This is a genomic window from Agromyces tropicus (assembly GCF_039531345.1).
Taxonomy (GTDB): Bacteria; Actinomycetota; Actinomycetes; order Actinomycetales; family Microbacteriaceae; genus Agromyces; species Agromyces tropicus.
This window is the reverse complement of the sequence record NZ_BAAAPW010000002.1, coordinates 223717-339059: the sequence shown is the minus strand read 5'-3', so window position 1 is coordinate 339059 and position 115343 is coordinate 223717. Positions and strand designations below refer to the sequence as shown.

Here is a 115343-nt window from a genome sequence, read left to right as displayed (position 1 = left end):
GGCCGCCCCGACCGGCGTCGCCACCTCGTACCTCGCCATCAACGGCAAGACGGATGCCCCCGACGCCGCATTCACGTTCTGGACCGAGTTCCTCTCGGCCGAGGGCCAGGTCTTCCGCCTCTCCGGCGGCGGCAACGCCGTGCCGTCCATCGCCGGCGCCGACGAGGTCGTGCTCGAGGACGGCTACCCCGCCCACGCGCAGACGTTCCTCGACATGCGCGACGTCGGCTTCGAGGACTACGCGCCCGAGGCGCGCGTTCCCGGCCTCTCGACGGACATCAGCGACCTGTTCCTGAAGCTCTACGAGGGCAAGTCCGACGCGCAGTCCACCCTCGACGCGGTCGCCGACCTCGTCGCGGAGAAGACGGCGGAGTGAGCCACCGATGGTGATCACCTCGGGCGGTGCGGCCGGTACGCCGGTCGCGCCGCCCGCGCCCCCCGCGGCATCCGCCCTGCCCGCCGCCGTCGCCGGAGCCGCGCAGGGACGGCCCGCCCCGACCGGTCGCCCGGCGCCGCGCCGCGAGGCCGCATGGCGTCGCCGCGACCGCCGCTGGGGCTACGTGTTCGTCGGCCCGCAGCTCGTCGGCATGGCGCTCTTCGTGCTCCTGCCGTTCGTCGCGAGCCTCGTGCTCGCCTTCGCGTCGTGGGACGGCCTGACCGAGCTCGAGTGGGTGGGGTTCGAGAACTTCACGGCCCAGCTGCAGGACGAGCTGCTGCTGCGGTCGATCGTCAACACGCTGCTCATCGCCCTGATCACGGTGCCCGTCGGCCTGGGCCTCGCGGTCGTGATCGCGGTCGCGCTGGAGAAGCTGCGCACGCGGACGCTCTACCTCATCCTCTTCTTCGCGCCCGTCGTCACGAGCACCGTGGCCGTGGCCATGATCTGGCAGCAGCTCTTCCGCGCCGACGGGGTGCTGAGCGGCGCCATCGCGAGCGTCTTCGGCATCGACCCGCCGGACTGGCTCGGCGACCCGCGCCTCGCGCTCATCGCCGTGTGCATCGTGGCCATCTGGTCGTCGCTCGGGCTGAACGTGATCATCTTCCTCGCGGGCCTGCAGAACATCTCGCCCTCGGTCATCGAGGCGGCCCGCATCGACGGCGCCGGCGCGTGGCGGCTGTTCCGCAGCATCCGCCTGCCCCTGCTCTCGCCGATCGTGTTCTTCTCCTCGATCGTCGCGTTCATCTCGTCGCTGCAGACGTTCGACACCGTGTTCGTGCTCACGGCGAACGCCGGCCCGGACAATGCGACGCGCACGATCGTGTACCACATCTACGACCTGGGCTTCGGCCGGTTCGAGTTCGGACCGTCCAGCGCCGCCTCCGTGATCCTGCTCGTGCTGACGCTCGTCATCACCGCGATCCAGTTCGGCGCGCAGAAGAAGTTCGTGCACTACGAGGACGATTCCGCATGACCGCCGCAGACCTCGAGTCGACGCTCGTCGGCCGCCCGCACCTCGAACGACCCGCGCGCCGTGGCGCCGACGGGCGCACGCGCCGCACGTTCGGCCGCCTCGCGATCCACGCCGCGCTCATCGTGGCCGGCCTCGCGATGGTCTTCCCGTTCCTGTGGATGCTGCTGACCTCGTTCAAGACCCTGCCGCAGCTGCTGCAGGACCCGCTCAGCCTCTGGCCCGATCCGTGGACGATCGACAAGTACGTCGACGCCTGGAACGCGGTGCCGTTCGGCCAGGCGTACCTCAACAGCATCTACATCTGCGTGCTCGCCGTCGTCGGCACGCTGCTGACCGCGTCGATGGCCGGCTACGCGTTCGCGCGCATCCGCTTCCGGGGCAGCCGGGTGCTCTTCATCGTGTTCCTCGCGACGCAGATGATCCCGAAGCAGGTCACGCTCATCCCCTTCTACCTGCTCATGTCGCGGTTCGGCTGGGTGGACTCGCACCTCTCGCTCATCGTGCCGGCGATGCTCGTCAACCCGTTCGCCGTGTTCCTCATGCGGCAGTTCGTCCTGAGCCTGCCGAAGGAGCTCGAGGAGGCGGCGCTCGTGGACGGCGCCGGTCGCTGGCGGACGTTCTGGAGCATCATCCTGCCGAACCTGAAGCCGGGCCTCGGCGCGCTCAGCATCATCGTCGCGCTCGACGTGTGGAACAGCTTCCTGTTCCCGCTGGTGCTGCTGAACTCACCCGACCTGTTCACCGTGCCGCTGCTGCTCGCGAGCTTCCGCGGCCAGTTCGGGTCGGTCGACTACGGCCTCGTGATGGCGGCCTCGGCGCTCGCCACGATCCCGATGCTCGTCGCGTTCGTGATCGGGCAGCGCCGGATCCTCAACAGCATGGCCGCGTCGGGCCTGGGCGGCCGATGAGCGCCGCGTCGACGCTGCCGCGCCGGGTCGTGGGGCGAGCGGATGCCGCGGCCGCCGCCGCACGCGCCGGCGAGCACCTCGACCTGGTGCTGGCGCCGTTCACGCTGCCGCGATCGCGCCTCATGGTGTTCCGGAGCGGCGACGGGCTGCGCGTGCACACCTCCGAGTACGAGCGGTCGCTCGAGGAGTGCGTGGCGATCGATGCGCTCGAGGTGCGCGATGGCGACGGCGCGCGGCTCGCCGTCACGCGGGTGCTGCCGCACGCGATCGAACTCGGCGACGGCGCCGTCACCCTCACGTTCGCGGGCCCGCACGCACTGAGCCTCGGCGTCGCCGAGGATCGCGAGGCGATGGTCTCGTGGACGGTGCGGGCGGGCGACGAGGCCGAGTCCCTTCGCATCGGCGGCCGGCACGCGGCATCCGTCGCCTTCACGGTCGACGCCGATCGCGGCGTCGAGTTCGCGCGGAGCGATGCGCACGCCGCGCACCTCGCGGAGACGCGCGCGACGTGGCTCGACTGGTTCGCGCGTTGCCCGGTCGTCCGAGACGACCTGCAGGACATGGCCGCGTTCTGCTGGTGGGTGCTCGGGGCGAACGTCGTCGAGCTGCCGCAGCTCGCCGGCGCCCGGGCGGTCGTGCCCTCGAAGATCGGCTACGTCGGCCTCTGGCAGTGGGACGCGTACTTCATCGCGGTCGGGCTCCGCCACGGCGATCCCGAGCTCGCGCGCGAGCAGCTCGACCTGGCGCTGCGGTTCCCGACCCCCGAGGGCCAGCTCCCCGACGTCGTCCACGAGCACGGAGTGCTCGCGTCGAGCGACGACCTGCCCGCCTCCGACCGGGAGAACCTGCGCCGGGCGGGGTCCGCCGTCGCGGACCCGAGCGCCCCCGTTCCGCTCACCAAGCCGCCGCTCGCGGCGTGGGCGCTCCGCAAGGTGCTCGAGGCGGATCCCGTCGGGGCCGGGACCGCCGACTGGGCGCGACGGATGGTCGGCACCGTCCGCCGCTCGCAGGACTGGTGGTTCGCGCACTCCGACCTCGACGGCGACGGCCTCCCGGAGTACGGGCACCCGTACTCGTCGGGCCTCGACGACAGCCCGGTCTTCGACGGGCCGCTGCCCACGACGACGCCCGACCTGGCGGCGTACCTCGTGCGGCAGGACCTGGAGCTCGCGGACCTCGTCGAGCGGTTCGGCCTCGCCGCCGACCCGGGCTCGGGGGAACCCGTCTCCCCGGCGGCCGCGGCTTCCGCGCACCGCGATCGCGCGGCCCGCACGCTCGACCGGCTCCTCGGACTCTGGGACGGAGAGCGCGACCGATTCCGTTCGCTCGCGGCCGGCCGCCCCGTCGAGAGCGACACCGTCGTCGGACTCATGCCGCTCCTGACCGGCCTGCTGCCCGAGGCGATCACCGAGCGGCTCGTGGCCGCGCTCGACGACCCCGATCGGTTCGCCACGCCGTGGCCCGTCCCGACGGTCGCCGTCGGCGACCCCGACCACTCGCCCGAGCGCATGTGGCGCGGGCCGGTGTGGGTGAACACGAACGCGCTCGTGGCCGAGGGGCTCGAGCGCTCCGGGCGTGCCGAGCGCGCCGGGCGACTCGCCGAGCGCACCGTCGAGCTCGTGGTGCACGCGGGCGGCCCCCACGAGTACTTCGACCCGCGCACGGGCGAGCGCGCCCCGAGCGCGACGACCGCGTTCGGCTGGTCGGCGGCGCTCTTCATCGACCTCGCGGTCGCGCGGTCGCGCGGGGCCTGAGCAGCGGGCGAGCGGAGGCCCGGGTCGTGCGAGGCGGTCGGTCAGGCGCTGAAGTAGGAGCTCGACGCGTTGTCGAGGATGCGGCGCATGCCGTTCATCCAGTTCGCCTTGAGGGCGACGGATGCCGCGGCGACGTCGCCGTCGGCGAGGTGCCGGGCGATCTCGGCGTGCTCGGCCGCGACGCGCTCGATCATGACGTCGTTCGGCACGAGGAGGGACTCGTAGCGGTGGAACGCGCCGCGCGTGGCCTCGATCGTGTCGAGCAGTCGGCGGTTGGGACACGCGGAGAGCATGATGGCGTGCCACTCGTCGTCCTTGGTGACGACGAGGGAGTGCTCGACGACCTCCTGGTGGAAGTCGGCGGCGAGCTCGGCGAGCCGCCGACCGATCTCCCGGAGCTCGTCGGGCGGGCTGAGCTCGAGGGCGAGCGACTCGAGCGCGGCCATGACGGGCGCGAGCTCCTCGAACTCGGTCGCCGAGAGCGGCACGAAGCGGAAGCCCTTGCCGTTCTCACTCGTGATCTGCCCCTCGCTCTCGAGGGCGATGAGCGCCTCGCGCAGGGGCGTGCGGCTGACGCCGAGCTCGGCGGCGAGCTGCACCTCGTTGATGCCCTCGCCCGGGCGCACGAGCCCCGATCGCATGCGCGCGAGCAGTTCCTCGCGCACCTGGGAACGCAGGTTCTTGCGTTCGATCGCCATCGCTCCTCCAGCCGGGTCGACGCCGCAAGCCTAGGGCTTGACCCCCGTCGACTTGCGGCTTAGCGTATCTGTATACAGAATACAGTGCGCAGGAGAACCTGTACAGATCCACGACGGAGAGGACACGACGTGACGAACGCGACCCCGAGGCCGATGCGCCTCGACGCGCTCGCCTACGGCGGCGACTACAACCCCGACCAGTGGCCGGAGGAGGTGTGGCACGAGGACGTGCGGCTCATGCGCGAGGCGGGCGTCAACCTCGTGAGCCTCCCCGTCTTCTCGTGGCCGCAGCTCGAGACCTCGCCCGGCGTGTACGAGTGGGGCTGGCTCGACCGGGTCATCGAGGTGCTCTGGGCCGGCGGCATCCGCGTCGACCTCGCCACCGCCACGGCGACCCCGCCGGCCTGGCTCGTGCGCCGCCACCCCGAGATGCTCCCGTGGGACGCCGACGGCCGTCGCCTCGAGTTCGGGTCGCGCCAGGCCTACTGCCCGAGCTCGCCCGTCTGGCGCGAGCACGTCGCGCGGATGGCGCGGGCGATGGCCGAGCGCTACGGCGAGCATCCCGCGGTCGTGCTCTGGCACGTCTCGAACGAGTACGGCGACCACGTCGCGCGCTGCTGGTGCCCCGAGTCCGCCGCCCACTTCCGTCGTTGGCTCGAGGCGCGCCACGGCGACCTCGACGGGCTCAACGAGGCCTGGGGCGTGAACGTCTGGGGCCAGCGCTACACCGCGTGGGAGCAGGTCGAGCCGCCCCGCCGCGCGACCGGGCCGATCAACCCGACCCAGCTGCTCGACTTCGAGCGGTTCTCCTCCGACGCGCTCCTCGAACTGTTCCGGGTCGAGGTCGACGTGCTCCGCGAGGTCACGCCCGAGCTCCCCGTGACCACCAACTTCATGAGCATCTTCCGCGAGCTCGACTACTGGCGGTTCGCCGAGGTCGAGGACCTCGTCACCGACGACGCCTACCCCGACCCGGCCGACCCGCGCGCCCACGTGCCCGCCGCGCTGAACTACGGCCTCATGCGATCCCTCAAGGGCGGGCAGCCCTGGCTGCTCCTCGAGCAGGCCGCGAGCGCCGTGAGCTGGCGCGACGTCAACGTGCCCAAGGCGCCAGGGCGCATGCGCATCGACAGCCTCCAGGCGATCGCGCACGGCTCCGACGGCGCGATGTTCTTCCAGTGGCGCCAGGCCCGGTACGGGCAGGAGAAGTTCCACTCCGCGATGCTCGGCCACCGCGGCGAGCGGTCGCGGAGCTTCCGCGAGACCGCCGCGTTCGGGCGCGAACTCCAGCGCCTCGCCCCGGTGAAGGGCGCGCGCGTGCGCAGCCGAGTCGCGCTCGTCGTCGACTGGGACTCGTGGTGGGGGTCGAGTGCCGCGGAGTCCCTGCCCTCGCAGCGACTCGGCTGGCTCGCGCAGGCCCGCGCCTGGCACGGCGCGCTGCACGCACTCGGGCACGCCGTCGACGCCGTGCGCGCGACGGGCCCCTTCGACGGCTACGACCTCGTCGTCGTGCCCAACCTCTACGTGACGGATGCCGCGCAGGCCGACGCCCTCGCGGCGTTCGCCGCCGCCGGCGGCACCGTCGTCGTCGGGCCGTTCTCGGGCGTCGTCGATCCGACCGAGACGGTCCACCCCGGCGGCGCGCCCGGACCCCTGCGCGAGCTCCTCGGCATCGAGGTCGACGAGCCGTGGCCCGTGCCCGACGGTCGCGCCGAGCGCATCGAGCTCGACGGCGTCGGCTACGACGCGCCCGTGTGGACCGAGTGGATCGAGGCCTCGCCGGAGGCATCCGTCGTCGCGCGCTTCGCGGCCGGCGTGCTCGACGGCCGGCCGGCCGTCACCCGGCGCGGGCACGGCGACGGCGCGGCCTGGTACGTCGGGGCCGCGCTCGCCGAGGACGGGCTCGTCGAGGTGATGCGACGAGCACTCGCCGACGCCGGCCTCCCCGCCCGCGACCGGATCGACCGCGACCTCGAGGCCGTGACCCGCGCCGACGACGCGACCGACTTCACCTTCGTGCTGAACCACGGCGACCACGAGGTCGTGGTGGCCGTGCCCGACGGCGCCGAGGACCTGCTCGGCGGCGGGACGGTCGGCCCTCGGCTCGTCCTCCCTCCGCTCGGCGCGGCGGTGCTGGCCGCCCCGCGCGCTGCGGAGCCCCCCTTCGTCACCCTGTCCGAGACCACCGAGTGAGGCACCGCACATGACCGAACCGTTCGTGCATCCGTACATCCCCAACACCGCCCCCGACGTCCGCGCCGAGATGCTCGCCGCGGTCGGCGCGGCCTCCGTCGAGGAGTTCTACGCCGACGTCCCCGAGGACCTCCGGCTCGGGCGCCCGCTCGACCTGCCCGAGCCGCTCGTCGCCGAGGCCGACCTGGAGCGGCACGTCTCCGGCCTGCTCGCGAAGAACGTGCCGACGACGGAGCGGCTCAGCTTCCTCGGGCAGGGCACCTACGCGCACCACGTGCCGGCGGTCGTCGACGAGGTCATCGGGCGCAGCGAGTTCCTCACGGCGTACGCCGGCGAGCCCTACGAGGACCACGGCCGGTTCCAGGCGCTGTTCCAGTACCAGTCGCTGATGGGCGAGCTCCTGTCGATGGACGTCGTCAACGTGCCCACCTACGACGGGTTCCAGGCGACCGCGACCGCGCTCTCGATGGCCGGGCGGATGACGGGGCGCCGCCGCGTGCTCGTCGCGAGCGACGTGCTGCCCGCCAAGCTCTCGAAGGTCCGCGACTACGTGCGCGTGCACCTCGAGCTCGAGTTCGTCGCCCCGGTCGACGGCACGGCGGAGGTCGCGGCCGTCGCCGATCGCCTCGACGCGGACGTCGCGGCGGTCTGGGTCGAGACGCCGAGCCGCACCGGCGCGCTCGAGCACCGCCTGCAGGAGCTCGCCGACGCGGCCCACTCCGTCGGGGCGATCCTCGTCGTCGGGACCGACCCCGTCGGGTACGGCGTGCTCACGCCGCCCGCCGAGCAGGGCGCCGACATCGTCTGCGGCGACATCCAGTCGCTCGGCCTGCACCAGTGGTACGGCGGCGCGCACGCCGGCTTCATCGCCGTGCACGACGACCCGAAGTTCGTGATGGAGATGCCGTCGCGCCTGTTCGGCCTCGAGGCCACCGACGTGCCGGGCGAGGTCGGCTTCGGCGACGTCGCCTACGACCGCACCTCGTTCGCGCACCGCGAGGAGGGCAAGGAGTGGGTCGGCACGGCCGCAGCGCTCTGGGGCATCGCCGCCGGCGTGCACCTCGCGCTCATGGGTCCGCAGGGCATGCGGGAGCTCGGCGAGGTGCTGCTCGCCCGCACCGCCTACGCGCAGCGCGCGCTCGGCGCCATCCCCGGCATCCGCCTCACCGACGGCGCGGCGCACATGCGCGAGTTCGCGGTCGACGTGTCGGACGCCGGGCTCACCGCCGCGGACGTCGTCCGCGCGCTCCGCGCCGAGGGAATCGAGCCGGGCGTGCCGGCCGGCGAGCACGAGCTCGTCGTGTGCGTCACCGAGCTGACGACGCAGCGCGACATCGACCGCCTCGCCACCGCCGTCACCGGACTCGTCGCGGCCTCCGCCGCCGAGTCCGCCGCCACCCTCGACACCGTCGCGACCCCCGAGGAGCACCGCGCATGAGCCTGCCGATCGCCCCCAAGCCCGCCCTCCGCCGCTTCCACCAGGCCCGCTGGGACGAGCCGGTGATCTTCGAGCTCTCCACGCCGGGCGAGCGCGGCGTGCTCGTCACGGCCGTCGAGCCCGCCCTGCGCGAGGCCGTCGGCGACGTCGTCGCCGCGCTGCCGGAGGGGCTCGCGCGCCGCGAGGCGCCCGCGCTGCCCGAGATGGGGCAGATGCGCGTGCTCAAGCACTACCTGCGGCTCTCGCAGGAGAACCTCGGTGCCGACCTCAACGTCGACATCGGCCAGGGCACCTGCACGATGAAGTACGCGCCGAAGGTCAACGAGCGCATCATCTCGACGCCGAAGCTCGCCGCGATGCACCCGCTGCAGGACCCCGCCGACGCGCAGGGCGCGCTCGAGATCATCTGGCGCACCGAGCGGATGCTGGCCGAGGTCTCCGGCATGGACGAGGTGTCGCTGCACACCCAGGGCGGGTCGGCCGCCATCTGGGCGAACATCGCCATGATCCGCGCCTACCACGAGGCCAACGGCGAGGGCGAGCAGCGCCGCGAGGTCATCACCACGATCTTCAGCCACCCGTCCAACGCGGCCGCCGCCAAGGCCGCCGGCTACGACGTCATCACGCTGCACCCCGACGCCGACGGCTACCCGGACCTCGAGGCCCTGAAGCGCGCGCTCTCGCCGCGGACCGCCGCGATCATGGTCACGAACCCCGAGGACACGGGCATCTACAACCCGGCGATCCGCGAGTGGGTCGACGCCGCGCACGCGGTCGGCGCGCTCGCCTCGTACGACCAGGCGAACGCGAACGGCATCCTCGGCATCACCCGGGCCCGCGACGCGGGCTTCGACGTCTGCCACTTCAACGTGCACAAGACCTTCGGCACGCCGCACGGCTCGGGCGGTCCCGGCACGGGCGCGAACGGCGTCAGCGCCGCGCTCGCGCCGTTCCTCCCGGGCCCGCGGGTCGTGCGCGAGGGCGACCGCTACGAGGTGCGCGAGGCCGGCCAGCAGTCGATCGGCGCCATCGGGCCGTTCCACGGCGTCGTGCCGAACATCGTGCGCGCGTACGCGTGGATCATGGCGCTCGGCGCCGAGGGCCTGCGTGCCGTCGCCGAGACCGCGGTGCTGAACAACAACTACCTGATGAAGCGGATCCTCGACATCCCGGGCGCCTCGGCGCCCTATGCGACCGGCCGCCGCCGCATCGAGCAGGTGCGCTACTCGTGGCAGGAGCTGTTCGAGGAGACGGGCATCAGCTCGGAGGAGATCGGCATCCGCGCGAGCGACTTCGGGATGCACTACTGGACGAGCCACCACCCGTACGTCGTGCCGCAGCCGTTCACGCTCGAGCCGACCGAGTCGTACTCCAAGGCCGAGCTGGACGAGTACGCCGATGTCCTCGCCGAGGTCGCGCGCGAGGCGCGCGAGACGCCGGAGGTCGTGCGCACGGCCCCGCACCACCAGACCGTGCACCACACGCACCACGACGACCTCGACGACCCCGAGCGCTGGGCGATCACGTGGCGCGCCTACCGTCGCAAGTACCCGGACGCCGTCGGAGCCTGACGTGCTCGGACTCATCGTGAACCCCGTCGCGGGCGTCGGCGGGCCCGCCGGGCTCGCCGGCAGCGACGGTGCCGACGTGCAGCGCCGCGCGGGGGAGCGCGGGGCGCACCCCCGCGCGGCCGAGCGGGCCGCGGCGGCGCTCGCGGTGGTCGCGCGGGCCCGGCCCGACGAGCACGTCGTCACCGCGGCGGGTCCGATGGGCGAGGACGCGGTCCGGGCGGCCGGGCTCCGACCGATCGTGGTCTGGCACCCGAGGACGCCGACCACGTCCGGCGACACCGCCGATGCGGCGCGCGCACTCGGCGACGTCGGCGTCGACCTCGTCCTCTTCGCGGGCGGCGACGGCACCGCACGAGACGTCGCGCGCGGCCTCCCGCCCCGCGCTGCCGCGCTCGGGATCCCGGCCGGCGTCAAGATGTACTCACCGGTCTTCGCCGTCGGCCCGCGTGCGGCCGGCGCGCTCGCCGCGGCATGGCTCGACGAGCGCGGGCTGCCCACGCTCGAACGGGAGGTGCTCGACGTCGACGAGGAGCAGCTCCGGCACGCCCGGGTCGAGCCGCGGCTGTTCGGCACGCTCCGCGTGCCCTATCGCGCCGGGCGCACCCAGGCCCGCAAGGCGTCGACCCCGGCCGACGAGCAGGCCGCGGTGCGCCTCGCGGCCCGTGGTGCGGCGGCCCGCCTCCGGCCGGGCATCCGCTACCTGCTCGGGCCCGGCGGGACGATGGCCGAGGTCGCCCGCGAGCTCGGCGTCGACAAGACGCCGCTCGGCGTCGACGTGGTGCTCGACGGGCGCGTCGTCGTCGCCGCGGCCTCCGAGCGCGACCTGCTCGACCAGGCCGCGCAGGGTCCGGCGCAGGCGGTCGTGTCGATCATCGGCGGGCAGGGCTTCCTGCTCGGGCGTGGGAACCAGCAGCTCTCCGCCCGCGTCGTCGACGCGCTCGGCGACGACCCGCTCATGGTCGTCGCCCCCGAGCAGAAGCTCGTCGACCTCGGCGGCCGTCCCCTCCTCGTCGACACCGGCGAGCCCGCCGTCGACGCCCGGCTCGCCGGGTTCGCCCGGATCGTGACCGGTCCCTCCACCACCAGCGTCTATCCAGTCCATGCACCAGAGAACGAAGGAGCGCTCCATGCGCCTTGAGCAGAAGCAGGCCATCGTCACCGGCGGGGCGGGCGGCATCGGCCGCGCGACCGCGAAGGCCCTGGCCGCCGAGGGAGCGGCCGTGGCCGTCGTCGACCTGGACGGCGAGGCGGCCGAGGCGGTCGCCGCCGAGATCCGCGACGCGGGCTTCACCGCCGTCGCGATCCGGGCCGACGTCTCGAGCGAGGACGACATCGTGCGCGTCGTCGCGACGACGGTCGCCGAGTTCGGCGGCGTCGACGTCGTCTTCAACAACGCGGGGATCATCCGCCGGTCGACGGCCCTCGAGCTGACGGCGGACGAGTGGGACCTCGTCTTCGGCGTCAACGTGCGCTCGATCTTCCTCATGTGCAAGCACGTCGTGCCGGTGATGGCCGCAGCGGGCGGCGGCTCCATCATCAACACCGGATCGGGCTGGGGCCTGAAGGGGGGCGGGCGCGCGCTCTCGTACTGCGCGTCCAAGGGCGCGGTGGTCAACATGACCCGTGCACTGGCGATCGACCACGGGCCGGAGGGCATCCGCGTCAACTCGGTGAACCCGGGCGACGTGAACACGGGCATGCTGCGCGACGAGGCGCGCCAGCTCGGCGAGGACGCGGACGCCTTCCTCGCCGATGCCGCCGACCGGCCGCTGCGCCGCATGGGCGAGCCGCGTGAGATCGCGTCCGCGGTCGTCTGGCTTGCGAGCGACGAGTCGAGCTACGTGACGGGCTCGGCGCTCGTCGTCGACGGCGGAGGCATCGCGTAGGAGGGGCGCGAGGGGGCGCTCAGCGCCCCCCGAAGTCCTCCTCGTCGTCCTCCGGGTCGGCGACGTCCTCCATCACGTACTCGACGTCGTCCTCGCCGACGCCCTCCGCCTCGAGCTCCTCCTCGAACTCGATCTCGGCCTCCTGGCCGCGGCTGAACGGACCCTCGAGCGGGTCGACGAAGCTGGTCATGGCATCCCCCTTCGCGGGGCCGTCCCGGCGGTCGGGCGGCCGCGTGCCCTCAGGCTAGACCCGCGACCGGGTGCGGCGGAACGGGGTCGCAGGAACCTCACACCTCAGCGACGCGGCAGGGCGAGGATGCGCTCGAACGCGGCATCCGCGACCCGGTCGACGACCTGGAGCTCCGGGTGCGCGTCGTGGAAGTCGACGATGCGGCGGGCGCCCTCGTCGAACGTGACCGTCGTCCGGAACTCGGGCACGAGCGCCGTCACCTTGGCGTTGTCGAAGACCATCGAGTGCGCCTTGTCGCCCAGCAGGCCCGGGCCCCAGTCGGGGTGGACGGCGGCGATCGTCTCCGAGGCGACATGGACGAGCTCGGGCTCGGCGACGCCGGCCGCGTCGGCGAGCCAGCGGTAGATCTGGTTCCAGGTGGGCGCGTGGTCGCCCGTGATGTGGAAGGCGTCGCCGACCGCGAGCGGATGGCCGAGCAGCCCGACGAAGGCCACGGCGAAGTCGTCGTGGTGCGTGATCGTCCACAGGCTCGTGCCGTCGCCGTGGACCACGACGGGCCGGCCCGCCCGCATCCGCGCGAGGTCGGTCCAGTGGCCGAGGGTCGGGATGAGCGTGGCGTCGTACGTGTGCGACGGCCGCACGATCGTCGCCGGGAACGCTCGCTCGCGGAGCGCGGCGACGAGCAGGTCCTCGCACGCGATCTTGTCGCGGGAGTACTGCCACTCCGGGTTCACCAGCGGGGTCGACTCGGTGACGGGCAACCGGCTCGGCGGCGTCTGGTACGCCGACGCCGAGCTGATGAAGACGTACTGCCCGACGCGCCCCTCGAAGAGGTCGAGGTCGGCCTGCGCGTGCTCGGGGGTGAAGGCGAGGAACTCGCAGACCACGTCGAACTCGAGCGGGTCGGCGGTGCCCCGCCCGAGCGCGTGCCGCACCGAGTCGTGGTCGCGGATATCGCCGACGACCTGCCGCACGTCGGCGGGCAGCGGCCTCAGCGACGACGACCCGCCGCGGTTCAGCACGGTCACGTCGTGCCCGACGTCGACCGCGCGCCGGACGCACGCCGAGCTGATGACGCCGCTGCCGCCGATGAAGAGGATCCGCTTCCCGCTCATCGCCCCATGCTCCCATCCGCGACGCGCGGAGGACAGGGTGCGACCGGGCACGCGGATGCGGCGCCGGAGCCGAGGTGTCGCCCGGCTCCGGCGCCGCGGTCGGTTCCGCGGCGGCGGGACGGCGTCAGGCCGCCGACCAGCCGCCGTCGGAGGCGAGGACGACGCCGTTGACGTTCACGCCGTCGTCGGAGAGCAGGAACGTGATCGACGCGGCGAGGGCCTCGGCCTCGGCGGCGTCGGGCAGCAGCGCCATGGCCTGCCGGACGCGCTGCGCGCCGAGCGGCGAGGCGAAGCTGGCCTCGATGTTCGTGATGGTCGGGCCGGGCGCGACGGCGTTCACCCGCAGGCCGCTCGGCCCGTACATGAAGGCGGTCGACTTGGTGAGGCCGACGACGGCGTGCTTCGACGCGGTGTACGCGACGCCCGCGGCCGAGCCGCGCAGGGCCGCCTCGGAGGCGGTGTTGACGATCGAGCCTGCGCCGCGCTCGAGCATTCCGGGCACGACGGCGCGCATGAGCTTCATCGTGCCGTCGACGTTGACGCGCATGACGCGCTCCCAGACCGCGTCGGTGAGCTCGCCGATCGGGGTCATGTCGTCCATGATCCCGGCGATGTTGGCGAGTCCGTCGATCCGGTCGCCGGCCGCGGCGAGGATCTCGGCGATCCGGGCGTCGTCGGTGATGTCGGCGACGAGGGTCACGACGTCGGCCTCGGCGTGCTCGGCGGCGAAGTCGTCGAGCCGCTCCTGCGAGACGTCGACCGCGACGACCCTGCCGCCCTCGCGCGCGATGCGTGACGCGGTCGCACGGCCGATGCCGGAGCCCGCGCCGGTGACGACGACGGTCTTGCCGGTGAACCTGCCCCGGTCGATGCGCTCGACCCACTCGGGCCGCGGGGTCGCGTCGACGGGCTCGGCCTCGGACTCCGCGTCGGCGGGCGCGTCGGGCGCGGATGCCGCGGGGACGCCGGCCGGGACGTCGCCCGCCGCGGCCCGAGCGACGAGCTGGTCGACCATCTCCTGGGAGAACGCGCCCTTGCTGAGCTTGACGAGGCGCTTGAGCGCGAGTCGGTGCACCGGCCGCAGCACGTCGGGGTCCTGCCCGGCCTGTGCGAGCAGGTCGCGGATGATGGGGCCGCCGACCGGGTCCTGCAGCCACGTCTTGATCGAGGAGTCGCCGGTGAGGCGGGTGCTGGTGCTGGTGCTCATGAGGGGGATTCCTTCTGTCTCTGGGCGGTCCGCGAGTTCCGCGGACACCGGACAACTCTGTCCGGTAGTAATCTAACACCCGTGTCCGAAGGTCAGCAGGGAGAAGGTCCCAAGGCGCGCAAGCCCAACCTCGGCCCGAGCGCCGGGCCCGCGAATCGCCGTGCGCTCATCGCCGCCGCCCGCGAGATCTTCGCGGCCGACGGCCTCGCCGCCCCGTTCAGCGCGATCGCGAAGCGCGCGGGCGTCGGCCAGGGGAGCCTCTACCGGCACTTCCCGGATCGGCTCTCGCTCGCCGTCGCCGTGTTCGAGGAGAACCTCGACGAGCTCGACGCCGCGGTCGCGCCGCCGGACGCCGGGCTCGACGCGCTCCTGGAACGCGTCATCTCGCAGGCGCTCGTCTCGACGGCGCTCATCGACCTGATCACCGCCAACCCGCACGACCCGCGCGTCGAGCGCCTCGGCAGCCGGATGCGCGAGATCGCGGCCGGCGCGGTCGAGCACGAACGGGTGTCGGGACGGTTCGGCGAGCACGTCGACGTCGACGACGTGCTCCTCGCGGTGTCGATGCTGGCCGGCGTGCTCGCCCGTACGGAGCCCGACGCCCGCGTCGCCACGGCCGAGCGCGCCTGGGCGCTGCTGCAGGCGGCCTTCGTGCCGCGCCCCGGCTAGTCGCTCCGTCATCCGTCGCGCCGGGGCCCGCCGGGCCGGCAGCGGAGGCCGCGGCGGATCACGCGCGCCCCGCCCACGGGTCGTACTCCGCCAGCAGCGCCTCCTGCCCCGGCCGGTCCGCCTCGGGCACGTGCTGGAGGTTCACCCGCACGCGGTACCAGAGCGAGCTCGACCCGCGCATGCCGTCGACCAGCACGTCCGAGGGCGTCAGGTGGTCGACGACCTCCGCGTGGGCCGCCTTCCAGCGCTCCAGTGCGTCGAGGGCCTCGGGCTTCGTCTCGGTCCGCGCGATCTCGATGAGCGGCATCGAGGAGACCCGGCGCCCCGACCCGTCCCCCCGCGACGCCCCGCGCGGCGCCTTCTCGGCCGGACCGAGCTCGTCGGCCAGCCGCAGCAGCCCCTCGAGCGAGCCGACCGCATCGTCGATGCCCTCGTGCGCGTCGCCGCGCTCGGCGAAGCGCTCGAGCACCGTGGCGACCGTGAACTCCTCCGGCCGCCGCCACCGCACCTCGTCCCACCGGAGCGGCGTCGACACGCGTGCGTCCGGCAGCGGCCGGACCGAGTAGGCGGAGGCCACGGTGCGGTCCTTGGCGTTCTGGTTGAAGTCGACGAAGACGCTCTCTCCGCGCTCCTCCTTCCACCATCGCGCCGACGCCAGGCCCGGCGCCCGGCGCTCCACCTCGCGCGCGAGCGATTCCGCCGCCAGCCGCACCTGGGCGTACTCCCACTCGGGCGCGATGCGGACGAGCAGGTGGATGCCGCGCGAGCCCGACGTCTTCGGCCAGCCCACCAGTCCGTGGTCCTCGAGCACGTCGCGTGCGACCATCGCGACGTCGACGATCTGCGACCAGTCGACGCCCGGCATCGGGTCGAGGTCGACGCGCAGCTCGTCGGGGTGGTCGAGGTCCTCGGCGCGCACCGGGTGCGGGTTGAGGTCGAGGCATCCGAGGTTCACGACCCATGCCAGTCCGGCGGCGTCGCGGACCACCGCCTCCTCGGCGGACGTGCCGCGCGCGTACTGCAGGGTCGCGGTGTCGATGTACGCGGGATGGTGCTCGGGCACGCGCTTCTGGAAGAAGGGCTCGCGGTCGATGCCCTTCACGAACCGCTTGAGCACCATCGGCCGGCCGCCGGCGCCGCGCAGCGCGCCGTCGGCGACCGCGACGTAGTAGCGGACGAGGTCGAGCTTCGTGAGGCCGGGCTCGGGGAAGACGACCCGGTCCGGGTGGCTCACCCGGACCTCGTGCCCGCCGACCTCGAGCATCACGGCGTCGTCGCGCGCAGCCATGACACCACGTTAGGGGGTGACGGCGGCGGGTGCGTCGTCGGACCCGGACGCCGCACCCTCGGCGTCGTCCCCCGGGGGATCGTCGTCGGCCGCCCCGGTGGGCGTCCGCAGCTGCATCAGGATCGCGGCGGCGAGGCATCCCGCCCCGACGAGCGCGAGCAACGACCCGACGGGCGAGGCGTCGCCGCCCGAGACCGCGAACGCGTCGGCGATCGTGAGCCCGAGCCCGAACCCGGCCCACCAGAGGAAGAACGTCGTGGCGTGGATGAGCAGCAACCCGCCCGTGACCGTGTCGTGCGGGGTCACGACCCCGCGGCGGGCGCCGCCGATCGCGGCGATCCCGCCGGCCACCGTGGCCAGGGTCGCCCCGAGCGCCCACGCCACCGGGCCGCCGTCGAGCACGCCCTGGCGGTCGATGAGCGCCTCGTAGAGCTGGGGCAGGGCGAGGTGCGGCACCTTGGCCATGGGGTTCCAGACGAGCAGGTGGAGCGTGCCGAGCACGATCACGCCGAACTCGGCCGCGGCCAGCACCGCGACGGCGGTCACCACCCGGGAGCGGCTCCGCGGGTCCTCACGGTGCTCCGAGATGCCGAAGGCGATGAGCGCGTAGCCGCCGACGGCCGCCGCCAGGGCGAGCAGGATGAGGAAGGCGGAGTGCGCCGTGCCCGTGAACCAGACGGTCACCGGCAGTGCGACGGCCAGCCCGACGGCGAGCCAGCGCCGCCACGGCGGCGGCTCGCCCGCGGTCAGCAGCAGGAGCGCGCCGAGCGGGAGCGCCGCCCAGACGGCGACGACCTCGAGGACGACGGATGCCACGGCGACGACGCCGCGCCACTCCGTCGCGACGAGCCCCGGGAGCGCCAGGTCGACGGACACGCTCGTCGCCGCGAGGATCACGGACACCGCGAGGAACGACGCGCCGGCCCGTGCCCGACGACCGGTGAAGGCTCCGTTCCGCGGCATCAGGGTCATGGCGACCTCATCTCGTGTCCGGCAGCCTCAGGTGCCGTTGATCCCCACCATGGCACGGATGGCCGGTCGGCGGAACCCGCGGCGAACGCCCGGCCTCCGGGGTGCGGGTGGCGACGCTCAGGCCGTCCGCGCCACCTCCGCAGGGTCCGACGCGGAGACGCGGTGCGCCCGCGCGTGCGCCCATGGATGCAGCACGTCCAGCTGCACCAGCACGGCCGCGATCTCCGCGAGCCCGAGCAGGAAGTAGGCCGCCTGCAGCGGGCTGAACGGGACGAACGCCATCTGCACGAAGACCCAGACGAGCATGCCGAACCCGGCGACGGCGGCGGCGAGCATCGCCCACCGCATGCGACGCGACGTCATCACGAACGCAACGCCGTGCGTGCCGCCGACGACGAGCGCGAGCACGAGTCCCGGGACCGCGTACGACGGGAACGGCGAGCCCTCGAGGTACGACGTCGGGAGGGCCAGGGGCGTGGCGCCGAGGTCGAGCACGGAGCCGACGACGAGCGCGGCGCCGCCGAGCACGCTCGTGAGGGCGACGAAGGCCTGCACGAAGAGCAGCGTCGTGCGCGCGATGCGCTGCACGGTCATCCGCCGCACCCCCTCGACTCGGGCCGGGTCGCGTCCAGCATGCCCGTCCGCGCTCGGACGCGACGGGGCCTTAGGTCACGCCGCAGACGACGGGACCGCCGCACGGCGCTTCAGTAGCCGGAGGCCGCGGGCGGCACCGTCGCGCCTGCGGCGTCGTCCGCGTCGTCGGCGCGCTCCAGCGCCAGCTCGAGGTCGCGGGCCAGGTCGTCGACGTGCTCGAGGCCGACTGAGAGCCGCACGAGCCCCTCGGGGATGGTGTCGGCCTCGGCCGACCAGCGCCGCCGCCGCTCGAGCTGCGACTCCACGCCGCCGAGGCTCGTGGCGTGCACCCACACGCGCGTCGCCGCCGCGACCCGTTCCGCGGCATCCGCACCGCCCGCGACGACGATCGAGATGATCGTCCCGAACCCCGGGTACCGCACCTCCTCGAGGGCCGGATGGCCGGTGAACCGGCCCACGAGGTCGCGAGCGGTCGCCTGCGCGCGCTCCAGTCGGACGGGCAGCGTGCGCAGCCCGCGCATCGCGAGGAACACCTCGAACGGACCGGGGACGGCGCCGTGGAGGCTGCGGTGCGCGACGATGCGGTCGCGCAGGTCGTCGTCGCGCGTGACCACCGCGCCCATGAGCACGTCGCTGTGCCCCGAGATCGACTTGGTCGCCGAGTGCACCACGAGGTCGGCGCCGTCGTCGAGCGGTCGCTGCAGCAGCGGGGTCGCGAACGTGTTGTCGACGGCGAACCGGGCGCCCGCCGCGTGTGCGGCACGGGCGATCGAGGGCAGGTCGCCCACCTCGAGCGCGGGGTTGGTGGGCGACTCGACCCAGACCAGGTCGGCGCCGTCCGCGGCATCCGCGACGGCTCCGGTGTCGCGCACGTCGACGTAGCGAACGGTCGCGCCGCGGGTCGCGACGAGGTCCTCGAGCAGGCCGATCGTGCCCGTGTAGGAGTGCCGGGGCGCCACGACCGTGCCGCCGACGGGCACGAGCGAGAGCACCGCCGAGATCGCGGCCATGCCGGAGGCGAGGGCCACGCACGACCCGCCCTCGAGCGCGCCGAGCGCCTCCTCGAACGCCGACCACGAGGGGTTGCCGTACCGGCCGTACGCCGCGGCGCCGCCCGCGTGGTAGGTGGAGGCCAGGTGCACGGGCGTGCTCATGGGAGCGTCGGGCTCGCGCGCGGGCCGGCCCACGTGCACCGCGAGGGTCTCGGGGTGGAGGTCGTCGTGGCCGGAGTGCGCGGCGGATGCCTCGGGGTGGTCGTGCATGGGAGCTCCTCGGTCGAACGGACTGGTTCGATCCTCGCCCATCCCGGGGGTGCTGGTGCGACCGTGGACAGTCAGTCCGTCGTGACCACCGGGTGCACGGTGCCGTCGGTCACGTTGAGGTCGACCTCGACGAAGTCGGGCAGGTCCGGGGCCAGGGCGTCGCGCAGCGCGGAGACCGGCGGCACCTGCCCGCCCGGCGCCTCGACCGCGATGCGCGCTCGCAGGCTCTTCCACGTGATGCCCTGGACCTCGCCGTCGGCCTCCGTCAGCCAGTCGTCGGCGGCGGACTGGATCCGCGCCGTCCACACGGCCTGCGACAGGATGACGACGGTGTTGAGGGCGAGCGGGATCGCGGTGAGCACGGTGAGGATCGCGACGATCGCGTAGGCGCGGCGCCGACGGGAGCGCTCGGCCAGCGCGTCGCGGGCGTAGCCGGCGAGCGTGAACACGACGGCACCGGCGATGATCAGCGCCACGACGTTGGAGAAGAACAGGAGGAATGCGCCGAACGCGCCGTCGAAGTCGCCCTGGCCGAGCGTCACGCCGATCACCGCCAGGGGCGGGACGAGGGAGATCGCGATCGCGACGCCCGGCAGCACCGCGCTCAGGTCCTTCCGGCTCATCGCGAACGCGCCCGCGACGCCGGTCGCGAGTGCCGCGACGAGGTCCATGAGCTGCGGCGAGGTGCGGCCGGCGATCTGCGAGTTCGCGTCGAGGTTCACGCTGCTCGGCACGCCGAGCGAGAAGAACGCGCCGATCACGACCACGGCCGCGACCGCACCCGACACCCACAGCACCGACGCCACGACGAGCCGTGCGCGACCCGTGACGATCCCGACGGCGATGCCGAGGATCGGCGTGCCGAGCGGCGCGATGATCATGGCGCCGATCACGGTGGCGGTCGAGTCGAGCAGTACTCCGGCCGTCGCGATGACCCCGGACAGGAGCAGCATGATGACGAAGCCGCTCTGCTTGGGGACCCGGTCGCCGGAGTCCAGGTCGAGTTGGTCGAGCAGGTCGGTGATCGGGTTCCGCTTCTTCGGCGGCAGCAGGAACTGCGTCAATGTCGCCACGATCGGATGATCCCACCGCCTCGCTCGCGCGGCCGGACCGGCGCGCGAGGCGGGCGCACTCCGCCCGCGCTCGCGCGACTGACGTGGGCAGGGCGCAGACTGGAGGGGTGAGTCCCGACCTCGCCCTCGACTGGCGCGCCCCGCACGAGACCGACGTCGCCCAGACGCTCGGGGTGCTCCGCCGCGGGCCGGGCGACCCCACCTTCACCCGGGGAGCCGACGGCGCGGTCTGGCGCGCGACGCTGACGGACGACGGGCCCGCGACGCTGCGACTCGTGCAGCGCGGCGCCGACGTCGTCCGGGTCGAGGCCTGGGGCCCGGGCGCGGGCTCGGCCGTGGCGCTCGCGCCGTCGATGCTCGGCGAGCGCGACGACACCACCGGCTTCCGGACCGGGGTCGAGGCGCTCGACGCCGCCCACCGGCGCAACCCCGGCATGCGGGTGCCGCGCACCGCCCGCGTCATGGAGGCGCTCGTGCCCGCGATCCTCGAGCAGAAGGTCATCACGCTGCAGGCGCATGCGTCGTGGCGTCGGCTCGTGCAGCGGTTCGGCACCGCGGCACCCGGTCCGGTGCCCCGCCCGATGCGGGTCGCTCCGTCGGCGGACGGATGGCGCGCCGTGCCGGTGTGGGAGTGGCACCGCGCGGGCGTCGATCCGAAGCGCGCGGCGGCCGTCCAGCGCGCGGCCTCGCGTGCCGCACGGATCGAGGAGGCGGCCGACCTCGGCCACGCCGACGCCGCGGCGCGGCTCGCCCTGTTCCCCGGGATCGGGCCCTGGACGGCGGCGGAGGTCGCGCAGCGGGCGTTCGGCGACCCCGACGCGGTCTCGGTCGGCGACTACCACCTCGCGAACTACGTGGGCCATGCGCTGCACGGCCGCGACATGACCGACGACGAGATGCTCGCCGCGCTCGCGCCGTGGACCGGGCAGCGCTACCGCGTCATCCGGCTCATGATGGCGGCGGGCCTGCGCGGTCGCCCGCGCCGCGGCCCGCGCATGGAGTTCGTCGACCACCGGGCGCGCTGAACGGCCCAGCCCACCGGGGCATCCGTTCGAGTGACCTAAGGCCCGGCGCCCGGGCGCGCCGCCCGGCGAGGCTGGAGGCGTCCCGCAGGGGACGTGGACGAAGGGGTTGGTCGACGTGTTCACGCAGGTCGTGGTCGGATGGGACGGATCGCGGAACGCGGAGGCGGCGCTCCGCTGGGCTGCGGCGCAGGACGACCGCGCGCCGCTGCATGTCGTGCACGCCGTGCCCGGGGCCGACACGTCGAGCGAGTACCTCCGGGCGACCGGCGAGCTGTCCGCCGCCCGGGTGGACCTGATCGACCGGATCGACCAGCTCCGCGAGGAGCACCCCGGCCGCAGCATCACGACCGAGACGGTGCACGGTCGCGCCGAGAAGGAGCTCGCGGCGCGACTCGGGCACTCCGCGCTCGTGGTCGTCGGCGCCTCGCAGAGCGGCCACGAGACGGCCTGGACGCTCGGCGCGCGGCTCGCCGGCCGACGCGGCAACGGCTCGGTCGCGGTCATCCCGCCGGACTGGGACGTCGTGCCGCGCGAGGCGATCGTCGTCGGCGTCGACGGCTCCGCCGAGTCGCGGGCCGCGATCCGCATCGGGGTCGACGAGGCCGCCCGCACGGGCGAGCCGCTCGAGCTCGTGCACGCGTGGGTCGTGCCGACGAGCTGGAACTCCGCGTACGTCGAGTACCTCGGCGACGTGTCGCTCATGGAGGAGATGCGACGCGACCTCCTCGACGAGGCGGTCGGGTTCGCGCGCGAGCTCGGCGCCGATCCGATCGGCCGCCTCGAGCGCGGGTCGGCGGCCGCGATCCTCGGCGAGGCGACGGAGACCGCCCGCGCCGTCATCGTCGGCAGCCACGCCGCGGGCGGCATGGTGCGCTTCCTGCTCGGGTCGGTGAGCCACGACCTGCTCCTGAGCGCGACCGGGCCGGTCATCGTCGTCGGCGAGGCGGAGGCGGCCACGCCATGACCGGACCGCGGATCGCCTTCCTCGGGGCGGCCGACACCGTCACCGGATCGCGCCACCTCATCGAGGCGGACGGCGCGCGCGTGCTCGTCGACTGCGGCCTGTTCCAGGGCTACAAGGTGCTGCGCGAGCGCAACCGACGGCCCTTCCCCGTCGACCCGTCGTCGATCGACGCGGTCGTCGTCACCCACGCCCACCTCGACCACAGCGGCTACCTGCCCGCGCTCGTCCGCGACGGGTTCGCGGGCCGGATCATCGCCACGCCGGGCACGACGGAGCTGGCGCGCATCCTGCTCGCCGACAGCGCGTACCTGATGGAGGAGCAGGCCCGGCACGCCGCCCGCCACCACTGGTCCCGCCACGCCGACCCGACCCCGCTCTACACGTCCGAGGACGTCCGTCGGACGATGCCGCGCTTCGAGGCGCTCGACTTCCACGAGACGCGCCGCATCGCGCCGGGCGTCGACGTGCGGCTGGTGCACGCCGGCCACATCCTCGGCGCCGCGCAGGCCAGGGTCGAGGTCGGCGGCGCGACCGTGCACGTCACCGGCGACCTGGGGCGCCACGACGACCCCCTGATGCGCCCGCCCGACGAGCTCGAGCCGTGCGACGTGCTCGTCACCGAGTCGACGTACGGCGACCGCGCGCACCCCGACGACGATCCCGAGGGCGCCCTCGGCGACGTGATCCGGCGCGTCGCCCGGAAGGGCGGCGTCGTGCTCATCCCGTCCTTCGCGGTCGGTCGGACCGAGACCGTGCTGCTGCACCTCTCCCGGCTCGCCGACCGGGGCGAGCTGCCCGACATCCCCGTGTACCTGAACAGTCCCATGGCGGTCGACGCCGCCGAGATCTACGAGGGCCACCCCGAGGAGCACCGCCTCGACCGCGACGAGCTGCGGCGCATGTACGCGCTCGCGCGGCGGGTGACGAGCGTCGACGACTCCAAGCTGCTGAACCTGCGCGGCGGCCCGATGGTCATCGTCTCGGCCAGCGGCATGCTCACCGGCGGCCGCATCCTGCACCACCTGCAGGCCTACGGGCCGGACCCGCACAACGCGATCGTGCTGACGGGCTTCCAGGCGGGCGGCACGCGCGGCGCGGCGCTGCAGTCGGGGGAGCGGATGCTGCGGATGTTCGGCCAGGAGGTGCCGATCCGCGCCGAGGTCGTCGAGATCGAGTCGATGTCGGCGCATGCCGACGCCGACGAGCTGATCGCCTGGATGGGCCGCACGCCGGAACCGCCGCGAGCGACCTGGGTCGTCCACGGCGAGGCGCGGGCGGCGGACACGCTGCGGCGCCGCATCCGGAACGAACTCGGCTGGAACGTGCGCGTGCCCGAACAGGGCGAGCGTGCGACGATCGAGGCGAGGGCGCCGGCCCCGGCGTCCGCACCGCGAGACGAGGTCGCTGCGTTCGACGCCGCGATCTGACCCCGACCGACGCGAGGAGAGGAGCCCGCATGGACGAGCAGGACGTGGACCGTCCCCCGACCCGGAGCCTGAGCGAGCAGGAGTGCTGGGAGCGCATCGAGGCCGCACCGTTCGGCCGGATCGCCGCCCATGCCGCCGGCGAGGTGGACATCTTCCCGATCAACCACGCCGTCGACCGCACCGGCGTCGACGGACCGGCGCTCGTGTTCCGGACCGCCGCGGGCACGAAGCTGCTCGAGCTGACGATCCATTCGCACGTCGCCTTCCAGGTCGACGGGTTCAGCGACACCGACGCGTTCAGCGTCGTGGTGAAGGGCGAGGCCCGCCAGCTCGAGCGCGACAGCGAGATCGAGCATGCCGCGACGCTCGGCGTGCACCCGTGGGCGCCGGAGGAGAAGGACCGCTGGGTGCGGATCCAGCCGACCGAGGTCAGCGGGATCACCTTCCAGCGCTAGCGGCGAGGGCGGAACCCGGCGCGCCGCCGGGCCGTCAGCCGAGCAGGGCGTCGAGCGTGGGGTGCAGGTGCCGTGTGACCAGCACGGACGCCGCGTGCTGCGCGCCGACCTCGAGCGCCGCGTCGATGCCCGCCCCGCCGAGCACGGCGTCGAGCACTCCCGACATGAATGCATCGCCGGCGCCGTTCGCGTCGACGACGTCGACCGGCACCGCGTCGACGCGGTGCTCCACGACGCTCCCGTCGTGGGCCGACACGGCGACCGCGCCCTCCGCGCCGAGCGTGCAGACGGCCAGTCGCGCCCCGCCGTCGACGACGTGCCGCAGGAACGGCAGCGGCTCGCCGATCCGGTCGCCGTTCAGGAACACCGCGTCGGCGGCGTCGAGGAACGGGCGGTGGAACGCGCTCTCGCCGTCGTAGTCGTGCAGGTCGGTCCAGATCGGGCGCCCGGAGGCGCGGGCGTCGGGGATCACGCGGCGCGAGCGCTCGGACAGGTCGAGCACGATCGCCGCGGCGCCCTCCATCGCGGCCGTCAGGCGGTCGTCCTCGGGGGAGGGCCGGTCGTCGGGGGTCGACAGGTAGATCGACACGCGCGCCCCGAGCGGGGTCATCAGGTTGAGGTGGCGTTCGGTGCGGGCGCCGTCCACCACGTCGAGGTCGAGGCCGTCGACGCGCTCGAGGACGGCGCGCAGGCGCTCGCCGTCCCCATCCGACCCGAGCAGCGTGAACAGCTCGACCGGCCGGCCCAGGGCCGCGAGGCCGAGCGCCTTGCCCGCCGACGTGCCGCCGACGGTCTCGTGGTCTCCCAGCGCGAACTGCATGTGCGGCTCCGGCTCGGGCAGGTGCTCGACCCGCACGATCCGGTTCCACGAGGCCGGCCCCGACACGACGACCCGGTCGCCCACGCTGCACTCCATCCCGCCGCGGCGGTCGCGGCATCCGCTCCCCATCCTGCCGCGCGGCGCGGGCATCCCGCGGGCGGCGACCCGCCGCGCCCCCGGGATGGGGTGCGCGGCGGACGGGCCTGTGATGGGATGACGGCGTGGACACGCGGGGGGCGGCCGTCGAGGAGCGCACCGGCGGGCTGAACGCCGCCGAGGTCGCCGAGCGCGTCGCCCGAGGCGAGACGAACGCCTTCGAGAGCCCGACGAGCCGCAGCGCCTGGAGCATCATCCGCGCCAACGTCCTCACGCTCTTCAACGGCATCATCGCCGCGTGCTTCGTCGTCCTGCTCGTCATCGGCCGCTGGCAGGACGCCCTCTTCGGCTTCAGCGCGATCGCCAACACGATCATCGGGTCGGTGCAGGAGTTCAACGCCAAGCGGGCGCTCGACCGACTGGCCCTGCTGCACGCGCCGAGCGCCCGGGTGCGGCGCGACGGCGCCGACCGGGAGGTCCCGGTCGCGGAGGTCGTGCTCGACGACCGGCTCGTGCTGCGCGCCGGCGACCAGGTGGCGGCCGACGCGCGGGTCGTTGCATCCGAGCGCCTGCAGCTGGACGAGTCGATGCTCACGGGTGAGTCGGACCCCGTGGACAAGCAGCCCGGCGACGAGGTGCTGTCGGGGTCCATCGTGATCGGCGGCGCCGGCTCCGCGGTGGTGGACCGGGTCGGCGCCGACGCGTTCGCCAACCGGCTCTCGAGCGAGGCCAAGCAGTTCTCACTGGTCGCCTCCGAGCTGCGGTCGTCGCTGAACCGGCTGCTCGGCTGGATCGCCTGGATCATCGGGCCCGTCAGCCTCCTCGTGCTCAACGCGCAGATGGTCGCGCAGGGCGGCTGGGCGGAGGCGATCGAGGGCGGAACCTGGGACGAGGCCGTGGTCGCGACGGTCGCGGCGATCGTCGCGATGATCCCGCTCGGGCTGGTCCTCATGACGAGCATCGCCTTCGCCGTGGGCGCCGTGCGGCTCGCGAGCCGAAAGGTGCTCGTGCAGGAGCTGCCCGCCGTCGAGGGCCTCGCACGCGTCGACCTCATCTGCCTCGACAAGACCGGCACCCTGACCGAGGGCGACATCGTCTTCGACGCCGCGCACCCGGTCGCCCTCGAGCCGCCCGAGGGCTGGACCGACGTGCTCGGCTGGTACGGCGCGGACCCCGAGGCGAACGCCACCGCACGCTGCCTCGTCGAGCCGTACCCCGTGCGGCAGGTGCTCGAGCCCGCGGCCCGCATCGCCTTCTCGTCGGCGCGGAAGTGGAGCGCGGTCGGCTTCGCGGGCGGGGGTACGTGGGTGCTCGGCGGGCCCGAGATGGTCTTCCCCGCGACGGATGCCGCCGACGCGCCGGACACGGCCGGGCTCCGGGAACGGGCGGCAGCGCTGGCCGCCACCGGGCGTCGCACGCTCGTGCTCGCGCACAGCCCCGACGAGCTGACGGCCGAGCGCGCGGCGGCCGAGCGACTGCCGCGCGAGCTCACGCCGGTCGTGCTCCTGACGTTCCGCGAGAACGTGCGCGGCGACGCGCGCGAGACGCTCGAGTACTTCGCCGCGCAGGGTGTCGCGGTCCGCATCATCTCGGGCGACAACCCGCAGACGGTCGCGGCGATCGCCCGCGACGTGGGCGTGGACGCGCCCCACGGGATCGACGCGAGGACCCTGCCGGAGGACCTGGACGAGCTCGGCGAGCTGCTCGAGCGGGAGGTCGTGTTCGGCCGCGTGACGCCCACGCAGAAGCGCGACATCGTGACCGCGCTGCGCCGGCGCGGGCACACGGTCGCCATGACGGGCGACGGCGTCAACGACGCGCTCGCGATCAAGGAGGCCGACATCGGCATCGCGATGGAGTCGGGTTCGTCGGCCACGAAGGCGGTCGCCCGGCTCGTGCTCCTCGACGGGCGGTTCTCGCACCTGCCCGGCGTCGTCGCCGAAGGTCGTCGAGTGGCGGCGAACATCGAGCGGGTCTCGATGCTGTTCCTCACGAAGACGGCGTATGCGACCGGCCTCGCGGTGCTGTTCGGGGTCATGCTGCTGCCGTTCCCGTTCCTGCCGCGGCAGCTCTCCGTCACCGACGCGCTCACGATCGGGTTCCCCGCCTTCTTCCTCGCGCTCATGCCGAACGCACGGCGCTACGTGCCCGGGTTCCTCCGCCGGTCACTGAGCTTCGCCATCCCCGCGGGCATCGTCATCGCGCTCGTGCTCGCGCTCTACAGCCGCATGGCCACCGACGCCGGCATCCCCGAGGACGAGCTCCGCAGTGGCTCGACGCTCGTGCTCGGGATCGTGGGGCTCTGGGTGCTCATCGTGCTCTCGCGGCCGATCGACGGCTGGAAGATCGTCATCATCGGCGCGATGGGCGTCGGCCTGGTCGCGATCTACGCGATCCCGTTCGCCGCCGACTTCCTCGAGCTCGTCGAGCTCTCCGAGGCCACGGCGTTGCTCGCGCTCGCCGCCTCGTTCGCCTCGATCGCGGGCGTCGAGGTCGTGCGCTTCGTGCATCGTCGGGCGGTCGCACGCATGACCCCGACCGTGCCCGCCGCGCTCGTCGCGACCGTCAGGCAGACGGCTCCGGGCGTTCCCGGCGGGCCTGCCGGAAGTAGCGGGCGCCCCGACCGGTCCAGAGGACGAGGATGACCGCGATCGGCACGATCGCGCCGACGAGCGCCGACCAGACCGCCCCGGGTTCGCGGACCACGTCGAGCACGGAGGCCGTCAGCGAGAGCGCCATGAGCACGGTGACGAAGATCCGCGCCGAGTTCCGGGCCCGGGTGAGCCCCGACGCCATCGCGATCGTGAGCAGGCCGATCAGGATGAGCGCCGAGCCGAGCAGCGTCACCGTCAGCTGCTCGCCGTCGCGCTCGACCCCGGCGTCGTAGCGCGCGAGCACGAGCAGCACGCCGACCGCGATGTCGAGGATGCCGGCGAGGTACGTGAGCACGACCACGGCGATGATGCGCGCCGGTGGTCGCAGTCGTGCCGCGGTCTCGTCGGCCATGTCGTCCTCCCGCCGTGCTGCGGCCCAGCCTACGAGTACGCTGGCGACCACCCCGGCCGCCACTCGCGAGGAGTCCTGCATGCCGTTCTTCGACCTGCCCGCCGCCGAGCTGCGCGCGTTCCGCCCCGAGGTGGCCGAGCCCGTCGACTTCGACGGGTTCTGGGCCGACACGCTCGCCGCGTCGCGCGCGGTCGCCACGGCTCCGCGGCTGACGCGCGTGGACTCGCCGCTGTCGGCCGTCGACGTGCACGACGTCGAGTTCTCGGGCTTCGCCGGCGATCCGGTGAAGGGCTGGCTGCTCGCGCCCGCGGGCGCCGAGGGGCCGCTGCCCGCGGTCGTCGAGTACGTCGGCTACGGGGGCGGTCGCGGCCTGCCGCACGAGCGGCTGCAGTGGGCGGCGTCCGGCTACGCGCACCTGGTGATGGACACGCGCGGACAGGGCTCGGCCTGGGGGACCGGGGGCGGCACGCCGGATCCGCACGGCACCGGACCGTCGTTCCCGGGCTTCATGACCCGCGGCATCCACGATCCCGCGCAGTACTACTACCGGCGCGTCTTCACCGACGCGGTGCTCGCGGTCGACGCGATGCGCACGCTCGAGGTGGTCGATGCGGACCGCGTGGCCGTGACCGGCGGGTCGCAGGGCGGGGGCATCGCGCTCGCCGCGGCGGGCCTCGTCGACGGTCTGGTGGGGGCGATGCCGGACGTGCCGTTCCTCTGCTGCTTCGAGCGGTCGGTCGGGCTCACCGACCGCGACCCGTACCAGGAGGTCGTCCGCTACCTGTCGGTGCACCGGGATGCCGCAGCCGCCGTCTTCTCGACGCTGTCGTACTTCGACGGCGTGAACTTCGCCAAGCGGGCGACCGCGCCGGCGCTCGTCTCCGTCGCGCTCATGGACCCCGTCTGCGCGCCGTCGACGGTCTACGCCGCGGCGAACCACCACGCCGTGGGGGCGGAGGTCGTCGAGTACGCGTTCAACGAGCACGAGGGCGGGCAGGGGCTGCACTGGCCGCGCCAGGCGGCATGGCTCGCGGACCGGCTCGCCGCCGCCGACGCGACGCGGTGACGCCGCCCGGTCAGAGCTCGCGGGCCACGTAGCGCTCGATCTCCGCGTCCGACGCCGAGATGCCGGCGTCGGCGAGGCGCTGTCGCAGCTCGGCCTCCTCGTCCTGGGCGTGACCGAGCCGCACGTCGCTGCGGACCTGCTCGAGGATCCCGGCGATGCGGTCGGCCGGGTCGGCCTCGAGCGCGCCGTCCTCGACGGGCTCGTCCTGGAACTCGGGGTGCTCGGCCATGGGGTCCTCCTCCCGCGGGCGGCGCAGGCGCAGCCGCCCCGCCTCGATGGTCGCCCGACCCGGTCGACGGCGTCGAGGCATTGACAGGCGCGCGACGACCGGTGCGGTGCGTCGTCGACGGAGGTGTCGGGGGAGCGTGGTGTGCTGTCGGTATGGGATTCGACCCGCGGTTCCTCGGCCCCGAGGCTCCCATGCCCCTGGTCACCGGGGCGGATGCCGCGTCGTGCATCGTGCTCGACTCCCTGCACTTCGCCGTGGTCCTCGACACCCGGCGCCGCTTCGCCCGCATCACGGGCGTGAACGTCGACGGCTCGGCGCTCGTCGACGTGCCGCGCGCCGACGACTGGCGCTTCGACGACCGCATCCCCGAGGCATGGCAGGCCGGGCCCGAGGTCTACGCGCGGAACGACTTCGATCGCGGCCACCTCGTGCGCCGTCGCGACCCCGTCTGGGGTGCGCCCGAGGTCGCGCGTCGAGCCAACGACGACACCTTCCGATATCCGAACGCCGCGCCGCAGCAGGCGGGCTTCAACCAGTCGCTCGAGCTCTGGAACGGGCTCGAGGACCACGTGCTGGCGTTCGCACGCGTCCACGCGCAGCGCCTCAGCGTGTTCACGGGGCCCGTCCTGGCGCCCGACGACCCGCCGTACCGCGGCATCCTCGTGCCGCTGCGGTTCGTGAAGGTCGTCGCCTGGCGTTCCGGCGACGAGCTCGCGACCGCCGGGTTCCTGCTCGACCAGTCACCGCTCGTCCGCCTCGACGAGCGCGAGCGCGAGCGCGTCGCGGCCGGCGCGGTCACCGTGCCGGACCTGGGTCCGTTCCGCACGTTCCAGGTCGCCGTCGCCGAGGTCGCGGCCGCCACCGGGCTCGAGATGCCCGCGCTCGTCGCGGCCGACCGGATGCCGCCGGCCCTCGCCGCCGGGGAGCCGCGGGAGCTCACCCGGCCGGAGGACCTCCGGCTCGGCGCGCCGTGAGCGTGAAGTCCTCGAGCAGTCGCAGCCCCTCCGGCCACTCGCCGAGGCCGCTGTCGGCGTTGACGTGGCCGCGCTCGCCGAGCTCGACCAGGCCCGCGCCCCAGCGCGCCGCGAACGACGCGATCCGCGACGGCGCCGCGTACGGGTCGTCCGATGAGGCGAGCACCACGGCCGGGACGCCGAGCGGTCCGTCCGCGATCGCGAAGGCCGCCGCCCCGGCGGGGTAGGCGGGCGCGTCGGGGTCCGGCGGGGCGACGAGGAAGACGCCGGCGACCCGTGCCGCCGCGGCATCCGTGCGCACCGCCCACTCCGCCACCGCGAGGCAGCCGAGGCTGTGCGCGACCACCATCGGCGGGGTCGGGGCGTCGGCGATCGCGCGGTCGATCGCGGCCACCCAGTCGTCGACGTCGGGCTCGTCCCACGACGACGGCGCGAAGCGGCGCGCGTCCGGCAGCGCCTGTTCCCAGCGGGTCTGCCAGTGGGTCGGGCCGGATCCGAAGATGCCGGGGACGATGACGACGGGGTGGGGCATGCGAGCGCTCCTCGGAGGCGGGGAGGGGGAGTCCGGGGCGCCCTCGCCCGGGATCGGACCAGCATGCCAGTCGCGGCGCGCGGCGTCGACGCATTCCGTCACGGCTCGGCCGGTGACAGGGTGGAGGCATGGGGGAACCCGAGATCGTCCGCACCGACGTGCTCGTCGTGGGCGCCGGACCGAGCGGGCTCATGGCCGCGGTCGTCCTGGCGCGCCGCGGCGTCGACGCGATCATCGTCGATGCCAAGGAGGGACCGACGCACGAGTCCCGCGCGCTCCTCGTGCAGGCGAGGTCGATGGAGATCTACGACCAGCTCGGGCTCGCCGACCGCGTCCTCGCCGGCCGGGCGGAGGCGCGCGGCGCCGTGCTGGGGTTCCGGCACCAGGAGCTCGGCCGCATCCCGTTGCGCCGCTTCGGCGAGGGCCTGACGCCGTTCCCCGACCTGACGATCTTCGAGCAGAGCCGCAACGAGGAGTTGCTCGTCGACGCGCTCGCCGAGGCCGGTCGCGAGGTGTGGTGGCGGCACCGCCTCGTCGGGCTCGCATCGCAGACGTCGTCCGTCGGGGCGACGCTCGAGGGCCCCGACGGCCGGGTGGTGGTCGAGGCGCGGCACGTGATCGGGGCCGACGGTGCGCACTCGCTGGTGCGCGAGATCAACGCGATCCCGTTCGAAGGCGTCACGAACCAGCACACGTTCTTCGTCGCCGACGCGGTCGGCGCGACCGGCCTCGTCGAGGGCTGGGTCAACGTGCGCTTCGCCCCCGACGACCTGCTGCTCACCTTCCCCATGGGCGGCGAGGGGCACCATCGCATCCTCGGCGTGGTCCGCGACACCGAGCTCGAGGGGGCCGACGAGCTCTCGGAGGACCTGCTCCGCCGTCGCCTGGCGCGGGGCTTCACGGTCGGCTACCGGTCGTCGACGTGGTTCGCGACCTACCGGCTGCACCACCGCGTGGCCGCCCGGTTCCGGAACGGCCGGTGCTTCCTCATCGGGGACGCCGCGCACATCCACTCGCCCGTCGGCGGGCAGGGCATGAACACGGGCCTGCTGGACGCGCACGACCTCGCGAACGCGCTCGGCGACGTGCTCGCCGACGGCATGCCGCCCAGGCGCCTCGACCGGTACGAGGCGGAGCGGCGACCGGTCGCGCTGAAGCTGGTCTCGACGACCGACCGCCTGTTCTCGAACGTGACGTCGGAGTCGGATCTCGCGCACACGATCCGCGGTCGGATCATTCCGACGGCCGGCCGGGTGGTCGTGCCGCTCCTGCCGCGCGTGCTCGGCGGCGAGCGGGTGTTCGGCCTGATCTCGCAGATCCGCATCCGCTACCGGATGTCGCCGATCCGCCCCTCGCGGTCGCAGGTGCGCGACGACGTCGTCGGCAAGCGGCTGCCGTACGTGCCGGGCGACCCGTCGAACTTCGATGCGCTCCGCTCGTTCCGGTGGCAGGTGCACGGGTACGGCGCGCCGGCCGACCTCGTCGCGCGCGTGGCCGGATCGCTCGGGATCGAGCACCACGTGTTCCCGCCGGCGGCGCGGTTGCGCTCGGACCGGCTCTACCTCGTGCGGCCGGACGGCTTCGTGGCCGCCGAGGCGAGCGTGGCCGCCGGGCGCCGGGCGGGACCGGGCCGCGTGCCGGCGACGTTCCGGGAGCAGCTCGACGGCTGAGGCGTGCCCGCGGGCGCGCCTCGGGACGACCTCGGGTCAGCCGGCCGACGCGCCGGGGCGTCCGGCGTCCTCCTCCGCCGAGGCCGCGGCCGGGACGGGCGCCACGCGCGCCGACCAGCTCGCCGCGTCGCGCGACATGGTCCACGGTTCCGTGCGGCGCAGGCCGTGGCATCCGAGCACGACCTTCGCGACGCCGTCGGCGAGGTCGCGCGACGACGGCGGGTTCATGCGGTTCAACTCGTCGAGGCTGAACGCGTCGACCGCGATCGGCTCGATGCCCCCGAGCGCGTACAGCAGCAGGTCCCAGCTCTCGACGTCGTCGGTGACCACGACCCGGCGCAGCTCCACGCGCCCCGCATGCTGCACCTCGTCGTCCGTCAGGCTTCCGAATGGCTTCGTCATCGTGCACCCCTGCGCAACAGCCAACCCCAGGGGGCCGTCACCGGGCGACAGGCGCGGGGGCGAGTCGCCCAGCACGTCGGGTCGGCGCGGGACGAGGGACCCGTGCGCCGGACCCGCCGTCGTCGTAGCGTGGGTCACGTGCGGCACCGTGGCCGCGCACGACGTCGAGGAGGGCGCGGATGGCCGTGATCGGGTGGGTCGGACTCGGACACATGGGCGGGCCGATGGCCGCGCACCTCGTCGAGGCGGGGCACGAGGTCGTCGGGTTCGACGTCGACGCGGGCATGGCCGAGTACGCCGCCGCGACGGGCGTCCACGTCGTCGCGGATGCCGCGACGGCGGCCCGCGACGCCGATGCCGTGTTCACGTCGCTGCCGCGCTCCGAGCACTCGCGCGACGTGCTCATCGGCGGGGAGGCCGGCCGGGTGGGCCTGTTCGACGTGGTGCGGCGCGACGCGCTCGTGCTCGACACCTCGACCGTGGACGTGGCCACGTCGCGCGCGTGCCACGATGCGGCGGAGGCGCGCGGCATCCGCTTCGTCGACGCCCCGGTCTCGGGCGGCATCGCGGGCGCGCAGGCCGGGACGCTGACCTTCATGCTCGGCGGCGAGGAGGCCGCGACGGGCGACGCCGCGCGGCTGGTCGGGCCGATGGCCGGCCACGTGTTCACGGTCGGCGGGCCGACCATGGGGATCGCCGCGAAGCTCGCCAACAACCTCATGCTCTTCATCACGCTGCAGGCCTCGTCGGAGGGGGCGCGGCTCGCGGATGCGCTCGGGCTCGACCCGCAGGTCTTCCACGACCTCGCGACCGTCTCGTCGGGCGACTCGTGGCCGCTGCGGACCTGGTACCCCGTTCCGGGCGTGGTCGAGACGAGTCCGGCGAACCGCAACTTCGCGGCGACCTTCACGACGCGGCTCGCCGAGAAGGACCTGTCGTACGCGCTCGCCGCGGGCGAGGAGGCGGGGCTCGACCTCGCGGGCGGGCGGCTCGCCATGGACCGGTTCGCGCAGCTCATCGACGAGGGGTACGGCGACCTCGACTGCAGCCTCGTGGTCAAGTACGTCGGCCGGGACGGCCGCACGCCCGGGTTCGATCCCGAGGGGTAGCGGCGCCGCGACACGACTCGGCCGACGCTGTCGAGTTCTTGCGCTCGTTCGCGTAGCATTGCCGCCGTGTCGAGGAGGCTTGCGGACGTCGCGCGGAAGGTCGGCGTGAGCGAGGCGACGGTCAGTCGCGTGCTCAACGGCAAGCCCGGCGTCTCCGCGTCGACGCGCGACGCGGTCCTCACGGCGCTCGACGTGCTCGGCTACGAGCGGCCGACCAAGCTGCGCGGCGAACGCGCACGGCTCGTGGGCCTCATGATGCCCGAGCTGCAGAACCCGATCTTCCCCGCGCTCGCCGAGGTGATCGGCGGCGGACTCGCCCAGAACGGCTTCACGCCCGTGCTCTGCATCCAGACCGCCGGCGGCGTCTCGGAGTCGGACTACGTCGAGCTGCTGCTGCACCAGCAGGTGTCGGGCGTGATCTTCACGGGCGGCGCGTACACCCAGGCCGACGCGAACCACGAGCACTACGAGCGCCTCCGCGAGCTCAAGCTGCCCACCGTGCTCGTGAGCGCGCCCGTCGCCGGCCTCGGCTTCTCGACCGTCTCCTGCGACGACGTCACGTCGATGGAGCAGGCCTTCGGCCACCTCCTGCAGCTCGGCCACGAGCGCATCGGCATCCTGCTGGGGCCGCGGGACCACGTCCCCTCGCAGCGCAAGCACGCCGCGGCGCTCGCGATGGCCGAGCGCCACGGCGTCGCGCTGCCCGACGAGCACGTCGTGCACTCCCTGTACTCCCTGGAGTCGGGGCAGACCGCCGCCGCCAAGCTGCTCGACGCCGGCGTCACCGGAATCGTCTGCGCGAGCGACCCGATGGCGCTCGGCGCGGTGCGCGCCGTGCGGCGCGCGGGGCTGCGCGTGCCCGAGGACGTGTCGGTGATCGGCTACGACGACTCGGCGCTCATGAACTGCACCGAGCCGCCGCTGACGACCGTGCGGCAGCCGATCGAGTCGATGGGCAAGATGATCATCGAGCTGCTGATGCGCCAGATGTCGAGCGAGTCGACGTCGGGCGACGAGGTGTTCTTCGCGCCCGAGCTCGTGGTGCGCGCCTCGACCGGTCCGGTGCGTCGCGCCGCCTGACGGGCGCCGCCCGACCGCCGCCGCCCGACCGCCGCCGTGCCGCCCGCGAGGCCCGCCATGGGCCTCCGTCGCACCCGCGTGCCGTGACGTCGTCATTCCGCAAGCGACTGCCGCAATCGCCCGCAAGTCGTCGCAAACTTTTGTTCAGATGTTGAAAAGTTGCATCATCCTGTTGCTCTCATTACGTTGACGGGCATCGACGCCGTGGTCCTCCCGACGCGGCGCGCCGCCCGCCGACGACAGGAGCCCGAGCGCCGTGACCACGCCCCTCACCGAGGCCGCCGCCGCCCCCGAGGCCGCGCCCGCGACGACCCCCGCGGCGCTCACGGCCGACCCGCTCTGGTGGCGCAGCGCCGTGATCTACCAGGTCTACGTGCGCAGCTTCGCGGACTCGGACGGCGACGGGACGGGCGACCTGCGCGGCGTGATCGGGCACCTCGACTACCTGCAGGAGCTCGGCGTCGACGCGCTCTGGTTCAACCCCTGGTACCCGAGCCCGCTCGCCGACGGCGGCTACGACGTCGCCGACTACCGCGACATCCACCCCGCCTTCGGCACGCTCGCCGACGCCGAGGAGCTCATCAGCGCGGCGCTCGACCGCGGCATCCGCACGATCATCGACGTCGTCCCGAACCACGTCTCGAGCGACCACCCCTGGTTCCGGGCGGCGCTCGCCGCCGGTCCCGGCAGCCCCGAGCGCGAGCGCTTCTGGTTCCACCCCGGCGGCGGGCCGGACGGCGACGAGATGCCGACGAAGTGGACCTCGAACTTCCAGGGCGACACGTGGACGCGCACCGTGAACCCCGACGGCACGCCGGGGGAGTGGTACCTCCACCTGTTCACGCCCGAGCAGCCCGACCTCAACTGGAACCACCCCGACGTGCGCGCCGAGCACGAGGACATCCTGCGCTTCTGGTTCGACCGCGGCGTCGCGGGCGTGCGCATCGACTCGGCCGGGCTGCTCATCAAGGACCCCGACCTCCCCGAGGTCCCCGACGTGGTGCCGCCCGGCGGCCACCCCACCGAGGACCGCGACGAGGTGCACGAGGTCTACCGCTCCTGGCGTCGCGTGGCCGACTCGTACGAGGGCACGCGCGTGCTCGTCGGCGAGGTGTGGGTGCCGGATGCCTCCCGTTTCGCGGCGTACCTCCGCCCCGACGAGATGCACACCGCGTTCAACTTCGACTTCATGGCGCGCCCGTGGGACGCCGCCGAGCTGCGGGCGTCGATCGACCTCATGCTCGACGCCCACGCCCCGGTGGGTGCGCCCAGCACCTGGGTGCTCTCGAACCACGACGTGACCCGGCCGGTGACCCGGTACGGCCGCGACGACTCGAGTTTCGCCTTCGCCAAGAAGCGGTTCGGCACCCCGACCGACGTCGTGCTCGGCCGGCGGCGCGCCCGTGCCGCCGCACTGCTCACGGCCGCCCTGCCCGGCTCGCTCTACCTCTACCAGGGCGACGAGCTCGGCCTGCCCGAGGTCGACCTGCCCCGCGAGGTGCTCGAGGACCCGATGCACTTCCGCTCCGGCGGCGTCGACCCGGGTCGCGACGGATGCCGCGTGCCGCTGCCCTGGCGCGGGACGAGCGCCTCCTACGGCTTCAGCCCCGACGGCGCGAGCGCCGCACCCTGGCTGCCGCAGCCGGCCGAATGGGCCGAGCTGTCGGTGCGGGCGCAGGAGGCCGACGCGGGCTCCATGCTCCGGCTCTACCGCGACGCGCTGCGCATCCGGCGTCGCGAGGCCGGATTCGGGGACGGGCCCATGGAGTGGCTCGACCTCGGCGACGACGTGCTCGCGTTCCGGCGCGGCGACGACCTCGTCTCCGTGACGAACCTCGGCGGCACGCCGTCCGAGCTCCCCGACCACGAGCGGATCCTGCTCGCGAGCGCCCCGCTCGCGAACGGCCTGCTCGCACCCGACTCGACGGCCTGGCTCCGCGTGCGGACCGGGACGGAGAGGCCGCGGTCCACCGCGGAACGCACCCACCTCCGCACCACCACCTGAACACAGCACCGAAAGGACCACGACAATGAAGTCATCACGCAGGATCGCGATCGCGGGGATCACCGCCCTCGCGGTCGCGGGCGCCCTCGCCGGATGCACCTCCGGCTCCGGCTCCGAGGACGGCAGGCTCGAGCTGCGCGTCGCGACGTTCCCGCCCGGCGCCGACCAGGCCGCGTACGACGCGTTCGCCGAGCAGGAGTCGCAGTTCGAGGAGGCGAACCCCGACATCGACATCGTCGGCGTCGAGTACGAGTGGACCGCGCCGACCTTCGCGGCGCAGATCGCCGGCGGCAGCCTCCCCGACGTCTTCACGGTGCCCTTCACCGACTCGAAGACACTGCTCCAGAACGGCCAGCTCATGGACGTGACCGACGAGATCGACGAGCTCGGCTACGCCGACAAGTTCAACCCGATCATCCTCGACGAGGTGACCGACTCGGACGGCCGCGTGTACGGCTTCCCGCGGCAGGCCTACGCGAACGGCCTGCACTACAACCGGGCCCTCTTCGAGGAGGCCGGCCTCGACCCCGACTCCCCGCCGACGACGTGGGACGAGGTGCGCGCGGCCGCGAAGCAGATCTCGGAGCAGACCGGCAAGGCCGGGTACGCGACCATGGCGACCGGCAACACCGGCGGCTGGCAGCTCTCGACCCAGGCGGACTCGCGCGGGGCGTCGCTGCAGACCGACGACGGCGACGGCACCTACACGTCGACGATCGACAACGACGCCACGAAGGCGACGCTGCAGTTCCTGCACGACCTGCGCTGGGAGGACGACTCGATGGGGTCGACCTTCGACCTCGACTGGGGGAGCATCAACCAGGAGTTCGCCGCCGGCAACGTCGGCATGTACACGTCGGGCTCCGACGTCTACACCGCGCTCGTCCGCGACTTCGGCCTGCAGCCCGACGACTACGGCCTCACCGTCATCCCGACGGAGAACGGCGGCGGCGTGCTCGGCGGCGGCGACATCGCGGTGATGCCGCCGAACCTCGACGACGCGACGAAGGCCGCAGCCGTCAAGTGGATCGACTGGTACTACATGCAGAAGCTCCTCGACGAGGACGCCGCCGTCGCCGACGCGAAGGCGCTCTCGGACGCGGGCCAGGCCGTCGGCACCCCGGTGCTGCCGGTGCTCGACCAGGCCACCTACGAGGAGTCGCTCACCTGGATCGAGCCGTACGTGAACGTGCCGCTCGACCAGATGGCCGGCTTCACCGAGGGCATCTTCGAGCAGACCCCGATCGGCGAGTTCAAGGGCCAGACTCAGCCGATCTACGCGCTCATGGACAACCTCGTCCAGGCCGTGCTCACGGACGAGAACGCCGACATCGACGCCCTCCTGGCCCAGGTGGACGCCGACGCGCAGGCGCTGCTCGACCAGTAGTCCCCGCACGGATGCCGCGGCCGCGACCTCCCCGCGCGGCCGCGGCATCCACCCCCTCCTCCACCCGACCAGCGCGACCAGGAGCACCGATGACGATGACGACCGACCCGGAGGTCGCCGAGGCGGCCGACGACCGGCCGCCGACCCCGCCGACCGTGGCCGAGCGGCGACGCCGTCGGCGGACGCCGATGAGCTGGCTGCGCGGCGGCGGGCTGTCGAACCTCGCCTTCGTCGCGCCGATGCTCATCGTCTTCGCGGTCTTCAGCTGGGGCCCGATCGTCCGGGCGATCGTCATGAGCTTCCAGAAGACGAACCTCGTCGCCCCGCCGGTGTGGGTGGGCCTGGACAACTTCGCCCGCGTGCTCGCCGACCCGAACCTCGGCACCGCCGTGCTGAACACGCTCTACTTCGCAGTGCTCGCGCTGCTGTTCGGGTTCCCCCTGCCGATCCTGCTCGCCGTGCTCATGAGCGAGGTCCGCCGCGGCAAGGGGCTGTACAGCGCCCTGGCCTACCTCCCGGTCGTGGTGCCGCCCGTCGTGGCGGTGCTGCTCTGGAAGGTGTTCTACAACGCGAGCCCCGACGGCGTCTTCAACACGATCCTCGGCTGGGTCGGGATTCCGCCCCAGCCGTGGCTGCAGTCGTCGGCGACCGTCATGCCGTCCCTCGTGCTCGAGGCGACGTGGGCGGCCGCGGGCGGCGCCATCATCATCTACCTCGCGGCGCTCATCTCGGTGCCGCCCGAGCTGTACGACGCGGCCGAGGTCGACGGCGCCGGGATCTGGCGGAAGATCTGGCACGTCACGCTCCCGCAGCTGCGCGGCGTGCTCTTCATCATGCTGATCCTGCAGGTCATCGCGACGAGCCAGGTGTTCCTCGAGCCGTTCCTGTTCACGGGCGGCGGACCGAACAACGCGACGCTGACCATCCTGTTGCTGATCTACCGCTACGCCTTCCAGAACAGCCTCGGCGGCGCCTACGGCGAGGCGACCGCGCTGAGCCTCATGCTCGCGATCTTCCTCGCGCTGCTCAGCTGGGCGTACTTCAAGCTGACCGAACGTTGGAGCACGAATTGACCGGCGCACCTGCGGAACCCCTGCTCGACCGCCCCCACGGCGCCGCACCGCGGCCCCGGCTGCTCGGCCTGAGGCGGCGCGAGCGCGACTCGCTCGACGACCTCGGCGACCGCGGCGTGATGTCGGTCTTCGACCGCCGCCGCCGGAGCGTGCGCGCATCGATGACGGGCGTCCACGTGTTCCTCTTCGCGGGGCTCGTCGTCGCCGGGCTCGGACCCCTGCTCTGGCTCGCCAAGGCCGCCGTCACGCCGACGCAGGACACCCTGTCGACCCCGTTCGCGCTCTGGCCGAACGGCATCGACTGGGAGAACCTCTCGACGGCATGGAACGACATCCACATCGACCAGTACTTCCTCAACACGATCTGGGTCGCCGCCGGCTCGTGGTTCTTCCAGCTGCTCATCGCCACGACCGCGGGCTACGCGCTCTCGGTGCTGCGGCCGAGGTACGCGCCGATCCTCAACGCGCTCGTGCTCGCGACGCTGTTCATCCCGGCGGTCGTCCTGCTGGTGCCGCTGTACCTGACGATCCTGAACCCGCCCGTGATCGGCACGTCGCTGCTGAACACCTATTGGGCGGTCTGGCTGCCGGCCGCCGCCAACGCGTTCAACATCCTGCTGGTCAAGCGCTTCTTCGACGGCCTGCCCCGCGAGGTGTTCGAGGCGGCGAAGACGGACGGTGCCGGGCCGTTCCGGGTGTTCTGGTCGATCGTGCTGCCCATGTCGAAGCCGATCCTCGGGGTCGTGTCGGTGTTCGCCGTGATCGCCGCGTGGAAGGACTTCCTCTGGCCGCTGCTCGTGCTGCCCGACCCCGCCGTGCAGCCGCTCTCGGTGCGCCTGCCCGCGGTGCAGTCGCAGACCGAACTCGACGTGTTCCTCGCCGCGCTCGCGATCTCGACCCTGATCCCGGTGGTGCTGTTCCTGCTCTTCCAGCGGCTGTTCCTGCGGGGCGCAGGGCTGGGCGGCGCCGTCAAGGGCTGAGGCGACGGCCGCTCGCGCGTTGCCGCGGCGCGCGCTCGCGGCATCCGTTCACCCGATCCGGATACCCTCGGAAGGTCGACGCGAGGAGGTGCGGATGGGGGGATTCCGGTGGCCCTGGGAGCGCCGCCGCGCCCGGCTGAAGCTGGCGCCGTTCGACCGGTCGCGGCTCCCCGAGGCCCGTGAGGTGAGCTTCGCCGAGATGCTCGAGGAGGGCATGCTCATGGCCGAGTCGGCGGGGCGGATGGCGCTGAAGAACCGCCTCATCGTCGACGCGCTCCGCACCGACGAGCCCTTCTCCGACGAGCGCGCCGCCGAGCAGGCGCGCGCCGTGCTCTACGAGCTCGTGCAGGAGGCCGACGAGGCGGCCGAGCACGTCGCGGAGGAGCGCGAGGTCGCCGGCAAGCGCGACGGCCGGTCGCAGCACCAGCACGACTACCACCGCAGCGACCTGTTGAACCTCCGGCGGCGCGAGAAGGTGTACGCGTCGGTGGCGAAGGAGCTGTGGACGAAGCGATCCGACGACGCCTACGTCGCGGAGTTCGTGGAGCGGTCGCGGGAGGCCGCCTGGCAGGAGCTCGGCACCGCGATCGAGCACGAGCTCGACCGGCGCTGGCCGCGGTACGACGAGGAGCCGGACTACGCCGGGGCCAGGTCCGAGCGCATGGCGGGCGTCGGCGACGACCTGCAGCGGGAGCTCGGCCGGCTGGCGGCGCAGCGCGCCGTGGAGGCGATCCCCGAGTACTGACGCGCGCCGTGCCCGGCGGCGTCGGCCGACCGACGGCACACTGGCGGCATGCGCACGCACTGGACCCCGCTCGCCGTCGTCTACCTCATCGTCTCGATCGCGGGCCTCGTCGGCACGTGGACGTACAACGCGATCGCCATCGCCGAGCGGCGGGACTTCCTCGGCGACCTCCTCTCCAGCGGACCGGCGGTGTCGTCGATCACGACCGACCTGCTCGTGGTGGCCGTGGCCGGGAGTATCCTCATCGTCGTCGAGTCGCGTCGGCTCGGGATGCGGTTCGCGTGGCTGTACCTCGTCGGCTCGGCGGTGACGGCGTTCGCCTTCACGTTCCCGCTCTGGCTCGCGATGCGTGAGCGCCGGCTCGCGGCGCTGCGCGCCGCCGGTGACGCCGCGGGAGCGCCGCCGACGTAGGTCAGCGGCGCGCGAGCACGCGGTCGAGCGACTCCTGCACGTGGCGGTGACCCACGGCCTCGTACGTCACGACCGACACCCACGGCGTGAACATGATCACGAGCAGGCAGGCGACCAGGGAGGCGCCCGCCCACGCCATGACCAGGCTGACCGCGACGACGAGCACGCTCAGCGACCGCAGCAGGATGTGCAGCGGATCGGCGCCCTCGCGGCCGAGCACCACCCCGTACAGCCCGTACGCGGCGAGGAGCACGACGAGCAGCGGCACCGCGATGGTCGCCATGACGGCGACCTCGGGGATCTCGACGTGGTGCTCGAATGCGAGGGCGACCACGTGCAGGCCGGCCCCCACCGCGGCGATCGCCGGGTAGACGACCATCTGGCCGGCGGTGTACGCGGTCGCGCGCCGCGGGAACGCCTCGAGCAGCTCGCCGGTCGGCAGCATGAAGTACGTCCACCAGAGCCCGAAGGTGAGCGCGACGCCGGCGAACCCGAGAGTGATGGCGTCGACCGTCACGCCCTGCTCCTCGACGAGCGCGCGCACCGCGATCGTCGTGCCCAGGATGACCTCGCCGAATGCGATGATCGCGAGCAGCCCGTAGCGCTCCGCCAGGTGGTGCGGATGCCACGGCAGCCAGCCTCGCGCGCGCTGCGCGATCGTCGGCAGGCCGACCTCCGCGAGGAAGAGCACGAAGCCGATCGCGAACCAGATCCCGATCGGCGGGTCGGCGAGCACGAGGACGACCCACGCGACCTGGGTGATCGCGATGCCGACGGCCATGCTGACGGAGGTGCGGCGGTGCTCCGGGTCCTGCGCCGCCGCTCGCGCCCACAGCGCGACGAGCGGGATGCGCATGATGACGTAGCCGAGCACCATCGTCCCGGTCTCGACGTGCCATTCGGCCATTCCCTCGAACATCGTCGGGATGCCGAGGGCGAGCACGACGACTCCCACCATCTGCACGAGGACGGCGAGGCGAACGAACCAGTCGTCGGTGTCGTACGCGGTGGCGAACCGGGTGTACGACATCCACGCCCAGACCACGGCGAACATCGCGAACACGAACGCCACGAGACCCTGCGCGAGGTGCCCCTCGGCGAGCTGGTGGGCGAACTCCTCACCGGCGAAGCTGAACGCGACCACGATCGTGAGGTCGTAGAACAGCTCGAGCGGGGTGGCCACCCGGTGCGACTCGGTGGCGGAACGGCCGGTCATGCGGACGAGCGCGTGGCGTGTCGCCAGGATGCGGCGGGTCCCCGGGCGAGGCGTGGCGTCGCTCATCACGCGGACCCCTCCAGTGCGTCCGTGCGGACCATGGCGGCGACGTCGCGGTGGACGTTGGCACGGAGGTCGACGCCCGCGAGACCGGGTCGGAGGCCGGCCGGCGCCTGGAGCCACGCCGCCACGGCGCCGTAGACCTGCACGAGGAGTTCGACGGGAGAGCGGTCGGAGGGGAGCCGGCCGGCGGACTGCGCGGCGCGGATCGCGTCGAGCTTCTCCGCGTAGAGTTCGCGCTCGCGCGCGGTCGGCTCGGGCGCCTCGAGCGTGCGCCGGGCCTGGAAACGCATGACCTCGGGGTGCGCGAGCGCGTAGTCGAAGAGCGCCACGGCGTACCCGGCGAGGTCGTCGGGGTCGAAGGGGACCTCGACGTGCACGCGTTCGATGACGTCGTCGGCGACGGCGTCGAACAGCCCCTCCTTGTTGCCGAAGTAGGCGTAGATCATGCGCTGGTTGGCGCCCGCGGCGTCGGAGATGCCCGCGATGCGCGCGCCGGCGAAGCCGCCGTCGGCGAACTCGGTGAGCGCCGCGGCGAGGATCCGGCGGCGGGTCTGTGCGGCGTCCCTGGCCACGGTCCCCCTCTCGCGGCGGCCCTGCCCGCCGGGGCCGGTCGCCGGTGTCGCTGCGAAGTAAGTAAGTACTTGTTGACATCGTAGCGGACATCCGTCTATGTTGAGTAAGCAAACATTTACTTACATGGAGGATCCATCATGGTCAAGACCGCTCTCGTCACCGGCGCCTCGTCGGGCATGGGCCGCGAGATCGCGCTCCGGCTCGCCGCCGACGGGTACACGGTGTACGGCGCCGCGCGCCGCGTCGAGCGCATGCGCGACCTGGAGGAGTCCGGCGTGCGCGTGATCGGCATGGACGTGACCGTCGACGACCAGGTGGTCGCCGCCGTCGACCGCGTCATCGCCGAGACCGGCCGCATCGACGTGCTCGTGAACAATGCGGGCTTCGGGCTCTACGGCGCCGTCGAGGACACGTCGATGGACGACGTCCGCTACCAGTTCGAGGTCAACTTCTTCGGCGTCGCGCGCCTCACCCAGCTCGTGCTCCCGCACATGCGCGCCCAGGAGTCCGGCCGCATCGTGAACATCTCCTCGATGGGCGGCGAGATCTACACTCCGCTCGGCGCCTACTACCACGCCACGAAGCACGCCCTCGAGGCATGGTCGGACGCACTCCGCTACGAGGTCGCGCCGTTCGGCATCGACGTGGTCATCGTGCAGCCGGGCATCATCGAGAGCGAGTGGTCGGGCATCATGGCCGCGCCGATCATGGAGCGCAGCGGCCACGGCGCCTACGCGGACCTCGCCCGGAGCGTCGTCGAGAACTCGGAGCGCACCTACAGCGAGGGCGGCTCGGGCGGCTCCGCGCCGACGGTGATCTCCGACACGGTCGCGAAGGCCGTCGCGGCCAAGCGTCCCCGCACGCGGTACGCGGCGGGCCGCATGGCCAAGCCGCTCATCACGGCGCGCCGTCTGCTGAGCGACCGGGCGTTCGACCGCCTGCTCCGGTCGGCCACGCGCTGACCCGCGCCCGCATCGTCCGCGCCGCCGCGCCCCGGATCAGGGTCGCGGCGGCGCCGTCGACTCCCGCACGACCAGCCGGGTCGAGAGCTCGACGCGTGGTGCGGGCGGATCGGCATCCGCTTCGCCCAGCGCGAGGACCAGCCGGGTCGCCTCCCGCGCCATGTCGGCCAGCGGCTGGCGCACGGTCGTGAGGTTCGGCGAGATCCACTCGCACAGGTCGACGTCGTCGAAGCCGACGACCGAGAGGTCGTCCGGGATACGCAGCCCGGCCTCGGCGGCAGCGAGGTACACGCCGTGGGCCTGGTGGTCCGACCCGGCGAAGATCGCCGTCGGCCGGTCCTCGAGCGCGAGCAGCCGGCGCCCGCCCTCGAGCCCGCCGGCTCGTCGGAAGTCGCCGTAGCCGACGAGCTCCGGATCGAACGGGATGCCGGCGCGCGATAGCGCCGCGCGGTAGCCGTCGAGCCGGTCGCGCGAGCACGCGAGCGACTCCGGCCCGGTGATGATGCCGATCCGGCGGTGTCCGAGCGAGACGAGGTGCTCGGTCGCCGACAGTCCGCCGGCCCAGTTGGTCGCGGCGACCGTCGGCGCGTGCGAATCCGTCCCGCCGTCGGAGTCGACGAGCACCAGTGGCGTGTCGAGCCGCCGCAGCTCGTCCTCGGCGCCCGGGTGGAGCTCGGAGACGACGAGCACGATCCCGTCGGAGCGGCGTGCGGCGAGCTGACGGATCCAGTGCCGGTTGCCCGCACGGCGGCCGTGGGTCGACGTCACCACGAGGCTCACGCCGGCGCGCGCCGCCTCGAGCTCGGCGCCGACGATGAGCTGGTGGGCCCAGGTGGTGCTGAGGTCGGCGATGACGAAGTCGACCAGGCCGACCCGCTGCCGCGCGCCGCCGCGCCGCGTATAGCCGTGCGTGGAGAGCAGCCCGGCCACGCGTTCCCGCGTCTCGGCCGAGACGCCCGGGCGCCCGTTCAGCACCTTCGACACGGTCGGCACCGAGACCTCGGCAAGTTCGGCGATCTCGGCGATCGTCACGCCCATTCGGACCTCCCGAGTAGAGAAAGTTTCGTGCAGGTTGTGTCTCGGATTGCCATTTTCCATTGAGCACCACTGCCCACGGGGTTAGCGTACCTGACGTCGATGAACCGCGAAAGTATCGTTCAGCTTTCTCGATCGCGCGGGGCCGACCATCACACACAGCACACCTGCTCGAGGGAGAGACAGATGAGATCACGACGACTCGTCGGCGGCCTGGCCGCCCTCGCGACGATCGGACTGTTCACCGCCTGCTCGGCGCCCGCCGACGACGCGGCGTCCAGCGGCGAACTGCCCACCGGACAGACCATCAGCGTCTGGACGTTCGGCGCCACCGGGCTCGAGGACTCCATGGAGGCCTGGGCCGAGGAGACGGGCAACACGATCGAGATCAAGACGAGCGAGTTCGACCCGCACCACGAGCAGCTGCTGACGGCGCTCGCCTCCGGTGCCGTGCCGGACGTCGCCCTCGTCGAGACCGCGTACAGCTCGCTGTTCAAGCCGAGCGCGAAGTACTTCACCGATCTCCGCGAGTACGGCGCCGAGGACATCGAAGGCGACTTCCTCGACTGGCGCTGGGCGCAGGGCGTCGCCGACGACGGCACCGTCATCGGCCTGCCGACCGACGTGGGCGGCATGGCCCTCGCCTATCGCACCGACCTCTTCGAGGCAGCGGGCCTGCCGAGCGACAGTGACGGCGTCGAAGGCCTCTGGTCCAGCTGGGAGGAGTTCGTCGCCGTCGGCGAGCAGTACACCGAGACGACCGGCGAGCCCTTCCTCGACGACGCCGGCGTGTTCTTCCAGACCGTCTACAACCAGGGCGACGAGAAGTTCTACTCCGCCGACGGCAGCGAGCTGATCTACGAGAGCAACCCGCAGGTGCAGAAGGCCTGGGACCTCGCCACGAGCGCCGCGCCCATCTCGGCGAACCTCGCGGCCTTCAGCCCCGAGTGGAACACCGGAATGGCCAACGGCGACTACGCCGTGCAGCTCGCCCCGGCCTGGATGCTGAACTACATCCAGGGCCAGGCGCCCGACACCGCGGGCCTGTGGAACGTCGTGACGCTGCCCGAGGGCGGCGGCAACTGGGGCGGCTCGCAGATGACCGTCCCCAAGGAGGCGGCCAACCCCGCGCTCGCGTACGACATGCTGTCGACCATCCTGAGCCCCGAGAACCAGCTCGAGGTCTTCACGGAGTTCGGCAACTTCCCGTCGACGCCCGAGCTGTACGAGGACCCGGCCCTCACCGGGTTCACGAGCCCGTTCTTCTCCGATGCGCCGGTCGGCCTGATCTACACCGAGAGCGTGCAAGCGCTCGAGCCGGTCTACGAGGGCCCGAAGGAGCGCGCCATCCTGCGCGAGTTCGGCCTGGGCATCGACCGGGTCGAGTCCGGCGACGAGACGCCCGCCGAGGCCTGGCAGTCGACGCTCGACGCCGTGGCGCTCGAGGTCGAGTAGCACCATCCCCGGGGCCGGCGCGGCCAGCGTCGCGCCGGCCCCCTCGCTCACAGGAGGCATCGTGGCCACCCCAGCCCTCGTCGCGGAATCATCGGCCCTCCGGGCCCGCGGCCCGCGCGGCCGTCGCCGATCGCTGACGCCCTATCTCTACATCGCGCCCTTCTTCCTCGTCTTCGGGGCGTTCGGCGCCTTCCCCCTCGCGTACACCGCGTTCATCTCGCTCTTCGACTGGAACCCCATCGGCGAGCAGGCCTTCATCGGGTTCGACAACTACGTCGACCTCGTCGCCGACCCGCGGTTCTGGAACGCCGCGTGGAACACCGTGGTCATCTGGGTGCTCTCGACCGTGCCGCAGCTCGCGATCGCGCTCGTGCTCGCCGCGGTGCTCAACCAGGCGCTCCTGCGGTTCCGCACCGGCTTCCGCATGGCGGTGCTCGTACCGAACATCACGTCGGTGCTCGCGGTCGGCATCATCTTCACCCAGCTCTTCGGTCGCGACTACGGCATGATCAACACGGTCATCGAGTTCTTCGGCGGCCAGCGGATCGACTGGGTCGCCGGCTCGTTCTCCAGCCAGTTCGCCGTCTCGACCATGGTCATGTGGCGCTGGACGGGCTACAACACGCTGATCTACCTCGCGGCGATGCAGTCCATCCCTCGCGCGCTGTACGAGAGCGCGGAGATCGACGGCGCCGGCCCCATCCGCAAGTTCCTCACGATCACCATCCCGCAGGTGCGCCCGACCATCATCTTCACCGTCATCGTCTCGACCATCGGGGGCCTCCAGGTCTTCGCCGAGCCCCTCGTGTTCGGCGGCCAGGCCGGCGTCACGGGCGGGCAGTCCCGCCAGTTCCAGACGCTCGCGCTCTTCCTCTACGAACAGGGATTCCGCAACCTCGAGTTCGGCTACGCGTCGGCGATCGCGTGGGCCCTGTTCCTCATCATCGTCGTCCTCACGATCATCAACCTCGCGCTGTCGAGCCGGATCGCATCGGAGAAGTAGGCCATGTCACGCACCATCGACCTCCCGACCGCCGACGTGGACGAGTCCGCGCCCGCCGCCCCGCCCCGCGCCCCACGGTCCGCCCCGGCAGCCCGCCGACGTCGGCGCCGCGCCCACGGTCGCGTGGGCTGGTTCACCTACGTCGTGCTCGGCGTCACCGCGTTCTTCTCGCTCTTCCCGCTGTACTGGATGTTCGTCGTCGCGTCGAACGACTCATCGGCCGTGAACCGCGTGCCGCCCGTCGTCGTGCCGGGCGCGCAGTTCCTCGACAACGCCGCGCAGGTGTTCGAGGCCGTTCCGTTCTGGCAGAACCTCGCGAACAGCTTCATCGTCTCGATCGCGATCGCGATCGGACAGGTGCTGCTCTCGGCGCTCGCCGGATTCGCCTTCGCGAAGCTCGACTTCCCGGGCCGCACGGCGCTGCTCGTGCTCGTGGTCGGCACCATGACCGTCCCGCTGCAGCTCGCGGTCGTGCCGCAGTTCATGATCATCAACGAACTGGGTTGGGTGAACGACCTGAAGGCGCTGATCGTCCCGGGCCTCGTCACCGCGTTCGGCGTCTTCTGGATGCGGCAGGCCATCGACAACTCGCTGCCCGACGAGCTCGTCGACGCCGCGCGCATCGACGGCGCCCGCAACCTGCGCGTGTTCTGGAGCATCGCGCTGCCCTCGATCCGCCCCGCGGCATCCGTGCTCGGGCTCTTCGCCTTCATGACCGCCTGGAACGACTTCTTCTGGCCGCTCATCGTGCTCAACTCGCCCGGCGCGTTCACCGTGCAGGTCGCGCTGCGCCAGCTGCAGTCGCAGGCCTACGTCACCGACTACGGCGTGCAGATGGCCGGCATCGTGCTCGGCACCGTGCCGCTGCTGCTCATCTTCGTGCTGCTCGGCCGCCAGATCGTCGGCGGCATCATGGAGGGCGCGCTCAAGTCATGACGCCCACCGTTCCCGGCCACCAGATCGCACCCACGACCGAGACGAGCGACATGACGCTGATTCGACCCCCCGCCATGCACGAGACGACGACGGATGCGGCGGCGCCCGCCGCACTCGGCTGGTCCGAGCGCGTGCACGACCTGCTCGAACGCATGACGCTCGAGGAGAAGCTCGCCCAGCTCGTCGGCTTCTGGGTCGACGAGGGCGGCGCCGTCGTCGCGCCGATGCAGGACCGGATGGGCGAGGCCGACGGCGAGCTCGAGCGCTTCGCGGCCGACGGCCTCGGGCACGTCACCCGGGCGTTCGGCACGCGGCCCGTGGAGCCCGCCGGGCGCGCGCAGTGGCTGCGGGCGTTCCAGCGCCACCTCGTCGAGGAGACGCGGCTCGGCATCCCGGCGATCGCGCACGAGGAGTGCCTCACCGGCCTCGCGGCGTGGCAGGCTGCCACGTTCCCCGCGCCGCTCGCCTGGGGTGCCGCGTGGGACCCGGAGCTGGTCGAGCGCATGGGCGCCGCGATCGGCGAGTCGATGCGGGGTCTCGGCGTGCACCAGGGTCTCGCGCCCGTGCTCGACGTCATCCGCGACCCGCGCTGGGGCCGCGTGGAGGAGTGCATCGCCGAGGACCCCTACGTCGTCGGCACCATCGGCGCCGCGTACGTGCGCGGGCTGCAGTCGGAGGGCGTCATCGCCACGCTCAAGCATTTCGTCGGGTACTCGGCCTCGCGGGCCGGGCGCAACCTCGCGCCGGTCTCCGCCGGGCCGCGCGAGATCGCCGACGTGCTGCTCGTGCCGTTCGAGATGGCCGTGCTCGATGGGGGCGCGAAGTCCGTCATGCACTCGTACGCCGAGATCGACGGCGTGCCGGCGGCATCCGACCGTGGGCTGCTCACCGAGCTGCTCCGCGAGCGCTGGAGCTTCGACGGGACCGTCGTCGCCGACTACTTCGGCGTCGCGTTCCTCGAATCGCTGCACCAGGTCGCGCGCGACCTCGGCGACGCCGCGGGCCAGGCGCTCGAGGCCGGTGTCGACGTCGAGCTGCCGACGGGCAACGCCTACCTGGCGCCGCTCGCCGAGCGCGTGCGGTCGGGCGAAGTGCCCGAGGCGCTCGTCGACCGCGCCGTGCTGCGAGTGCTCACGCAGAAGGAGGAGCTCGGACTGTTCGACGAGCGGTTCGAGGGCCCGGGGCCCGAGTCGGTCGACCTCGACCCCGCGGCGCACCGCGACCTCGCGGCACGGCTGGCCGAGGAGTCGGTGGTGCTGCTGTCGAACGAGGGCGTGCTGCCGCTGCACCGCCCCCGCCGCGTGGCGGTCGTCGGCCCGAACGCCGACCGGGCGCAAGCGCTGTTCGGGTGCTACTCGTTCGCGAACCACGTGCTGGGACACCACCCCGAGGTACCCATGGGGATCGCGGCGCCGACCGTGCGCGAGGCGCTCGAGGCGGCGGCCCGGTCGGCCGACGGGGCGCTCGCCGGGGCGGAGGTCGCCTTCGCGGGGGGCTGCGGGATCGACGACGACGACCGGTCGGGTTTCGACGCCGCGGTCGCCGCCGCGCGCGACGCCGACATCGCGATCGCGGTCGTGGGCGACCAGGCCGGGCTCTTCGGCCGCGGCACCGTCGGCGAGGGCTGCGACCGCGACGACCTCGGGCTGCCGGGCGTGCAGCGACCGTTCGTCGAGGCGCTGCTCGAGACCGGCACGCCCGTGGTGCTCGTGCTGCTCACGGGCCGCCCCTACGTGGTCGACTGGGCGCTCGAGCGCTGCGCGGCCGTCGTGCAGTCCTTCTTCCCCGGCGAGGAGGGCGGGCCGGCGATCGCTCGGGTGCTCACGGGCGAGGTCACCCCCTCGGGCCGACTGCCCGTGACCATGCCGCGATCGGCGGGCGCACAGCCGTACTCGTACCTGCACCCGACCCTCGGCGCAGGGACGGAGGTCAGCAACGTGCCGACCACCCCGGTGCTGCCGTTCGGGTACGGCCTCTCGTACACGAGCTTCGAGCGCCGCCTCGTCGAGGTGCCGACATCGGTGCCGACCGACGGGGTGATCGAGGCCGCGGTGCGCGTGACGAACACGGGCGGTGGCGCGGGCGGGGACGTCGTCCAGCTCTACGCCCGCGACGAGGTCGCCTCGGTGACCCGGCCCGTCGCCCAGCTCGTCGCGTTCCAGCGCGTGCACCTCGAGCCGGGGGAGTCGGCGACCGTGCGGTTCCGGGTGCCCACGACGCGCCTGGCGTTCTCGGGGCGCGACCTCGCGCGCATCGTCGAGCCGGGGTCGGTCGAGCTGTTCACGGGCGCGTCGTGCGTCGACCGGGCGAGCACCGCGCGCCTCGAGCTCGTCGGCGACGTGCACCGCGTCGGCGTCGGCGACGAGCGGATGTCGCACGCGGAGGTGGCGCGTGGCTGACGCGTGCGCCGGCACCGCCGCCATCCGCCCGCACCCCGCGGGCACCGAGATCGTCGGCGATCCCGCCGCGACCAGATGACAGGAGGAGCAATGACGCTCAGGACCATCGCCGCCACGGCCGCGCTCGGCGCGCTCGCGCTCGGTCTCACGGCAGCCGCCCCGGCTGCCGCGGCGCCACCCGGACCCCCGCCGGGGCAGGATCCGCTCGCGGGCGCGGTCGGCCTGCCCGAGTTCGGCAAGGTCGACTTCATCCTCGGGCAGGACGGCGGCACCCTCGCCGACTTCGACGACGCGGTGCTGCACGCCGACGCCGACCACCCGATTCCGAGCGGGGTCTCGCTGTTCACGAGCATCAACGGGGTCACTCCGCTGAACGGCCTGTGGAGCCCGGTCGACTACCGCGTCGGCCGCACCGACTTCGAGGAGGTGCTGAGCGAGTACGGCGGCGCCCTCACGATCGGCCTCGAGCTCATCGACTACTCGCAGGACCTCGGCACCGACGGCCGCAACCTGGGGCTGCGCGCGATCGCGGGCGACCCGTCGGTCGACGCCGCCACGGTCGAGCGGTACCGCTCCTGGGTCGACGAGCTGATCCGGTACGCCGACGCGACCGGGCGCGACGTCTACCTCAAGATCGGCTACGAGTTCGACGGGCACTGGAACAACTACGAGCCCGAAGCGTACAGAGCCGCCTTCCGCTTCATCGCCGACCGCATCGACGCGCTGCACGCGACGCGCGTCGCGACGGTCTGGCAGAGCGCCGCCTGGGGTGCCGCGATCCCGGAGAAGGCCGTCGTCGGCGCCGACGCGTACCGCGCGGCCGACGCCGTGCTCGCCGGCGACGCCGACGCGCACTGGGACCTCTGGTACCCCGGCGACGACGTCGTCGACTGGATGGGCATCTCGCGTTTCGCGTCGGAGTCCGCGGACGACCCCGGGCGCCCCTGGTCGTGCGACCGCGGCGAGCCGGGCGACCCTGACACCGAGGTCGTCGCCCCGCGCGCCCTGCAGGATTCCCTGCTCGACTACGCCCGCGCGCACGCGAAGCCGGTGATGGTCGCCGAGTCCGCGCCGCAGGGCTACGACCTCGGCGAGCACACGGTCTCGTGCATCTTCGCCGTCGGCGCTCCGGCCCCCTGGGAGCAGCGGACCGACGTCACGACGGACGAGATCTGGGACGAGTGGTTCGCGCCGCTCTTCGACTTCGTGCGTGAGAATCGCGACGTCGTCCGCTCGATCACGTACATCAACACCGACTGGGACTCGCAGGGCGTCTGGTCGTGCACCGGCCCGGGCGCATGCTCCGCCGGCTACTGGGGCGACACCCGGCTGCAGGCCGACCCCGAGATCCTGGCTCGCGTGAAGGCCGAGCTCTCCGACGGCACCGTGTGGACGACCGGCCCGGACCGGGTCCGGGAGTTCGCGGCGCCGGACTTCTCCGCGGGCAAGGGCGTCTACGAAGCCGAGTACGCCGAGGCCTCGACCTGGCTCGACTGCTGCGGACTCGGGGGCCTGCCCCAGACCGCGGCGACCGCGTCGAACGGCCGCGAGGTCATGGTCATGAACTTCGGCGACGGCGGTGCCGGCACCTACGGCGTCACGTTCCAGGGGGTGCGCCCCGGCGCCCGGATCGACGTGCGGCTGAACTCGCTGAAGGACGGCTTCGAGGACTCGGATGCCACGTTCAGCGTGCTCGTCGACGGCGTGCGCGTGGGCGACCCGAGGCTCGTGCCGAAGCTCCCCTTCGGCGAGTACGCGACCGTGTCGTTCTCCGCCGACGTGCCCGCCGGTGCCGACGTCACGGTGCAGCTCGATCCGAACACGGGCGGCAACCTGATCTGGCTCGACCGGATCGTCGTCGGCCGCTGACCTCGGGACTACGTTGGTCGCATGACCGACGCAGCACCGGATGCCCCCGCCGCTCCCTGGGACGCGGGGATCTGGACCCGCGATCCCGTCGCCGTCCGCGCGGACGGCGACGGGATCGTGGTCGAGGCCGCCGAGGGCAGCGACTTCTGGCGCACCACGCAGTATGGGTTCGTCCACGACGACGGGCACGCGCTCCTCGGCCCCTGGCCGGCGGATGCCGCCGTCGAGGTCGCCGTCGACACGACGACGCTCACCGGGCTGTACGACCAGGCGGGCCTGTTCCTGCGCGGCGGCGACGAGCTCTGGGTGAAGGCCGGCCTCGAGGTGAACGACGACATCCTGCACGTCGGTGCCGTCGTGACCGACCGGGTGTCGGACTGGTCGTTGGCCCCCATGCCGGAATGGGCGGGCGAGGTGGTCACGATCCGGGCGAGCCGCTCGGGCGTCGACGGCGACGCGGTGACGGTGCGCGCCCGGGCGGGCGACGGGCCGTGGCGCACGATCCGGGTCGCACCGTTCGACGCGGACGCGGCGACCGCCGGCCCGATGGTCTGCGCGCCGACGCGCGCGGGGCTCGAGGTGCGATTCACGGGCTGGGCGTTCGTGCCGGCCGACGTCGACCTGCACGAGGATCCGCCCTCCGCCTGAGCGGTCCGGCGCCGGCACCCGGGCCGCCGCGCAGCGCGGTCCGCGATGGGACCACGGTCCCGCCGCACTCCCGCCCCCGCTCCTACGCTGGCTGCCGCATGGACGAGCCGCGCTCGACGGGTGACGCGGCATCCGGCCTGGCGAGCGCGGATGCCGCGGCTCGCCGCGCACACGACGGACCCAACGCGCTCCCTGTGGCGAGGCGGCCGTCGGTGCTCCGCCGGCTGCTCGCCGAGCTGACGCACTTCTTCGCCCTCCTGCTCTGGGGCGCGTCGGCGCTCGCGTTCGTCTCCGGCCTGCCGGAGCTCGGCATCGCGATCATCGCGGTGATCGTCGTCAACGCGATCTTCGCCGTGGTGCAGCAGGCGCGCGCCGACCGTGCGGCGGATCGCCTGCAGCAGATGCTGCCGACGCGGGTCACGGTGCGGCGCGACGGCCGCCGCCGCCTCGTCGACGCGATCGACGTCGTCGTCGGCGACGTGCTCCTGCTCGAGAGCGGCGATCGCGTCCCGGCCGACGCGCGCACGACCGCCGCGAACCGCCTGCTCGTGGACACGTCGATGCTGACCGGCGAGTCCGCCGCCGCCGCAGTGGAGTCGGGAGCCGCGCTCTTCGCCGGGACGTTCGTCGTCGAGGGCGACACGACGGCGGTCGTCACGGCGACCGGTGCGCAGACGCGGCTCGCGGGCATCGCGCGCATGACGACCGCCGCACACCCCGACACCCCGCTCACCCGCGGCCTGCGGGGCGTGGTGCGCGTGACGGCGGGCATCGCGATCGGCGCCGGCCTGCTCTTCCTGGTGATCTCGATGCTCGTCGGCGACCCGATCCGGGACGCGTTCGTCTTCGCCATCGGCGTGACCGTCGCGCTCGTCCCGGAGGGCCTGCTGCCGACCGTCACGCTCTCGCTCGCGCTCGGCTCCGAGCGGATGGCGAAGCGCCGGATCCTGGTCCGCAACCTCGAGGCCGTCGAGACGCTCGGATCGACCACGTTCATCTGCACCGACAAGACCGGCACGCTCACGCGCAACGAGATGACGGTGGTCCGGGCGTGGACGTCGGCCGGAGCCGTCTCGATCGACGGCGCCGGGTACGCGCCGAGCGCCGCGCTGGATTGGGCGTCGCCGACCGCCGAGCCGGCCGTGCGGGCGCTCGCGATCGCCGCCGAGCGCTGCTCGACGGGATACGCGGAGGACGCGGGCGGCACCTGGCGGCCGCACGGCGACCCGATGGAGGCGGCGGTCGACGTGTTCGCGCGCCGCCTCGGCGTCGACACGGACGCCGACCGTCGGTCGAGCCCGCCCGAGTTGCGATTCCCCTTCGACTCGGCGCTGCGCCGCATGGCCGTGGTGCTCGCCGACGAGGTGCTCGTGAAGGGCGCACCCGACACCGTGCTGCCGCTCTGCGGCGACGTCGGCGATGCGGCGACCGTCGTCGACGAGCTGACCGGTCGCGGGCTCCGCGTCATCGCGGTCGCCGCGGCACCGCGGGGCGGGCGGACCCCGTCGAACCAGCGCGAGGCCGAGGCCGACGTGCGGCTGCTCGGCCTGCTGGCACTCGAGGATCCGCCGCGAGACGACGTCGCCGACGCGCTCGCCGCGTGCCGCCGTGCGGGCGTGCGCGTCGGGATGATCACCGGCGACCATCCCGCCACCGCCCGCGCCATCGCCGACGAGGTCGGCCTGCGCGGCCCGGACGGCCCAGTCCTCGTCGGCGGCGACCTGCCCGCGGACGACCAGCACCTCGGCGCCCTGCTCGACCACGACGGCGTGGTCGTCGCGAGGGTCTCGCCGGAGGACAAGCTGCGCATCGCGCGGGCGCTGCAGGCTCGCGGACACGTGGTCGCGATGACCGGCGACGGCGTCAACGACGCGCCGGCCCTGCACGAGGCCGACATCGGCGTCGCGATGGGCCGGGGCGGCACGGACGTCGCGCGCGAGGCCGCCGACCTGGTGCTGCTCGACGACTCGTTCGCCGGGATCGTCGCGGGCATCGAGCAGGGCCGCGCGACCTACGTGAACATCCGGAGGTTCCTCACCTACCACCTGACCGACAACGTCGCCGAGCTGACGCCGTTCGTCGTGTGGGCGCTCTCGGGCGGCCAGTTCCCGCTGGCGCTCGGCGTGCTGCAGATCATCGCGCTCGACCTCGGCACCGACACCCTCTCGGCCGTCGCGCTCGGCGCCGAGAAGCCCGCGAAGCACCTGCTCGAGGGCCCGCCCGTGGGCGGACGGCTCATGAACGCCACCGTGCTGCGGCGCGCGTTCGGGGTGCTCGGCCCGCTGGAGGCGCTGCTCACGATGGGCGCCTTCACGGTGTCGCTCGTCGCGCTCGGCTGGCGACCCGGTGACGCGTTCCCGTCGGGCCCGGACCTGATGGCCGCGTCCGGGGCGGCGTTCATGACCGTCGTGCTCGCGCAGACCGCGAACGCCTTCGCCTGCCGGTCGTCGACCCGCTGGCCGGGCTCGCTCGGCTGGTTCACGAACCGCCTGCTGGTGGTCGCCGTGCTCGCCGAGCTCGCCTTCTCGCTCATCGTGCTCTGGTGGCCGGTCGTCGCCGGCGTGCTCGGACAGGCGAACCCGCCGCTCGCGGGCTGGGCGGTCGCACTGGCGTCGATGCCGACGCTGCTCGCGGTCGACGCGCTCGACAAGCGGCTGCGGCGGCGTCGTGCTCGTCCGCACCCACCCGCCGCGGCGGGCGGCGTGCCCGGCGCGGGACTCCGCGCGCGCCCTACGGCGTGATGTGGTGGCTGGGCCGGAACACGTCGTCGGGGTCGACCTCGCGCTTGATCGCGCGCAGCCGCGCGAGCGTCTCGGGCGGGTAGATCTCGGTCACGATGTCGTCGCCGAACTCCGGCGTGAAGTTCGAGTAGCGGCCGTTCGTGAACGCCATCGCCGCCTCGACGCCGTCGTGGGCGGACGCGAACGCGTCGGGGCCGGCGCCGTCCGGGACGAGCCGGTTCACCGCGAAGAGCACCTCGCCGTCGCGCTGCGCGACGGCTGTGGCGTCCGTCGCCACCCTCGAGAACGCACCGCCGAGCCCGCGCAGCAGCAGCATCGTCGGCAGGGCATGTTCGAGCGTGGCCGTGAACGCGTCGAGCGCCGCGTCGGAGAGATCGGGCACGAAGCCGTTGCCGCCGACGAGCGCGAACGGCGGCGCGCCGGGCGGGCCGTCTTCGAGCAGGTCGGGGTACTCGACGGGCCCGAGCGCGACGTCCGTGACCGAGGGCAGTGACAGCAGGGGCTCGAGGAGCCGCCGCAGCTCCTCCTCGGAACCCCGGAGGGCCACCAGCAGCTGCGGCCCCGCGGGCATCTCGGGCGCCATCGGCGGCATCACGAGCAGCGTCGAGTTGAGCTCGTCGGGACCGTCGCGCATGACGTCGCGCCAGGCGCCGAGCACCGCGCGCGGGTCGGACTGGTCGAACATGACGTGTCCGCCGACGAGACCGTCGACCGGGGCCGCCTGGAAGGTGAAGCGGGTGGCGACGCCGAAGTTGCCGCCGCCGCCGCGGACCGCCCAGAACAGCTCCGGGTGGTGCTCGGCATCGAGCGTGAGCACGTCGCCCGCCGCCGTCACGAACTCGACCTCGCGGACGATGTCGACGGTCAGCCCGTGCATGCGCACCAGCCAGCCGATCCCGCCGCCGAGGGTGAGCCCGCCGACACCGACGTCGCGCGTGTCGCCCGAGGTGACGCCGAGGCCGTGCGGCGCGAGGGCCGCTGCGACGTCGCCCCACTGGGCGCCGGGGCCGATGTGCACCAGCCCGCCGTCGGCGAGTTCGATCGCCGCGAGGTTCGAGAGGTCGATCACCAGGCCGCCCGCGGCGGGATCGGACCCGTGACCGCCTGCGACGACGGTGATGGGGACGCCCGCCGCGACGGCGGAGCGGACGACCTCGGCGACCTCGTCGGAGGAGGTCGGGCGCACGACCGCATCGGGCGTGCCCTGGCCGTGGAAGACGTGGGCGCCGGCCTCGTACTCGGGGGTGCCGGGCGCGTGCACGCGCTGCGGCATCCGCTCACTCAGTTCGGTGACGAACGACATGGCGCACAGTCTGTTCCCGGCCGCCGACATCCGCGACCCCAGTTCGAGCGCCGCGACGTCGACATCCTGCCGACGTCGTCTCGTGCGAGCGGATGCCGCGGCTACTCGCCGCTCGGGTGCGCCCCCGCGGCGTCGATGATCCACGCGTTCGCGAACGCGCGCTCCCGCCACGCCGCGTACCGGCCCGACACCCCGCCGTGCCCGGCCGCCATCTCGACCTTCAGCAGCGGATCCGCGCCCGCCTCGCGGAGCTTCGCGACCCACTTCGCGGGCTCGACGTAGAGCACGCGCGTGTCGTTCAGGCTCGTGATGGCGAGGATCCGCGGGTACTGCACCGGGTGCACGTTCTCGTACGGCGCGTACGACTTCATGTACGCGTAGACCTCGGGGTCGTCGAGCGGGTTGCCCCACTCGTCCCACTCGATCACCGTGAGCGGAAGCGACGGGTCGAGGATCGAGGTCAGCGGGTCGACGAACGGCACCTCGGCGACGATGCCGGCGAACAGGCGCGGCGCGAGGTTGGCGACCGCGCCCATCAGCAGTCCGCCAGCCGAGCCCCCCTGTGCGACGAGGTGGTCGGGGCTCGTGATGTCGCGGTCGACGAGGTGCTCCGCCGCGGCGATGAAGTCGGTGAACGTGTGCTTCTTCAGCAGCTTCTTGCCGTGCTCGTACCAGAGCCGGCCCATCTCGCCGCCGCCGCGCACGTGCGCGATCGCGAAGACCATGCCGCGATCGAGCAGCGACAGGCGGGGGATGCCGAAGCCGGGGTCGATCGCGTGCTCGTACGAGCCGTAGCCGTAGAGCAGGGTCGGCGCGGGCTCGCCGAGCGTGACCAGGTCCTCCCGGTAGACGATCGAGATCGGCACCTTCGTGCCGTCGGGCGCGGTCGCCCACTCGCGGCGCTGGGCGTAGCGCTCGGGATGGTAGTCGCCGAGCACCGGCTGCTGCTTGCGCACCGTCCGGGTGCCGGATGCCACGTCGACGTCGATCACCATCGACGGCGTGACGAAGCTGCCGTAGCCGATCCGGAGCGACGGCTGCGCCCAGTCGGGGTTCGCGCCGACGCCGGTGGAGAACAGCTCCTCGTCGAACTCGAGCTCGTGCAGCGTGTCGTCGGGCGTCGCGTCCGCGGGCAGGCCCTGCGGCGGCACCTTGGCGATCGCGACGCGCGGCAGGCCGTCGCGCCGGTACTCCAGCGCCACGAAGTCGCGGAAGCCGTGCACCGCCTCGATCCGCATGCGGTGGTCGTGGGGGAGCAGCATGCGACGCTCGCCCTGCGGGTCCTCGGCGGCCACGCTCACCAGCTCGAAGTTCACCGCGTCGCCCTCGTTGTGCACGACGAGCAGGCGGTCGCGACCGCCGGCGACGACGTGCTCGACGTCGTACTCGACGCCGTCGCGTCGCGGCCAGACGACGCGGAACTCGCCGGTCGGGTCGTCCGCGTCGAGCAGCCAGGTCTCGCTCGTGACGTGCGAGCCGGCCTCGAGCACGAGGTAGCGGCGGCTCCGGGTGAGCCCGACGCCGAGCCAGAACCGCTCGTCCGGCTCGTGGAACACGCGTTCGTCGGCGTCGGCGGGCGTCCCGATCTCGTGTCGCCAGACGGTGTCCGGCCGCCAGGCGTCGTCGACGGTCGTGTAGAAGACGTAGCGTCCGCTCGGGTCGAACATCGCTCCCGCCGCGGTGCCCGGGATCTCGTCGTCGAGCGCGCGATCCGACCCGTCGAGCGCGCGGAGGCGGATCGTGTACCGCTCGTCGCCCTCGACGTCGACCCCGTACAGCAGGGTCGCGCCGTCGGCGGTGACGTCGAAGCTGCCGAGCGAGAAGAACTCGTGCCCCTCGGCCTCGACGTTGTCGTCGAGGAGCACCTGCTCGCCGGGCAGCGGGGAGCCGTCCTCGGGGATCGCCGGCGGCTGCCAGTCGTCGGCCGACTGTGCGGCGACGCGGCAGTGGATGCCGTACTGCAGGCCCTCGACCGTGCGCGAGTAGTACCACCAGTCGCCCTCGCGCGTGGGCACGCTGAGGTCGGTCTCCTTGGTGCGGCGCTTGATCTCGTCGAAGACCTGCTCCTGCAGCAGGGAGAGATGCCGCGTCTTCGCCTTGGTGTAGGCGTTCTCCTCCTCGAGGTGGGCGATGACCGCCGGGTCGTCCTTCTCGCGCAACCACTCGTAGTGGTCGATCACCACGTCGCCGTGGTGGGTGCGTTCGGTCGGTCGCTTCTCGGTCAGCGGAGGAGTCAGCACGGGGTCAACCGTACGCCGCGCGGGCGGCCGTGGCATCCGTCGGCCGGCCCGGTGCGGGGGCCGTGCGGGGCGGGCGCCGGTTGCGGAGCATGACATCCGTCTTGGCGCATCAGGCAAGTGAGGTTAGCCTAAGCTCACACCTCCTGACCGCGAACCAGAGGACCACCGTGCTCGCCACCTACCTGATCGGAATCCGCGAAGGCCTCGAGGCCGGACTCATCGTCGGCATCCTCGTCGCCTACCTCGCCAAGCTGGGCCGACGCGACCTGCTCGGCCGCATGTGGGCGGGCGTCGGCGTCGCGATCGCGGTGGCGCTCGCGGTCGGCGCGGTCCTGACCTGGGGCCCGTACGCACTGACCTTCGAGGCGCAGGAGATCCTCGGCGGCGTGCTGTCGATCGTCGCGGTGGCGATGGTGACGTGGATGATCTTCTGGATGGCCACGCACGGCGCCGGCCTGTCGAGGGAACTCCGCGGCCAGGTCGACGCGGCCATGGACCGCTCGTGGTTCGCCTTCGTCCTCATCGGGGCCCTCGCGGTCGGCCGCGAGGGCGTCGAGACGGCCCTGTTCGTCTGGGCGAACGTCGCCGGCGGCAGCGATCCCGTGCTCGGCACGCTCGGCGCCGTGCTGGGCATCCTGACCGCGGTCGGCATCTCGTGGGGCATCGCGCGGGGGCTCGTGCGCATCAACCTCTCGCGCTTCTTCACCTGGACCGGCGTCTTCCTCGTGATCGTCGCGGCCGGCGTGCTCGCCTACGGCATCGGCGACCTGCAGGAGGCCGCCGTCATCCCGGGCGGCGCGCCCGCGTACGACCTCGTCGGGCTGGTGCCCCCGGGCTCCTGGTACGGCGCGCTGCTCACCGGCATCTTCAACTTCTCGCCCGAGCCGACCTGGGCGCAGGTCGTGGGGTGGGTCCTGTACGTCGGGATCGTGCTCCCGCTGTACCTCCGCGTCATGCGGCACCGCCCGACGCCGAAGCCGGTCGGTGCGACGGATGCCGCGGCGCCGGCCGCGCACGCCGCACGCCCGTCCGCGTCCGCGCGCGCGGTCCCCGCGTCCTGACCTGAGCTCCACCGGTCCGTGCCCCCGGCCGGACCGTGAACCAACCGGAACCCACGACCAGGAGGTCGAATGCTCCACCGTGCCCTCGCGGCATCCGCCGTCACCGCCGTCGCCGCGCTCGTCCTCACGGGGTGCGTCGCCAAGGCCGACCTCGCCGAGGCGATCCCCGTCGCGATCGTCGACGACGCGTGCGCCGTCGAGACGCCGACCGCGACCGCCGGCGCCGTGACCTTCCGCCTCACCAACGACGGCAGCGACGTGAACGAGTTCGAGGTGCTCGGCGACGACAAGCTCCGCATCGTCGGCGAGAAGGAGAACGTCGCGCCGGGCCAGACGGTCGACTTCACCGCGCACCTCGAGCCCGGCACCTACTACACCGCGTGCAAGTTCCAGCAGGTCGGTGCGCCCATCGGCCTCGCCGAGTTCACGGTGACGGGCGAGGCGACGGGCGTCTCGGCGGATCGGCAGGAGCTCGCCGACCGGGCGGTCGACGAGTACCTCGACTACGTGCGGTCGCAGGTGGCCGAGCTGCTGCCCGCCGCCGCGGCGTTCGCTGCGGCGTACGCATCGGGCGACGACGAGACCGCCCGGTCGCTCTACGCGGCAGCGCGCGTGCCGTACGAGCGCATCGAGCCGACGGCCGAGGCGTTCGGCGACCTCGACCCGCGCATCGACTTCCGCGAGGTCGACGCCGTGGCCGACGGGCTCGAGTGGACCGGCTTCCACCGCATCGAGAAGGACCTGTGGCCGCCGGCCGCGGGCGACCTGAACTCCGACGGGCAGGACGCGCTCGCCGACTGGGCGCCGTCGACGCCCGCGGAGCGGCAGGCGCTCGCAGACCGGCTGGTGGCGGATGTCACCGAGCTGCACGACCTCGTCGCGGACGAGCACTTCTCGGTCTCGCTCGACGCGATCTCGAACGGCGCGATCGCGCTGCTCGACGAGGTCGCCGCGGGCAAGATCACGGGCGAGGAGGACTGGTGGTCGGGCACCGACCTGTCGGACTTCGCCGCGAACGTCCAGGGCGCCGGGGTCGCGTTCGGCGCGGTCCGGCCGATCGCGGAGGCCACCGACGAGGGGGCCGAGCTCGCCGCCGAGATCGACGCGCGCTTCGACGAGCTCGAGGCGGCGCTCGGCGAGTACGGCTCGCTCGAGGACGGCTTCGTCGACTACGCCACGCTCGACGACGCGCAGACGAAGGCGCTGAGCGACCGCGTCAACGCGCTCGCCGAGCCGCTCTCGCAGCTGACCGCGACGGTGCTGGGCTCCTGATGGCCGACGCGACCGCGCACGGGACCGGAGCGGAGGGCCCCGGCACCGAGGGCAGCGGCGCCTCGCCGGCGCCCGAGGGGCTCAGCCGCCGCGGGCTGCTCGGCCTCTTCGGTGCGGGCGCGGCCGGCGCGGTGGTGGGTGCCGCGGGCGGGGCCGGGGTCGCGATGGCCGCCACGGGTGCGCTCGGCGGCGCCGAGGCATCCGCGGCCGCCTACGATTTCCACGGCGTGCACCAGGCGGGCATCACGACGCCGGCCCAGGACCGGCTCCACTTCGCGGCGTTCGACGTGAGCGACACGCTCGACCGCACCGGCCTCGTCGAGCTCCTCACGGACTGGACCGACGCGGCCGCGCGGCTCACGCAGGGGCTCGAGGTCGAGGACGGCGGTGCGGTCGGCGGCAGCGACGTCGCGCCCCCGGCCGACACGGGTGAGGCGCTCGGGCTGCCCGCCGCGGGCCTCACGATCACCTTCGGGTTCGGCCCGACGCTGTTCACGGATGCCGCGGGCGTCGACCGGTTCGGGCTCGCCGCCCGCCGTCCTCCCGCGCTCGAGGCGCTCCCGCGGTTCCAGGGCGACGCACTGAAGCCCGAGTGGACGGGCGGCGACCTCTGCGTGCAGGCGTGCGCCGACGACCCGCAGGTCGCCGTCCACGCCATCCGCAACCTGAGCCGCATCGCGTTCGGCCGGGCGAGCCTGCGCTGGTCGCAGCTCGGCTTCGGCCGCACCTCGTCGACGTCGACCGCGCAGTCGACGCCGCGGAACCTCTTCGGCTTCAAGGACGGCACGGCGAACGTGAAGGCCGAGGAGCGCGAGGCGCTCGCCGAGCACGTCTGGGTCGACGACGGCGACGAGCCCGCCTGGCTCGCGGGCGGCTCGTACCTCGTCGCACGCAAGATCCGCATGGTCATCGAGAGCTGGGACCGCGTGCAGCTCGGGGAGCAGGAGCGCCTCGTCGGCCGCACCAAGGGCGAGGGGGCGCCGCTCTCCGGCGGCACCGAGTCCACGGCGCCCGACTTCGAGGCCGAGGGCGCGACGGGCGCGCCGCTCATCCCGACCGACGCGCACGTCCGGCTGGCACACGCCTCGGCCAACGGCGGCGTCCGCATGCTCCGCCGGGGCTACAACTTCGTCGACGGCAACGACGAGCTCGGCCGGCTCGACGCGGGGCTGTTCTTCCTGTCGTTCCAGCGCTCGCCGGAGCAGTTCGTCACCGTGCAGCGCAGCCTGGCGGCCGACGCGCTGAACGAGTACCTGAAGCACGTCGGATCGGCGATCTTCGCGGTGCCCGGCGGCATCCGACCGGGCGAGCACGTCGGGCAGGCGCTCTTCACCTGAGCGACGGCGGCCGGCGCGGCCGCCTGCGGGCCCGGCTGCTCAGCCGCGGTCGATCTCGCGCACGGCCCACTGCTCGCCGCCGAGCAGCACGGCGGCCGGGATGAGCAGCGGCGCAGGGTTCCACGCGTCGAGGATCACGGTCGTCTCCACGGGTCAGTCCACTCCCACCTTCTGCCAGTCCAGGTTGATCACGTCGCCGATGTAGACGACCTCGCCGTAGTCGTGGACCTGCGGGTTCATGCGCAGGAGCTGCTGCTGCGGCAGGTTGAAGCGCTGGGCGACGTCGAAGAAGCTGTCGCCGGGGCCGATGACGTACCGCTCGGGTTCGCCGTCCCCGTCGAGCACCGGGTCGCCGCTCGCGCCGGGGCGCGGGCCGTCGTCGATCGCCGGACCCCACTCGTACACGGGTGCGGGCTCGTTCGGCACCGGGTCGGGCGGAGGTGCCGCCTCGGCGGTCGGCTCCGGCGGCGCGGCGGTCACCGTCACGGTCGCGGTCCGGGTCACGGTCGCGGTGACCGTCACGGGAGCGGCGTCGACGACCTCCGGCGGCGCGCAGCCGGCGAGCAGCGTGAGAGTGCCGCACACGGTGAGGAGCCCGGCCGCGAGCAGGGTCGCAGGACTCACGGGTCGACGTCGACGCATTTCCGTCCCCGATTCGCCGCGGTGTTCGGGACCGCGGACGCGCTCAGGCTATCGGCGGCGACGTTCCGCGTACAGGGTCGGCGTCAGCCGGCGGATGCCGCGAGAGCCTCCTCGACGGCGGCGCGCAGTCGCGGCAGCGCCCGGGCGAGCTGCATGTCGGACGGCGAGCCGTAGCCGATCACGATGCCCGCGGGCCCCTCGCCGGGGACGACCGCGTACTCCGCGAGCGGCGTGACCGCGACGCCTTCGGCCGAGAGCCGATCGACGGCGCGTTCGGCGACCTGCTCCGACGGCAGTCGGACGACGGCGTGCAGGCCGCCGTCGAGGCCGGAGACCGGGGCGCCGGGGATGCCGTCGAGCGCCGCGAGCACGAGCCGCCGCCGGTGGGCGTAGTCGCGCCGCACGGCGGCGATGTGGCGTCGCACGGCTCCGGTCGCGAGCAGCTCGGCCATGGCCTCCTGCACCACGCCGGGCACGGGGGTGGTCTCGTCGTCCCGCACGGCCGCGACGGCGTCGCGGAGCCGCGGGTTCGCGGGCAGCACGAGGTAGCCGAGCCGCAGCCACGGGGTGAGCACCTTCGAGAAGCTCCCGATGAGCACGGTGTGGCCGGTACGGTCGAGCGACGCGAGCGCGGGCAGCGGTGCGCCGAGGTGGCGGAACTCGCTGTCGTAGTCGTCCTCGAGCACGAGGGCGTCGGCCTCCGCGGCCCATTCGAGCAGCGCGAGCCGCGACGCGACGGGCAGGCGGCCGCCGAGCGGGTACTGGTGGCTCGGGGTCACCATCACGGCGTGCGGTGCCGGGCGGATTCCGCGGAGCGACTCGACGTCGATGCCGTCGTCGTCGACCGGCACCGGGATCGCGCGCAGCGCGCCGCGTCGCTCGAGCACCCGGCGCGCCGAGGGGTACCCCGGGTCCTCCACGGCGACCCGCGGGGTGCCGTCGACCATTCGGCGCAGCGCCGAGGCGAGCAGGGCGACGGCGTCGCTCGTGCCCGCGGTGACGACGACGTCGTCGGGGTCGCAGGTCACGCCGCGGGCGTGGCGCAGGTGGTCGGCGACCTCGGCGCACAGCCGGGGCGCGCCGAAGTCCGGCGGGATGTCGCCCGGCACCGTGAGGCGTGCGGCATGCCGCCACGCGGCGCGCCAGGCGCGTTCGTCCAGCCGCGCGGTCGACGGCAGCCCCGGCCGGAGCACGAGCTCGCCGCCGCCCGCGCCGCCGACGTCGGGTTCCGTGCCGGCAGTCGGTGCGGGTGCGGCGCCCCGCGGACCCGCATCGACCGTCGTCACGGGGCGGTCGTCGGGCGAGCCGACGGGCGCGGCATCCGGGTCCGCGGCGACGAGGGCGGCGACGCGAGTGGGCGCGCCCTGGCGCACGTCGAGGTATCCCTCGCCGGCGAGCTGGTCGTACGCCGCGACGACCGAACTCCGCGAGACGCCGAGCTCGCCGGCCAGCGCCCGGGTCGACGGCACCGGATCGCCCGCCCGGAGGCGGCCGTCGAGGATGCCGCGGCGCAGCCCCTCGACGAGCTGGATGCCGACCGGTCGTGCGTCGTCGCGGTCGATCGCGAGCAGTGGTCCGTCCATCCCGACCTCCCCGTCCGGCGGCGTTCTTCCGTCGCCAACTGGACTGTTCGAATGCGCGAGAACTGGTCTGATCACCATACCAGTCGGAAGCGCAGACTGACGGCATGACCATCACCACGTCCATCCCCTCCGCCCGCCGGGTCCGGCGCCTGCCGGACCGCGAGACGAGCGACCGGCTGGCGCTCCACGACCTGCTGGACGCCGAGCTCGTCGGCCACCTCGCCGTGGCGGTCGACGGCGTGCCCGTCGTCGTGCCGATGGGCTACGCCCGGGTCGGCGGACACGTGGTGATGCACGGCTCGACCGGCGGCGGCTTCGCCCTGCGCGCGGCATCCGCCCGGACCCCGGTCGTGTTCGCCGTGACGGCGCTCGACGGCCTCGTGTACGCGCGATCGCTCTTCGACAGCTCGATGAACTACCGCAGCGCGACAGTGCAGGGCGTGCTCGAGATCGTGCCCGACGACGAGGCGGATGCCGCCCTGCTGGCGCTCTCGGAGCGGCTCATGCCGGGGCGCACCGCCGAGGTGCGCGCGATGCGCCGCAAGGAGGTCGCCGCGACCCGCGTGCTGCGGCTGCCGCTCGACGACGTCGTGATGAAGCAGCGCGCCGGCGGCCCCTCGGAGGAGGAGGGCGACGGAGAGGACCACTCGACCTGGGCGGGCGTCGTGCCGCTCGAACGGCGCTGGGGCGCGCCGGTCCCGTCGGGGCTGACCCCTGCGGGCGCGCCCGTGCCCGAATCCGTGATCGCGCTGACGACGCGGGCGTCGCCCTCGGCCACGCTCGACGAGGCGTCCGCCCGGACCGCCTGAGGACCCGGGCGGGAGCGCGACCCGATATGGGCAGATGTCCCGATGCCCGGCCCCCGGCTCAGGGAGGAACCTCGACGCATCGGCCCCGGTGACGGCGCGTGCGTCGGACCGGAATCGAAGACCACGAGACGAAACGGAAGGAGGTGCGTGATGTTCGTAGCGATGCTCGTGCTGGGCCTCGTATCGGCCTGGGCGGTGACCGCCTCGGTGATCCAGTTCCGCAGGGACGGGTACCACCGCATGCGCACCCTGGCGCACTGACGTCGGATCGACCCGGACATCCGCATCCGACGAGGGGCCCTGAGGACCACCTCAGGGCCCCGTCCCACGGGATTTAGGTACATCTCCCGATGAACCGGACCCACCTCAGGGAGGAGTCTCGGATCATCGCCCAGACCAGGAGGACACCATGGACTACGCAGCAGGCTTCGTCGCCATGCAGGTGCACGAGAGCAACCTGCAGCGCGCAGAGCAGCGGATCGCGCAGGCCCACGCGGCGGCCGAGCGGACGGTCGTGCAGGCCGCGTCGGTGCCGGGTCGTCCCCGCACCGCACGCGCCCCGCGCCGCCGCTTCCACCGCCACGCACCGCGCTTCGCGCAGTGAGCGCGGCGGACCCCGGCAGCGCCGGACACGGCCCCTCCAACGGGGCGCGCGGCGCAGCAGACGACGATCGGCGTCGGGCCCTCGGGCCCGGCGCCGATGTCGTCGGTGCGTGGGACGATTGGATGGTGAGCAGCTCCCCGTCGAGTACGACCATCGTGGGTCGCGACGCCGAACTCGAGTGGCTGGCCGGGCTCCTCGACTCCGTCCGCGCCGGCACGCCGTCGACCGCCGTGATCGGCGGCGAGGCGGGCATCGGCAAGACGCGCCTGGTCGCCGAGTTCACGCGCGCGCTCGGGCCGGACGTACGGCTCGTGCGCGGCCAGTGCGTCGACCTCGGGGACGTCGCCGCACCGTATTCCCCGATCAAGGGCGCGCTGCGCCAGCTCGTCGCCCAGGTGGGCGCCGAGCGCGCGCTCGACGCCGTCGGACCCGGCCGTGCCGCCCTCATGGCGCTGCTGCCCGAGCTCGCCGCCGTCGACGGCGGCCCCGCCGGCGAGGTCGTGATCACGCCCGGCGGCGCCGGGAGCGGGCAGCTGCACGAGGCGGTCGCCGTGCTGCTCGAGACGCTCTCGCGCGACGAGCCGATCGTGCTGGTGATCGAGGACCTCCACTGGGTCGATGCCGCGACGCTCGCCCTCCTGCGCTTCCTGCTGCGCTCGCTCGGCTCGAGCCGCCTGCTCGTCGTGCTCACGTACCGCACCGACGACGTGACGCGCGGCCACCCGCTGCGCAGCTTCCTGTCCGAGGCCGAGCGCGATCGCTGGGTCGAGCGCCGCGAGCTCGGCCGCCTCGACGAGGCGGAGGTCCGCGCGCTCGTCGGCACCCTCGTCGTCGACGACGCGCTGAGCGACCAGGCCCTCGAGACCGTGTTCCGCCGCAGCGACGGCGTCCCGTTCTTCGTCGAGGAGCTCGTCGGCATCGACGGCTGCCGCGACGAGGGCTTCGTGCCCGACACGCTGCGCGACCTCCTGCTCGCGCGGTACGAGCGGCTCTCGGACGAGGCGCAGGAGCTGCTCCGGCTGCTCTCGACGGGCGGAGTCCGGGTGCCGCACGCACTGCTCTCCGAGGTGTACCGCGGCACCGAGCCGCAGCTCGAGTCCGCCGCGCGCGAGAGCGTGCTCTACGGCGTGCTCGTGATCGACGGCGACGACTACGCGTTCCGCCACGCGCTGGTGCGCGAGGCCATCCTCGAAGACCTGCTGCCGGGCGAGCGGGCCCGCTACCACGCCCGCTACGCGGAGGCCTACGAGGCGCAGGCCGCGGCCGGAGGGCGGCGGCTCGCCGCCGAGATCTCGTACCACTGGATGGGCGCCCGTGATCCGATCCGCGCCTTCCCGGCGACGATCCACGCGATGCGCGAGGCGCGCGCGGCGGTGGCGTACGCGACGTCCGCCCGGCTCGGCGAGCGTGCCCTCGAGCTGTGGGACACGGTGCCCGACGCGGCGCACATCGCCGGCATGGGCAAGCTCGAGCTCATGGGCCGCACGGCCTCGCAGCTGCGGCACGCCGGCGAGGGGGAGCGCAGCCTCGCGCTCGTCAAGGCGGCGCTCGCCGAGTGCCCGCGCGACGACCCGCAGTACCCGCGACTGCTGCGCGACAAGGCGCAGTACCTCGCCAACGTCGGCCGCGACGGGTCGATCCCGCTGCTCGAGGAGTCGCTCGCCGCCATCCCCGACGACGGGAGCGACGCGTCGGAGGAGCTCCGCGCGACGGTGCTGACGGCACTGGCCGGCCGCTTCATGATCGAGGGGCGCACCGCCGAGGCCGTCGAGACGGCGGATGCCGCGTACGAGCTCGCACGGTCCATCGACTTCCCGCGGTACGCGTCGGTCGCGATGAACATCAGCGCGGTGAGCCGCGCCGCGCGCGGCGAGGTCGATCGTGCGCTCGTCGACATGGACCGCGCCCACGCGCTCGCCGAGGGCGACGGCGCCGCGCTGCTGCGCTACTGGGTCAACGCGTCCGACCTCCGCTACCTCGTCGGCGACCACCACGAGGCCGTGCGACTGGCGGAGGAGGGCCTCGCCCGTGCCCGGGCGCAGGGCGTCGAGCGCAGCTCCGGCGTGATCCTGGCCTCCAACGCGGTCGATCCGCTCTTCGCACTGGGCGAGTGGGAGCGGGCCGACGCGCTCATCGAGCGCGCCCTGGCCCTCGACCCGCCGGGGCCGTTCCGCATCTACCTGCAGCGGGCCAAGCTGTGGGCGCTGGTGTGGCGGGGCGACGCCGAGCACGCCGCCGAGCTGCTCCGGCAGTACCGAGCGGCGATGGCACCGGTCATGCAGGTCGAGATGCAGACCCGGCTCGCGGTGGGGCGCGTGGAGGTCGAGATCGGGCTCGCGACGGGCGACCTCCCGCAGGCGTGGCGCGACGGGCGCGGCGTGCTCGACGAGCCGGTGCTGCCCCTCGCCGGGTACGCGGAACCACTGCTCTGGGCGGTCTCGCGCGTGATCGCCGCGGTGCGGGCCGACCCCGCTCGCGTCGGCGAGGCCGAGGCGTCCGAGATCCTCGCGGCGGAGCCGCGGTTGCGCGAGATGCTCGGCCGGCTGTCGTTCTGGCCGACCCACGGGCTCTGGGCGGCGCTCGTCGAGGCCGAGCTGGCACCGACCGCCGCCGCCTGGCAGGCGGCCGTCGACGAGGCCTCGCGCGAGTCCGCCCCGCAGTTCCTCCGTCCGTACGCGCTGCTCCGGCTCGGCGAGGCGCAGCTCGACGCGGGCGATCGAGCGGGGGCGCGCGACGCGCTCCAGGGGGCGTTCGACGCGGCGGTCGTGGGCGGCGTCACGGCCGTGCAGACCCGCGCCGCGCGCGTCGCGATGCAGGCCGGCCTCTCGCTCGACGGCGCGAGCCGACGCGACGGCCTGCAGGGCGTCGCCGGCGTGGCGGGCGCCGACGATGCGGGCGACGCCGTGGCCGAGCTGACCGCGCGCGAGCGCCAGGTGCTCGACCTGATCGCCGAGGGGCTCAGCAACCGCCAGATCGGCGAGCGGCTCTACATCACCGGCAAGACCGCGAGCGTGCACGTGTCGGCGATCCTCCGCAAGCTCGGCGCCTCGAGCCGCACCGAGGCGGTCTACCTCGCCCGCGCCACCCGGTAGCGCCGTCGGCGGCGGGACTGCGAGCGGGCTCCCAGCGCCCGGCGCTAGCGTGGTGGCATCGACCCGAGGGAGCTGCGGCGAATGACCGAACTCGAGACCATCCCCTTCACGACGATGTCGGGTGAGACCCGCACGCTGGGCGATTGGGCCGGCCAGGTCAGGCTGGTCGTCAACGTCGCATCGCGCTGCGGGCTCTCGCCGCAGTACGAGCAGCTCGAGCAGCTGCAGCGCACGTACGGCGACCGCGGCTTCACGGTGCTCGGCTTCCCGAGCAACCAGTTCCTGCAGGAGCTCTCCTCGAACGAGGCGGTCAGCGAGTACTGCTCCACGACGTGGGGCATCACCTTCCCGATCCTCGACCGCGTGCGCGTCAACGGCCGCAGCGAGCACCCGCTCTACGCCGAGCTGAAGCGCACCCCGGATGCCGAGGGCAAGGCGGGCCGCGTCACCTGGAACTTCGAGAAGTTCCTGGTGCTCCCGTCCGGCGAGGTGCGCCGCTTCCGGCCGACCACGGTGCCCGACGACCCCGAGATCATCGCGGCGATCGAGGCCGCGCTCCCGGATGGCGCACCCGACGCCGCGCCGGACGTCGCCGGGTCCGGGCGCGTCGACCGGGCCTGACCGCGGGCGTCGTCGTGACCGCCGAAGGCCGTACCGCCGCCGACGAGACCGGGTCGACGGACCCGGGGGACGCGATCGCGCCGGATCGGCGCCTCTTCGACCCGGACGCGTTCGCCTTCTACGCGGAGCTCGAGCAGCACAACTCCCGCGACTGGTGGCAGGCGCACCGCGGCGACTACGAGCGGCTCGTCCGGGTGCCGCTCGAGGGCGTCGCCGCGCTCGCCGAGCCGCGCTACGGGCCGGCGAAGGTGTTCCGGCCGAACCGCGACGTCCGCTTCAGTGCCGACAAGTCGCCCTACAAGCTCAACGGCGCGATGACGGCCGGCCGCGTCGGCGGCGTGTACGTCTCGATCTCGGCGGACGGGCTGCACGCCGGCGGCGGGCTCTACGAGCCCGCGCGCGAGCAGCTGCAGCGCGTCCGCGAGGTGCTCGTCGCCGACGGGCCGGCCGCCGCGGAGCTCGAGGGCATCGTGGACGACCTCGAGTCGGCCGGGCTCGAACTCGCGGGACCGTTCCTGAAGACCGCGCCGCGCGGCGTGGACCGGGAGCATCCGCGCATCCGGCTGCTGCGGTTCACCCACTTCGCGGGCCTCGGCACGCTGCCGCCCGAGGCCACGATGCGCGACCTCGACGGTGTCTGGCACGCGGTAGAGCCGCTGCTGGCCTGGGTGGGCCGGCACGCCGAACCGGCCGTCTGAGGCCGCGCGTCCCGTCAACCGGCCGCGCGCGTCGACCGGCGGTCACTCCGCGGGTGCGCCGGCCTCCCGCGCTTCGGCGGGCTCGGCGGCATCCGCCTCGCGCCGCGCCGCACCGAGTCCGAGTGTGGCGAGCAGGCCGAGCCCGAGGAAGCCCGCGGCCGCGTAGGCGACGTGCGACGTGGCCGAACTCAGCGATTCGCGTGCCGCGTCGGCCGCCGCGGCGCTCTGCGCCTCGATGCCCGGGATCGCGGCGCCCGCGGAATCGACGACCGCGGCGACGACCTGGTCGGCGCCCGGCGTGCCCTCGAGTCGCTGGCCCAGGTCGAGTTCGAGCGACGTGAACAGCAGGGTGCCGAGGATCGCGACGCCGAGCGCCGAGCCGAGCTGCCGCGAGGTGCTCTGGGTGCCCGAGGCCTCGCCCGAGCGCGCGACGGGCACGTCGTGCAGCACGACGTTGGTCAGCTGGGCGGTCGCGAGGCCCACGCCGAAGCCGTAGACGAAGAGGCCCCCGCAGATCGCCCACCACGGCGTGTCGACCGCGATCACGAGGCCGATGAGCGCGAGCCCGAGGATCTCGGCGATGATGCCCGCGCGCACCGACGTCAGGGCCGAGAAGCGCGAGATGAGCGCGCTCGCGAGTCCGCTCGCGAGGAAGGAGCCGCCGGCGAGGGCGACGAGCACCCAGCCGGTCTGCAGCGCGGTGTACCCGAGTGCGTTCTGCAGCCAGAGCGGCAGGGCGAGGATGATGCCGAACTCGCCGAGCGACACGATGGCCGCCGCGATGTTGCCGTTCCGGAACGACCGGATCCCGAAGAGGTCGGGGGTCAGCAGCACCGGCCTGCCCGCGCGGTGTCGGATGCGGGCGCGCACGACGAAGATCGCGACGAAGAGGATGCCGACGGCGAAGGCGATCGGGATGGGGGAGAGCTCCCACGGCCAGGTCCAGTCGCCGACGGCGGGGGCCTGCTCGACGGTCCACCAGCCGTAGGTGCGGCCCTCGATGAGGCCGAAGACGATCGAACCGGATGCCACGACCGAGATGAGCGCGCCGACCCAGTCGATCGGGCGGTCGTGCTCGGCGCGGGACTCGGGCACGAACAGCAGCACGCCGATGATGATGAGCACGCCCAGCGGCACGTTGATGCCGAACGCCCAGCGCCACGAGAAGTCGGTCGTCAGCCAGCCGCCGAGGAGCGGGCCGACCGCGGCCATGCCGCCGATCGTCGAGCCCCAGACGGCGAACGCGATGCCGCGTTCGCGACCCTGGAAGTTCGCGTTGATGAGCGACAGCGTCGTCGGCAGGATGGCGGCGCCGCCGAGCCCCTGCACGAGCCTCGCGAGGATCAGTGCACTGCCCGAGTCCGCGAGGGCGGCCGCGATCGAGGAGGCGGCGAAGACGGCGATGCCGAGCACCATCACGAGGCGGCGGCCGTAGCGGTCGGCGAGCGCGCCGAACAGCAGCAGGAAGGCGGCGAACACGAGCGTGTAGCTCTCCTGCACCCATTGGACCTCGGTCGAGGTGATGCCGATGTCGTCGACGACGGCGGGGATCGCGACGTTCACGATCGTGCTGTCGACGATGATGAGGGCCACGGCGACGCTGATGACGACCAGCCCGATCCACCGTTCGCGCTTCATATCTTTCGCCTTTCGAAATAAGCTTCCTGCAGAAGTGAAGCACAACCCCGAGCGAGTTGCAAAGATGGTCCACATGTCCACCCCGCCCCGCGGCTACGACGAGCTGTCGCTGCTGCACCAGCGGCTCGCCACGCAGAACCGCCGCATCGCCGACGCCTTCGCGCGGTCCGAGCACCTCTCCGAACGCGAACTCGAGGCGCTCGTCGCCGTGATGCAGGCCGAGCAGGCGGGAGCCCCCCTCACCGCGGGCGCCCTCGGTCGCGCGGTGCGCCTCAGCCCCGCCGCCACGACCTCGCTCATCGACAAGCTCGAAACCGCGGGGCACCTGGAGCGTCGCCGCGGCGTCGCCGACCGCCGGTCGGTCACCCTGCACTACAGCCCGCGCGCGCGGGCCGTGGCGACCCAGTTCTTCGCCCCGCTCGGCGACCTCGCCCGCGCCGTCGACGCCGAGTTCGACGAGGCCGAACGCGAGGTGATCCTGCGCTACCTGCGGCGCATGACCGAGGAGATGGAGGCGCACGCCCGGAGCCTCGAGGGCTGAGCGGCGGGTCGCGAGGCGTCCGAGGGCACCACCCGACGCAGTCGGGTGCCGAAGCGACGTGCGCTCAGCCGACCGGCGTGAACCCCCGGGCCGCCTCGACCAGCAGGCGGGCGCCGTAGCCGGTCGCGCCCTTCGACCGCCAGGCTTCGTCGCTCTCGGCGTTCATGGTGCCCGCGATGTCGAGGTGGGCCCACGGCGTCTCGCCGACGAACTCGGCGAGGAACAGCGCCGCGGTCGTGGCGCCCGCGTTCACGCCGCCGAGGTTCGCGACGTCCGCGATGTCCGAGTCCATGAGCTTGCGGTACCTGCGCACCAGCGGGAACTGCCACGTGAGCTCGTCCGTCGCCGAGCCGGCCTCGACCAGGCGGTCCACGAGCGGCTGGCTCGTGCCCAGCACGACGGAGTGCGAGTCGCCCAGCGCGCGGAGCGCGGCGCCCGTGAGCGTCGCGACGTCGACGATCGCGTCGACGCCCTCCTCGGTCGCGAGCACGAGGCCGTCCATCATGACCAGGCGGCCCTCGGCGTCGGTGTTCTTCACCTCGACCGTCTTGCCGCCGCGCGCCGTCAGCACGTCGCCGAGCTTGTACGCCGATCCGGACGGCATGTTGTCCGTGCACATCAGCCATCCGGTGACGCGCGCGCTCGCGCCGAGGTCGCGCAGTGCGGTGAAGGCGCCGAGCACCGCGGCGGCGCCGCCCATGTCCATCTTCATGAGGAGGTGCATCGGGTCGCTCGGCTTCAGGCTGATGCCGCCCGAGTCGTACATGATGCCCTTGCCGACGAGGCCGAGGTGGCCGCTCGGCTCGCCCTCCGGCGCGTACCGGAGCACGATCATGCGCGGCTCCTCCGCACTCGCCGCGTTCACGCCCAGGATGCCGCCGCACCCGAGCTCGATGAGCTGCGCCCGGTCGAAGACCTCGACATCGAACCCGAACCGCCCGCCGAGCAGCTCCGCGACGTCGGCGAGGTCGCTCGCCGTCAGGTGGCTCGGCGGCGTGTTGGCGAGATCGCGAGCGAGGGCCGTCGCGCGCGCGGTCACGATGCCTTCGGCCGCGCCGGCGGATGCCGCGTCGGGATCGGCGCCGTCGATCCGCAGTTCGAGCCGCTCGAGTGCGGGCACCCGCGGTTCGGCCTTGAGCGCGTCGTACCGGTACCGGCCGAGGAGCACCCCCTCCGTCAGCGCGCGCGCCGCGTCCGCGGCATCCGTCGAGCCGGTGACGGGGACGCGCAGGCCGAGCGTGGTCGCCTTCGGCGCCGCCCGGACGGCGGTCGCGGCCGCGTCACGGAGCGTCGCCTCGGTCGTCTCGTCCGCGGGTGCGCCGCCGACGACGATGATGAGCGAGTTCCCCGCCTGCGGCAGGACCAGCGCCTGGCCGGGCTTGCCCTCGAAGCCGGCCCGCGCGAGCGCCTCGCGGTCGAGCCCGATGCCGTCGGGGAGCGGGCCCTCCTCCTGGACCAGCACGCCGATCGCGTCGAGCCCGGCACCGCCCGTTCCGCCGCCGAACTCGTCGACCGCGGCGACCTCGACCGACCCGAGCGCCTCGAGCGAGGGGATCGGCGAGAAGCCGTCCGGGATGAGCTTGACCGGGTTGCGCGCCATGATGACCTCCACGTCCTCGGCATCGACAGTAGCGGCGGGTGCGGATCGTCGGAAGGTCCGTGCGGCGTCCGCGGGCGGCCGCGCGGCACGACCCCGCCGTCGCCGTCGCCGTCATCGACCGCCGAGCGCGCTGCGCGTTGCCGGATAGACTCGGAGGGAACCCACGACCGCGACGTCCGGGCGGTGGTCCATCGCCCTCGGCGGTCGATGACGGCGACGGGCGGTGCGGTGGAGATCTTCGAGGGATGGCCCCTTCCGGCGGCGATCGGCGTGCTGTTCGTGATCGTGCTCCTGCGCGCCGGCGGCACCTACGCGCTCGGGCGCGGCTCGCGCGCGGGCGTCAAGCGGCTGCTCGAGCGGCGCGGGCGGATGGCGCCCCGGCTCGCTCGCGCCGAAGCCGTCATCGAGCGCTTCGGCGCGCCGGTCGTGGCCCTGTCGTTCCTCACCGTGGGGTTCCAGACCGCCGTGAACCTCGCGGCGGGCGTGCTCCGAATGCCGCTCGTGAAGTACCTGCCCGCGCTGGTCGTCGGCGGCGCCGCCTGGGCGACCCTCTACGGCGTGCTCGGACTCGCGACGGTCAACGCCATCATCCAGGCCGCGCAGCGCGACCCGGTGGCCGCGATCCTGAGCGTGCTCGCGATCGCCGCGGTCCTCGTGCTCATCGAGTTCGCCACGCGTCGCGCGCGCGCGATCTCGGCGCGGCACGCGGACGCCGTCGAGCCGGTGCTGCCCGACGAGGCGGCCCGGCCCGAGTGACGTCGCCGTCGGCCGTCGGTCAGCCGGCGGAGCACTGGTTGTAGTTGCCGCTGTTCCCGTCGTGGCGCTTCGTCACGAAGCCGGTCGTGTCGCCCTCCACGACGACGCCCGACACCGCGGCCACGGTCGCCGTCACCGTGCCCTGCTGGTTCGTGCCGAGGTTGAACGTGATCGTGAACGTGCCCGAGAACGTGCCGCCGGTGCCCTCGATGAGGTAGGTGCTGCCGGTCTGGCTCGACGGCGTGAAGTCGGTCGTCGCCGAGAACCCGCCCTGGCCCGAGTGCTGCAGCGTGATCTGGACGATCGAGCCGAGCGGGAGGTTCGGCAGCACGACCTGGATCGTCCCGGTGCGGCCGGTGCCGTTGCAGCTTCCGATGACCGAGGCGCTCGACACGCCGCCCGGGCTCGCGGCGTACGCCGGCGCCGGCGCCGCCACGAGGATCGCCGGCACCGACCAGGCGGCCGCCTTCGCGAGCGTGCGGCGGTCGATGCCCGGCTTCGGATCGGGTCGAAGGTCGAGGTCGTCCAGGTCGTCCATGATGCCCCCCAGCTCACGTCGCGGCTCGACCAGCCTATGCGCTGAACCCGTCGCCGACGCGAGGGGTTGCGCGAACGGTTCGGGTCAGTCCGTGGAAACGATGCGGCCGCCGGCGCCGCGCAGCGGCGAGGCGGCCTGGCCGGACGACGCGACCTTGGCCGAGCCGCTCCCCGAGGGGTCGCCCGCGGCGACCGTCGTCGTCGACGACCCGATGGACAGGTGCGCGATGGAGCCGCGGATCGCGAACGCCGCCGCGCCGTCGGCGTCGAGGACGCCGTCGATCAGCGGCCGGGACCCGTCGAAGACGGTGAACGCGGTGCCCGGCGCACCGGTCACGATGAGCGTGCGCCATCCGCCGTCACCGGGCTCGCCGACCTCGAACGAGAGCGGTGCGGGGTCGGACGCCGGGTCGTCGGGGTCCACGACCGGCTGCGCCGGTCCGTCGGACGCGGGCGTGTCCGGGGTCGCGCCGGGCGAGGGCGTGGCGCCGGGTCCGGCGTCGCCGGACCCGGCGGTGCCGTCGTCGACCACGCCGGCGTCGTCCGGCGACGTCGGGGCGGGGCCCGCCTGGTCCGGCGCGGTCGAGGGCGTCGGCCGGTCGCCGTCCGCCGTCGGCGCGCGGTCCGGGTCGGGTTCGACGGGGAGTTCGGTGGTGCGGATCTCGGGCGGACCCATGTCGGGCGCGGCCGCCGAGATCTCCGCGGTCCCGGCGCCCGCGGGCGCCTCGCGACCGGGCGCCCCGATCGAGCCACCGCTCACGGCGGCCACGACCAGCACCGCCGCGCTCGAGGCGACGAACGCCGCGGGGGCGCCGATCGTCAGGCTCTTCGGCAGTCGCCGCACGAGCGCCACGAGGGACGTGGTCGTGGCGACGACGGCGGCGGCGAGCCCGACGCCGGCGCGGTCCGGCCGGGCCGCTCCGGCGGTTCCGCTGGTGGCGACGGCGACCGCCGGCGCGGCCCCGACGAGCGGCGCGGCGCCGACGAGCGGCACGGCGCCGAGCACGGCGGTCGAGGCGCCCGCACGGGTCGCCTCGAGGAAGCCGACGCCGGACGCGCCGCCGAGGACGAGCAGGGGCACGAGGCCGACGAGGCGGCGCGACAGGTCGGCGGCCGGGAGCGTCGCGGCGCGGCATCCGGCGCAGGTGTCGATGTGGGCGCGCACGCGATGCGGGAGCCGGCGTTCCGGGCCGAGCGTGCCGCGCACGGCGGGGAGCACCTCGGCGCACTCGGCGTCGCCCGGCATGGCCGCGAGCGTCTGGCGGATCCAGGAGTCGCGCAGCGCCTCCTGCGCGGCCACGACGAGGTGGTCGGCGTCCGCGATCGTGCACCCGAGCGAGGCCGCCAGTTCGGCGGAGGGCAGGCCGTCGATCTCGGCCGACCACAGCGCCTCCTGCGCCGGGGTGCCGAGCGACGTGTACGCGGCCGCGATCGCGCCGCCGTCGCGGAGGCCGTCGGGCAGGTCGTCGCGATACCAGTCCTCGGGAGCCAGCAGCGCGGGCTGCATGCCCGGCGTCGCCCCGCCTCGTCCGTCGGCGGTCGCCGCGGCCTCGCGGACCGCGGCGAGGACGTGCGGGCGGACCGCGCCGACGTGGGGCGTGCCGCCGTCGACGAGCCACGACATGAGCAGGAGCTCGGCCGACTCGACGACGACCTCGACGTCCGCGTCACCCGGCGTCGCCCCTGCGGCGGCGACGGCCGCGGGCTCGTGACGATGCCAGAGGCGCGTGCCGGCGAAGCCGTCGCCGGCACGCGCGGACGCGATGAGCGCGGCGTCGGACGGGGTCTCGACGACCGGGAGCGCGAGCGGCGACGTGGCCGGATGGCTGCCGGGCGCGTCGGGCACGTCCACTCCTCTCGTCGCGCCGTTCGCGCGGTCGGCGCGCGGCGCCCGACGCGTCGTTCGTGGGCGCACGCCGGGGGAACTCGGGTCGCGTCAGGAGGGGCGTGGTGCCGAGACCGTCGTCCGTCTGGGGTGGAGCGCCGATCGGGGGTGCGCACCGCGCCGATGTCGCCATCAGCGGTTGGCCCGAGTCTACGGCCCCGACGGGGGGCGCGCGCAATACCCCTGAGGCGCCGTCAGCTTCCGAGCTGGGGCGAGGTCGTCCCGGTGCGGAGCAGCGCACCCTCGTGTCGCACGGTGGCGGCCGCGATCGTCATCGCCTCAGCGAGCGCGTCGGACCAGGCCCCCGCGGTGGCGGGGAGTCCGTCGATCGCGATGCGGTGCACGATCGCGGCGAGCGTCGCGTCGCCCGCGCCCATGGTGTCGATCACGGGACCGGGGAGCGCGACGATGTCGGCGTGGACGTCGAGCGCGCCGGCATGCACCGCGGCGCCGTCGCGTCCGGCGGTCGCCAGCACGGCCGGATCGCCGCCCGCGCTCCGCAGCCGCTCGACGAAGTCGTCGAGCGGCTCGCCGGCGAGGAGGTCGGCGTCCTCGTCGCCGGCCTTCACGAGCAGCGAGCGTCCGGCGACGCGGACGAGGTTGTCGAGGAACCGCTCGCGGTCGTGCAGCATGCCCGCCCTCGGGTTGCCGTCGACGACGAGCCGGCGCCCGGGCTCGGGGATGGCGTCCAGCAGCGCCGAGACCTGCTCCTCGTCGTCGAACGGGTAGCAGCTCACGACGACGAGGTCGGCCTCCGAGAGGGCCTCCCGCGTCGCTGCGTCGAACGCGAGTCGGCGGTGCTGCGCGGCGTCGTTGAACTCGTACCGCGGCTCGCCGCCCTCAGCGCGGTCGGACACCGCGCGCGAGCTGCCGCGCTCGGACGGGCTCGCGACGAGTCGGACCCCGTAGTCGTCGAGGAAGGCGCGGATGCGCGCACCGGGCTCGTCGTCGCCGACCATCGCGACGAGCGTGACGTCCTCGCCGAGCAGGGCGAGGCCGACCGCGACGTTGAGCGCGGCGCCGCCGACGAACTCACGCGCCCCGGACGGGTCGCGCAACTCGTCGATCAGGGCGTCGCCCACGACCGTGATCCGTGCGGCGTCCGGCTGCGTCATCCGCTCGACCTCCTGCTCGTGGCCGGGGCGACGAGCCCCGGCGCTCACGCCCCAGCGTGTCACGCACGGCCGCCGGCGTCCATGCGTCCCGGGCGGCGGCAACGCTGTACGGTGTGTCGAGTCCCCTACGGAAGGCGCCATGAGACCCGGACCCCGACGCAGCCTCACCCACGCCGAGATCCTCGGCACCGCCTTCGACCTGCTCGAGTCCAAGGGGTTCGACGCGGTCTCGGTGCGCGGCGTCGCGGGTGCGCTCGGGCTCACGCCGACGGCGATGTACACGTACTACGCGAGCAAGGACGCACTGCTGCACGGCATGGCCGAGCAGGTGCTCGGCGGCCTCGGCGCCGATGGGACGGATGCCGCGACCGCCGCGCCGACGGGCGACCCCGTCGACCCCGCGCGCACGCGCATCATCGGACTCGCGAGCGGGCTGCGCGCGCGTCTCGTCCAGCGCCCGGGACTCGTGGGCGTGCTCCTGGCGACGTCGCTCGACGGCCCCAATGCGCGGCGGTTCGACGAGGCGCTGCTCGCGGCGTTCACCGACGCCGGCCTCGGCCCGCTCGAGGCCGGGCGCGCGGCGCACGCCGTGCGCGTCCACGTGCTCGGCGCCGTCGCGTTCGACGCGGCCGAGGCCGACCGGGCCGTCGAGCCCGACTCCGGGCCCGAGCCCGCGCCCACGTCGTCCGACACGCTCTGGGACGACCTCGAGTCGTTCCCGCTCGGCGATTCGGCGCGCGCGGCCGGCGACGACGCCGGCGAGCGATTCGCCTGGGGTCTCGCGCGCCTGCTCGACGGCGTGCTCGCCGCCGCGCCGGCCGTGACCGCCTGACCGACCGCGCCGGCGCCGGCGCCGCGCACCGCCTCGATCGCGTGCCGTCCCGGCCACGTCCCGACGCGACGAGGCGCCGACCCCCGAGGGGGCCGGCGCCTCGCCGGTGTCAGGCCGTCTCGATCAGCCCGCGCTCGGCGGGGTGACCTCGATCAGCGCTGCGCTGTTGCCGGTCAGGGCCTTCTTCACCGTGATGACGGTGCCGAAGCCCACGCCGTCGTCGGCCGGGTTGCCCGAGCCGAACGGCCCGATCCCGATGTCGAGGCCGTAGTACTCCGTCGCCGGCGTGCCGTCGAGGTGGTACAGCGGCACCGAGTACGGCGCGCTGCCGACCGACGGGACGACCACCGAGGCGTCACGGTCGCGGTAGTACAGCGAACCGGTCGGGCCGACGGCGAAGCCGGGCACCCAGCCCTGGTCGTCGGTGAAGGTGCTCACCGCGGGGAGGGCGGGGATCTCGGTGCAGTACTCCACCGTGGGGTCGGCTTGCGTGAAGCACTCCGTGAACGGGTGCGTGTCGGTCACGCCGAACGCCGCGTTCGAGGACTGCGCACGCGAGGGCATCACGTTGAGCGTCGTCGGGTCGGCGTCGGCCGCCGCGCCCGTGCGCTGCAGCGGGTCGAAGTGGCTGTCCACGATGAGCAGACCGCCCTTCGCACCGTAGCTCGGCAGTGCCGCCTCGTTCGAGATGATCTGGTTCGAGTTGCCGTACGTCGTGTCGCGGTACCAGACCAGGGCGCCGGGCGCGTTGTAGGCGACCTTCTCGACCTTCCAGGCGCCGTCGCTGTAGACGGTGTTGTAGCCGTACTTCAGGCCCTCGTCGAAGCCGTCGAAGTTGCGCCACTCGACCAGGTAGTACTGCGCCTTGACCGAGGTGCCGGTGTCGATGCGCCAGCCGGGGCCGGTCGAATCGACGAAGGTCGAGACCTCGTTGGTCCAGCCGTTGTCACCGGACTCGACGTCGTCGCTCCAGACCGTGCCGCCGTCGGCGACCAGCTCGAAGTCGTCGGCGAACCAGCCGCGGTCGAGGTAGGCCGCGTCCGTGGCCTGGCGGAGGCGCAGCTGCACGGTGCTGCCGGCGTACGGCGTGAGGTCCACGTAGTGGTGCTCCCAGCCGTCGGTGTGGCCGGTCAGGCCGTACTGCTTGCCGCCGTAGTCGCCGAGGCGCCCGTTCGGGTCGCCGTAGGCGTCACCCGTGGTGACCTCGGAGCCGTCCTCGGCGTAGACCTTCTGCTCGGTCCAGGTGGAGCCGCCGTCGGTCGAGACCTCGATGAAGCCGTAGTCCCAGTCCTCCTCGATGACGTAGTCGTTCCACATCCAGAACTTCGCGTCGCTCGCGGCGGGGACGTCGACCGTGCGGGACAGGCGGATGTCGGCCCAGTCCTGGTCCGCGCCCGTGTACCACATGTTGTCGCCGCTGTGCGGATCGGCGAGGGTGATCACCTTGTCGGGCAGGTTCACCTTGATGCCGTCCTGCGTGCCCTTCTTGGGGCGCGAGGACTGGCCGACCTTGATGGTCTGGGTGTCGTCACCGGGGTTCACGACCTTGGGGTCGGCCCAGCCGAGCACCCACTTGTCCCAGAGGCCCATGTGGGTCGGCATCGACTGGAAGATCGGGCCGGAGTGCGAACCCGACGACATGAGGTCCCAGAAGTCCACGTCGGAGCTGCCGGCGCCGGAGACGTCGTACAGGTCCGGGAGGCCGAGGTCGTGGCCGTACTCGTGCGCGAACACGCCGACGCCCGAGTCCTCGGGCTGCACGATGTAGTTCGACAGCTTGAGGTCGGTGCCGGGGATGTCGGCGCCGCCGGGGACGGCCGAGGAGTGCGCCCAGATGGCGTACGTGCCCTCGGCGCCGCCGCCGCCCGACTTGTCCTCGCCGGCGTGCACGAGCACGACGTGGTCGATCACGCCGTCGGGCTCGTTGTAGTCGCCGTCGCCGTCGCGGTCGCCCTGGTCCTCGAGGTCGTAGTCGGCCCACGGGAAGTCGGGCTGCGCCGCAGCGAGGGCCGCGACCGCGTCGATCGGGAGCGCGTTGGCGCCGAGCGGGTTGTCGGGGTGGCCCTGCATGCCCTGGTAGGCGCCGGCCTCGTACTCGCCCTCGTCGTTCAGGAAGCAGCGCGTGGCGCCGTACCAGCCCTCGGAGTGCGGCATCATGACCCACGGCGTGGCCTCACCGGTCACGGTGTAGGCGCCGTGCGACATCTCCTCGTACATCGACTTCATCGTGTAGCCGGAGATGTCGATGCCGGGCTCGCCGTCGGGACCCGTCAGGTCCGGGCGCACGCGCTCGGTGATGCCCTCGTCGGTGTAGAGCATCGTGTCGTAGTGCTCGGGGGAGAAGTCCTCGACCCACATCGAGTTGTTGTCCTCGAGCGCGTAGTCCGCGGGGTCGGGGATGTTGTTGTGCAGCGGACCGTTGACGACCTCACCGGGCTTGCACGTCGACGCGCCCCAGTACTCGGGCACCCAGCTGTCGGTGAAGTCGTCGTTCGCCTCATCGTTGAACTCGATGAGGATCGTCAGGAGCTTGGCCTCCTGCGTGGACTTCGCCTTCTTGAGCGCCTTCGGGCTCTTGCCGGTCTCGATCGACTTGGCCTCGAGCTTGGCCAGGCCGCGCGCGGCGACCGGGTTGCCCTGGGCGTACTTCTTGTCGATCTCGGCCGACTGCTCGGCGACGGTGCCGCTCACGGCTCCGCGCTTGGCCGCGGCGCCGTCGATGGTGGCATCCAGTGCCTCGTCGGTCTGGAACGCCGACTCCGCACGCGGTGCCGCGTAGTTCATGTAGTACTCATCGCCACCGATGACCGGTGCCGGTGCGGCGGTCGCCGCGCCCGTTCCCACAGTCGCCAATCCGGCGGCTGCGAGTGCGAGCACGGGGATCGCCGCGACCGCGCGACGACGCGCGCGGTTGGACTTCCCTGACATGCTTCTCCCTCCGAGTGCCCGTGACGGTGACCACGGGACACGAACGTCGTCCGCCGGTGGGCGGACGTACCCGGAATCCTGCCTCCGTATCGGAGCACGGGGAACCCTCGGGAAAGGATGTATCCCCGAATCGTTGCTATCGAGGCAACCTCACGTTCGGGGCAGGCGCATGCGACGGATGCTTCGACGCGGTGGGTCCTGCGTCGAAGCATCCGCATCGGGAGCAGCGGGCGCGAGGGGATCGCGCGGGTGGCCGCGCGCGGGTGGCGCGGGCGACCGAGGGCGGCCCGGGCCGCCCTCGGCGTCGCCCCGGGGATCAGCGGACGAGCAGCCCGCGCAGCTGGTCGGCGGAGTGCACGACCGCGATCGCGTCGGCCGCCTCGTCGGGCGAGCCGTAGCCCCACTCGACGAGGATCGTCGGCACGCCGTGGGCGGCCGCGCCGAGCGCGTCGTAGCCGCGGTCGCCGACCATGACCGCCGCCGAGGTGTCGACGCCGAGCGCCCGCAGGCCGCGCAGCGCCTCGGCGACGACCTCGGCCTTGGTGCTGCGCTCCTCGTCGTCGCTCGCTCCGGCGATCACGGTGAAGTAGCCGTCGAGGCCGGTGTGGGCGAGCACGTTGCGCGCCATCGACTCGGGCTTGCTGGTGGCGAGGGCGATCGGGATGCCGGCGGCCTGCACGGCCTGGAGCACGCCCTCCACGCCGGGGAAGACGGGGGAGTGCAGGAGGTGGTCGTCGTAGTGGTCGCGGTAGACGTTGAGGGCCTCCCACGCGTCGGCGTCGGTGAAGCCGGCGGTCATGCGGAGGCTGTCGAGCAGGGGCGGCCCGACGTAGGAACGGAGCGTCTCCTGGTCGGGGACCGGGACGCCCATCTCGGCGAACATGTGCGCGAGCGAGCCCATGATCTCGCTCGCGGAGTCGATGATCGTGCCGTCCAGGTCGAACAGCACGGCGGTCCACGTGCGTGGGGGCGCGATCGTGGTGGTGGGCAGGGTTGAAGTCACCGCGTCATACTAGGCGCTCGAAATCCGAGGAACGCTCGGGAATGCTGTGTGCGGGCTGTACGCGCGCTCAGAACAGGCGCGCGTGCCCGCTCTCGATCCCCTTCATCGCGTCGTAGTCGAGCACGACGCAGCGGATGCCGCGGTCCTCGGCGAGCGTGCGCGCCTGCGGCTTGATCTCCTGCGCCGCGAACACGCCCGACACGGGCGCGAGCAGCGGGTCGCGGTTCATGAGCTCGAGGTAGCGGGTCAGCTGCTCGACGCCGTCGATGTCGCCGCGCCGCTTGAGCTCGACCGCGACCGAGCCGCCCGAGGCATCCGTCGCCAGGATGTCGACCGGGCCGATGGCCGTCATGTACTCGCGCCGTACCAGCCGGTAGCCGTCGCCGAGCAGTTCGATCTGCTCGGCGAGGAGCTTCTGCAGGTGCGACTCGACGCCGTCCTTGACGAGCCCCGGGTCGACGCCGAGCTCGTGCGACGAGTCGTGCAGCACCTCGTGGATCGACACCACGAGCTGGTCGGCGGTCTTCGCGTGGGTGACCTTCCAGAGCTCGACCACACCGGCCGCGCGCTGGTCGTCGTCGGGGTCGGCGACCGCGAGCGTGCAGGGCGGGCTCATCCAGTTCAGCGGCTTGTAGCTGCCGCCGTCCGAGTGCACGAGCAGGCTCCCGTCGCCCTTCACCATCAGCAGGCGCGTCGCGAGGGGCAGGTGCGCCGAGAGTCGGCCGGCGTAGTCGACGGAGCAGCGGGCGATGACGAGACGCACCCGAGAAGTCTACGTTGGACCGGAGGGCGGGCCGCGGGCTGCGGCATCGGCGGAAGGGGGCGCGATGGGGCGCGTGGTGTACGGCAACCAGATGTCGTTGGACGGCTACGTGGCCGACCGGGAGGGTCGGTTCGACTGGGCGATGCCCGGGGAGGACGTGCACGCGGCCGTGAACGACGACGTCCGCGACGTCGGCACGTTCGTGCTCGGCCGCCGCGTGTGGGAGGTGCTGCGGGCGTGGGACGTGATGGACGTCTCGGACGAGCCCGGGCCGGTGCGCGACTTCGCCGGCATCTGGGCGGGCGCCGACAAGGTGGTGTGCTCGCGGACGCTCGGCGAGGACGACCTCGCCGGAGCGCCGCGCACGCGGATCTCGCGGACGTTCGACCCGGACGAGGTGCGCGCGCTCGCCGACGCCGCCGACCGCGACGTCGCCGTCGGCGGCCCCGAGCTCGCGTCGCAGGCGCTCGCGTCCGGCATCGTCGACGAGGTCTCGCTGCACGTGCACCCGGTCGTCGTCGGCGGCGGCACGGCCGCCTTCCCGACGCCCGTCGCGCTCGGCTTCGAGCTCGTCGAGGAGCGGCGGTACGCCGGCGGGGTGGTCGGCCTGCGCTATCGGCCCCGGCGCTGAGGCGCGACCCGGTTCCGCTCGCGGGCGGCGGGCGCCGCGATGCCCGCCATGACCATGAGGCCGAGCAGCACCAGCAGGCCGTTCAGGATGCCGAAGTGCTCGCCGAGGAAGCCGATGAGCGGGGGGCCGACGAGGAAGGCGCAGTAGCCGATCATCGCGACCGCCGACACGCGCGCCGCGGCATCCGCCCGGTCGGGCACATCGGCCGCAGCGGACATGCCCACCGGGAAGGCGAGCGAGCAGCCGATGCCCCAGAGCAGGGTGCCCACGACGAGCATCCACGGCTGCGTGCCGAAGATGAACAGGGCGAGCCCGACGACGCCGATGCCGGCCATCACCTGCAGCATGAGCACGCGGCCGAAGCGGTCGATGAAGGGCCCGCCGAGCACGCGCGCGCCCGTGATCGCGATCGTGAACACGGTGAAGACCGCGGCGCCGGTCGTCGCGTCGAGGCCGTGGCCGTCGACGACGGCGAGGGCGATCCAGTCGTTGGCGCTGCCCTCGGCGAACGACATGCCCAGCATGACGACGCCGATCAGGAGCAGGCGCACGTCGGTCCAGACCGACAGGCTGCGGCGGATCCGCACGCCGAGCGGCTCATGCGGCTGGTCCGCGGTCTCGTCGCCGAGCTCCTCGCGGAGCGGGACGAAGCGGACGGCGATGACGATGCCGACCGCGACGACGAGCGCGATCGCGGGCAGGTGGACCGCGACCGGCAGGCCCAGCGCGGAGGCCGCGGCGGCGAGCGAGGCGCCCGCGACCGTGCCGAAGCTGAAGAAGGCGTGCATGAGCGGCATGACCGTCTTGCCGAGTTCGCGCTCGGCCTCGGCGCCCTCGACGTTCATCATGACGTCGACCGCCCCGTTGCCGAATCCGAAGAGCGCCAGCCCGAGCACGATGAGTGCGACGCTCGGGAGCACCGAGCCGCCGAGCCCGACGGAGACCAGGCCGACGGCGACGGTGACGAGCACGCCGATCATGCCGAGTCGCGCGCCGAAGCGCGCCATGAGCCAGGGTGCGGCGACGAGCCCGACGATCGACGCGATCGACCCCATGAGGATGACCAGGCCGACGCCCTGCGTGCTGAGGCCGACGGCGTCGCGGATCGCGGGGATGCGCGCGACCCAGCTGGCGAGGCTGAACCCGGAGAGGAAGAAGATCGCGAAGATCGCGTTGCGCCAGGCGACGAGTTCGCGGCGCGGGCGGGCGGGCGGCGCGGGTCGCGCGGCGGCCGTGTCGTCGGCGCCGGATGCGGGTGCGTGCCGGTCGTGCTCGCTCATGGTCTCTGCGTGGTCTCGGTGCTGCGACATTACTGCCTCGTCGTCGGGGTGGTCTGCGGCGAATGGTCGAATCGATTCGACTCGAATCGATTCGAGGATAGACCGGTTCGGGAGCGGGTCGCAAGCGCACGTGACCTCCATTCGTCGCGACACGCCGACGAGGGCGAAACGGGGGGTGGTGCCGCCGCCCGTGGCCGTGTGATGATGACCGCAATCGAGGACGGACGCCGCCGGAAGGGGCCCCGTCCTCGTCCACGTCCCGGCGGTCCGCGTCTCGGCGCCGGAGGCCGTCGCCGTCGCCCCGGTATCGACCGGCGGCGGCCCGGCGTCATCCGCCCGCACCGCTCGTTACGATGAACGGGTCACCTCGACGCGCGCCGTGACCCTCGGCGTGCGAGCCCGGCGCCGGCCCATCCCGCGGGCGCCCGTACGAAGTCAGGACGCATCGCCGATGAAGGCCCTCCTCAAGTCCGCGCCCGGCGCGGGACTCGAACTCGTCGACCGACCGGAACCCGAGACGGGTCCGGCGGACGTGAAGATCAGGGTGCTCCGCACCGGGATCTGCGGAACCGACCTCCACATCGACAAGTGGGACGACTGGGCCGCGTCCGAGATCCGCACCCCGCTCATCCCGGGGCACGAGTTCTACGGCGAGGTCGTCGAGGTCGGCGAACTGGTCCACGACGTCGCGATCGGCGACCGCGTCTCGGGCGAGGGCCACATCGTGTGCGGCATGTGCCGGCACCCAGGGGGTCGGCCTGCACCGCGACGGCGCGTTCGCCGAGTACATCGTGCTGCCCGGCGAGAACGTCTGGGTGCACCACGGCGACGTGAGCCCCGAGGTCGGCGCGATCTTCGACCCGTTCGGCAACGCCGTGCACACCGCGCTCGCCTTCTCGGTCGTCGGCGAGGACGTGCTCGTCACCGGATGCGGGCCGATCGGACTCATGTCGATCGCCGTCGCGCGGCACGTGGGCGCCCGCTTCATCGTCGCCAGCGACGTGAGCCCGGCGCGCCTCGAGCTGGCCATGCAGATGGGCGCCGACGCCACGGTCGACGTGTCGCGCGAACGGGTCCGCGACCTCCAGCCCCGCCTCGGCATGCGCGAGGGCTTCGACGTCGGCTTCGAGATGTCCGGCTCCGCGAAGGCGCTGCCCGAGATGATCGACAACATGAACCACGGCGGCCGGATCGCCCTGCTCGGCCTGCCGAGCGAGCCGTTCGCGATCGACTGGGGCAAGGTCGTCACGCACATGCTGACGCTCAAGGGCATCTACGGTCGCGAGATGTTCGAGACCTGGAACTCGATGAGCGCGATGCTGCAGACGAGCCCCGTGCTGCGCGAGCGCGTGGCATCCATCATCAGCGACCGCTACCCGGCGCGCGAGTGGCGCGCGGCGTTCGACGCCGCGGCCTCGGGCGGGGTCGGCAAGGTCATCCTCGACTGGACGGAGATCTGAGCATGTACGGATCGGTGCAGGCGCAACTGCGCGCCGAGCTCGACGAGATCGAGGCCGCGGGCCTCACCAAGCGCGAGCGCGGCATCCACGGCCCGCAGTCCTCCGAGATCGAGGTCGCCGGCCGCACGGTGCTGAACTTCTGCGCGAACAACTACCTGGGCCTCGCCGACGACCCGCGCATCGTGGCCGCGGCGCACCGCGGCCTCGACGACTGGGGCTACGGCCTCGCGAGCGTGCGCTTCATCTGCGGCACGCAGGAGCTGCACCTCGAGCTCGAGCGCGCGGTCTCCGGCTTCCTCGGCTACGACGACACCATCCTGTTCTCCTCGTGCTTCGACGCGAACGGCGGCGTCTTCGAGGTCCTCTTCGGGCCCGACGACGCGATCATCTCCGACGAGCTCAACCACGCGTCGATCATCGACGGCATCCGGCTGTCGAAGGCCCGCCGGTTCCGGTACGCCAACCGCGACATGGCCGACCTCGAGGCGAAGCTGCAGGAGGCCTCCGACGCGCGCCGGAAGGTGATCGTCACCGACGGCGTCTTCTCGATGGACGGCTACCTCGCGCCGCTCCAGGAGATCTGCGATCTCGCCGAGCGGTACGACGCGCTCGTCTTCGTCGACGACTCGCACGCGGTCGGCTTCGTCGGCGAGCACGGGCGCGGGACGCCCGAGTACTGCGGCGTCGAGGGCCGGGTCGACATCACGACCGGCACGTTCGGCAAGGCGCTCGGCGGCGCGTCCGGCGGGTACGTCGCCGCGCGGCAGGAGATCGTCGACCTCCTGCGCCAGCGCGCCCGGCCGTACCTCTTCTCGAACACGCTCGCCCCCGCCATCGTCGCGGGCACGATCGAGGCGCTGCGGCTCGTCAGCGAGTCGGGCGAGCTGCGGCAGCGCCTCACGGCGAACGCGGCGCTCTTCCGCGAGCTGATGACGGAGGCCGGCTTCGACCTCCTGCCCGGCGAGCACCCGATCGTCCCGGTCATGTTCGGCGACGCGGCGCTCACCGCGCGCATCGCGGATGCGCTGCAGGAGCGGGGCGTCTACGTGACGGCCTTCTCGTACCCGGTCGTGCCGAAGGGGAAGGCGCGCATCCGGGTGCAGCTCTCGGCCGCGCACTCGGAGGACGAGGTGCGCCGCTGCGTCGCCGCGTTCGCCGCGGCGCGCGACGCGGTGCTCGCCGCCGTGTGAGTCCGGCCCGCCGGTCGCGCAAGGGGGCTGCGGGCAGGGCGGAGGCGGCGTAGCGTCCCGACTGCGCGAGGGGCGGCCGTCGCCCCGCGAGCGGAGGTGGGCCATGCAGGACGACCACGTCGCGACGTCGACGATCGAGATCGCCGCGCCGCCCGACCGGGTGTGGTCGGTCATCACCGACGCCGCGGCCGCGCGCGAGTTCATGTTCGGCACCGAGCTCGACGCCGACTGGACCGAGGGCGGCGAGCTCTCGTGGCGCGGCGAGTGGGAGGGGCGCCCGTACGAGGACCATGGCACCGTGCTCGCGATCGAGCCGCCGCGCCGCCTCGTGCACACGCACTTCAGCGCTCGCCGCGAGGACGACGAGGCGCCGGAGAACCATCACACCCTCACCTGGACGCTCGAGGGCGACGACGAGACCGTGCTGACGCTCGCACAGGACAACAACCCGACGGCCGAGGCCGCCGCCCACTCGGCGGCGATGTGGGACGCGCTCGTGGCCAAGGTGAAGGAGATCGCCGAGCGTCCCTGATCCCCGCCGCCTCAGCGATCCGCCAGGAGCGCGGGTGGGGTGGGGGGCTCGAATCGATTCGACCGTACAATCGAAGGGTGAGCCCCGAACCCGCCGCCACCACCGGCGCCGTCCCGCGCGTGACGCTCGCCGACGTCGCCGCGCACGCCGGCGTCTCGGCGTCGACCGCCTCGCTGGCATTCAGCGGCTCCGGCCCGGTGTCGGATGCCACCAAGGAGCGCGTGCTCGCCGCCGCCGACGAGCTCGGCTACGCCGGCCCCGACCCGCGGGCGCGATCGCTCCGACGCGGTCGATCCGGCATCGTCGGCGTCGTGCTCGAGGAGCGCGTGCGCGCCGCCTTCCTCGACCCGGTGAAGATCCAGACCCTCGACGGGCTGGCCGAGGGCATCGCGTCGCTCGGCGCAGGCCTGCTCCTGTTCACCGACTCCGGGGACCCGGCCGCGCCCGTGAGCCTCGACACCGCCCCGGTCGACGCCGTCGTGCTCATCGGATGCAGTCCCAAGTTCTTCCGCCAGGTCGAGGCGCTGCAGCGCCGCGGCATCCCCATGGTCGCCATCGAGGGCGCGCCCGGCGGCGACATCCCCGAGATCACCATCGACAACCGCGAGGCGACGCGCCTCGGCGCCGAGCACCTCCGCTCCCTCGGACACGAGGACGTCGCGACCGTGACCCTGCCCTTCGAGGCGAGCCGGGCCCGCGGCCCGCTGACCCCGGAGATCGAATCGGCCGCGACGGTCGACACCGCCGTCGAACGGCTGCGGGGCGCACGTGACGTCTACCCCGGCATCCGTGCGCAGGTGGCGGCGGCGAGCTCCATCGAGGAGGGCCTCGAGGCGGGCCGGGCGCTGCTGGCGGATGCCGCGACCCGGCCCACCGCGGTCATCGCGCAGAGCGACCTGCTCGCCGCGGGCGTGATCGGCGCAGCGGAGGAGCTCGGCCTCGAGGTGCCGCGCGACCTCAGCGTCGTCGGCTTCGACGGCATCCGCGTCGACGGCCTGCAGCACGACCTGACGACGCTCGTGCAGCCGTCGGTCGCGAAGGGTCGCGCCGCGGGCGAGGCGGTCGTGCGGATGCTCTCGGGCCAGGCCGCCGCGGGCACCGACTTCACGAGCGAGCTCCACGTCGGCGAGACGACGGCGCCGCCGCGCGCCTGACGCGTGCGCGCATCCGGCCCGGACGAGCCGGCTCAGTCGGGCGTGATCGAGCCCGACCCCGAGATGCTGCTCCGCACCTGCGGCCGGCCCGAGTAGTGCACCGTGCCACTCCCCGAGAGCGTCACGTCGAGCGTGTCCGACGCGTCGACCGTGATCTCGCCCGAGCCGGAGAGGCGAACGACCGCCTCCTCCGCCCTGAGCCCGGAGGCGTCGACGTTCCCCGACCCGCTCACGTCCACCTCGAGGCGGGCGGCCGTCCCGGCCGGCTCGATCGAGCCGGATCCGCTGATCGCGGCCCGGACCGACGTCGCATCGAGCCCCTCGGCCGTGATGTCGCCCGACCCGCGGATCTCGAGCGACACGTCGTCGGCATCGCCGAACTCGGCGCTCACGTCGCCCGACCCGCTGATCACGACCTCGTCGAGCGAGGTGAGCGTGATGCTGATGTCGAGCTCGTTCGCCCCGACGACGATCGGGCCCCGCTGCAGGTCGATCACCAGCCGGTCGCCCTCGACGTCGGTGCGGAGCCGCTCGAGCACGTTCGCCCCGCCGGTGACCGTCAGCGCGGGCTCGCTGCCGAGGCTGATCGTCACGTCGCCGGAGGTGCGCAGCACGACGCCCGAGGCATCGGCGATGGTGCGGTCCTCGGTCCGCCGCTCGCCCGGCGTCACGACGGGCAGGCAGGCGGTGAGGGCGACGAGGACGGAGGCGGCCAGCGCCGCCCCGGCGAGACGCGTCGCGACCCGGTGCGCGCGGCGATCGGTGCGCATGTCGGCCTCCTTCGGTCGGCGGTGCCTCGAACCTACGGGCCGCCCGGCCGGGCGGACGGGCCATTGGTCACGCCGGGGCGCCGACCACCATCCACGTCCGTCCGCGGGCGCGCAACGACAGGGTGACGGCGCGGGCGGCGAGGTAGCCGAGCGAGAACGCGGCGGTGAGCGCCGCCAGGGCTGCGGCTCCGGGGACGTCGGCGCCGGAGGCACCCGCCCACCAGACCACCCCGAGCGCGAGCGGCACGAACGCGGCGAGGTTCACGAGTCCGGTCCACGCCAGGTAGCGTGCGTCGCCGGCGCCGATGAGCACGCCGTCGAGCACGAACACGAGTCCGCCGAGCGGCGCCGAGAGCCCGAGCACCACGAGCGACGGCGGCAGCAGCGCGGCGACCTCGGCCGACGAGGTGAACGCGGCGGGCAGCACCCAGGCGGTCGCCACGACGAGCCCGCCGATCGCGACGCCCGCGCCGACGCCCCACTCCACGCACCGGCGGAGCACCGCGCGCACCTGCTCCACGTCCCCGCTGCCGAGGCCCTTGCCGATGAGCGCCTGCGCGGCGATCGCCAGCGCGTCGAGGGCGAACCCGACCGTGAAGTAGATCGTGATGGCGACCTGGTACGCCGCCAGCTCGTCGCGGCCCAGCGCCGTCGCCGCCCACGTGGCGAGCAGCAGGGCGACCCGGAGGCTCAGCGTGCGGAGGAAGAGCCAGCCGCCGTCACGGGCGCCCCGGAGCACGCCCGCATGGTGCGGCCACGCGCTCGCGCCGACCCGCGCGACGTGCCGCGCGACCACGACGAGGTAGACGAGCACCATGCCCCACTGCGCGACGACCGTGCCGACCGCCGACCCGGCGATGCCCCAGCCGAGGCCGTAGATGAAGAGCGCGTTGAGGCCGATGTTGGCCGCGAAGCCGATGCCCGCGACCCAGAGCGGCGTCCGGGTGTCCTGCAGGCCGCGCAGGAGGCCGGTGGCGGCGAAGACGACGAGCATCGCCGGGAGCCCGGCCATCGAGATCGTCAGGTAGGCGGATGCCTCGGCGGCGACGCCCGCGGAGGCGCCGAAGGCGGCCACGAGCCACGGGGCGGCGAACCATCCCGCCACGGCGAGCAGCGCGCCGAGCCCGAGCGCGAGCCAGAGGCCGTCGACGCCCGCCGCGACGGCGCCGCGCTCGTCTCCGGCGCCGAGGCGCCGCGCCACCGACGGCGTCGTCGCGTAGGCGAGGAACACCATGAGGCCGACGATGGTCTGCAGCACGGCGCTGGCGAGTCCGAGGCCGGCGAGCGGCGCGGCGCCGAGGTGCCCGACCATCGCCGTGTCGGCGAGCAGGAACAGCGGTTCGGCGATGAGGGCGCCGAGCGCGGGGACCGCAAGGCGCAGGATGTCGCGGTCGACGGCGCGGCGGGCGGCATCCGTCGTGGGTCTGGATGTGCGGATCGTCAGTCCTCCACGATCTCCTTGCCCAGCGGCGCGAGCGAGACGGGGATCAGCTTGAAGTTCGCGATGCCGAGGGGGATGCCGATGATGGTGAGGCACATGAGGACGCCCGTCACGAGGTGCTCGAGTGCGAGCCACCACCCGGCGAGCAGCACCCACACGACGTTGCCGAGGAACGACCAGGCCCCCGTGGTCGGCTTCGAGACGACCCGCCGGCCGAACGGCCACAGGGAGTAGTTCGCGATGCGGAACGAGGCGATGCCCCACGGGATCGTGACGATGAGGATGCACATGAGCAGCCCGGCGAGCATGTAGCCGATCCACAGCCAGATGCCCGCGAGGATCAGCCAGACGACGTTGAGGATCGTGTTCAGCATGATCCGATGATCGCACCGCCCGGCGACGCGGGGCGATCCCCCCGGTTCCGCGCGGGGGAGCGGCGTGACCTCCCCGCAACAGGCGTATGATTCCGCGGTGACCTCCCGCGAGTCGGTCCGCGTACCGCGGCCCCATCGCTTCCGACGGGGCATCCGGCTCCACCCGGCGCAGGCCGTGGTGGTGGGGTTCGCCGCCGCCGTGATGGGGGGCACCCTGCTCCTCTGGCTCCCGCCGATGACGGTCGAGCCGGGCGGCACCTCGTTCACGGACGCGCTGTTCACCGCGACGAGCGCGGTCTGCGTGACCGGTCTCACCGTCGTCGACACCGAGCTGCACTGGAGCCCGCTCGGCCACTCCGTGATCCTGCTGCTCATCCAGCTCGGCGGCCTCGGCATCATGATCTTCGCCTCGCTCATCGGACTGGTGCTCGCGCGCAAGATGAGCGTGCGTTCGCGACTGAACACGGCCGCGGAGGCCAAGGCGGTCGGCTACGACGACGTGCGCGGCCTCGTGCGCGGCATCGTGCTCATCTCGTTCGGCATCGAGGCCGTGACATGGCTGTTCCTGTTCCCGCGGTTCCTCTTCGCCTACGACGACAACCCGGGGGATGCCGCCTGGTACGCGCTCTTCCACTCGGTCTCGTCGTTCAACAACGCGGGCTTCGCCCTGTACACGGACAACATGATGGGATTCGTCTCCGACCCCTTCATCTGCCTGCCGATGTGCGCCGCGATCATCCTCGGCGGACTGGGGTTCCCGGTGATCATGCAGCTCCGCAAGGAGTTCCGGCGCCCGATCCACTGGTCGATGAACACGAAGCTGGTCCTCTGGGGAACGCTCGTTCTGCTCGTCGGCGGGTTCGCCTACCTCTCCATCGCGGAGTGGAACAACCCGGACACGCTCGGGCCGCTCGACCCGGGATCGAAGCTGCTCGCCGCGTTCTTCATGTCGACGCAGACCCGTACCGCCGGATTCAACAGCATCGACGTCGGCATGATGCACGACGAGAGCTGGGTCGTCATGGACGTGCTGATGTTCATCGGCGGCGGCCCGGCGGGCACCGCCGGCGGCATCAAGGTGACCACCTTCGCCGTGCTGTTCTTCATCCTCCTGACCGAGTTCCGCGGCGAGGGCGCCGTCAACATCTTCGGCAAGCGGCTCTCGCGCGCGGTGCACCGGCAGGCGATCACGGTCGCGCTCGTCGCCGTCGGCGCGGTGATGACCGCGATCATCCTGCTCATGCACCTGACCAAGCTCGACCTCGACCTCGTGGCCTTCGAGGCGGTGTCGGCGTTCGCCACCGTCGGGCTCTCGACCGGCATCACGGGCGACCTCCCGCCGGCGGCCGAGGTCGTGCTCGTGCTGCTCATGTTCCTGGGCCGCATCGGCCCGCTGACCCTCGGATCGGCCATCGCACTGCGCGACCGCCGGATCCTCTACGAACTCCCGAAGGAGAGGCCCGCCATTGGCTAGGTTCACGTTGTTCGGCGGCGCATCGGACACGTCGCGACGGATCGCCGAGGCCGACTCGGTCGCCGTGATCGGGCTCGGCCGGTTCGGCAGCTCACTCGCGCTCGAGCTCATGGCCGGCGGCACCGAGGTGCTCGGCATCGACGCCGACGAGGAGATCGTGCAGGCGCTGAACGGCGAGCTCACGCAGGTCGTCCGCGCCGACTCGACCAAGTCGGAGGTGCTGCGGCAGCTCGCCGTCGACGAGTTCGATCGCGTCGTCGTGGCCATCGGCACCGACATCACCGCGTCGATCCTGACCTGCTCGGTGCTGCTCGGCATGAAGATCCCGGTGATCTGGGCGAAGGCCGTGACCGAGCAGCACGCCGTGATCCTCGAGCAGCTCGGCGTGCACCACGTGATCCGGCCCGAGGCCGAGATGGGCCGCCGCGTGGCCCACCTGGTGCGCGGTGCGGCGCTCGACTACATCGAGATCGAGCGGGGCTACGCCATCGTGAAGACCGCGGCGCCCGAGCGCTTCCACGGCGTGCCGCTCGGCCAGACCGCGCTGCGCAAGGAGCTCGGGGTCACGGTCGCCGCGTTCAAGCACCGGGGCGGCGAGTGGCGCAACGCCGACGCGGAGACGGTGCTCGGCGAGGGCGACACGGTGCTCGTCGTCGGCCCGACGCGCAAGGCGGAGGGCTTCGCGCAGCTGCGCTGAGCGACACGGCCCGCCGTTCGCGGCATCCGCTCAGGACGAGGGGCGACGGTCGGCCTAGGCTGGGGTGATGACCGATGCGACGAAGCCCAGCGGCATCACCCTGGATGAACTCGACGCCGAGGTACGCCCGCAGGACGACCTCTTCCGCCACGTCAACGGCAAGTGGATCGAGCGCACCGAGATCCCCGCCGACAAGGCCCGCTACGGCGGGTTCATCGTGCTCCACGAGGAGGCCGAGCAGGCCGTCCGCGAGATCCTCGAGGAGGCCCGGCAGGCGGAGCCCGGCACCGAGGAGCGCAAGGTCGGCGACCTGTTCGCCTCGTTCATGAACGAGGAGCGCGCCGAACTGCTCGGCGCGACGCCCATCGCCGGCCAGCTCGTCGAGGCGTCGCTGCCGGGCACGATCCCGCAGCTGCTCTCGGCGATCGGCACGCTCGAGCGGCAGGGCGTCTCGGGCTTCGCGCAGCTCTTCGTCGACAACGACCCGGGCGACCCCGAGCGCTACCTCGTGTTCGTCGAGCAGGGCGGCATCGGGCTGCCCGACGAGAGCTACTTCCGCGAGGAGCGGTTCGCTCCCATCCGCGAGAAGTACCGCGCGCACCTCGAGCGGATGTTCGGCCTCGCCGCGCTCGACGACGCCGCCGCGCGCGCGCAGCGCGTGTTCGACCTCGAGACCGAGATCGCGGCGACGCACTGGACCAACGTCGACTCGCGCGACAGCCAGAAGACGTACAACCTGACGCCGTGGTCGGAGGTGCTCGACGAGGCCGCCGTCGACCTCGACGTCTGGCGCGACGCGATGGGCGTGCCCGACGGGGCGTTCGCCGAGCTCGTGGTGCGCCAGCCGAGCTTCGTGGAGGGCGTCGGCGCGCTGTTCACGACCGACCGGCTGCCGGCCTGGCGGGACTGGCTCGCCTGGCAGGTCATCCGCAGCTCGGCGCCGTACCTCGCCGGCGACTTCGTCGAGGCGAACTTCGACTTCTACGGCCGCACGCTCACGGGCGCGCCCGAGCTGCGCGAGCGCTGGAAGCGCGGCGTCTCGTTCGTCGAGGGCGCGATGGGCGAGGCCGTCGGCCGCATCTACGTGGAGCGGCACTTCCCGCCCGCCGCGAAGGAGGCGATGGACGAACTCGTCGCCAACCTCGTCGAGGCGTACCGGCAGTCGATCGCCGACCTCGACTGGATGGGCGAGGAGACCCGCGAGCGCGCGCTGGACAAGCTCCGCAAGTTCACGCCGAAGATCGGCTTCCCCGTGAAGTGGCGCGACTACTCGACCCTCGAGGTCGATGCCGCCGACCTCATCGGCAACGTGCGGGCGGCCGCCGAGTTCGAGTTCCACCGGCAGCTCGGCAAGATCGGCAACCCGATCGACCGCGACGAGTGGTTCATGACCCCGCAGACGATCAACGCGTACTACAACCCCGGCTTCAACGAGATCGTCTTCCCGGCCGCCATCCTGCAGTTCCCCTTCTTCGACGCCGAGCGCGACCCGGCCGCGAACTACGGCGCCATCGGCGCGATCATCGGCCACGAGATCGGCCACGGGTTCGACGACCAGGGTTCGCGCTTCGACGGCGACGGCCGCCTCACCGACTGGTGGACCGAGGCCGACCGGTCCGCGTTCGAGGAGCGCACCAAGGTGCTCATCGACCAGTACGACGTGCTCGTGCCGGCGCAGCTCGCCGACGGCGACGGCGACGGCGATCCGGCGCACGTCAACGGCGCGCTCACGATCGGCGAGAACATCGGCGACCTCGGCGGCGCCGCGATCGCGTGGAAGGCGTACCTGCTCTCGCTCGACGGCGAGGAGGCGCCGGTCGTCGACGGACTCACCGGCGGTGAGCGGTTCTTCCTGTCGTGGGCGCAGGCGTGGCAGCTCAAGGCCCGCGACGCCGAGGTCGAGCGCCTGCTCGCCATCGACCCGCACTCGCCGAGCGAGTTCCGGTGCAACCAGATCGTCCGGAACATCGACGAGTTCTACACTGTCTTCGAGGTCGAACCCGATGACGCGCTCTGGCTCGAGCCCGACGAGCGCGTCCGCATCTGGTAGCCCTCGCCCCTACCCCCCGTCCGATCCCGTCGAGCGCACCGCGATGCCGCGGTGGGGGAGCGCACGACCCGAACGAAAGTCCGCCGTACCGCCGTGGTGACCTCGCAGGGCTCTGAGCGCCGTGCCCGCCATGCCTCCTTCCGGCATGCGCGGCACCGCACCGACGAGACCTCCGAGGACTTCTCACGCGGGTTCGACGCACTCGGCGAGCTGGCGCTCGGCGGCGTGCAGGTGTCGGCGCGAGCGACCGACCTGGCCACCGGGCGCGTGCTGTTCTCGGTCGACGACCACGTCGTGATGCCCACGGCGTCGATCGGCAAGGTGCTGCTGCTCGTCGAGGTCGCCACGCGCCTCGGCACCGCGAGCCCAGAGGCGTTCGCGGTGCTCGATCGCGCGCCGCGCGACGCGGTCGGCGACTCGGGCATCTGGCAGCACCTGCAGACGCCGTCCCTGCCGATGGCCGACCTCGCGGCGCTCGTCGGCGCGACGAGCGACAACCTCGCGACGAACGTGCTGATCCGCCACATCGGGCTCGAGTCCGTCCGATCGCGGACCGAGGCCCTCGGCCTCACCCGGACGGCCCTGCTCGACCTCGTGCGGGACCACCGCGGCCCGGACGACGCCCCGCAGCTGTCGATCGGCTCGGCCAAGGAGCTCACGTGGCTGTTCGCCTCGCTCGCGCGGGGCGAGATCGTGAGCCCGGAGGTGTCCCAGCGCGTCGTCGGCTGGCTCTCGCTGAACGCCGACCTGTCGATGGTGGCGTCCGCGTTCGGCCTCGACCCGCTCGCGCACCGCACGCCCGACCACGGCCTGCTGCTCATGAACAAGACGGGCACCGACGGGGGCGTCCGCAGCGAGGTCGGCGTGCTGCGCGGCCCGCGCGCGAGCGTCGCGTACGCCGTCTCGATGTACTTCGCGGACACCCAGCTCGCGTCGCGCCTCGCGGTGCTCGACGGCATGCGGCGCGTGGGCGCCGACCTGCTCGAGTACGTGCACTGACCGGCGGCGCTCCCACCCTTGTCCCGCGGCCGGATGTCCGCCAGCATCGACCCATGACCCGACCTTCCACGGTCGCGCGCCCTGACCTGCGCGACCGGGCCGCGATCGTCCTCGCCACCGCGGCCTCCGTCCTCGCCGTCACCGCCCTCTCCGGGTGCGCGGCCTTCATCGCACCCGTCAGCGCGTCCGAGGAGACGGGGGAGTCGCCGTTCGCGGTTGCGACGATCCCGATGCCCGACCTCGGGCCGGTCCCGGAGCCCGATCCGCCGTTGACCGACGCGGAGTCCGAGGCCGAGCGCATCCGAACCGCGGACGGTGACTGGGCCGGGGTGCTGGCGCAGTACCCGGGCGCCGCACGCCCCGCGGATCCGTTCGACTCGTACGTCACCGAGGCCGAGTACGTCGAGGTCATGCAGGCCTGCTACGAGTCCGCCGGGCTCGACCTCGAGTTCGGGTACTCGACGCCCGACCTCTCGGGCCCGCCCGCCTCCGTCTCGGCGATGCCGTCGGACGAGGGGCAGGCCGTCGCGGCGTGGAGCTGCCGCGCCGCGCATCCCTTCGAGGTCGTCGCGCCGCTCGCGAACGAGGCCGAGCTCGGCTGGATCTTCGACTACCTGAGCCGGTTCCTGGCACCGTGCTACGCGGCGAACGGGCTCGACAACCCGCCCCCGCCGACGCGCGAGGAGTGGGTCTCGGCGTGGCCCGGATACCTCTGGTACCCGACGACCGGCGACCGTCCGCTCGACCCGGAGTTCCAGGCGGCGCTGGACGAGGCGTGCCCGAATCCGGACCGCGCGATGGCGGAGCTCCGGGAGGGCTGATCCCGAGCCCGCTCCCGACGCCCTCCTCGCACTCCGGGCTCCGTCGTGCGGGGCCGTCGACGGAGAAGCGCAATGATGCGCCGCGCATACTGATCTGTGCGCACGGAATGTGCGTGAAGGTGCGAAAGCGTGACGCCGATTTGCGAATCCCGCCGTTGATACGCAAGCTGGATCGAGTCCCGTCGAGAGGTGTGAGCATGTCCGGTCCCGTCGCCCCGCCGTCGCGTGCATCCATGCACGAGGTCTCCGTGCCGACCACGGATCTCGTCGAACTCGTGCTCCGGTACGCGCGCGACCGGATCCTGTCCGACGACACGCCGCTGGACAAGCCCATCCCGCCCGTCGACCTCGCCCGGCTCGCGGGTCGCAGCATCGACGAGCACGGCATCGGCGCCGACCGCGCGCTCGCGCGGTTCGAGCACGTCCTCGCGCCCGCGTGCATCACGACCGATCATCCGCAGTACCTCTCGTTCATCCCCACCGCGCCGACGAAGGCGGCCGTCGCGTTCGACCTGGTCGTCTCGGCGAGTGCGCTGTACGGCGGGTCCTGGCTCGAGGGCGCCGGCGCCGTGTACGCCGAGAACGAGGTGCTGTCCTGGCTCGCCGCGGAGTTCGGACTCCCCTCCGGCGCAGGCGGGGTCTTCGTGCAGGGTGGCACCCTCGGAAACCTCTCGGCGCTCGTGGCCGCGCGCGAGCATGCTCGTGGCGCCGTCGCGCGCGACGGGGCCGAGATGCCGCAGCGGTGGAAGGTGGTCTGCAGCGCCGAGGCGCACTCGGCCCCGGGCGAGGACGGGGTGCTCCGCGGAGCCGCGGTCAGGTCCGCGCTCGACGAGCACGGCGCATCCGTCTTCGCCGTCGTCGCCACCGCCGGGTCGACGAACTTCGGCATCGTCGACGATCTCGCCTCGATCGCCGCGCTGACGGACGAGTTCGACGTCTGGTTCCACGTCGACGGCGCGTACGGCCTGGCCGGCATGCTCTCCCCGGCCGCCCGGCACCGCTTCTCGGGGGTGGAACGCGCCGACTCGGTGATCGTGGACCCGCACAAGTGGCTGTTCGCGCCGTTCGACGCCTGCGCGCTGATCTACCGCGACCCGGAGTCGGGACGTCGGGCGCACACCCAGCACGCCGAGTACCTCGACACGCTGACCGAGACGAGCGAGTGGAGTCCCTCCGACTACGCGGCCCACCTCACGCGGCGGGCACGCGGCCTCCCGCTCTGGTTCTCGCTCGCGACGCATGGCGCGGCGGCGTATCGCGAGGCGATCGGCGCCTCGATCCGCCTGGCGCAGGACATCGCACGCGAGATCGAGCGTCGCGACGGGTTCAGCCTGGTCCGCGAGCCCCAGCTGTCCGTCGTCGTCTTCGAACGCGAGGGGTGGACGAAGGCGGACTACGCGCGGTGGTCCGCCCGCCTGCTCGACGAGCAGCACGCGTTCGTCACGCCGAGTTCCCACGCGGGGCGACCGAACACCCGGTTCGCGATCGTGAATCCGAAGACGAGCCTCGAGCAGCTCACGGCGATCCTGGACACGATGGCCTGACGCGGGCGGCGGACGGCACCGGGGTGCCGTCCGCCGCCCGTCGGCCGCGTCGAGGTTCAGTTCGCGGGTGGGACGACCTCGATCCGCATGACGAGGCCGGCGAAGGAGACGGAGCCCGCGGGCGTGGTCCAGGCCCGAGTGCCCGGCTCGCGGGTCAGGGTCGTCCGGAACTGCGGCGACGTCTCGTGGCTGGTCCCGCTCCCCGTCCGTGCGCTCGAGGCGACGGTCTCGCGAGCGAGGTCGCGGAGCGAGTAGACGCCGCCGGCGCCGTCGAGGGAATCCCAGACGTCGCTGCGTTCGGCAACCGGGCCCGCGGTGGGCCGGACGGCCGAGGAGCCGTCGGCCGCGAGCGCGAGGCCGCGCTTCAGGTTCACGGAGTCGCCGGCGGTGGCATAGCTCCAGCGGACCCCGGCGACGCCGCCGTCGGTTCCGCGTGCGTCGCTCAGGTCGAGCAGCGACGCACCGTGCTCGCCGATCACGCGCCCGATGCCGGTCGCGCGGTCGAGCACGACGGCGGTGGTCTCGTCGACGCCGAGCACGAGGTCGTGGCCCGTCTCGAGGGCGAGTTCGACCGCCCGGCCCTGCCGGCCCCACGTGGTGAAGTGGCTGTCGATCTGCACGCCCTCGACGAAGCCGAAGCCGCCGGACGGCAGGTAGCCGAGCTCGGTGGGGTCGTCGAGGTAGCCCGCCGTCGCGCCGTCCCGCCAGGCTTCGTACGATTCTCCGCCGGTCACCATGTCGGCGCCCTGCTGGATCGTCAGGCCGGCGCTGACGCCCGCGACCACGCCTCGGTCGGCGGCGGCGCGGAGCGCGGAGAGCACGGGGGTGTCCGCGCACGATTCGAACGCCTCGAGCGGGGCGGGCTCGCAGTCCTGCAGGGTGCGGACGTAGCGCATCTGGTCCCCGCCGCCGAAGAAGACGCCGGTGGCCCTGCCGATCTCGGCGACGACCCCGGGATCGGTGGCCCGGTCGGGGCGGTACTCGTCGCCGGCGTAGTCGTCCGCCGTGTCGACGGGCACGGCGTACGTCTCTGCGCCGTACTGCTGGAAGAGCTCCGAGTAGTACAGGCCGTTGGCGGCGGCGTTGTTCAACGACGAGTCGGCGGCCTGCTCGGGAGTCCGCGCGGGGCGCGCCGCGGCGGTGACGATCGCGATGCGGGCCTTCGCGGGGCCCGTGCCGTCGGGGTCGGCGAGGTCCACGATCGCCCGGAGGATCTCCGCGTTCTCATCGAGGTTGCCGCCGATCAGGACGGCGTGGGGACCGTTCGCGCGCTCGGCCGGGGCGGCAGCGGCCGGCCCGGCGGCCGCGGGCGCCAACGCGAGGACGAGCGCTGCGGTCGCGCACGTCGCCAGTGCAGGGGAGAGAGGTCGCACGATTGCCTCCTTGGAATGTGCGTTACAGAAATTGCTCTGGAGACCGTCACGCTAACGCACGCTACGGATTTCCGAAAGAGGCTCCACCCGGACGTGGCATGATGTGCCCGCGATCGCCGGCGCCCTCGATCTTGTTACAAGATGAAAAAGTTCTGGCCATTTCGGAACGGATGTTACATACTCGTCCTGCACCGATCCCACCGCAGCGATCAGAAGGACCAGACCATGAAGATGTCACCCCCCGCCACCCGCACGGCCGTCGTGGCCGCTTCGCTCTCGGGCGCCCTGCTCCTCGCCGGCTGCAGCGGCACCGCCGCCGGCAGCGACGACAGCGCGGCCGCCGCCGAGGCCGTCGAGGTCGCCGGCATCGAGATCACCGTCGACGAGGCCGCCGCCGAGCTCCTGCCCGCCGACATCGCCGAGGCGGGCGCCGTCAAGGTCGCGACCGACGCGCCGTACGCGCCGTTCGAGATGTTCGAGGAGGAGGGCTCGGACGAGCTCACGGGCGTCGACGTCGACCTGGGCCACGCCATCGGCGGGAAGCTCGGCATCGACTTCGACTTCCAGCAGCAGGCCTTCGACGGCATCATCCCGGCGCTCCAGGCCGGCAACTTCGACGTCACCATCACCGCCATGACCTCGAGCGTCGAGCGCATGGAGGTGCTCACCTTCGTCGACTACTCCGCGTCGGGCACCGGCATCCTCACGACGGCGGGCAACCCCGAGGGCATCGAGGGCTTCCACGACCTCTGCGGCAAGGCCGTCGCCGTGCAGGCCGCGACCAGCCAGGTCGACCTCGTGAACGACGTGTGGCAGGGCGAGTGCGAGGCCGAGGGCCTGCAGCCGATCGCGCTGTCCGAGTTCCCCTCCGACGCCGACGCGCAGCTCGCCATCACGAGCGGCAAGGCCGTGGCGTCGCTCCTCACGAAGCCGAGCGCCGGCTACGTCGCCAAGACGACCAACGACGGCGGCACCTTCGAGGTCGTCGAGGACCCGGAGGCGCCGAACGGGTACGACGCGACCCTCAACGGCATCGGCGTCCTGAAGGCCGACGACGCCCTCGCCGAGGCGATCCGGGCCGCGCTGCAGTCCCTCATGGACGACGGCACCTACGAGGCCATCCTCGACCAGTACGGCGTCACCGGCATCGGGATCGACGAAGCGACCATCAACGGCGCCGCCGACGCCAAGTGAGCCCGACGGGCCCGACCGAAACGGAAGCACCACCCATGACCGCAACGCAGCCGTCATCCACGGCGGCGCCCGAGGCACCCCGCGGTGCCCCGGGCGCCCGCCCCGGGCCCATCGAGGCCGTGCCCGTCCGCCACCCGGGGCGATGGATCGCCGCCGTCCTGGTCCTCGTGATCGGGATCGGATCGCTCTCCTCGATCCTGCAGAACCCGAACCTCGACCTGCCGACCGTCGGGGAGTACCTCTTCAAGCCGCTCACCATCGACGGCGTGCTCATCACCCTCTGGCTCACCGCCGCCTCGATGGTCATGGGCGTCTTCGGCGGCATCGTCGTCGCCGTGATGCGACTCTCGCCGAACCCCGTCCTGTCGATCGCCGCGATGCTCTTCATCTGGGTGTTCCGCGGCACGCCGCTGCTGCTGCAGCTCATCTTCTGGGGCTTCATCGGCGCGTTCATCCCAAAGATCGTGATCGGGATCCCCTTCACCTCGGTCGAGTTCTGGTCGTTCACCACGAGCGACCTGATCCCCGCCACCGTCGCCGCGCTCCTCGCCCTGGGCCTGAACGAGATGGCCTACGCCGCCGAGATCGTGCGTGCGGGCATCCAGTCCGTCGACCACGGGCAGACCGAGGCCGCGCACTCCCTCGGCATGTCCCCGGCGAAGACGCTGCGACGGGTCGTGCTGCCGCAGGCCATGCGCGTCATCATCCCGCCGATGGGCAACGAGACGATCACGATGCTGAAGAGCACCTCCCTGGTCGCCATCGTCGCCGGCGACGACCTCATGTCGAACATCCGCGAGGCGTACACCCAGAACTACAAGATCATCCCGCTGCTCATCGTCGCGGCGATCTGGTACCTCGCGCTCACCTCGATCCTCTCGATCCCGCAGATGTGGCTCGAGCGTCGGTACGGCCGCGGCTTCACCGGGGCGCGACCGACCATCGGATCGCGCGTGTCCACGTTCACGCAGAGCATCGCGCTCCCGTCGCGCGAGTCGCGCGCCGCGCGCGCCTCGAAGAAGGAGTCGGCGTCATGACCACCACGATCCCGCAGTCCGCACCCGCGGCATCCGTCGCCGACCGGCCCATGGTCGAGGCCGTCGACGTGCACAAGCGCTTCGGCAGCCTCGAGGTGCTGAAGGGCATCACGATGTCGGTCGAGCGCGGGCAGGTCGTCTGCCTGCTCGGGCCCTCGGGGTCCGGCAAGTCCACCTTCCTGCGCTGCATCAACCACCTCGAGCAGGTCGACGCCGGCATGATCCGGGTCGCCGGCGAGACCGTCGGCTACCGCGAGCGGAACGGACGGCTCCACGAGCTCCGCGAGAAGGAGGTCGCCGCGCAGCGCCGCAAGGTCGGCATGGTCTTCCAGCGCTTCAACCTGTTCCCCCACATGACCGCGCTCGAGAACGTGATCGAGGCGCCCGTGCAGGTGGCCGGCCGCTCCAGGTCGCAGGCGAAGGAGCAGGCCCGCGCCCTGCTCGCCCAGGTCGGGCTGGCCGAGAAGGCCGACACGTACCCGGCCCAGCTCTCGGGAGGCCAGCAGCAGCGCGTCGCGATCGCCCGCGCCCTGGCCATGGAACCCGAGGTGATGCTCTTCGACGAGCCGACCTCCGCCCTCGATCCGGAGCTCGTCGGCGACGTGCTCGACGTGATGCGCGGGCTGGCGGAGTCGGGCATGACCATGATCGTCGTGACGCACGAGATCGGCTTCGCGCGCGAGGTCGGCGACGTGGCGGTGTTCATGGACGGCGGCGTGGTCGTCGAGGCCGGCGACCCGGCGCAGGTCCTGGTCGACCCCCGCGAGGAGCGCACCCGCGCCTTCCTGTCGAAGGTGCTCTAGTGGGGCGCGGCACCACCCGGACCACCACCGGCACGCGCACCGCCTCCCCGCCCACCCCGTCCGAGCTGCGCGATGCCGCCCGGGTCCTCGACCCGCGGTTCCGCAGCGACCTCCGCCGGCTCGTCGACATCGACTCGGGTTCGCACGACGCGGCGGGCGTGACCCGCGCCGCCGACTGGGCGGCGGGCGCGATGCGCGCGGACGGCTTCGAGGTCGAGGTCGTCCCGACGCCCCCGTGCGACGGCGCCGCGTACGGCCCCGTCGTCGTCGGCCGCCGCCGCGGCGAGGGCTCCCGGCGGATCGTGCTGTTCGCGCACCTGGACACCGTCTTCCCGGCGGGCACCGCCGCGGAGCGCCCGTTCCGCATCGAGGGGGCCACTGCCTCCGGGCCGGGGGTGTGCGACGACGCCGCGGGCGTCGCGGCCGGCTTCGCGGCCGCGCGTGCGCTGGACCACCTCGGCTACCGCGCGTTCGGTGAGCTCGTCCTCGTCCTCACCCCCGACGAGGAGGTCGGATCGCCCGCGAGCCGGGCGATCATGGCCGGACTCGTGACCGGGGCGGATGCCGCGCTGTGCCTCGAGTGCGCTCGCGAGAACGGCGACCTCGTCGGAGCCCGCAAGGGCGTCGCCGACGTCCGCGTCACCGTCCACGGGAGGGCCGCGCACTCGGGCGTCGAGCCGGAGCGCGGCGTGAACGCCGCCGTCGAGGCCGCGCGCCTCGTGCTCGAGCTGCAGGAGCTGTCGGGGACCGTCCCGGGCCTGACGATCAACGTCGGTCGCGTCGCGGCCGGTTCGCGGGCGAACATCGTGCCCGACACCGCGGAGCTGCACCTCGAGGTCCGTTCGGTCGGACTCGAGGAACTCGTCGCCACCCTCGACGCGATCGACGATCGCGCCCGCCGCCCGGTCGTCGAGGGCGCTCGCATCGACGTGGAGCGTCTCGACGTCTGCCCGCCGCTCGAGCGCAGCGCCACCGCCGGCCTCGCGGCGATGGCACTGGACGTGGCCGGGTCGCTCGGGACCGACCTCGAGGTCGCCGCGACGGGCGGCGCCTCCGACGCGAACTTCGTGGCGGCACTCGGCGTGCCGACCCTCGACGGGCTCGGTCCGGTCGGCGGCGGCGACCACGGGGTCGACGAATGGCTCGACCTCGAGAGCGCACCGGAACGGATCGCACTCCTCGCCGGTCTCGTCGTCGCGATCGCCGAGGGCGGGCCGCTACGGTGAGCACGGTGGAGGAGGTGGCCGTGGCTGCTGGCGATGGGCGCGTGCCGATGGCGGAGGCGATCCGGCGGGGCATGGCCGACTGCAGCCCCGCCGAGCGGAAGGTCGCGCGGGTGCTGCTGTCGTCCTACCCGTCCGCCGGGTTCGAGACCGTCGCCAAGCTCGCCGCGCGCGCGGGGGTGAGTGGACCGACCGTCCTGCGGTTCGCGAACCGCCTCGGCTACCGCGGGTTCCCGGACTTCCAGCAGGCGCTCCGCGACGACCTCGACGAGCGTTCGGCGTCGCCGATCGACCTGCAGGCACGTCATCGGTCCGACGACGGCCCCGCCTCCGGGCTCGAGCGGGCCGCGTCGATCACCGGCGAGACGCTCGCGCGCACGTTCGACGGGCTCGTCCCGGGCGAGTTCGAGCGCGCCGTCGACCTGCTCTGCACGCCGCGGACCAGGGTGCTCGTCTCGGGCGGGCGGTTCAGCGGCTTGCTGGCGCGACTGCTCGCGCAGCACCTGCAGCTCGTCCGTCCCGGCGTGAGCGCACTGCCCGAGCACGACGCCGGGCGGATCGAGGCGGTCGCCGGACTCCGGCGAGGCGACGTCGTCGTCCTCTTCGACTACCGCCGGTACGAGGAGCCGACGCGCCGACTCGCCGCCGCCGCCCGCGAACGCCGCGCCTCGGTGATCCTCTTCACGGATGCCTGGCTCTCGCCGATCGCGAGCGACGCCGACGTCGTGCTGCCGAGCGAGACCGACTCGCCTTCGGCGGCGTTCGACGCGATGACCCCCGTGCTCGCCATCGTCGAGGCCGTCATCGCCGAGTGCGCGGAACGCCTCGGCGCTGCGGCATCCGACCGCATGCGCGAGGTCGAGGACGCCGGTCGAGAGCTCGGCCTCTACTGAACGGACGCGACCGGACCGATGCGGGACGGCATGCGAGCGGGACCTCGGACCCTTCGCACGGCCCGGCCATTCGATAGGACTTGGGAGAACCCGACTCCGAGCGCCGACGCCACCCTTCGCCCCCCTTCGGCTCAACCCGAGGGAGACCAGGATGTCCGAGGACACGCCCGTGGGGCGACCGATCAGCCGACGCACGTTCATCGCCGCGGCCGGCGCCGCCGGCGCGGGATTCATGCTGTACACGATGCTGCCCGGCGGTGAACGCGTCGCCCTGGCGCAGATCCCCGGCGGCACGCTGTCGCCGGAGGACGTGCCGAAGTTCATCACGCCGCTGCTCGTGCCGCCGGTGATGCCGAGGGCGGGCACCATCCACCAGCAGGGCGGCAAGCCCGTCGACTACTACGAGATCTCGGTGCGCCAATTCGAGCAGCAGATCCTCCCGGTGACGATGCCGGCCACGACCGTCTGGGGGTACGGCGCCGTCTCGAGCCAGGGCAAGAAGGGCCTGCTCCTGCACAACGCGCCGTCGCTCACCATCGAGTCCAAGTGGGGCCGGCCGGTACGGGTGAAGTGGATCAACGACCTCGTCGACGGCGACGGCGACGCCCTGCCGCACCTGCTCCCGGTCGACCCGACCCTGCACTGGGCCAACCCGCCGGGCGGCACGGCCGGCCGCGACACACGCCCGACCTTCGCCAGCACGCCCGGGCGGTACACCGGGCCGGTGCCCCTCGTCACCCACCTGCACGGCGCAGTGGGGGTGGGTGACGAGAGCGACGGCTACCCGGAGGCATGGTTCCTGCCCGCCGCCGGCGACATCCCGGCCGGCTACGCGACGGAGGGGACGTGGTACGACTTCTTCGCGGGCAAGGCCGCCGACGGCTTCGGGGCGACGTGGGGCCCCGGGTTCGCCGTGTTCCAGTACCCCAACGACCAGCGCGAGTCGACGCTCTGGTACCACGACCACGCCCTGGGGATGACGCGGCTCAACGTGTACGCCGGGCCCGCCGGCTTCTTCCTCGTGCGCGGCGGACCCGAGGGAGAGAAGGCCATCGTGGACTCCCGCGACGGCTCGACCGCCATGCTGCCGTCGCCCGCGCCGATGGAGGGCGACAAGTTCCCGCCGAACAAGACGTACTACGAGATCCCGATCGTGATCCAGGACCGCTCGTTCAACGTCGACGGGTCGCTGTTCTACCCGGACACGCGCGAGTTCTTCGACGACGTCGTGGCCGACTACATCCCGGACGGCGAGTTCTCGCCGATCTGGCAGCCCGAGTTCTTCGGCAACATGATCATGGTGAACGGCAACACGTGGCCGTTCCACGGCGTCGAGCAGCGCCGGTATCGCCTCCGCATGCTGAACGGCTGCCAGTCGCGGTTCCTCATCCTCGACTTCGGCGAGATCCCCGGCGTCGAGGTGTGGCAGATCGGCAACGAGGGCGGCTTCCTCGACGCGCCGGTGAACCTGACGGCCGACCACGGCAACCGCCTGCTCATGGGGCTCGCCGAGCGCGCCGACCTCATCGTCGACTTCACGAACGTGCCCACCGGACCGTACCTGCTGAAGAACGTGGGCCCGGACGAACCGTTCGGCGGCGGAGAGCCGGACGCCGACTTCGACGTCGCCGACCCCGACACGACGGGCAAGGTGATGGTGTTCCTGGTGCGGGCCGCGACCGGAGCAGACCCGAGCACGCCGGCACAGTACCTCGTGCTGCCGCCCGTCACGCACCTGCCGGCGGAGACGGGCATGCGGCAGCTCGCGCTCATCGAGGAGTCGGCGGTCGGGGAGGACTCGGAGGGCACGCCCGTGGAGGGCCCGGTCGCGGCGCTGCTCGGCGACGTGGCATCCGGTGTCTGGACGAAGCGGCTGTGGGCCGATCCGGTGACGGAGAACCCGGCCCTCGGCGAGACCGAGGTGTGGGAGTTCGTGAACACGACGGCCGACGCGCACCCCATGCACGTGCACGAGGTCGCGTTCGAGGTCGTGAACCGCGAGGGCCTCGTGCTCGACAACAGCGGCGAGGTCGCCCAGCCCGTGCAGCCCGACGGCAGCGTGCGCCCGCCCGAGCCGTGGGAGACCGGGTTCAAGGACACCGTGATCGCCTACCCCGGCGAGGTCACGCGCGTCCGGGCGCAGTTCGACCGCCCGGGGCAGTTCGTGTGGCACTGCCACATCGTGGAGCACGAGGACAACGAGATGATGCGGCCCTACCGCATCGGACCGGCGCAGCCGGGCGCGCCCGCCTGATCGCGAGGGACGCGCCGCGTCAGCCCACCGCCCCGTCCGTGAGGGTCCGAACGCCCTCGAGGACGGCGCGGTGGGTCTCGGGCGCACCGAGGATGCGGAAGTGGCCGGCGACCGGCACCCGGATGTTGGTCGCGCCGTCGAGCACGCTGCCGTCGGGCACGTGCGGATCGAATCGCCCGAACACCGACACGATCCGGGCGTTGACGGATGCCGCGCGGCCGAGCATCACGATGGTCTCGTCGCTCGGCAGCAGCGCGCGCACGCTCGGGTCGATGATGAGGCGCGCCATGCGCGACCCCGCGAACGGCGTGCAGACCGCGACGAGCCCGAGCACGCCGTCGCGCCCATCCGCCTCCCGGCCCGCCTCCGTCCCGGCCGCACCGCCGGCGACGCCGTCTGCGTCCGACACGAGCAGGTGCTTGGCGACGAGCCCGCCCTTGCTGTGCGCGACGATCACCCGCCCTGCGGCCGGCGCCGGTCGTCGGGCGAGGGCGCTCCGGAGGCGGTCGGCGGTGTCGGCGATGCCGCGCCGGTTGGTGCCCAGTCCGTGCACGACGCGCACCCGGTAGCCGCGCCCGTTCAGCGCGTCGCCGAGCGGCCGGAGGAACGACCAGTGCTCGTAGATCCCCGGCAGGAGGAGCACCTCCGGCAGGTCGGCGCGTCCCCGGCGCCACCGCGCGGGCGGGAGCCAGCCCTGGAACACGATCGCCGCCTGGCGGACGCCCGCGTACACGTAGTCCTGCGCCCACCACCAGGCCCGCTCGACGCGCGACGGCGGCGGCGGCTCGGAGACGCGCTCGACCTCGTGGCCGACGTGCTCGCCGCGCGCGTGCCGCGCCACGAGGTCGGCGACGCGGTCGCCTGCGGTGACCATCGTCTCGTGGCCGCGATCGGGGATCTCGACGTACCGGCCGCGCGGCAGCATCCGGGTCACCTGCTCGACCCACGAGCGCGGCGCGAGCCGGTCGTGCTCGCCCCGGACGACGAGGGTCGGCGCGGCGACGTCCGGCAGCACGAGCTCGATGCGGTGGTCGAGCATGCAGCGGAGCTTGCCGAAGTACCAGCGCGGCCCGGCCTGCAGGTAGGAGTAGATGCCGAGCGCGACCACCTTCGGCCGGGTCAGCGACGGGTCCTCGAGCAGCCGGATGCCCTGCACCACGGCCGACCGCTCGCGAGGGTTCACGGTCGGCGCGATGAGCACCACGGCGGCGACGAGGTCGGGCCGCTGCGCCGCCGCCTCGGCGACGACCTGCGTGCCCATCGAGTGGCCGACGAGCACGACGGGCGCGTCGACGTGCTCCGATTCCACGAGTGCGGCGAGGTGGGCGCCGGTCTCCCGCATCGACTGCGGATGCCGCGGTTCCGGCGCATCGCCGAACCCCGGGAGGTCGAGCGCGAGCACGCGACCCTCACGGGCGAGCGCGTCGGCGAGGTCGGACCAGTAGCGGTGGCCCATGCCGATGCCGTGCACGAGCACGTACGTGGGGCGCCCCGCGCCGGACTCGGTGACGACCGTCACCTCGTCGCCGAGCCGGAACTCGCGCGTCCGTGACATCCGCACCCCCTCCCCGGGTTCGATCATGCCGGATGCCGTGCCGTCGGCGGCGTCGGCCGGCGCCCCTGGCGTCAGTCGATGAGGCCGGATGCCGCGAGCCGCCGCAGCACCTCGACGCCGGCCGGCGGGCAGCGGTCCGCGTCGGCCGTGCCGACCCAGTGCACCGCGCCGACCTCGCCCGACGGGACGGGGGCGGCCTCGGTCTCGGCGAGGAACACGTGCATGCGCACGTGGCGGCCCTCGGCCTGGCCGTGCGCGAGCTCGCGCACCGTGAACGCCTCGACGAGGGCGTCCGGGTCGAGGACGAGCCCGACCTCCTCGAGCGCTTCGCGCGCGGCGGCCTGCGCCGGTGTCTCGCCGCGGTCGAGCTTGCCGCCCGGCATGTAGTGCACGTCGCGGCCGCGCGCCGTGACCATGAGGACCCGGCGGTCCCGCACGAGGGCGATGGCGGCGACGTGCAGGTCGGGCAGCGGCATCCGTCCAGCCTAGGCGGCGGCCCGCGGAGACGGCGGCCTCGTCCGGTCGCCGCGGCGCCCGCTACGCTGCTCGCAGTCACGACGCGAGGGAGCGACACGATGGCCGACGAGAACCGGGGGTTCGCACGAGCGGTGCAGTCGGAGGTCTACCGGGCCGGGCTCTCCGGCACGCGGCCGGCGGTGCCGGTCGACCTCGACGCGCTCGAGCGTGCCGCACGGAAGGCGCTGTCGGCGGAGGCGTTCGCCTACCTCGCGGGCGGCGCGGGATCGGAGCGGACGATCGCCGCGAACCGCGCCGCGTTCGCACGCCGGGGCATCTGGCCGCGGGTGCTCCGCGACGTCGCCGAGCGCGACCTCTCGATCGAGCTGCTGGGCCGGCGGCGGCCGACGCCGTTCGTGCTCTCGCCCATCGGCGTCATCGAGCTCGCGCACCGCGACGCCGACCTGGCCGTCGGCCGGGCCGCCGCCGCGCTCGGCGTGCCGTACCTGCTGTCGAGCCAGGCGTCGCGGCCGATGGAGGAGGTCGCCGAGGCCATGGGCGACGGGTCGCGGTGGTTCCAGCTGTACTGGAGCGCCTCCGACGACCTCAACGCCTCGTTCCTCCGCCGGGCGGAGGCCTCGGGGTGCGAGGCCGTCGTCGTCACGCTCGACACGCACCTCCTCGGCTGGCGCACGCGCGACCTCGACCTCGGGTTCCTGCCGTTCACCCGCGGCCAGGGGATCGCCCAGTACACGAGCGATCCCGTCTTCGCCGAGCTCGTCCGCGACCGCGTCGCGGCGGGTGCCGGCTCGGGGGAGCGGCCGAAGGTGACGCCGACGCTCCTCCGCTCGGCGTTCACGATCGCCCGCGCCGGCGCCCGCTCGCCGCTCGTCGACGGCGGGGTGCGCGACGCCCTGCGCTCGCCGCTGCCGCGCGCCGCGGTCGAGACGTTCCTCGACGTCTTCGCGAACCCCGCGCTGACGTGGGACGACCTCGCGCGCGTGCGCGAGTGGACGAGCCTCCCGGTGATCCTGAAGGGCGTGCTGCACCCCGACGACGCCGAGCGGGCGCTCGACCACGGGGTCGACGGGCTCGTGGTCTCCAACCACGGCGGGCGCCAGGTCGACGCGTCCGTCGCCTCGCTCGACGCCCTGCCCGCGATCGCCGAGCGCGTGGCCGGGCGGGTGCCGGTCATCCTCGACAGCGGGGTGCGCGGCGGCGCCGACGCGGTGACGGCGCTCGCGCTCGGCGCGACCGCCGTGGGCCTCGGCCGGCCCTACGCGTACGGGCTCGCGGTCGCCGGGGAGGAGGGCGTGCGCGAGGTGGTCCGCAACCACGTCGCGGAGTTCGACCTCACGATGGCGCTCGCCGGGCACCGCTCGGTGGCCGAGATCGGCCCGGAGTCGATCCGCACGGCGTGAGCCGCGGCATCCGTCGTGGCGGCCCCCGGGGCTCGGTCAGGGGTGCTGGTCCGACGTGAAGACGTCGTTCAGGGTGACCGTCTGCAACCCGCGCTCGGCGAGGAGCTGCTCGAGCCGCGGGAAGACGTGCGTGACCGGGTCGTGGTTCAGGTGGCCGATGACGATGCGGCCCGCGCCGAACCACTCGTCGGCGAGGTCGAGGATCTGCTGCTGGGTCAGCAGGTCGGAGTCGCCGAGCGAGCCGTACCACAGGGTCGGCACGGTGTACCCGATCGCGGCGGCGGCCGCGTCGACCCGGGCGTCGTGGATCCCGTACGGCGGGCGGAAGTACGGCCGGGCGTCGATGCCGTAGACCGACTGCAGGTACTCGTGGTTGTGCTGCAGCTGCCATTGGATCTCGGCGTCGCTGAGCGTCGTGAGGTCGGGGTGCGACCACGTGTGGTTGGCGAGCTGGATCTGCCCGCGCTCGACGAGCGGGCGGATGGCGTCGGCGTTGTCGTCCCACGACGGGTAGACGCCGTTGACGAAGTAGGTGAGGCGGATGCCGCTGGCCGCCGCGAACGCGGTGTAGGCGTCGACCACGCCCGAGTCCGTGCCGTCGTCCACCGTCCACGCCATGACCTGGCCGGCGTCGGCGGGGAGCTCGGTGAGCGTGGCCGACGGCGCGGCCACGCGGTCCAGCTCCGGCGCGGGGTGCTCGGCGGCGACCTCCTCGTCCTGGCGGTCGGCGGCCCACCGGCCCACGGCGAGGACCCCGACCACGGCGACGCCGGTCAGGAACACGCGACGCGTGAAGCCCACGGTGCTCGCTCCTCCCCGCCGCCGGGCGGCCCGGCGGATCCCCGCTGCTGTTCTACCTCGCCCTCGCGCCGGAGCCCGGTCGCGCCGTCCGCGCGGCGCGAAGCGCGCGGCATCCGCCCGCCCGGGGATTTCGTAGGATGGACTGCGACTTCGCGGGCATCTCGCCCGACGACACCCCTTCCTCAGGACCATTGGAGCCACCGTGGCCGCACCCAGCCGTCTCGAATCCGTCATCACGCTCGCCCAGCACCGGGGCTTCGTCTTCCAGGCGGGTGAGATCTACGGCGGTTCGCGTTCCGCGTGGGACTACGGGCCCCTCGGCGTCGAGCTGAAGGAGAACATCAAGCGCCAGTGGTGGCGCACGATGGTGCAGGGCCGCGACGACGTCGTCGGCCTCGACTCGAGCGTCATCCTGCCCCGCCAGGTGTGGGAGGCGTCCGGCCACGTCGAGGTGTTCAGCGACCCGCTCG

Annotated in this window: 100 protein-coding genes and 1 pseudogene (2 of these 101 only partly in view); 64 read left to right on the top strand and 37 right to left on the bottom strand. The window is 73.2% G+C overall.

Translation table 11 applies throughout. The features are described from left to right. The 4 genes in view from ABD230_RS07315 to ABD230_RS07300 are tightly spaced (at most 7 nt apart) and all read left to right on the top strand, a layout consistent with a single transcriptional unit that may run on beyond the window. Positions 1 to 376, top strand: the end of a protein-coding gene (locus ABD230_RS07315) for an ABC transporter substrate-binding protein (RefSeq protein ID WP_344371037.1). Its footprint begins 905 nt before the window's first position; the window shows 376 of its 1281 coding nt (coding positions 906-1281); its start codon lies off the left edge, out of view; its stop codon occupies positions 374 to 376. Between the two features lie 7 nt (positions 377 to 383). After that, entirely contained in the window at positions 384 to 1412 is a 1029-nt protein-coding gene (locus ABD230_RS07310) for a carbohydrate ABC transporter permease (RefSeq protein ID WP_344371033.1), read from the top strand. After that, the gene (locus ABD230_RS07305) at positions 1409 to 2320 is read left to right on the top strand and encodes a carbohydrate ABC transporter permease (RefSeq protein ID WP_344371030.1); all 912 of its coding nucleotides are present in this window, start codon (positions 1409 to 1411) and stop codon (positions 2318 to 2320) included. The genes ABD230_RS07310 and ABD230_RS07305 overlap by 4 nt, the downstream gene beginning before the upstream one ends. Next, positions 2317 to 4074 carry an amylo-alpha-1,6-glucosidase gene (locus tag ABD230_RS07300; protein WP_344371027.1) on the top strand — a complete coding sequence of 586 codons (1758 nt, stop codon included), beginning with the start codon at positions 2317 to 2319 and terminating at the stop codon, positions 4072 to 4074. The genes ABD230_RS07305 and ABD230_RS07300 overlap by 4 nt, the downstream gene beginning before the upstream one ends. A 41-nt stretch (positions 4075 to 4115) precedes the next feature. On the opposite strand, the gene ABD230_RS07295 is transcribed toward ABD230_RS07300, so the two are convergent. Beyond that, the gene (locus tag ABD230_RS07295; RefSeq protein ID WP_344371024.1) at positions 4116 to 4772 is read right to left on the bottom strand and encodes a GntR family transcriptional regulator; all 657 of its coding nucleotides are present in this window, start codon (positions 4770 to 4772) and stop codon (positions 4116 to 4118) included. A gap of 129 nt (positions 4773 to 4901) precedes the next feature. Between ABD230_RS07295 and ABD230_RS07290 the strand changes: the two genes are divergently transcribed. Genes ABD230_RS07290 through ABD230_RS07270 form a run of 5 tightly spaced genes read left to right on the top strand, consistent with a single transcriptional unit; the run spans position 4902 to position 11860 of the window. After that, positions 4902 to 6965 carry a beta-galactosidase gene (locus tag ABD230_RS07290; protein WP_344371023.1) on the top strand — a complete coding sequence of 688 codons (2064 nt, stop codon included), beginning with the start codon at positions 4902 to 4904 and terminating at the stop codon, positions 6963 to 6965. 10 nt (positions 6966 to 6975) lie between these two features. Beyond that, the gene (gcvPA, locus tag ABD230_RS07285; RefSeq protein WP_344371021.1) at positions 6976 to 8403 is read left to right on the top strand and encodes an aminomethyl-transferring glycine dehydrogenase subunit GcvPA; all 1428 of its coding nucleotides are present in this window, start codon (positions 6976 to 6978) and stop codon (positions 8401 to 8403) included. After that, a complete protein-coding gene (gcvPB, locus tag ABD230_RS07280; RefSeq protein ID WP_344371018.1) occupies positions 8400 to 9974 on the top strand; it encodes an aminomethyl-transferring glycine dehydrogenase subunit GcvPB in 1575 nt (524 codons plus the stop codon). The genes gcvPA and gcvPB overlap by 4 nt, the downstream gene beginning before the upstream one ends. A 1-nt stretch (position 9975) precedes the next feature. Then, a complete protein-coding gene (locus ABD230_RS07275) occupies positions 9976 to 11112 on the top strand; it encodes an ATP-NAD kinase family protein (protein WP_344371015.1) in 1137 nt (378 codons plus the stop codon). Then, a complete protein-coding gene (locus tag ABD230_RS07270; protein WP_344371012.1) occupies positions 11102 to 11860 on the top strand; it encodes an SDR family NAD(P)-dependent oxidoreductase in 759 nt (252 codons plus the stop codon). The genes ABD230_RS07275 and ABD230_RS07270 overlap by 11 nt, the downstream gene beginning before the upstream one ends. Before the next feature lie 19 nt (positions 11861 to 11879). On the opposite strand, the gene ABD230_RS07265 is transcribed toward ABD230_RS07270, so the two are convergent. From ABD230_RS07265 to ABD230_RS07255, 3 genes are all read right to left on the bottom strand, one after another. Beyond that, positions 11880 to 12050, bottom strand: a complete 171-nt coding sequence (locus tag ABD230_RS07265) for a hypothetical protein (protein ID WP_344371009.1) — start codon at positions 12048 to 12050, stop codon at positions 11880 to 11882. Positions 12051 to 12154: 104 nt separating this feature from the next. Then, positions 12155 to 13165, bottom strand: coding sequence for an SDR family oxidoreductase (locus ABD230_RS07260; protein ID WP_344371007.1), 1011 nt, complete (start codon positions 13163 to 13165; stop codon positions 12155 to 12157). A 124-nt stretch (positions 13166 to 13289) separates the two neighbouring features. Continuing rightward, a complete protein-coding gene (locus ABD230_RS07255; protein WP_344371004.1) occupies positions 13290 to 14372 on the bottom strand; it encodes an SDR family NAD(P)-dependent oxidoreductase in 1083 nt (360 codons plus the stop codon). Positions 14373 to 14453: 81 nt separating this feature from the next. Here ABD230_RS07255 and ABD230_RS07250 point away from each other — a divergent pair, with 81 nt between their 5' ends. Beyond that, complete coding sequence (locus tag ABD230_RS07250; RefSeq protein WP_344371002.1) at positions 14454 to 15041, top strand: TetR/AcrR family transcriptional regulator; 588 nt, start codon at positions 14454 to 14456, stop codon at positions 15039 to 15041. Between the two features lie 58 nt (positions 15042 to 15099). On the opposite strand, the gene ligD is transcribed toward ABD230_RS07250, so the two are convergent. The 5 genes from ligD to ABD230_RS07225 form a co-directional block, all read right to left on the bottom strand. Continuing rightward, positions 15100 to 16329, bottom strand: coding sequence for a non-homologous end-joining DNA ligase (gene ligD / locus ABD230_RS07245; protein ID WP_344370998.1), 1230 nt, complete (start codon positions 16327 to 16329; stop codon positions 15100 to 15102). Positions 16330 to 16338: 9 nt separating this feature from the next. Continuing rightward, complete coding sequence (locus ABD230_RS07240; protein ID WP_344370996.1) at positions 16339 to 17301, bottom strand: hypothetical protein; 963 nt, start codon at positions 17299 to 17301, stop codon at positions 16339 to 16341. 117 nt (positions 17302 to 17418) lie between these two features. Beyond that, positions 17419 to 17895 carry a hypothetical protein gene (locus tag ABD230_RS07235; protein ID WP_344370994.1) on the bottom strand — a complete coding sequence of 159 codons (477 nt, stop codon included), beginning with the start codon at positions 17893 to 17895 and terminating at the stop codon, positions 17419 to 17421. 110 nt (positions 17896 to 18005) lie between these two features. After that, entirely contained in the window at positions 18006 to 19157 is a 1152-nt protein-coding gene (locus ABD230_RS07230) for a trans-sulfuration enzyme family protein (RefSeq protein WP_344370991.1), read from the bottom strand. 71 nt (positions 19158 to 19228) lie between these two features. After that, on the bottom strand, positions 19229 to 20230 hold the full coding sequence (locus tag ABD230_RS07225; RefSeq protein ID WP_344370988.1) for a TIGR00341 family protein: 1002 nt from the start codon (positions 20228 to 20230) through the stop codon (positions 19229 to 19231). Positions 20231 to 20337: 107 nt separating this feature from the next. Here ABD230_RS07225 and ABD230_RS07220 point away from each other — a divergent pair, with 107 nt between their 5' ends. From ABD230_RS07220 to ABD230_RS07205, 4 genes are all read left to right on the top strand, one after another. Further along, the gene (locus ABD230_RS07220; protein ID WP_344370985.1) at positions 20338 to 21255 is read left to right on the top strand and encodes a DNA-3-methyladenine glycosylase family protein; all 918 of its coding nucleotides are present in this window, start codon (positions 20338 to 20340) and stop codon (positions 21253 to 21255) included. A gap of 115 nt (positions 21256 to 21370) precedes the next feature. Further along, positions 21371 to 22219, top strand: a complete 849-nt coding sequence (locus ABD230_RS07215; RefSeq protein ID WP_344370983.1) for a universal stress protein — start codon at positions 21371 to 21373, stop codon at positions 22217 to 22219. After that, positions 22216 to 23646, top strand: coding sequence for an MBL fold metallo-hydrolase RNA specificity domain-containing protein (locus tag ABD230_RS07210; RefSeq protein WP_344370980.1), 1431 nt, complete (start codon positions 22216 to 22218; stop codon positions 23644 to 23646). Before ABD230_RS07215 ends, ABD230_RS07210 begins: the two co-directional genes overlap by 4 nt. Before the next feature lie 29 nt (positions 23647 to 23675). Further along, positions 23676 to 24101 carry a pyridoxamine 5'-phosphate oxidase family protein gene (locus ABD230_RS07205; protein ID WP_344370977.1) on the top strand — a complete coding sequence of 142 codons (426 nt, stop codon included), beginning with the start codon at positions 23676 to 23678 and terminating at the stop codon, positions 24099 to 24101. Between the two features lie 34 nt (positions 24102 to 24135). Here ABD230_RS07205 and ABD230_RS07200 read toward each other — a convergent pair whose 3' ends face one another. Further along, entirely contained in the window at positions 24136 to 25005 is an 870-nt protein-coding gene (locus ABD230_RS07200; protein WP_344370975.1) for a carbohydrate kinase family protein, read from the bottom strand. 137 nt (positions 25006 to 25142) lie between these two features. Between ABD230_RS07200 and ABD230_RS07195 the strand changes: the two genes are divergently transcribed. Further along, complete coding sequence (locus tag ABD230_RS07195) at positions 25143 to 27662, top strand: HAD-IC family P-type ATPase (RefSeq protein ID WP_344370973.1); 2520 nt, start codon at positions 25143 to 25145, stop codon at positions 27660 to 27662. Here the strand turns inward: ABD230_RS07195 and ABD230_RS07190 are convergent. Further along, positions 27583 to 28023, bottom strand: coding sequence for a DUF7144 family membrane protein (locus ABD230_RS07190; protein WP_344370971.1), 441 nt, complete (start codon positions 28021 to 28023; stop codon positions 27583 to 27585). The two genes, ABD230_RS07195 and ABD230_RS07190, sit on opposite strands and share 80 nt — an antisense overlap. 79 nt (positions 28024 to 28102) lie before the next feature. On the opposite strand from ABD230_RS07190, the gene ABD230_RS07185 reads away from it, so the two are divergent. Then, complete coding sequence (locus ABD230_RS07185; protein ID WP_344370969.1) at positions 28103 to 29089, top strand: acetylxylan esterase; 987 nt, start codon at positions 28103 to 28105, stop codon at positions 29087 to 29089. 10 nt (positions 29090 to 29099) lie between these two features. Here ABD230_RS07185 and ABD230_RS07180 read toward each other — a convergent pair whose 3' ends face one another. Beyond that, entirely contained in the window at positions 29100 to 29318 is a 219-nt protein-coding gene (locus ABD230_RS07180; protein WP_344370967.1) for a hypothetical protein, read from the bottom strand. A gap of 152 nt (positions 29319 to 29470) precedes the next feature. Between ABD230_RS07180 and ABD230_RS07175 the strand changes: the two genes are divergently transcribed. Then, positions 29471 to 30292: a DNA/RNA non-specific endonuclease gene (locus tag ABD230_RS07175; RefSeq protein ID WP_344370965.1), complete on the top strand. Its 822-nt coding sequence runs from the start codon at positions 29471 to 29473 to the stop codon at positions 30290 to 30292. Here ABD230_RS07175 and ABD230_RS07170 read toward each other — a convergent pair. Further along, on the bottom strand, positions 30255 to 30824 hold the full coding sequence (locus ABD230_RS07170) for an RBBP9/YdeN family alpha/beta hydrolase (protein ID WP_344370963.1): 570 nt from the start codon (positions 30822 to 30824) through the stop codon (positions 30255 to 30257). The genes ABD230_RS07175 and ABD230_RS07170 overlap by 38 nt on opposite strands. 128 nt (positions 30825 to 30952) lie before the next feature. On the opposite strand from ABD230_RS07170, the gene ABD230_RS07165 reads away from it, so the two are divergent. Then, entirely contained in the window at positions 30953 to 32494 is a 1542-nt protein-coding gene (locus tag ABD230_RS07165) for an FAD-dependent monooxygenase (RefSeq protein ID WP_344370960.1), read from the top strand. Positions 32495 to 32530: 36 nt separating this feature from the next. On the opposite strand, the gene ABD230_RS07160 is transcribed toward ABD230_RS07165, so the two are convergent. Continuing rightward, entirely contained in the window at positions 32531 to 32896 is a 366-nt protein-coding gene (locus ABD230_RS07160) for a hypothetical protein (protein ID WP_344370958.1), read from the bottom strand. Between the two features lie 179 nt (positions 32897 to 33075). On the opposite strand from ABD230_RS07160, the gene ABD230_RS07155 reads away from it, so the two are divergent. The 8 genes from ABD230_RS07155 (at position 33076) to ABD230_RS07120 (ending at position 41686) form a co-directional block, all read left to right on the top strand. Then, positions 33076 to 34005: an NAD(P)-dependent oxidoreductase gene (locus ABD230_RS07155; RefSeq protein ID WP_344370956.1), complete on the top strand. Its 930-nt coding sequence runs from the start codon at positions 33076 to 33078 to the stop codon at positions 34003 to 34005. 66 nt (positions 34006 to 34071) lie between these two features. Further along, positions 34072 to 35085: a LacI family DNA-binding transcriptional regulator gene (locus tag ABD230_RS07150; protein WP_344370953.1), complete on the top strand. Its 1014-nt coding sequence runs from the start codon at positions 34072 to 34074 to the stop codon at positions 35083 to 35085. A 256-nt stretch (positions 35086 to 35341) separates the two neighbouring features. After that, positions 35342 to 37090, top strand: a complete 1749-nt coding sequence (locus ABD230_RS07145) for a glycoside hydrolase family 13 protein (protein WP_425546198.1) — start codon at positions 35342 to 35344, stop codon at positions 37088 to 37090. A gap of 25 nt (positions 37091 to 37115) precedes the next feature. Continuing rightward, a complete protein-coding gene (locus tag ABD230_RS07140) occupies positions 37116 to 38477 on the top strand; it encodes an ABC transporter substrate-binding protein (protein WP_344370950.1) in 1362 nt (453 codons plus the stop codon). An 89-nt stretch (positions 38478 to 38566) separates the two neighbouring features. Then, entirely contained in the window at positions 38567 to 39550 is a 984-nt protein-coding gene (locus ABD230_RS07135; protein WP_344370943.1) for a carbohydrate ABC transporter permease, read from the top strand. A 119-nt stretch (positions 39551 to 39669) separates the two neighbouring features. After that, entirely contained in the window at positions 39670 to 40530 is an 861-nt protein-coding gene (locus ABD230_RS07130) for a carbohydrate ABC transporter permease (RefSeq protein WP_344373250.1), read from the top strand. Positions 40531 to 40624: 94 nt separating this feature from the next. Continuing rightward, positions 40625 to 41275: a hypothetical protein gene (locus tag ABD230_RS07125; protein ID WP_344370938.1), complete on the top strand. Its 651-nt coding sequence runs from the start codon at positions 40625 to 40627 to the stop codon at positions 41273 to 41275. 48 nt (positions 41276 to 41323) lie between these two features. Beyond that, on the top strand, positions 41324 to 41686 hold the full coding sequence (locus tag ABD230_RS07120; RefSeq protein WP_344370936.1) for a DUF2834 domain-containing protein: 363 nt from the start codon (positions 41324 to 41326) through the stop codon (positions 41684 to 41686). Between the two features lies 1 nt (position 41687). Here ABD230_RS07120 and ABD230_RS07115 read toward each other — a convergent pair whose 3' ends face one another. Continuing rightward, the gene (locus ABD230_RS07115; RefSeq protein ID WP_344370934.1) at positions 41688 to 42968 is read right to left on the bottom strand and encodes a low temperature requirement protein A; all 1281 of its coding nucleotides are present in this window, start codon (positions 42966 to 42968) and stop codon (positions 41688 to 41690) included. Continuing rightward, complete coding sequence (locus ABD230_RS07110; RefSeq protein WP_344370932.1) at positions 42968 to 43537, bottom strand: TetR/AcrR family transcriptional regulator; 570 nt, start codon at positions 43535 to 43537, stop codon at positions 42968 to 42970. Before ABD230_RS07110 ends, ABD230_RS07115 begins: the two co-directional genes overlap by 1 nt. A gap of 138 nt (positions 43538 to 43675) precedes the next feature. On the opposite strand from ABD230_RS07110, the gene ABD230_RS07105 reads away from it, so the two are divergent. After that, positions 43676 to 44500, top strand: coding sequence for an oxidoreductase (locus ABD230_RS07105; RefSeq protein WP_344370929.1), 825 nt, complete (start codon positions 43676 to 43678; stop codon positions 44498 to 44500). Between the two features lie 36 nt (positions 44501 to 44536). Here ABD230_RS07105 and ABD230_RS07100 read toward each other — a convergent pair whose 3' ends face one another. After that, on the bottom strand, positions 44537 to 45538 hold the full coding sequence (locus ABD230_RS07100; protein ID WP_344370928.1) for a LacI family DNA-binding transcriptional regulator: 1002 nt from the start codon (positions 45536 to 45538) through the stop codon (positions 44537 to 44539). 183 nt (positions 45539 to 45721) lie between these two features. Between ABD230_RS07100 and ABD230_RS07095 the strand changes: the two genes are divergently transcribed. The 7 genes from ABD230_RS07095 (at position 45722) to ABD230_RS07065 (ending at position 56586) form a co-directional block, all read left to right on the top strand. After that, positions 45722 to 46990, top strand: a complete 1269-nt coding sequence (locus tag ABD230_RS07095; protein WP_344370927.1) for an ABC transporter substrate-binding protein — start codon at positions 45722 to 45724, stop codon at positions 46988 to 46990. 61 nt (positions 46991 to 47051) lie between these two features. Further along, the gene (locus ABD230_RS07090) at positions 47052 to 47993 is read left to right on the top strand and encodes a carbohydrate ABC transporter permease (RefSeq protein ID WP_344370926.1); all 942 of its coding nucleotides are present in this window, start codon (positions 47052 to 47054) and stop codon (positions 47991 to 47993) included. Positions 47994 to 47996: 3 nt separating this feature from the next. After that, positions 47997 to 48929 carry a carbohydrate ABC transporter permease gene (locus tag ABD230_RS07085; protein WP_344370922.1) on the top strand — a complete coding sequence of 311 codons (933 nt, stop codon included), beginning with the start codon at positions 47997 to 47999 and terminating at the stop codon, positions 48927 to 48929. Positions 48930 to 48979: 50 nt separating this feature from the next. Beyond that, positions 48980 to 51328, top strand: a complete 2349-nt coding sequence (locus ABD230_RS07080; RefSeq protein WP_425546197.1) for a beta-xylosidase/alpha-l-arabinosidase — start codon at positions 48980 to 48982, stop codon at positions 51326 to 51328. Positions 51329 to 51418: 90 nt separating this feature from the next. Then, on the top strand, positions 51419 to 53197 hold the full coding sequence (locus tag ABD230_RS07075; RefSeq protein WP_344370919.1) for a glycoside hydrolase family 26 protein: 1779 nt from the start codon (positions 51419 to 51421) through the stop codon (positions 53195 to 53197). Between the two features lie 21 nt (positions 53198 to 53218). Beyond that, positions 53219 to 53845: a DUF1349 domain-containing protein gene (locus tag ABD230_RS07070; RefSeq protein WP_344370916.1), complete on the top strand. Its 627-nt coding sequence runs from the start codon at positions 53219 to 53221 to the stop codon at positions 53843 to 53845. Positions 53846 to 53943: 98 nt separating this feature from the next. Next, positions 53944 to 56586 carry a cation-translocating P-type ATPase gene (locus tag ABD230_RS07065; RefSeq protein ID WP_344370914.1) on the top strand — a complete coding sequence of 881 codons (2643 nt, stop codon included), beginning with the start codon at positions 53944 to 53946 and terminating at the stop codon, positions 56584 to 56586. Here the strand turns inward: ABD230_RS07065 and ABD230_RS07060 are convergent. Next, complete coding sequence (locus ABD230_RS07060; RefSeq protein ID WP_344370911.1) at positions 56576 to 57889, bottom strand: FAD-binding oxidoreductase; 1314 nt, start codon at positions 57887 to 57889, stop codon at positions 56576 to 56578. The genes ABD230_RS07065 and ABD230_RS07060 overlap by 11 nt on opposite strands. A 101-nt stretch (positions 57890 to 57990) precedes the next feature. Further along, positions 57991 to 60165, bottom strand: a complete 2175-nt coding sequence (locus tag ABD230_RS07055; protein ID WP_344370909.1) for a S9 family peptidase — start codon at positions 60163 to 60165, stop codon at positions 57991 to 57993. Positions 60166 to 60296: 131 nt separating this feature from the next. Between ABD230_RS07055 and efeU the strand changes: the two genes are divergently transcribed. From efeU to efeB, 3 genes are all read left to right on the top strand, one after another. After that, a complete protein-coding gene (gene efeU, locus ABD230_RS07050; protein ID WP_344370906.1) occupies positions 60297 to 61190 on the top strand; it encodes an iron uptake transporter permease EfeU in 894 nt (297 codons plus the stop codon). Between the two features lie 69 nt (positions 61191 to 61259). Beyond that, positions 61260 to 62462 carry an iron uptake system protein EfeO gene (gene efeO, locus ABD230_RS07045; RefSeq protein WP_344370902.1) on the top strand — a complete coding sequence of 401 codons (1203 nt, stop codon included), beginning with the start codon at positions 61260 to 61262 and terminating at the stop codon, positions 62460 to 62462. After that, positions 62462 to 63799, top strand: a complete 1338-nt coding sequence (efeB, locus tag ABD230_RS07040; protein ID WP_344370900.1) for an iron uptake transporter deferrochelatase/peroxidase subunit — start codon at positions 62462 to 62464, stop codon at positions 63797 to 63799. Before efeO ends, efeB begins: the two co-directional genes overlap by 1 nt. Before the next feature lie 153 nt (positions 63800 to 63952). Here the strand turns inward: efeB and ABD230_RS07035 are convergent, their stop codons facing one another. Both ABD230_RS07035 and pdxR read right to left on the bottom strand, forming a co-directional pair. Continuing rightward, a complete protein-coding gene (locus ABD230_RS07035) occupies positions 63953 to 64423 on the bottom strand; it encodes a LysM peptidoglycan-binding domain-containing protein (protein WP_344370896.1) in 471 nt (156 codons plus the stop codon). A gap of 101 nt (positions 64424 to 64524) precedes the next feature. Next, positions 64525 to 66024 carry a MocR-like pyridoxine biosynthesis transcription factor PdxR gene (gene pdxR, locus ABD230_RS07030; protein WP_344370894.1) on the bottom strand — a complete coding sequence of 500 codons (1500 nt, stop codon included), beginning with the start codon at positions 66022 to 66024 and terminating at the stop codon, positions 64525 to 64527. Between the two features lie 104 nt (positions 66025 to 66128). On the opposite strand from pdxR, the gene ABD230_RS07025 reads away from it, so the two are divergent. From ABD230_RS07025 to ABD230_RS07005, 5 genes are all read left to right on the top strand, one after another. After that, the gene (locus ABD230_RS07025; RefSeq protein ID WP_344370891.1) at positions 66129 to 66833 is read left to right on the top strand and encodes a pyridoxamine 5'-phosphate oxidase family protein; all 705 of its coding nucleotides are present in this window, start codon (positions 66129 to 66131) and stop codon (positions 66831 to 66833) included. A gap of 409 nt (positions 66834 to 67242) precedes the next feature. Continuing rightward, complete coding sequence (locus ABD230_RS07020; protein WP_344370890.1) at positions 67243 to 67437, top strand: hypothetical protein; 195 nt, start codon at positions 67243 to 67245, stop codon at positions 67435 to 67437. A gap of 125 nt (positions 67438 to 67562) precedes the next feature. Further along, positions 67563 to 70529, top strand: a complete 2967-nt coding sequence (locus tag ABD230_RS07015) for a helix-turn-helix transcriptional regulator (RefSeq protein ID WP_344370888.1) — start codon at positions 67563 to 67565, stop codon at positions 70527 to 70529. Positions 70530 to 70610: 81 nt separating this feature from the next. Then, positions 70611 to 71150, top strand: a complete 540-nt coding sequence (locus ABD230_RS07010) for a glutathione peroxidase (RefSeq protein WP_344370886.1) — start codon at positions 70611 to 70613, stop codon at positions 71148 to 71150. 14 nt (positions 71151 to 71164) lie between these two features. Then, complete coding sequence (locus ABD230_RS07005; RefSeq protein ID WP_344370883.1) at positions 71165 to 71848, top strand: TIGR02453 family protein; 684 nt, start codon at positions 71165 to 71167, stop codon at positions 71846 to 71848. 42 nt (positions 71849 to 71890) lie between these two features. On the opposite strand, the gene ABD230_RS07000 is transcribed toward ABD230_RS07005, so the two are convergent. Then, entirely contained in the window at positions 71891 to 73486 is a 1596-nt protein-coding gene (locus ABD230_RS07000) for a DHA2 family efflux MFS transporter permease subunit (RefSeq protein WP_344370881.1), read from the bottom strand. Positions 73487 to 73559: 73 nt separating this feature from the next. Here ABD230_RS07000 and ABD230_RS06995 point away from each other — a divergent pair, with 73 nt between their 5' ends. Continuing rightward, on the top strand, positions 73560 to 74027 hold the full coding sequence (locus ABD230_RS06995) for a MarR family winged helix-turn-helix transcriptional regulator (protein WP_344370878.1): 468 nt from the start codon (positions 73560 to 73562) through the stop codon (positions 74025 to 74027). A gap of 64 nt (positions 74028 to 74091) precedes the next feature. On the opposite strand, the gene ABD230_RS06990 is transcribed toward ABD230_RS06995, so the two are convergent. After that, positions 74092 to 75627 (bottom strand): leucyl aminopeptidase, encoded by a 1536-nt coding sequence (locus ABD230_RS06990; protein WP_344370876.1) that lies wholly within the window; start codon positions 75625 to 75627, stop codon positions 74092 to 74094. Between the two features lie 207 nt (positions 75628 to 75834). Between ABD230_RS06990 and ABD230_RS06985 the strand changes: the two genes are divergently transcribed. Further along, a complete protein-coding gene (locus ABD230_RS06985; RefSeq protein WP_344370874.1) occupies positions 75835 to 76383 on the top strand; it encodes a DedA family protein in 549 nt (182 codons plus the stop codon). A 19-nt stretch (positions 76384 to 76402) separates the two neighbouring features. On the opposite strand, the gene ABD230_RS06980 is transcribed toward ABD230_RS06985, so the two are convergent. From ABD230_RS06980 to ABD230_RS06970, 3 genes are all read right to left on the bottom strand, one after another. Beyond that, on the bottom strand, positions 76403 to 76921 hold the full coding sequence (locus ABD230_RS06980; protein WP_344370871.1) for a hypothetical protein: 519 nt from the start codon (positions 76919 to 76921) through the stop codon (positions 76403 to 76405). An 84-nt stretch (positions 76922 to 77005) separates the two neighbouring features. Further along, positions 77006 to 78766 (bottom strand): hypothetical protein, encoded by a 1761-nt coding sequence (locus ABD230_RS06975; protein ID WP_344370869.1) that lies wholly within the window; start codon positions 78764 to 78766, stop codon positions 77006 to 77008. Between the two features lie 233 nt (positions 78767 to 78999). Further along, positions 79000 to 79968 carry a carbohydrate kinase family protein gene (locus tag ABD230_RS06970; protein WP_344370867.1) on the bottom strand — a complete coding sequence of 323 codons (969 nt, stop codon included), beginning with the start codon at positions 79966 to 79968 and terminating at the stop codon, positions 79000 to 79002. A gap of 91 nt (positions 79969 to 80059) precedes the next feature. Between ABD230_RS06970 and ABD230_RS06965 the strand changes: the two genes are divergently transcribed. Beyond that, a complete protein-coding gene (locus ABD230_RS06965; protein WP_344370865.1) occupies positions 80060 to 80752 on the top strand; it encodes a TetR/AcrR family transcriptional regulator in 693 nt (230 codons plus the stop codon). Positions 80753 to 80875: 123 nt separating this feature from the next. Here ABD230_RS06965 and ABD230_RS06960 read toward each other — a convergent pair whose 3' ends face one another. The 3 genes from ABD230_RS06960 to nucS all read right to left on the bottom strand — a co-directional run bounded on the left by ABD230_RS06960 (position 80876) and on the right by nucS (position 85446). Then, positions 80876 to 83680 (bottom strand): immune inhibitor A domain-containing protein, encoded by a 2805-nt coding sequence (locus ABD230_RS06960; protein WP_344370860.1) that lies wholly within the window; start codon positions 83678 to 83680, stop codon positions 80876 to 80878. Positions 83681 to 83996: 316 nt separating this feature from the next. Further along, a complete protein-coding gene (locus ABD230_RS06955; protein ID WP_344370856.1) occupies positions 83997 to 84683 on the bottom strand; it encodes an HAD hydrolase-like protein in 687 nt (228 codons plus the stop codon). 67 nt (positions 84684 to 84750) lie between these two features. Then, the gene (gene nucS, locus ABD230_RS06950) at positions 84751 to 85446 is read right to left on the bottom strand and encodes an endonuclease NucS (RefSeq protein WP_344370853.1); all 696 of its coding nucleotides are present in this window, start codon (positions 85444 to 85446) and stop codon (positions 84751 to 84753) included. 64 nt (positions 85447 to 85510) lie between these two features. On the opposite strand from nucS, the gene ABD230_RS06945 reads away from it, so the two are divergent. Then, positions 85511 to 86077 (top strand): dihydrofolate reductase family protein, encoded by a 567-nt coding sequence (locus tag ABD230_RS06945; RefSeq protein WP_344370851.1) that lies wholly within the window; start codon positions 85511 to 85513, stop codon positions 86075 to 86077. Here the strand turns inward: ABD230_RS06945 and ABD230_RS06940 are convergent. Then, positions 86059 to 87387, bottom strand: coding sequence for an MFS transporter (locus ABD230_RS06940; RefSeq protein WP_344370847.1), 1329 nt, complete (start codon positions 87385 to 87387; stop codon positions 86059 to 86061). The genes ABD230_RS06945 and ABD230_RS06940 overlap by 19 nt on opposite strands. Positions 87388 to 87808: 421 nt before the next feature. On the opposite strand from ABD230_RS06940, the pseudogene tdh reads away from it, so the two are divergent. From tdh to ABD230_RS06920, 4 genes and pseudogenes are all read left to right on the top strand, one after another. Then, positions 87809 to 88817, top strand: a pseudogene (tdh, locus tag ABD230_RS06935) (L-threonine 3-dehydrogenase). A 2-nt stretch (positions 88818 to 88819) separates the two neighbouring features. After that, positions 88820 to 90007, top strand: a complete 1188-nt coding sequence (locus ABD230_RS06930; protein WP_344370845.1) for a glycine C-acetyltransferase — start codon at positions 88820 to 88822, stop codon at positions 90005 to 90007. A 103-nt stretch (positions 90008 to 90110) separates the two neighbouring features. Continuing rightward, positions 90111 to 90539, top strand: a complete 429-nt coding sequence (locus tag ABD230_RS06925) for an SRPBCC domain-containing protein (protein WP_344370844.1) — start codon at positions 90111 to 90113, stop codon at positions 90537 to 90539. Positions 90540 to 90616: 77 nt separating this feature from the next. Then, positions 90617 to 91693 (top strand): LacI family DNA-binding transcriptional regulator, encoded by a 1077-nt coding sequence (locus tag ABD230_RS06920; RefSeq protein ID WP_344370841.1) that lies wholly within the window; start codon positions 90617 to 90619, stop codon positions 91691 to 91693. Positions 91694 to 91725: 32 nt separating this feature from the next. On the opposite strand, the gene ABD230_RS06915 is transcribed toward ABD230_RS06920, so the two are convergent. The 3 genes from ABD230_RS06915 to ABD230_RS06905 form a co-directional block, all read right to left on the bottom strand. Beyond that, complete coding sequence (locus ABD230_RS06915; protein ID WP_344370839.1) at positions 91726 to 92463, bottom strand: head GIN domain-containing protein; 738 nt, start codon at positions 92461 to 92463, stop codon at positions 91726 to 91728. Positions 92464 to 92530: 67 nt separating this feature from the next. Beyond that, the gene (locus ABD230_RS06910) at positions 92531 to 93901 is read right to left on the bottom strand and encodes an MATE family efflux transporter (RefSeq protein ID WP_344373246.1); all 1371 of its coding nucleotides are present in this window, start codon (positions 93899 to 93901) and stop codon (positions 92531 to 92533) included. 2 nt (positions 93902 to 93903) lie between these two features. Beyond that, the gene (locus ABD230_RS06905; RefSeq protein WP_344373244.1) at positions 93904 to 94275 is read right to left on the bottom strand and encodes a YccF domain-containing protein; all 372 of its coding nucleotides are present in this window, start codon (positions 94273 to 94275) and stop codon (positions 93904 to 93906) included. Between the two features lie 100 nt (positions 94276 to 94375). Between ABD230_RS06905 and ABD230_RS06900 the strand changes: the two genes are divergently transcribed. The 6 genes from ABD230_RS06900 (at position 94376) to ABD230_RS06875 (ending at position 101863) form a co-directional block, all read left to right on the top strand. Further along, positions 94376 to 95752, top strand: coding sequence for a TrkH family potassium uptake protein (locus ABD230_RS06900; protein WP_344370836.1), 1377 nt, complete (start codon positions 94376 to 94378; stop codon positions 95750 to 95752). Next, positions 95745 to 96449 carry a potassium channel family protein gene (locus ABD230_RS06895; RefSeq protein ID WP_344370833.1) on the top strand — a complete coding sequence of 235 codons (705 nt, stop codon included), beginning with the start codon at positions 95745 to 95747 and terminating at the stop codon, positions 96447 to 96449. The genes ABD230_RS06900 and ABD230_RS06895 overlap by 8 nt, the downstream gene beginning before the upstream one ends. Before the next feature lie 67 nt (positions 96450 to 96516). Continuing rightward, positions 96517 to 98499, top strand: a complete 1983-nt coding sequence (locus ABD230_RS06890; RefSeq protein ID WP_344370829.1) for a M13 family metallopeptidase — start codon at positions 96517 to 96519, stop codon at positions 98497 to 98499. A gap of 93 nt (positions 98500 to 98592) precedes the next feature. Then, on the top strand, positions 98593 to 99498 hold the full coding sequence (locus ABD230_RS06885; protein ID WP_344370826.1) for a serine hydrolase: 906 nt from the start codon (positions 98593 to 98595) through the stop codon (positions 99496 to 99498). A gap of 53 nt (positions 99499 to 99551) precedes the next feature. Next, on the top strand, positions 99552 to 100319 hold the full coding sequence (locus ABD230_RS06880) for a hypothetical protein (protein ID WP_344370824.1): 768 nt from the start codon (positions 99552 to 99554) through the stop codon (positions 100317 to 100319). Between the two features lie 197 nt (positions 100320 to 100516). Next, positions 100517 to 101863 (top strand): pyridoxal phosphate-dependent decarboxylase family protein, encoded by a 1347-nt coding sequence (locus tag ABD230_RS06875; protein WP_344370823.1) that lies wholly within the window; start codon positions 100517 to 100519, stop codon positions 101861 to 101863. 56 nt (positions 101864 to 101919) lie between these two features. Here the strand turns inward: ABD230_RS06875 and ABD230_RS06870 are convergent, their stop codons facing one another. Then, the gene (locus ABD230_RS06870; RefSeq protein ID WP_344370820.1) at positions 101920 to 103236 is read right to left on the bottom strand and encodes a cyanophycinase; all 1317 of its coding nucleotides are present in this window, start codon (positions 103234 to 103236) and stop codon (positions 101920 to 101922) included. Between the two features lie 225 nt (positions 103237 to 103461). On the opposite strand from ABD230_RS06870, the gene ABD230_RS06865 reads away from it, so the two are divergent. From ABD230_RS06865 to ABD230_RS06840, 6 genes are all read left to right on the top strand, one after another. Further along, positions 103462 to 104430 carry an ABC transporter substrate-binding protein gene (locus ABD230_RS06865; RefSeq protein WP_344370818.1) on the top strand — a complete coding sequence of 323 codons (969 nt, stop codon included), beginning with the start codon at positions 103462 to 103464 and terminating at the stop codon, positions 104428 to 104430. Positions 104431 to 104465: 35 nt separating this feature from the next. After that, positions 104466 to 105467, top strand: coding sequence for an amino acid ABC transporter permease (locus tag ABD230_RS06860; protein WP_344370817.1), 1002 nt, complete (start codon positions 104466 to 104468; stop codon positions 105465 to 105467). A 50-nt stretch (positions 105468 to 105517) separates the two neighbouring features. Further along, a complete protein-coding gene (locus ABD230_RS06855) occupies positions 105518 to 106270 on the top strand; it encodes an amino acid ABC transporter ATP-binding protein (protein ID WP_344373242.1) in 753 nt (250 codons plus the stop codon). Beyond that, entirely contained in the window at positions 106270 to 107496 is a 1227-nt protein-coding gene (locus ABD230_RS06850) for a M20/M25/M40 family metallo-hydrolase (RefSeq protein WP_344370814.1), read from the top strand. The genes ABD230_RS06855 and ABD230_RS06850 overlap by 1 nt, the downstream gene beginning before the upstream one ends. Positions 107497 to 107516: 20 nt before the next feature. Next, positions 107517 to 108386, top strand: a complete 870-nt coding sequence (locus ABD230_RS06845) for a MurR/RpiR family transcriptional regulator (RefSeq protein ID WP_344370810.1) — start codon at positions 107517 to 107519, stop codon at positions 108384 to 108386. Between the two features lie 151 nt (positions 108387 to 108537). Further along, on the top strand, positions 108538 to 110640 hold the full coding sequence (locus tag ABD230_RS06840) for a multicopper oxidase family protein (RefSeq protein ID WP_344370808.1): 2103 nt from the start codon (positions 108538 to 108540) through the stop codon (positions 110638 to 110640). 19 nt (positions 110641 to 110659) lie between these two features. Here ABD230_RS06840 and ABD230_RS06835 read toward each other — a convergent pair whose 3' ends face one another. Further along, positions 110660 to 112195, bottom strand: coding sequence for an alpha/beta hydrolase (locus tag ABD230_RS06835; protein ID WP_344370805.1), 1536 nt, complete (start codon positions 112193 to 112195; stop codon positions 110660 to 110662). A 71-nt stretch (positions 112196 to 112266) separates the two neighbouring features. Next, on the bottom strand, positions 112267 to 112671 hold the full coding sequence (locus tag ABD230_RS06830) for an NUDIX hydrolase (RefSeq protein WP_344370803.1): 405 nt from the start codon (positions 112669 to 112671) through the stop codon (positions 112267 to 112269). A gap of 99 nt (positions 112672 to 112770) precedes the next feature. On the opposite strand from ABD230_RS06830, the gene ABD230_RS06825 reads away from it, so the two are divergent. Further along, positions 112771 to 114072 (top strand): alpha-hydroxy-acid oxidizing protein, encoded by a 1302-nt coding sequence (locus ABD230_RS06825; protein ID WP_344370799.1) that lies wholly within the window; start codon positions 112771 to 112773, stop codon positions 114070 to 114072. Positions 114073 to 114108: 36 nt separating this feature from the next. Here the strand turns inward: ABD230_RS06825 and ABD230_RS06820 are convergent, their stop codons facing one another. Next, on the bottom strand, positions 114109 to 114873 hold the full coding sequence (locus tag ABD230_RS06820) for a polysaccharide deacetylase family protein (RefSeq protein WP_344370797.1): 765 nt from the start codon (positions 114871 to 114873) through the stop codon (positions 114109 to 114111). A gap of 202 nt (positions 114874 to 115075) precedes the next feature. Here ABD230_RS06820 and ABD230_RS06815 point away from each other — a divergent pair, with 202 nt between their 5' ends. Next, positions 115076 to 115343, top strand: partial view of a glycine--tRNA ligase gene (locus tag ABD230_RS06815; RefSeq protein WP_344370795.1) — the 5' portion only. Its footprint extends 1118 nt past the window's final position; the window shows 268 of its 1386 coding nt (coding positions 1-268); the start codon lies at positions 115076 to 115078; its stop codon lies off the right edge, out of view.

Excerpts from the sequence above, each read along its gene's own strand:
- ABD230_RS07310 (WP_344371033.1), top strand. The coding sequence starts at position 384 with ATGGTGATCACCTCGGGCGGTGCGGCCGGTACGCCGGTCGCGCCGCCC.
- ABD230_RS07305 (WP_344371030.1), top strand. The coding sequence starts at position 1,409 with ATGACCGCCGCAGACCTCGAGTCGACGCTCGTCGGCCGCCCGCACCTC.
- ABD230_RS07300 (WP_344371027.1), top strand. The coding sequence starts at position 2,317 with ATGAGCGCCGCGTCGACGCTGCCGCGCCGGGTCGTGGGGCGAGCGGAT.
- ABD230_RS07295 (WP_344371024.1), bottom strand. The coding sequence starts at position 4,772 with ATGGCGATCGAACGCAAGAACCTGCGTTCCCAGGTGCGCGAGGAACTG.
- gcvPA (WP_344371021.1), top strand. The coding sequence starts at position 6,976 with ATGACCGAACCGTTCGTGCATCCGTACATCCCCAACACCGCCCCCGAC.
- gcvPB (WP_344371018.1), top strand. The coding sequence starts at position 8,400 with ATGAGCCTGCCGATCGCCCCCAAGCCCGCCCTCCGCCGCTTCCACCAG.
- ABD230_RS07270 (WP_344371012.1), top strand. The coding sequence starts at position 11,102 with ATGCGCCTTGAGCAGAAGCAGGCCATCGTCACCGGCGGGGCGGGCGGC.
- ABD230_RS07265 (WP_344371009.1), bottom strand. The coding sequence starts at position 12,050 with ATGACCAGCTTCGTCGACCCGCTCGAGGGTCCGTTCAGCCGCGGCCAG.
- ABD230_RS07260 (WP_344371007.1), bottom strand. The coding sequence starts at position 13,165 with ATGAGCGGGAAGCGGATCCTCTTCATCGGCGGCAGCGGCGTCATCAGC.
- ABD230_RS07255 (WP_344371004.1), bottom strand. The coding sequence starts at position 14,372 with ATGAGCACCAGCACCAGCACCCGCCTCACCGGCGACTCCTCGATCAAG.
- ligD (WP_344370998.1), bottom strand. The coding sequence starts at position 16,329 with ATGGCTGCGCGCGACGACGCCGTGATGCTCGAGGTCGGCGGGCACGAG.
- ABD230_RS07240 (WP_344370996.1), bottom strand. The coding sequence starts at position 17,301 with ATGACCCTGATGCCGCGGAACGGAGCCTTCACCGGTCGTCGGGCACGG.
- ABD230_RS07235 (WP_344370994.1), bottom strand. The coding sequence starts at position 17,895 with ATGACCGTGCAGCGCATCGCGCGCACGACGCTGCTCTTCGTGCAGGCC.
- ABD230_RS07230 (WP_344370991.1), bottom strand. The coding sequence starts at position 19,157 with ATGCACGACCACCCCGAGGCATCCGCCGCGCACTCCGGCCACGACGAC.
- ABD230_RS07210 (WP_344370980.1), top strand. The coding sequence starts at position 22,216 with ATGACCGGACCGCGGATCGCCTTCCTCGGGGCGGCCGACACCGTCACC.
- ABD230_RS07205 (WP_344370977.1), top strand. The coding sequence starts at position 23,676 with ATGGACGAGCAGGACGTGGACCGTCCCCCGACCCGGAGCCTGAGCGAG.
- ABD230_RS07190 (WP_344370971.1), bottom strand. The coding sequence starts at position 28,023 with ATGGCCGACGAGACCGCGGCACGACTGCGACCACCGGCGCGCATCATC.
- ABD230_RS07185 (WP_344370969.1), top strand. The coding sequence starts at position 28,103 with ATGCCGTTCTTCGACCTGCCCGCCGCCGAGCTGCGCGCGTTCCGCCCC.
- ABD230_RS07180 (WP_344370967.1), bottom strand. The coding sequence starts at position 29,318 with ATGGCCGAGCACCCCGAGTTCCAGGACGAGCCCGTCGAGGACGGCGCG.
- ABD230_RS07175 (WP_344370965.1), top strand. The coding sequence starts at position 29,471 with ATGGGATTCGACCCGCGGTTCCTCGGCCCCGAGGCTCCCATGCCCCTG.
- ABD230_RS07170 (WP_344370963.1), bottom strand. The coding sequence starts at position 30,824 with ATGCCCCACCCCGTCGTCATCGTCCCCGGCATCTTCGGATCCGGCCCG.
- ABD230_RS07165 (WP_344370960.1), top strand. The coding sequence starts at position 30,953 with ATGGGGGAACCCGAGATCGTCCGCACCGACGTGCTCGTCGTGGGCGCC.
- ABD230_RS07160 (WP_344370958.1), bottom strand. The coding sequence starts at position 32,896 with ATGACGAAGCCATTCGGAAGCCTGACGGACGACGAGGTGCAGCATGCG.
- ABD230_RS07155 (WP_344370956.1), top strand. The coding sequence starts at position 33,076 with ATGGCCGTGATCGGGTGGGTCGGACTCGGACACATGGGCGGGCCGATG.
- ABD230_RS07140 (WP_344370950.1), top strand. The coding sequence starts at position 37,116 with ATGAAGTCATCACGCAGGATCGCGATCGCGGGGATCACCGCCCTCGCG.
- ABD230_RS07135 (WP_344370943.1), top strand. The coding sequence starts at position 38,567 with ATGACGATGACGACCGACCCGGAGGTCGCCGAGGCGGCCGACGACCGG.
- ABD230_RS07130 (WP_344373250.1), top strand. The coding sequence starts at position 39,670 with ATGTCGGTCTTCGACCGCCGCCGCCGGAGCGTGCGCGCATCGATGACG.
- ABD230_RS07125 (WP_344370938.1), top strand. The coding sequence starts at position 40,625 with ATGGGGGGATTCCGGTGGCCCTGGGAGCGCCGCCGCGCCCGGCTGAAG.
- ABD230_RS07120 (WP_344370936.1), top strand. The coding sequence starts at position 41,324 with ATGCGCACGCACTGGACCCCGCTCGCCGTCGTCTACCTCATCGTCTCG.
- ABD230_RS07115 (WP_344370934.1), bottom strand. The coding sequence starts at position 42,968 with ATGAGCGACGCCACGCCTCGCCCGGGGACCCGCCGCATCCTGGCGACA.
- ABD230_RS07105 (WP_344370929.1), top strand. The coding sequence starts at position 43,676 with ATGGTCAAGACCGCTCTCGTCACCGGCGCCTCGTCGGGCATGGGCCGC.
- ABD230_RS07100 (WP_344370928.1), bottom strand. The coding sequence starts at position 45,538 with ATGGGCGTGACGATCGCCGAGATCGCCGAACTTGCCGAGGTCTCGGTG.
- ABD230_RS07095 (WP_344370927.1), top strand. The coding sequence starts at position 45,722 with ATGAGATCACGACGACTCGTCGGCGGCCTGGCCGCCCTCGCGACGATC.
- ABD230_RS07085 (WP_344370922.1), top strand. The coding sequence starts at position 47,997 with ATGTCACGCACCATCGACCTCCCGACCGCCGACGTGGACGAGTCCGCG.
- ABD230_RS07080 (WP_425546197.1), top strand. The coding sequence starts at position 48,980 with ATGACGCTGATTCGACCCCCCGCCATGCACGAGACGACGACGGATGCG.
- ABD230_RS07075 (WP_344370919.1), top strand. The coding sequence starts at position 51,419 with ATGACGCTCAGGACCATCGCCGCCACGGCCGCGCTCGGCGCGCTCGCG.
- ABD230_RS07070 (WP_344370916.1), top strand. The coding sequence starts at position 53,219 with ATGACCGACGCAGCACCGGATGCCCCCGCCGCTCCCTGGGACGCGGGG.
- ABD230_RS07065 (WP_344370914.1), top strand. The coding sequence starts at position 53,944 with ATGGACGAGCCGCGCTCGACGGGTGACGCGGCATCCGGCCTGGCGAGC.
- ABD230_RS07060 (WP_344370911.1), bottom strand. The coding sequence starts at position 57,889 with ATGTCGTTCGTCACCGAACTGAGTGAGCGGATGCCGCAGCGCGTGCAC.
- ABD230_RS07055 (WP_344370909.1), bottom strand. The coding sequence starts at position 60,165 with ATGCCACGGCCGCCCGCGCGGCGTACGGTTGACCCCGTGCTGACTCCT.
- efeO (WP_344370902.1), top strand. The coding sequence starts at position 61,260 with ATGCTCCACCGTGCCCTCGCGGCATCCGCCGTCACCGCCGTCGCCGCG.
- efeB (WP_344370900.1), top strand. The coding sequence starts at position 62,462 with ATGGCCGACGCGACCGCGCACGGGACCGGAGCGGAGGGCCCCGGCACC.
- pdxR (WP_344370894.1), bottom strand. The coding sequence starts at position 66,024 with ATGGACGGACCACTGCTCGCGATCGACCGCGACGACGCACGACCGGTC.
- ABD230_RS07025 (WP_344370891.1), top strand. The coding sequence starts at position 66,129 with ATGACCATCACCACGTCCATCCCCTCCGCCCGCCGGGTCCGGCGCCTG.
- ABD230_RS07020 (WP_344370890.1), top strand. The coding sequence starts at position 67,243 with ATGGACTACGCAGCAGGCTTCGTCGCCATGCAGGTGCACGAGAGCAAC.
- ABD230_RS07010 (WP_344370886.1), top strand. The coding sequence starts at position 70,611 with ATGACCGAACTCGAGACCATCCCCTTCACGACGATGTCGGGTGAGACC.
- ABD230_RS07000 (WP_344370881.1), bottom strand. The coding sequence starts at position 73,486 with ATGAAGCGCGAACGGTGGATCGGGCTGGTCGTCATCAGCGTCGCCGTG.
- ABD230_RS06995 (WP_344370878.1), top strand. The coding sequence starts at position 73,560 with ATGTCCACCCCGCCCCGCGGCTACGACGAGCTGTCGCTGCTGCACCAG.
- ABD230_RS06990 (WP_344370876.1), bottom strand. The coding sequence starts at position 75,627 with ATGGCGCGCAACCCGGTCAAGCTCATCCCGGACGGCTTCTCGCCGATC.
- ABD230_RS06985 (WP_344370874.1), top strand. The coding sequence starts at position 75,835 with ATGACGGCGACGGGCGGTGCGGTGGAGATCTTCGAGGGATGGCCCCTT.
- ABD230_RS06980 (WP_344370871.1), bottom strand. The coding sequence starts at position 76,921 with ATGGACGACCTGGACGACCTCGACCTTCGACCCGATCCGAAGCCGGGC.
- ABD230_RS06965 (WP_344370865.1), top strand. The coding sequence starts at position 80,060 with ATGAGACCCGGACCCCGACGCAGCCTCACCCACGCCGAGATCCTCGGC.
- ABD230_RS06960 (WP_344370860.1), bottom strand. The coding sequence starts at position 83,680 with ATGTCAGGGAAGTCCAACCGCGCGCGTCGTCGCGCGGTCGCGGCGATC.
- ABD230_RS06945 (WP_344370851.1), top strand. The coding sequence starts at position 85,511 with ATGGGGCGCGTGGTGTACGGCAACCAGATGTCGTTGGACGGCTACGTG.
- ABD230_RS06940 (WP_344370847.1), bottom strand. The coding sequence starts at position 87,387 with ATGTCGCAGCACCGAGACCACGCAGAGACCATGAGCGAGCACGACCGG.
- ABD230_RS06930 (WP_344370845.1), top strand. The coding sequence starts at position 88,820 with ATGTACGGATCGGTGCAGGCGCAACTGCGCGCCGAGCTCGACGAGATC.
- ABD230_RS06925 (WP_344370844.1), top strand. The coding sequence starts at position 90,111 with ATGCAGGACGACCACGTCGCGACGTCGACGATCGAGATCGCCGCGCCG.
- ABD230_RS06915 (WP_344370839.1), bottom strand. The coding sequence starts at position 92,463 with ATGCGCACCGATCGCCGCGCGCACCGGGTCGCGACGCGTCTCGCCGGG.
- ABD230_RS06890 (WP_344370829.1), top strand. The coding sequence starts at position 96,517 with ATGACCGATGCGACGAAGCCCAGCGGCATCACCCTGGATGAACTCGAC.
- ABD230_RS06880 (WP_344370824.1), top strand. The coding sequence starts at position 99,552 with ATGACCCGACCTTCCACGGTCGCGCGCCCTGACCTGCGCGACCGGGCC.
- ABD230_RS06875 (WP_344370823.1), top strand. The coding sequence starts at position 100,517 with ATGTCCGGTCCCGTCGCCCCGCCGTCGCGTGCATCCATGCACGAGGTC.
- ABD230_RS06865 (WP_344370818.1), top strand. The coding sequence starts at position 103,462 with ATGAAGATGTCACCCCCCGCCACCCGCACGGCCGTCGTGGCCGCTTCG.
- ABD230_RS06860 (WP_344370817.1), top strand. The coding sequence starts at position 104,466 with ATGACCGCAACGCAGCCGTCATCCACGGCGGCGCCCGAGGCACCCCGC.
- ABD230_RS06855 (WP_344373242.1), top strand. The coding sequence starts at position 105,518 with ATGGTCGAGGCCGTCGACGTGCACAAGCGCTTCGGCAGCCTCGAGGTG.
- ABD230_RS06840 (WP_344370808.1), top strand. The coding sequence starts at position 108,538 with ATGTCCGAGGACACGCCCGTGGGGCGACCGATCAGCCGACGCACGTTC.
- ABD230_RS06835 (WP_344370805.1), bottom strand. The coding sequence starts at position 112,195 with ATGTCACGGACGCGCGAGTTCCGGCTCGGCGACGAGGTGACGGTCGTC.
- ABD230_RS06830 (WP_344370803.1), bottom strand. The coding sequence starts at position 112,671 with ATGCCGCTGCCCGACCTGCACGTCGCCGCCATCGCCCTCGTGCGGGAC.
- ABD230_RS06825 (WP_344370799.1), top strand. The coding sequence starts at position 112,771 with ATGGCCGACGAGAACCGGGGGTTCGCACGAGCGGTGCAGTCGGAGGTC.